A 114,273-nucleotide genomic window follows, 5' to 3' on the forward strand; every position below is an offset into this window, starting at 1 on the left:
TCAGCTGGCACTCGTCCAACAGGTCGAAGCACAGCTTGCGCAGGACGAGACCTATTTCGACGGCATCGGCATGATCCCGAGTCGCCGTATGGAACCCCGCTTGTGGCTCGATGCCCAGGCCGTCCGTAAAACGAAAGAAGAAGGGCAGAATTCCACGCTCTACGGCGCATTACTCCGTGCCGAGCCGCACCTTGTCATTGCGACCTATCGCACAGACGGGTTGGGCTCCGTATTCGGAAGTGCTCTGAATACGAAATACGGCTTTCTTACATCTCATATTTTGCTGCGGTTCGAGGCTAATCCAATGCTGACACCTCCAAAGGCCGAGCGGGCTCCGCTCTTCAACGGTATATATACCGATTGAGTCGTGCTGGGATGCCGGAGGTCATGCCTCACACGGCGCGACACACTGCGATTATCGGAGCCATGGGGGGCTGCGCGATTGTCTGGCACGTATCAGGGCTCTTCGGCGTAGCGATGGGCACGCTCGAGAGGTATCACGCGCACTACCATCCCGACTACGTGAAAACAGCCGTCAACGTCGCCCACAAAATGGGTAACGATAAGTGTCCAACGGGCACGTCAACGCTGTGCGTCACGCCAGCCTACCTCCGATGCCGAAGCGGCAGACGCCACCGTAAGGCGAATTCGGTGTCACATTTCTGAAACGCGTCCCAGACAGAAAACATCCTGAAACACCTAAGGGCCCCGAGGGGCCCTCATTTTATTGGTCGGAGTGAGAGGATTCGAACCTCCGGCCCCTGCCTCCCGAAGACAGTGCTCTACCAGGCTGAGCTACACTCCGACCGTGAGACAGCCGATTACAGAAGCCGCATTTCCTTTGCAAGGGCGGAATCGCGTGATGGGCGTCTCAACACCCCTGGCTTATCCGTCCGCGAAAGCGCTCGAAATCTTCCGCCATGATGCGAAAGGACTTCTTGTCGTGTTCTGGCGCGCCGATACTTGAATAGAAAGCCTGCGAAGTTGCGTTGCTGCCATCGGTTTGCCAGTCTACCCGTACGCACCCTGCTGCCTGCGCACGCGCCAGCAACCAGCATATGAGCGTCCGCCCGACGCCTTTGCCACGAGCAGACTCGCTGACGAAAATTTCTTTCATGTAAAGCGCCACTCCGGCGCCGGCAGGCACGGTCAGCGTCCAGATCGCAAAACCCAACGCCACATCTCCCTCGAATGCCATAAGGCAGGAAACATGCCGCGCGTCATTCAAAAGGTCGACCACGCGCCGTTCTTGTTGGGGTGTCGCTGCAGAGATCCCGTAGTGCGATAGGCATTCACGGTAGAGGAGCAGGAAATCCGGCTCCAATTCCGGGCGATACTCCAGCGTTTCGATCAAAGGCCGTCGGACAGCGCGGCGACGATTGCATCGCCCATTTCGCTTGTCGTCACGGGCTGTACGCCTTCCTCACCTAGCAGGTCCGCCGTGCGCAGGCCATCGGCCAAAACTTTCTCGACCGCGGTTTCGAGACGTGTGGCCTCATCCCCCTGATCGAAGCTGTACCGCAGCGCCATCGCAAAGCTGAGGATACAGGCAATCGGGTTCGCCTTGCCCTGCCCTGCGATGTCGGGTGCCGAGCCGTGCACGGGCTCATAAAGCGCTTTGGGCCGTCCATTGGCCATCGGCGCACCGAGGCTGGCCGAAGGCAGCATGCCCAGGCTGCCCGTCAGCATCGCGGCGGCATCCGACAGCATGTCGCCAAAGAGATTGTCGGTGACGATAACGTCGAACTGCTTGGGCCAGCGGCAAAGCTGCATCGCGCCGGCATCAGCATACATATGGCTCAGCTCGACATCCGGATAATCTTCGTCATGCACCTTCTGGACCACCTCGCGCCACAGGATGCCCGACTCCATGACGTTGGCCTTCTCCATCGAACAGACCTTGTTCGACCGGCGCCGCGCAAGCTCGAAGGCCGACCGCGCGACGCGGTCGATCTCGGACTCGGTGTAGCGTTGGGTGTTGATGCCGACCCGCTCGTTGCCTTCCTGAATGATGCCGCGCGGCTCACCAAAATAGATGCCGCTTGTCAGCTCGCGCACAATGACGATATCGAGCCCTGCCACGACGTCTTTCTTCAGGCTGGAGAAATCCGCCAAGGCGTCAAAGCACTGTGCCGGGCGCAGGTTGGAATAAAGATCCATCTCTTTGCGCAGGCGCAACAGGCCGCGCTCCGGCTTGACCGAGAAATCCAAGTTGTCGTATTTCGGTCCACCCACCGCGCCCAAAAGCACCGCATCAACGGATTGCGCCTTTTCCATCGTGTCGTCATGCAGCGGCGTGCCGTGCTTGTCGTAGGCCGCGCCGCCGACAAGATCCTCGCTTACGTCGAACGCCATGCCGCGGTTGGATCCGAACCAGTCAATCACCTTACGGACTTCGACCATGACCTCGGGGCCGATTCCGTCGCCGGGCAGAATAAGAAGCGAGGGGGTGCTCATGCGCGATCCTTTCGAAACTCTTTTCCATCGCCTAGCCTGAGCCGCGGGGAGGGTCAAGAAAGGTAAGGCTTCAATCCCGTTGCAAGAGCCTGCCAGACCACGGCAATCCTTGGTGTGTGTCGCAGAGCTTGATGGGTCGCGAGCCAGACCGGAAGGCTTGGCAGGTCGATATCGAAATCGAGATCCTCGACATCATCGTGAAGTTTGCCCAGCGCCTTCATGCCAAACCCGACGCCGCATCCCGCGCGGACCAGTTCCCAACCCACTGTGTGACTGTCGCACCGAAAGGCAAACAGCTCGCGCGAGGCGGGCATGTCGCGTTCCTGCATGCCGCGAATGATCTCCTCGTTCCGGTCATAGCCGATCAGAGGATGGTCATAGAGGTCCGTGAAGGTGCGCGGTCGTCCTGCGCGTTGAAGGTAGGCGCGGGAAGCAAACAGGCTAAGCGGGAAATCTCCAAGGTGGCGCGCCACCAGTTCGAGCTGTTCCGGGCGATACATGCGCACGGCGATATCGGCCTCGCGGAACAGAAGGTTTTCGGTGCTGTCCGAAGGCATAAGGTCAATGCTGATGCCGGGATGCTCGTTCCTCAGCCGGGCCAGGATCGGCGGCAGGATATAGACCGACACCGTCTCGCTTGCAGTAATTCGCACCGCGCCGGTTGCCTGTGTCTGCTGCCCGGCGGCCGTAAGCTCGATCTCTACCATGGCGCGATGCATCGCGCGTGCGGGTTCCAGCAAGGACTGGCCGCTTTCAGTCAGTTCGAGGCCCTTTGCTTTGCGGTGAAACAGGACCTGGCTAAGTTGCTCTTCCAACTGGCGGACTTGGCGCCCAAGTGTCGGCTGGCTGGCCCCCACAAGCCGGGCTGCGGCGGAAAGCGACCCCTTCTCCGCCACCGCAAGGAACGCGCGGACGAGCGACCAATCCAGATCTGACATGCGGCTTACCATTCATAAATGAATACCTTATGAGCGAAATTTGGCAATTCCTATTCCCGTTCAACTATCTAACGTAGCGTCAATCATCGTCGTGCGAGGGGTGAAGACATGCAGAAGACCGTTCTTATTTTGGGTGCCAAGGGCCGTTTCGGGCGCCATGCCACCGAGGCGTTCTGGAATGCCGGTTGGACGGTGCGGTTGTTCGACCGCGCGCAGGACGAGCTGACGACCGCGGCACGAGGCGCCGATATGATCGTGGCCGCGTGGAACCCGCCGTATCACCTTTGGAAAGATCAACTCCCCCTGCTTCACGCCAAAGTGCAGGCTGCTGCGGGGGCTTCTGGCGCTGCGGTGGTCTTGCCAGGAAATGTCTATGTCTATCCCACTGACGCCAAGGCACTGTGGAGCGAAGGCACAAACCACGCCGCGCCCACGCCGTTGGGGCGCATCCGACAGGAAGTGGAACAGAGCTATCGTGATAGCGGCGTGCAAACGATCCTTCTGCGCGCGGGAGATTTCATTGATACCGAACCGACAGGCGGCTGGTTCGACAGGGTTCTCATGTCGCGCGTACAGCGGGGGCAGCTTCGCTACCCAGGTGATCCCAATGCGCTGCATTCCTGGGCCTACCTACCGGACCTTGCGCGAGCGGCCGAACAGCTTGCGCGCCAGAAGCTCAGCCTGGGAAGTTACGAGGAGGTCATGTTTCCCGGTTACAGCATTACGGGCAGGCAGATTGCGGATCTTCTGTCGCATATTTCATGCCGCAAGATCATGGTGCGACGGATGTCATGGATACCGCTTCGGCTGGCGGCGCCGGTCTGGCCCATGGCAAAGGGCTTGCTTGAGATGCGCTATCTTTGGGACACGCCCCACAGCTTGCGGTCCAAGCGCCTGTCGGAGCTTTGCCCAACCTATCGCGATACCGATGTGGAAGATGCGGTTCGCCAGGCTGCCGCGCCGTGGTTGAGCCGCGTCCGAAACGCGCGCAGCGCTCAGTTCTGTCACTTCACCAGAAGGTCGACCCAAACCAACCTGTGACGGCTTGCCTCAGCGGTGTCCGTATCGGTGCCCCGCGCCACAATCCCGCTGTCCAGGATTTCCAGCTCGGCGGATGGAAGGACATAGCTGACCCGAAGCGATCCAGGCACAGGCGCAGGCCAGTCTACCGTGTCAAGGCGTGGGTCGCCTGTATGGGCCTCGCCCTGTTTCAAGGCGCCGCTCCGCATCGGCATCGGATCCTGTAACCGGTCATCTGAAAGAAGGCGCCGGATCGCCTCTTTCCGCCCTTCGCCGTCGACCGGGTCGAGGTTGGCGTCGCCGGCCAGCACGAAGGGCGCGCCGGGTGCCTGACCCAGCCTGCCATCGAGATAATGAAGCCAAAAGACAATCTCGTCATGGTTCCTGCGCCCGTTTCGATCTTCCGGCCCATCGAGCACAGGCGGGCTGGCGTGAAAGGTCAGAACGCGCAGGGTGGTGTCGCCGACCTGAATAGGGACGTCCCAATGCGCCACGGTCGACAGGCGCTGAACCGCGGCGATACCTGCCGGCAAAAGCGGTTTATCATCCTTTAACGTCAACTGCGCATCAGGCATGTCCCGCCAAAGGCGCCCACTGAAGTCACGCACCTTGCCGGTCAGAATGGGGAATCGCGACAGCACCGCCATACCGCCCTGTCCTGCGAACTCTCCATAGCCTTGGGCGTCCCTGGCACGGCCTAGCCGTCCGTCTCCGTCAAGGTCCAGCCCTGTCGCCATTCCTGCGTTGGGGCGCAGCGCAAAGATATGACCCAGGTTGAGCCCGTGATGGGCAATACGGCCCCTGAGCGCCCGCAAGGCGGCCAAGTCGTGGTCATAGTCGATGTCTTGAAGCGCGATGATATCGGGCTGCGCCTGCGCGATGACCCTTGCGACAGCCTCGGCCTGCGGATCGTCCTCCGACAGGATATCGCGCAGCAAAAGTCCGGGACCATTCCGGGCAAGCTCGGTGTTGAAGGTTGCGATGCGCACCAACGTTTCCGACATCGCGGGCCAAGCGCCAAGGGTCGCGATCAGAATGGCGGCGATCAGGCGTTCTGCAATCCTTCGGCCTCGGCCTTGGCATAGACGCGCCGACGCTTTTCCTCGATCAACTCGGCCACGCGCATCAGTGCGATGCCGCGCATCAGAATGCTTGCAGGAAGAAGGGCCCATACGGTCATCATCCAGATCAATGTTTGCTCGCTCTGGAACGACACCGGCTCGATCACCAGCGATGCCGCCTTTACGATCGCTGGGATCAAGAATGGCAGCAAAGCCCCTAACACAATGTTAAGACCTGAATCGCGCCGCAGCCGGTCCACGATATCACCACCGCGCGTGGGATCGAAAAGCGGCAGGTTCACCCAGACGTTGAACGCACCGTTACGCATCGGCCATCCCAAAAGCCGCACAAGCGTAACGAAAACCAATATCATAACCAGCGACACGCTGTAGGCGACGCCTGCCGCGATCCGGACGCTATTGGCCAATTCCAGGGTTGCGTCCGCGGGTAACATCAGAACAACAAGACGCACCGGCGAGAACGGAAAATCCATGGCATTGCCGATTGCTTGCGCAAAGTAAGTAATGATCAGCGTGATCGGGCTCGGCTCGATCTTGCCACGTGCGATCAGCGACAGCATGACAACCACAAGGGCCAGCGCCAGGAACTTCAGCCGGTTGAAGGGCGGGGCGAACCGGAATTCGACAATGCTCGGGTAACGGCCAAAGTATTCGATGAACGTCAGAAACGAGAAGAGCAGCGCGATCACCACGACGATCTGTGCCGTGTCCGTCGCGACCGACGGCAGCACAAGTGCGGGTGTTGCCACCAGCAAAGCTACGAGTATTGCGCGCGTCAGCGCGCTGATGATCTGCGAAACCACTGCCCGGTTCCCTTCCAACTGGCCTGACACGGTTCGATGCCGCGCCATTGTTCCAACTTGGGTCCGTCGATTATGACGGCTTGCCTCAATCTTGCCCAATTTTTGCCTTCTTTCACCATCCGGCTCAAGATACCAAGTCGTTAGACTTAGAATTTCCGGCGATTTGATGGTGATGGTGGTGCCAGATTGCATCAATTTGCTGCCGGATTTGCGGCGCCGTAGCGGTCGGACGCTACATGTAGGGGCTCCAGGCTAAACCCCCACAATAATTGATTAATATAAGTTGTGCTTTTGATTAATGTTTTAAGCTCATGATTACGCCGGCCACACTATGCCGCCGGCGCACTGCTGTCATTTCAGGATCAGACCCAGGGGCGTTCCGTCGCGGCCTTCGACTCGAACGCGTCGATTGATGCGGCCTTTTCCATCGTCAGACCGATGTCATCGAGCCCGTTCAACAGGCAGTGCTTGCGCCAGGGGTCGACCTCGAACCCGATCGTGCCACCATCCGGGCCAGTAATCTCCTGGTTTTCCAGGTCCACGGTCAGCACCGCGTTCGACCCACGCTCCGCGTCATCCATCAGCTTGTTCACCTCTTCCTGCGGCAGAACGATGGGCAGGATGCCGTTCTTGAAGCAGTTGTTGTAGAAGATGTCGGCGAAGCTGGTGGAGATCACGCAGCGAATACCGAAATCGAGCAGCGCCCACGGCGCGTGCTCCCGGCTCGAGCCACAGCCGAAATTATCCCCGGCCACGATGATCTTGGCCTCGCGATAGGCGGGCTGGTTCAGAACAAAACCCGGGATCTCTTCGCCATTGTCGTCATAGCGCATCTCGTCAAACAAGTTCACACCCAGCCCAGACCGCTTGATCGTCTTCAGGAACTGTTTGGGGATGATCATGTCGGTGTCGATGTTGACCAGCGGCATCGGCGCCGCGACACCGGTCAGTTTCACGAATTTTTCCATCAGTTCATCTCCCGGATGTCGGTCAGCTTGCCGGTCACCGCCGCCGCCGCGGCCATCGCGGGGCTCATCAGGTGCGTGCGCCCGCCGCGGCCCTGCCGGCCCTCGAAGTTACGGTTCGACGTCGCGGCGCACCGTTCACCGGGCTGCAACTGGTCGGGGTTCATCGCCAGGCACATGGAGCAGCCCGCAAGCCGCCATTCAAAGCCCGCGTCGGTAAAGATCTCGGCAAGACCTTCCTCCTCGGCCTGCGCCCGTACAAGGCCCGAGCCCGGCACGACCATCGCCCGCTTCACTTTGATCTTCTTGCCTTTCAGGATTTCAGCGGCGGCCCGCAGGTCTTCGATCCGACCATTGGTGCAGGAGCCGATAAAGACCGTGTCGATCTCGATATCCTTCAGTTTCTGACCGGCTGTCAGCCCCATGTATTCCAGCGCGCGCTTCGCCGCCTCGGTCTTGCCGCCGCTGAAGCTTTCGGGCGTGGGTACCTCGGCGTCGATCGGCAGAACGTCTTCGGGGCTGGTGCCCCAAGTCACGACCGGCGCGATATCCTCGCCCTTGATGGTGATCACCTTGTCCCAATGCGCGTCATCATCGGAATACAAGGTCTTCCACCACGCCAGCGCCGCCTCCCACTGGGCGCCTTTCGGCGCGTGAGGACGGCCCTTGATGTATTCAAAGGTCTTTTCGTCCGGCGCGATAAGGCCAGCGCGGGCGCCGCCTTCGATCGCCATGTTGCAGACGGTCATGCGGCCTTCCATGGAGAGGTCTCGAATTGCTTCCCCGCAATATTCGATCACGTAGCCTGTGCCACCCGCCGTTCCGGTCAGGCCGATCACCGACAGCGTAATGTCCTTTGCGGTCACACCTGCCGGCAACTTGCCCGTGATCTCGACCTTCATGTTCTTCGACTTCGTCTGGATCAGGGTCTGGGTCGCCAGCACGTGCTCGACCTCCGATGTTCCGATCCCGTGGGCCAGCGCACCGAACGCGCCATGTGTCGCCGTGTGGCTGTCGCCGCACACCACGGTCATGCCCGGCAAGGTCCAGCCCTGTTCCGGGCCGACGATATGAACGATTCCCTGCCGCACATCGCTGACCGGGTAATAATGAATGCCGAAATCCTTGGCGTTCTGGTCGAGCGCGGCCACCTGGATGCGGCTGTCCTCCGGCATGGCCTCGGGATTGTCGCGGCCCTCGGTGGTCGGCACGTTGTGGTCCGGCACTGCGATTGTTTTGTCCGGCGCACGTACCTTGCGGTTCGCCATGCGCAGCCCTTCAAACGCCTGCGGACTGGTCACCTCGTGTACCAGGTGCCGGTCGATATAAAGCAGGCTGGTGCCATCCTCGGCCTCATGTGCCAAGTGGGCATCCCAGATCTTGTCATAGAGTGTCTTGGGGGACATTGGTCCTCTCCCGTCGTGTCAGTGAAATCTCAAAATGGCAGGTATCGGCACCGCCTTATAGGCGCGCCAGAACCGTGCAGGCCGCACCGAAAAAACGCCAGGGCAGGCGTGCACGATCGTCCATGTCGAAAACCCGTATCATGAATGTCAGATACAACCCTGCTCCGAGTCTATCAAGGGCACAACGAAACAGCGGACAGAAACACCCCTTCCGCTGGCGGTAAATATCCCGAGGGTTCGGTTGAAGCTGCGCTTCAACCCTGGGGGCTGGCCCCCAATTCACCAAACCTGCGCGGCGCAGCCGCTCCTTCGGATCACGCCTCAGTCTGGGGCAAGCATGTATCCTTCTCCACGCACCGTCTGCAGATAGCGCGGCTGTTTTGGGTCGGTCTCGATCTTGCGCCGCAACCGGGTGATCTGAACATCCACCGCGCGTTCCTGGGCCTGCCCCTTGTCGCGTCCCAGATCCTCGACCAGCTTGGTGCGGCTGACCGGCTCGCGCAGGTTCTCGGCGAAGATGCGCATCAGTTGCACCTCGGTTGCCGTCAGCCGAACCAGGTCTTCACCGCGCATCAATTCCGACCGTTCGATATCGAAACGCACCGGGCCCATGCTCAGCACCTTCGGCGCGGTATGTTCCGGCAGAGGTTCAGGCATCCGGCGCAAGATCGCGTTGATCCGCAACAGCAATTCCTTGGGCTCGAACGGCTTGGCAAGATAGTCGTCCGCTCCGGCCTCCAGCCCTGTGATGCGCTCTTCGGTCTCACCCTTGGCGGTCAGCAAAAGGATGGGCGTCTCTATCGTCTCGCGCAGCGCCCGCGTCAGCGTCACGCCATCTTCGCCCGGCATCATCACGTCCATGACAATCAGGTCGAACTCCAGCCCCGACAACACGCGGCGCGCATGGCTTGCGTCCCGGGCGACCGAGACCAGAAAGCCATTGCGTGCAAGGAACTTGCGTAGAAGATCGCGGATGCGCTCGTCGTCATCGACGATCAGAAGGTGCGGCGCCGGATCGTTCATGTATCTGCCTCCCGGATCGCATGGTACTTCCGCCGCATATCCGGGTCCATCATTGCTTCCAGTACCTGCCGGAATCCCGCCACGGCCTCGGGGCCGGCCTTGCGATAGGCCGCCCGCATCCGGGCCCTTTGCGCATCCGACAACGTCTGTTCCAATCCGCGCCCCTTGTCCGTGAGGGTCAGGTGCCGTTCCCGGCGGTCCGTCTTGCCTTGCTGGCTTTCGACAAGACCATCCTCGATCAACGTCCGCAGCACCCGGTTCAAGGATTGCTTCGTGACGCCCAGTATCCCCAAAAGGTTGTTCACGGTCGTGCCGGGACGGCGCGCGATGAAGTGCAGCGCCCGGTGATGTGCCCGGCCATAGGCCATCGTGGCAAGAATACGGTCCGGGTCCGCGGTGAACCCGCGATAGGCAAAGAACATTGCCTCGATCCCCTGGCGCAGCTGTTCATCCGTCAGAAACAGCAGGTTTTCGCCGCTATGCATCTCGGCCATGATCGTCCTCCAGTCGCCTTGGGTGCCAAGATACGTCAGCCTTGTTGACATTCCAAGATCAAACTGGTAGCGAATCGCAGTTTCTGCGCAATTTTATGTCCACTTCGGACGTTTCTGGCGCAACAAATGAAAAGAGTCTGGGCTGAGGAGGCGAAAATGGCAGCGTATGACGATCGCGACGGCAAGATCTGGATGGATGGCAAACTGGTCGAATGGCGGGACGCGAACGTGCATATCCTGACCCACGGCCTGCACTACGCCAGCTCCGTATTCGAGGGTGAGCGGTGCTACAATGGCAAGATCTTCGAGAGCCGCAAGCACTCGGAGCGTCTGCATTATTCCGCCGGGCAACTGGATTTCGAGATCCCCTACACCGTGGACGAGATCGAGGCCGCCAAGATGGAAGTGCTGCAAGCCAACGGGTTCGAGAACGCCTATGTCCGCGCGGTCGCATGGCGCGGCGCCGGCGAGGATATGGGTGTCGCATCGGCCCGCAACCCCGTCCGCCTGGCCATCGCCGCCTGGGAATGGGGCGCCTATTACGGCGACGCCAAGATGAAGGGTGCCAAGCTCGACATCTCCAAATGGAAGCGGCCCAGCCCGGAAACCATCCCCAGCCACGCCAAGGCGGCCGGTCTGTACATGATCTGCACCCTGTCAAAGCACGCCGCCGAAGCGAAAGGCTGTTCCGACGCCATGATGTTCGACTATCGCGGCTACGTGGCCGAGGCGACGGGCGCCAACATGTTCTTCGTCAAAGATGGTGAAGTGCACACGCCCGATCCCGACTGCTTCCTTAACGGGATCACGCGCCAGACGGTCATCGGGATGCTGAAGGACCGTCAGGTCAAGGTGCACGAGCGGCACATCATGCCCGAGGAACTGGAAGGCTTCGAGCAGTGCTGGCTGACCGGCACCGCCGCCGAGGTGACGCCCGTGGGCCAGATCGGCGACTACAATTTCGAGGTCGGCGCGCTGACCCGCGACATCGCGGAAAGCTACGAGAAGCTGGTGCGGGCGTAAGGCCATGGCTTTCGCCTGCCGCGCCAGCAAATGAGTGTACGCACCGCGATCGAGGCTGCCGGCCTGCGGGACGGTGCGACACTGTCGTTTCACCATCATCTTCGGAACGGCGACGATCTGATGCGCGAGGTCTTGCAGATCTGCGCCGAAGAGGGCCTGCGCAACCTGCACATCGCGCCTTCATCCCTCTTTCCCTGCCATGCGGCCCTGATCCCTTTCGTGAAAGACGGCACCGTAACCCGGATCACCACATCCTACTTGAACGGGCCTCTCGCCGAGGCGGTGCAGCGCGGTCTTCTGCCTCATCCGGTCCGTCTGCAAACCCATGGCGGGCGGGCCGAGGCCATCGCCTCGGGCCGACTGCAGATCGACGCGGCGTTCATCGCCACACCGGCGGTGGACACCAAACGGAACCTTGGCGGCGCTGCGGGCCCGAACGCGTGCGGCCCGCTGGGATACGCCATGGTCGATGCCGCCCATGCCCGCTTTGTCACCGCGGTCACCGATCATTACGTCTATGACCTGCCGCGTGTCTGCATCTCGACAGAGCAGGTCGATCTCGTGGTCACCGTGGACAGCATCGGAGACGCGCAGCAGGTGGCCTCTGGTACGACCGCCCGCGCGCCATCCGCCAAGGGACAGGCCATCGCCGACCTGACCGCCCGGCTCATCGCGTGCAGCGGCCTTCTGAAAGATGGGTTCAGCTTCCAGACCGGCGCTGGCGCGACATCTCTTGCCGTCGCCCGCAGTCTGGCGCCCGTCATGGCCGAACGCGGCGTGGTGGGCGATTTCGCGGCGGGCGGTATCACCGGACCATTAGTGCAAATGCTGCACTCCGGTCTCTTCCGCCGCCTGCTCGACGTGCAGGCCTTCGACGGAGCCGCCGTGACCTCTTATGCCAATGATACCGCACATCACGCGATGTCCGCGTGGGACTACGCGAGCCCTGCCAATCCTGACAGCGCGGCCTCCCGGCTTGACGTGATGATCCTCGGCGCGGCAGAGGTCGACATGAATTTCAATGTCAACGTGACCTGTGCCAGCGACGGGCGGATCATCGGCGGATCGGGCGGCCATGCCGACACCGCTGCTGGCGCGACGCTGGCCATCGTGACAACCCCGCTTTGCGCCGGCGGATTTCCCAAGCTGGTCGAACGCCTGACCTGTCTCACCACGCCGGGCGACAACATCGGCGCCGTGGTCACGGAAGAAGGCATCGCCATCTCCCCCGCCGCCCCAGAGCTGGCGCGGGCCGCCAAGAGCGCCGGGTTGCCGCTGTCGTCGCTAGACGACCTGCGCCGCAAGGCCGAAGCGCAGGCCACTCAACGTGCGACGCCGAGATTCGCTGAACGCGTGATTGCTGAATGCGAAGCGCCGGACGGTACGGCGATCGACCATGTGCGCGCGCTCGTACCTTGAGCAAAAGAAAAGCCGGGCAACCTGGCCCGGCTTTCCCTAATGCTATCGACAGGTTCAACCCGGACTCAGCCCGCGCAGACGCTCGGACCGGCGGCGCAACAGCTCCACCGTCGTCAGCAGCAGGATCGAGATCGTCACAAGGATCGTGGCCGCCGCAAGAATGGTGGGCGAGATTTGCTCGCGCAGGCCGGTAAACATCTGCCACGGCAGCGTCTGCTGCTGCGCCGAGCCGACGAACAGCACCACGACCACCTCGTCAAAGGAGGTGATGAAGGCAAAGAGCCCGCCAGAGATCACGCCCGGCAAGATGAGCGGCATTTGAACCCGGAAGAACGTCGTCACCGGGTTCGCCCCCATGTTGGCCGAGGCCCGCGTCAACGAGCGGTCAAATCCCACCAGCGTTGCCGTCACCGTGATGATCACGAACGGCACGCCCAGCGCGGCGTGCGCCAGGATCACCTTCACGTAACCCACGAATGCCTGGTCGAGGCCAAGGTTCGCTTCCAGCCAATTGCCCAGAGGTGCATAGAAGAAGAACATACCGGTGGCCGAGATGATCAGCGGCACGATCATCGGCGAGATCAGGATTGCCATGATCGCCTGCCGCCCCGGAACGTGGCTTTGTGACAGGCCGATGGCCGCCAGTGTACCGAGGCTGACCGAGATGAACGTGGCGAAAGGCGCGATGATCAGCGAGTTCTTCAGCGGCGTCATCCACTCGTCCGTGCCCAGGAAATCGCGGTAGTGCTTCAGCGAATAGCCCTCGGCCTGGAAGTTCAGCATTTCAGGCGTGAAGGTAAAAAAGTTCTCGGCATTGAAGCTGAGCCACATCACCGGAATGAGCGGCGCTATGAGGAAGAAGAATACGAAGCCGCAGATGAAGAGGAACGTGTTGTGCCAAAGCACCTGCCCTGGGGTGTAGTAAATGGGCACGTTCTTGCGGTAATCGCCGGTGTCGAGCCAGTAGGCGAACCAGCTGAGCACCGCGCCGATGATGACACCGGAGATCGCCGCGCCCAAGCCACCAGCAAAAAAGCCCGCAACGGCAAAAGCTGCGATGATGCCCCACCGGGTCTGCGTGCGCTGGCCTGACATCTGATGCGCCAGTGCCGCGATGCCGGCCCCGATCACCGCGCCGACAAGCGCACCAAGCCAGGGCTGGCCATAGACGTTGCCCGCGACAAAGCCGAACATGGCGCCCAGAACCGCCGTCAGCGGCAGCGTGAATCCGGTCAGCGGCGGGCGCGGAATGGTGACTGTGTAGCCGTCGTCTTGATCGGTCATGACCTAGCCCCCCAACTTGACGTTATCGATGCCCACGATCCTGTCGTAGCACCAGTAAAGCACCAGAACGACGACCAGCAGGATCGTCCCCAGCGCGGCCGCCAGACCCCAGTTCAGCGAGCTGGAAATGTGATAGGCGATCCGGTTCGAGATGAAGACACCGTCGGTACCGCCCACGATCTCGGGAGTGATGTAGTACCCGATCGACAGGATGAACACGAGGATCGAGCCCGCGCCGATGCCCGGCACCGATTGCGGGAAGTAGACCCGCCAGAAGGCCGTGACGTTGGTCGCCCCGAGCGACTTGGCGGCGCGCAGATATGACGGCGGGATCGTCTTCATCACCGAGTAGAGCGGCAGTATCATGAACGGCAAAAGGATATGCGTCATGGCGATGATCGTACCCGTCGCGTTGTTCATCAGTATCAATCGGTTCGCGTCATCCACGAAGCCCAGCCAGACAAGGATCTCGTTGATCACCCCCTGCTGCTGCAACAGCACCTTCCACGCGGAGGTCCGCACCAGAAGCGAGGTCCAGAACGGCAGCAGCACGAGGATCATCAGCACGTTCGCAGTGCGCAGCGGCAGGTTAGCGAGGATCCACGCCACCGGATAGCCCAGCAGGATGCAGCTGCCGGTGATGACCAACGACATGTAAAGCGTGCGCATGAACAGCTTGATGTAAATCTGCTGGTTCTCGGGCCGCGCCTCGACCCCGTCGAAGCCCAGTTGGTAGTCCGCGGCGTTCAGGAAGTAGCCCGTTGTATAGGGCGACTTGTAAACGTTGAGTGTTTTCCATGTCTGCGGGTTGCCCCAGCCCTCGTCGATCTCGAGGAACGATTCCTTGAAGTTCTGTTCCGGCTGATCGGCCAGCATCTCTTGCGCAGCCAAAAGCTGTTCCGCGCCGAACCCGGTGTAGGACGCCACATCGGCGCCAGCCTGCAGTTCTTCGATCAGGGCGATCTTGACCGATTCCCACGGCTCTTCCTCGGCAACCACGTCTTCTTCGGCGGTGGCCGTAAAGACCGCGAAACTGGCGTATTCGTAGGCCGTACGCGGCAGCAGTGCGGAAATCTCCGCTCCAGGCAGGAAGCCGGTTCCGCCCGTGAACGCATCGCCTGTCAGGGCTCGCAGCCGGGTCTGGGCACGGTCCAGCACGTCCTGATCGGTGTTCTCGGCATTCTCACCGCCGCGCATCAGGTCAAACCAGAACGCCTCGTTGTCCCAGATGTCCTCGGCCAGATCCTCAAGCGCGTCGATCTGGTCTTCGCCGATCTCATCCAAGTCGCGCCCAACGGAGCGGAACTGCGAGGACAGGCCGGTCTGTTCGTAGTTCAGGCGCGTGCCAAGCTTGGTATGCTCCTTTGCCTCGGAAGCGAGGAACAGGTCATAGTACAGCGCCTCGTAGACGGGCTCGTCCGGCAGGTCACTCGCGGTCGGGTCCCATTCGGAAATTGCGCTGACCGTTTGTGGCAGGGTGTTCGGGACGATCGTGTTGTCGACCGACCGCAGCAGCATCGAGACGATGGGAACGATAAAGGTGACCAGAACGAAGATAAGCAGCGGCGCGATCAGCAACAGCGCCCGCATCTTCTGGCGGCGCAAGGTGCGCGAAAGGCTTTTCTTGAGCGGTGTGCCGTCTGCGGCCAGAACCGGGCCGCCCTCGTTGCTGTCCGCAATGCGCAGCCCATCATCGGGCGTGGGCGCCGCCTTGCCGGTCGTGGCGTCAGTCACATCGCTCATAAAGTCCCCGTCGGCAGTTTGTTGATTTGATTTTTCTTATCGGTGTGGAAGGGCCGCGCACGGCCCCTCCAAATATCTTCAGGCGAAACGCTTATTGCGCCAGCCACGCCTGGAATTTGGCGTCGATGTCGTCGCGGTAGTCAGCCCAGAACTCGTAGTTGTAGAGGAACGTGTTCTTGGCGTTATCCGGGTCGGTCGGCATGTGCGGGGCCATGTCGATGCCCAGCTCTGCGTGCTGACCCACCAGCGGTGCCGAAGAGGCACGTGCCGGACCGTATGAAATGTACTTGGCCTGGTCGGCCAGACGCTGCGTGTCGGTCGCGAACATGATGAAGTCCTTGGCGCGTGCCAGGCGATCTTCGGGCAGGCCCTCGGGGATGATCCAGCCGTCAAGGTCGAACACCTGCGCGTCCCACATCATGCCGATCGGCTGATCCTGTTCTTCGATCGCGGCAAACAGACGACCGTTATAGGTCGAGCCCATGAAGACCTCGCCATCGGCCAGAAGCTGCGGCGTGTCGGCACCGGCAGACCACCAGATCACGTCGTCCTTGATGGTTGCCAGCTTGTCCAGCGCCTGTTGCTGACCTTCGTCGGTGGCCAGAACATCATAGACTTCTTCCTTCGGCACGCCGTCACACAGCAGCGCCCATTCGACGTTGTTGATCGGGCGCTTTTCCAGCGCGCGCTTGCCCGGATAGGTTTCCAGATCGAACACGTCGCAGATGTCGTTGGGCGCTTCCGCGCCTTCCGGCACCATGTCGGTGCGATAGCCGAAGGTGGTCGAATAAACGATCTGCGGGATGAAGCAGTCACCGACCAGCAACTCGCCGAAATCTTCCTCGGCCGAGGTACCGTCAGGCGCGGCTGCCAGATCTTCTTCGGGGTCGATTTCCATCGCCAGGCCTTCGTCGCACAGGCGCAGCGCGTCAGCGGCCACGACGTCGACGACGTCCCAGGTGATGTTGCCGGCCTCGTCCATCGCGCGCAGCTTGGCCACGGCCTCGTTCGAGCTTTCGTCCCAGATGACTTCCAGGCCTTCGTTCATCTCCATGTAAGGCTCGGTATACGCCTTTTGCTGGCTCGCCTGATAGGCGCCGCCCCAGGACACGACGGTCATCGAGTCGGCCATTTCCTGTGCGTGAGCCGACGCGGCAGCAACCGTCAGTGCGGTCGTCGCCATAAGTGTTTTCGTCAGTTTCATGTCATACTCCCAAAAGTACTCCCGTTTACCTTTCGGGCCCCATGTCACGGGAACAACATGCGGACCTCGTTCTATCCGGGCCGGCGCGGTGGCCCGCCCGAATCCCTATAAACTCCTAGTTCGCATCCAGCGCGCGGCAATCTTCGGGCAGCCAGCCGATCTCGATCGTCTCACCCGGGGTAAGCTTCGTCTGGTCCGGCGCGTTCCGCGATTTGATTACGAAATTGTCGTTGCCTGCCACGCTGAGGCGCGTGCGGAAGATGTCACCCATATAGATGAATTCCAGCACTTCGGCCTTGATCGTATGAGTGCCTTCCTTGAGGCGTTTCTTGTCGAACTCTACACGTTCCGGCCGGATAGAGACGCGGGTACGCTCGCCCACTTCGCTGACATTGACGGGCTTGCAATCGATGATCCCTCCATCGTCCAGCTGCACCTGCGCGAGCCCCCCCTCGATCTCCTTTACAGTACCTTCCAGCGTGTTGTTCTCGCCGATGAACTGCGCAACGAAGCTGTTCTGCGGGCTTTCGTAAAGCTCGTCCGGCGGCGCAAGCTGCTGGATGCGGCCATCGTCGAACACCGCAACGCGGTCCGACATGGTCAGTGCCTCGGTCTGGTCGTGCGTCACGTAGACGGTGGTGATACCAAGATCATGCGCCAGCTTGGTGATCTCGAACTGCATGTGTTCGCGCAGCTGCTTGTCGAGCGCGCCCAGCGGTTCGTCCATAAGCACCAGTTCGGGCTCGAACACCAGAGCGCGGGCCAGCGCGATCCGCTGTTGCTGACCGCCCGAAAGCTGCGCCGGGCGACGGCCGCCAAAGTCACCCATCTGGACCATGTCCAGCGCCCGCTTGACCTTGGCCTCGCGGTCGGACTTGCCGATCTTGCGGACTTCCAGCGGGAAGGACAGGTTCTCGGCCACGGTCATATGCGGAAAAAGGGCGTAGTTCTGGAACACCATGCCGATGCCACGTTTGTGCGGCGGGATATCGTTGATGGAAACGCCATCAAGCAGAATGCGGCCGTGGGTGGCGGTTTCAAACCCCGCCAGCATCATCAGGCAGGTGGTCTTGCCCGACCCGGACGGCCCCAGCATCGTCAGGAACTCGCCCTTGGGCATGGAAAGGTTCAGATCCTTAACGACCAGCGTCTCGCCGTCGTAGCTTTTCTGAACGCGATCAAATGCGACGAACGCATCGCTCGCTTGCGCTTCGGTCAAGAGTGTCTCCCCATCGTTTTTGTCCGCGGTTTCCCCGCGCTTTGCGTGGAATAAAGCTAGTTTCCGCCGCTGATGCAAGCAGACTCATCAACTCATCCGGCTCGATATACGCTTGAAGGCAAATCGCCTGCATCTGCCCAGTAAAAAGTCACTTTTCCCGTATTTCACGCTGTATCGTGCCGAACAACGCTCAAAAATTCATCGAAATCCGCGGCTTGCCGGGGTCTGGAACGCCAGGTTTCGCAGGGGTTCGAGGCGTCATTCGGCCGATGCAAACGCCCATAGGCGCACCCGCGCGGAAGATTGCTTCGTCGGTCTGGCACAAAGCGCTCGACCGAATTTTTCGCGTGCAATCCCCTAAATTGGGATGCAGGCTCGACACGCTGCGGATGTTCCATCCGGCCCGACCAAGACGAGGAGCACCACCACGATGAAAGACCTGCCCTTTACCCCTGTCGAGTACGACCGCCGACTGAAGCGGGCTCGTGCCGCGATGGAAGAGCGCGGCCTCGATGCCGTTTTCATCACCGATCCCTCGAACCAGAACTGGCTTACCGGATATGACGGATGGTCCTTCTACGTTCACCAGGGGGCGATCCTGACGATGGACGGCCCACCCCTGTGGTGGGGCCGCCACATGGACATGCTGGGGGGGCGCAGGACCTGTTGGATGGAGCACGATTTCATCCTTGGATATGGCGACCATTTCGTGCAGTCGACCGAGCGCCATCCAATGCAAGATCTGGCAGAAGTGCTCAAGCGTTACGGGCTTGAGACCGCGACGATCGGGGTGGAAATGGAGAACTATTACTACTCGGCCAAGGCCCATGCTGTGCTCTGCGCCGAGATGCCGAATGCCAAGATCGTCGACGCCACAACGCTGGTGAACTGGCAGCGCATCGTCAAATCGGAAGAGGAGCTGGTGTTGATCCGCAAGGCCGCCCGTATCTCGGAGAAAGTGATGCGCACCGCCATCGACATGGCTGAGCCGGGGCTGCGCAAGAACGACCTTGTGGCGAACATCCTGAAGGCCGGGATCGAGGGCGTGGATGACGACTGGGGCGATTATCCGGCGATCATGCCGCTGACGCCCTCGGGCCTTGATGCGACGGCCGCGCACCTGACGTGGAACGGCAACCCGATGCAGGCCGGCGAGGCGACTTTCTTTGAACTTTCAGGATGTTATCGGCGTTATCACGCACCTCTTTGCCGGACGGTCTTCTTGGGGGGCGAGCCACCGCAGGACATTCGCGACGCAGAGAAAGCGCAGTTGGAAGGCATCGAGGCAGGGCTGGACGCGGCGCGGCCCGGCAACCGCACCTGCGATATAGCGCAGGCCCTGCTGGACGTGCTCGCCAAGTACGAGATCAAGCGCGAAGGGCGCATGGGTTACCCTGTCGGCGTCAGTTATCCGCCCGACTGGGGCGAGCGGACGGCGTCGATCCGGCTGGAGGACGAGACGGTGCTGGAGCCCGGCATGGTGTTCCACTTCATGCCCGCCCTCTGGATGGATACTTGGGGTCTGGAGACGACCGAGACGATCCTCATCAACGAGGACGGACCGGCGGAATGCCTGTGCAACATGCCCCGGCAGATGTTCGTCAAGGACTGATGCGACTCAGCCGGCGGCAACCACAGTAAACGCTGGCTGAGACGCCGAAATGGCACGTCGGTATTGCGTCGGTATCCGGGTGGTATGGCGACGGTGTCTTTTTCGGCATCCTGGCGGGTTACCAAAACTTACGGCTCGTTGTGCTTCCGTTTACCTTTATTGCCGTATCGTGATCCCTTCGCGCCCCAGAAGCGGAACGATATCGGCCCGATCCGCATCCTTGAGCTCCAAGGTCCTGAGCTTGGGCAGGTCCGCAATCGGGGTCAAATCACGCACCGGCGTCGCGCTGAGATCGAGGCGGGAGAGCTCGGACAGGCCTGACACGGGCGCAAGGTCGCTCACCCGCGTTTCGCTGAGATAGAGCCTGTGTAGGGTCTTTATCCGGGCGAGAGGCGAGAGATCCGACACCGCCGTTCGATCCATGTCGAGAGTCGTAAGTCGAGTCATCGCGGCGAGCGGCGATATGTCGTTGATGGAAGTGCCGCCGAGGTAAAGCGAGCGCATCTCGGTCAGATCCGACAGCGGCGACAGGTCGGACACCGGCATGTCCCGAAGCGACAGGGTGTTCAACCGCGTCAAGCCTGCCAGCGGCGACAGGTCAGCCGCCTCCGTCTGTTCCATCACCAGTTTGACCAATGTCGACACGTCGACGAGGGGCGACAGGTCGGTCACGGCGGTCTGGGAAATGTCCAGTTCCTGCAGCGCGGGATGCCCGGCAAGCTGGGACAGGTCCGAGATGTCGGTCGCGAAGATCTGCAAGACGCGAAGGTTGGGCATATCCGCGACGAAGGAAATGTCGGAAATGTTGCTGGACCCGATGTTCAGCACGGTCAGATCGGTCAATTGCGACAGGGCGCTGGAGTCGTTCACCTGCGCGCCGAAAAGGCTCAGACGGGTCAGGTTCGGCAGGCCGGTAAGCAGGCTCAGGTCGTCGGCCTCGACCCCCATGCTCATGATCGTGCGGATGTTGGCGTTTCCCTGAAATTCTGACAGCCAGTCAAACTGTGGCCCGCGCATCGAAACGATGCTTTCGGATTGGGACGTCACGCATTGCGATCCGAAACGGATACCGGGCAGGCCGTCCGCGTCACACGGGATCGGGGGACCGTTCTGTTCGGCGACGGTGGTGCGGGCTTTTTCGAGGATGAACTCCGTGGTCCGTGGCAGCCGCGCCTTGACGACCGGATGCTTCGCCATCTCCTCGATCTCGGCCAGCAGCTTTTCGTCGTGGCTGGGTTCAGCGGCGGCCTTGGGGCCGGTGGCCTGCGACCATGTCACCAGGCCCGCGCCCACCATAAGGATGACCCCGACGATCAGCCCGATAAAGGCAATGTATTTAGACACTGTTTTGCCCCTGAAATGAAACTGTCACGCGAGTGGTTCGCGCGGCAGTCTCTTTCTTCATTGGGACGAAAGATGGGCGTCCTTGGTGAAATTCGAGGGCGCGGCCTAGCTGGCCGCTTTCATCAGCCCTTCGTCTTTCAATTGCTTATGCGCGAGGTCGAGGGCGATGGTTGCCCGTTCGACCAGCGTGTCGATCTCGGACTTGGTGATGACCAGCGGCGGCGAGATCACCATGCGGTCGCCGACGTGACGCATGATCAGGCCGTTGGCAAAGCAATGCTCGCGGCAGATCAGGCCCGCGGTCCCGGCATCGGCGGCGAACTTGGCGCGGTTGGCCTTGTCGGGGCTGAGCGCGATGGAGCCCATGAGGCCGCAGATCGCCGCCTCGCCCACCAGCGGGTGATCGGCCAGGGTTTGCCACTTTTCCTTCAGGTAGGGCGCGGTCTCGGCGCCGACGCGGGTGACGATGCCTTCCTCGTCGAGGATGCGCAGGTTTTCCAGCGCGACGGCGCAGGTTACCGGGTGGCCGGAATAGGTGTAGCCATGCGCGAATTCGCAACCGTTCAGCACCTCGGCCACCTCGTCGCTGACCAGTGAGCCGCCGACGGGCGCGTAGCCCGAGCTAACGCCCTTGGCGATGGTCATGACGTCGGGCTTGATCTCGAAGGTTTCCGAGCCGAACCAGTTGCCGGTCCGCCCGAAGCCGCAGATCACCTCGTCGGCGATCAGAAGGATGTTGTACTTGCGGCAGATGCGCTGGATCTCGGGCCAGTAGGTTTCGGGCGGAACGATCACGCCGCCCGCACCCTGCACGGGTTCGCCGATGAAGGCGGCGACCTTGTCTTCGCCCAGTTCGAGGATCTTGTGTTCGAGCTGGCGGGCGCGTTCCAGGCCGAATTCGGCTGGATCAGTGTCTTTTCCTTCGCCGTACCAATAGGGCTGGTCGATGTGATGGATGTCCGGGATCGGCATACCGCCCTGGGCGTGCATCGCGGACATCCCGCCAAGCGAGGCGCTGCCCAAGGACGAGCCGTGATAGGCGTTCTTGCGGCTGATGATCGCCTTCTTCCCGGGATGGCCCTTCTGCTCCCAATAGGTGCGCACGATGCGGATATTGGTGTCGTTCGCCTCGGACCCGGAGGAGGCGAAGAAGACGTGGTTCAGGTCGTGCGGCGTCAGCTGCGCCAGCTTGTCGGCCAGCGCGATGGCGGGCACGTGGGTCGTCTGGAAGAAAGTGTTGTAGTAGGGCAATTCCTTCATCTGGCGGGCGGCGGCCTCGGCCAGTTCCTCGCGGCCATAGCCGATGTTGACGCACCACAAGCCCGCCATGGCGTCGAGATAATCGTGCCCTTCGCTGTCGGTCAGGGTCACGCCCTTGGCGCGGGTGATAACGCGCGCGCCCTTCTTGTTGAGCGCGTCGCCATGGGTGAAGGGGTGCAGGTGATGCGCGGCGTCCAGCGCCTGAAGCTCGGCGGTGGGCATATGATTGGTGATGGCGGTCATGGCGGTACCTTTCATGATCGGGGGACAGGACAGGGCGGGCCGGTCCGTTTGCGCCAGAATATGATCAAATTATTCGGAGTCAATCGAATCACGATGCACCGGCGGTCTGCTCCAGCGAAACGCGGACCTGCTCCATTCCCTGGATCACGTCCTCGCGGATGGCGCGGGCCGCGGCTTCGGCATCGCGGGCATGCATGGCGTTCAGCATGTCCTTGTGCTTGTCCGGCAGGTTCTGGGTGCCCATCCGCCCGCAGACGACCCGCAGGGAGGGACCGAACCGCAGCCACAGCCCCTCGGCCAGGTCGGCCAGGATAGGGGCGTCCGCGATGCTGTAGATATGCGCGTGGAAGGCGTAGTTCAGTTCGAGATAGGACCGCAGGCCGCCGCCGTCGATGGCCGTATCGAGGTCACTGTCGATCGCGGTCAGGTGGTCGAGATCTGCCAGCCCCGCACGTTCGGTCGCCCTTAAAGTAAGGTGCGGATCGAGCCACTGGCGGGCAAGGATCAGCTCGGAAATGTTATCGGCGGTCAGGGTCGGGACCACCACGCGGCGGTTGCCCTGAAACTCCAGCGCGCCTTCGGCGGTCAGGCGGCGGATGGCCTCGCGCACCGGGGTCATACCGGCGCCAAGGCGGTCCGTCAGGCCCTGGATCGTCACCGCCTGCCCCGGCGCCAGGTCGCCAAACAGCACCAGCGCGCGCAATTCGCGATAGATCAACTCATGCGCGGGAACGCGTGCTTCCGGCGCGCCGTCGGTGCCGAATTTCTGGGCGTGTCTGGTCATTCGATCTGCTTTCCGTCGCGGCCATCCTTGCAATCGCCTTGCGAGTTTAGCGGCTGCGTGAAAGCATTACCATATTGCCATGTCCGGTTTTGTTTGATCAAATCCCGGGCCAAGGTGCGACAAGCGCCGAACCAAGGGGAGATACCGAATGACACAGAAGTTTCTGACCATGACCGCCGTTCTGGCGCTGGGCGCGACGAGCGCCATGGCGCAGGAAGTGCGCGTCTACAACTGGTCCGACTATATCGACGAAGACCTGCTGACCCAGTTCGAGGAAGAGACCGGGCTGGAGCTGGTCTATGACGTGTTCGACAGCAACGAAGTGCTGGAAACCAAGATGCTGGCCGGCGGTTCGGGCTATGACGTGGTGGTGCCCACGGGCAGCTTCCTGCTGCGCCAGATCCAGGCGGGCGCGTTCCAGAAGCTGGATTATGACAAGCTGCCCAACTCCGACAACCTGTGGGACGTGATCAAGGACCGTCTGAAGGGCTATGATTCCGACATTCCGATCAGCGAATACGCGATCAACTACATGTGGGGCACAACGGGCCTTGGCGTGAACACCGGCAAGGTGCAGGAAGTCCTGGGCGAGGATGCCCCGATCGACAGCCTGTCGCTGATCTTCGAGCCGGAGAACATGGAAAAGCTGGCCGAATGCGGCGTGCATTTCCTCGATGCGCCGGACGAGGTGATCCCGTCGGCGCTGACGTATCTGGGCCTCGACCCGAACAGCCATGACGAAGACGACCTTGAACAGGCCGGCGAACTGCTGATGTCCGTTCGACCGCATGTACAGAAATTCCACAGCAGCGAATACATCAACGCGCTGGCCAATGGCGATATCTGCGTGGCGATCGGCTGGTCCGGGGACGTGCTGCAGGCGCGGGACCGTGCCGCCGAGGCGGATAACGGTGTCGACATCGCCTATAACGCACCGAGCGAAGGCGCGGTGATGTGGTTCGACATGATGGCGGTCCCCGCCGACGCGCCGAACCCTGAGGGGGCGCACAAGTTCCTGAACTTCATCATGGATGCCGAGAACATGGCGGCGGCCTCGAACTATGTCTATTACGCCAACGGCAACAAGGCGTCGCAGGAATATCTTGAGGATGACGTGATCAACGATCCGGCGATCTATCCGTCGGAGGCCGCTCTTGAGAACACCTATATCAAGAAGCCCTATCCGGCGAAGGTGCAGCGGACGGTCACCCGTCTTTGGACCAAGATCAAGTCCGGCACCTGACGCAAGACATGACAGGACCCGCGCGGCACGCCCGTGCGGGTCCATTCCTTTCAAGGGGACGGGTATGCCGGAAACCAAGTTCGAGCCCTGGAACGATCCGAATGAAAAGCCGCTGATCCAGTTCAAGAACGTGACCAAGCGGTTCGGCACGTTCACCGCCATCGACGACCAGTCATTCGACATCTACGCGCAGGAATTCTTTGCCCTGCTGGGCCCGTCGGGCTGTGGCAAGACGACGATGATGCGGATGCTGGCGGGGTTCGAGACGCCGACCGAGGGCACGATCTTGCTGGGCGGGCGCGACATCGCGCCGATCCCGCCGAACAAGCGCGAAGTGAACATGATGTTCCAGTCCTACGCGCTGTTTCCGCACCTGTCGGTGAGCGACAACATCGCCTTTGGCTTGAAGCGTGACAAGCTGCCTGCCGACAAGATTGCGGCGCGAGTGGACGAGATGCTGAAGCTGACCAGGCTGGAGAAATTCGCGGGCCGCAAGCCACACCAGATTTCCGGCGGGCAGAGACAGCGCGTGGCGCTGGCCCGGAGTCTTGCCAAAGGGCCTAAACTTCTGTTGCTGGACGAACCGTTGGGGGCGCTGGATGCCAAGCTGCGGCAGGACACGCAGTTTGAGCTGATGGATATCCAGGAAAAGACCGGCACGACATTTGTCATCGTCACCCATGACCAGGAAGAGGCGATGACCGTGGCCAGCCGCGTGGCGGTGATGGATGACGGGCGGATCGTGCAGATCGCCACGCCGGACGAGATTTACGAGGCGCCGATCTCGGCCTATGTGGCGGATTTCATCGGCGACGTGACGCTGTTTTCCGGCACGGCAATGAACCGGACGCCGGGGGCGAAGCCTGTGGTGGCCGACGCATCCGAGGCCGAACCTGCACCGCAAGAGGCGGAAACGCCTGAAACAGAGACTGTCGAGACGCCCGAGGCGGTGGCCGAGATTGGCGTACCGGCAGAGCCGGAAGCGCCCGTCGCGTCCGATGACGTCGTGCGCGGGAAGCCGAAAGCGGCAACGGAGAAACCCGCGCAAGGGCCGCAACCCAACGCCTTGGGTCTGTGGCTGCATGACAAGGTCTGGGCCAAGGTGTTCGGTCCGCGCACCGATATCGTGCGGCAACTGCCGCCGCCGAACGACGCCGAAACAGAGGCCAAGGTGCCGGAAACAGAGACTGTTCCCGCCGAAACCACCGAAATTCCCGAAGGCGGCATCACCATCGACTGGGCCGAGGGGCAGCCGCCTCTGATCGCGCTCGACGCGCCGGATCTGGAGGATGGCACGGAAGTGAAGCTGGCGCTGCGCCCCGAGAAGATCGGGATTTCCAAGACCAAGCCCGACGCGGTCAACGCGCTGAAGGGCAAGGTGATCGACATCGCCTATCTCGGCAATCTGTCGACCTATCACGTCGAGCTGGAAAACGGCACGATGATCAAGGCGCAGCTGGCCAACACGCGCCGCATCTCGCGCCGGGATATCACCTGGGAAGACGAGGTCTGGGTCAGCTGGACCGGCACGGCGGGCGTGGTGCTGACATCATGAGGCGCGTAGCCCTGATCATAGTGCCCTACCTGTGGCTTCTGGCGCTGTTCCTGGTGCCATTCGCCATCGTGCTGAAGATCAGCCTTTCGGATATCGAACTGTCGATCCCGCCCTACACGCCGCAGCTGGACTTGTCCGAAGGCTGGGAGGGCGTGAAGGCGTTCTTCGCCGCGCTCGATTTCGAGAATTTCGTATTCCTGACAGAGGACGACCTTTACTGGAAATCCTACCTGTCCTCGCTGCAGATCGCGGTGATTTCGACCATCCTGACGCTGTTGGTGGGCTACCCGATCGCCTATGCGATGGCGCGCGCGCCGAACCACTGGCGACCGACGCTGCTGATGCTGGTGATCCTACCCTTTTGGACCAGCTTTCTGATCCGAGTCTATTCGTGGATGGGCATCCTATCGACCGAGGGGTATCTGAACCAACTTCTGCTGGGTTTGGGTCTGATTTCGGAACCGCTGATGATCCTGAACACCAATGTCGCTGTCTATATCGGGATCATCTACACCTATCTGCCGTTCATGATCCTGCCGATCTATTCGACGCTGGAGCGAATGGACGACAGCCTGCTGGAAGCGGCGGAGGATCTGGGGTGTTCGCGACTGACGGCCTTCTGGCTGGTGACGTTGCCGCTGTCGAAGAACGGGATCATCGCGGGCTGCTTCCTTGTCTTCATCCCGGTGATGGGCGAGTTCGTGATCCCGTCGCTGCTGGGTGGGTCGCAGACGCTGATGATCGGTAAGGTTTTGTTCGAGGAGTTCTTCAACAACCGGGACTGGCCGGTGGCGAGCGCGGTGGCGGTGATCCTGCTGTTGATCCTGATCATTCCGATCGTGCTGTTCCAGCGCAACGAACAAAAGCAGCGGGAGGCGGAAGGATGAGCGGCAGCAAAACTCTTGAGAAGAGTTTTGGCAAAAGCTTTGTCAAAGCTTTTGGCGCTCCGGCGTGGAGGGCTGTGCGATGAGACGCCTGTCATGGTTCAACACGACGTCCCTGACGCTGGGCTTTGCGTTCCTGTACCTGCCGATGGTCATCCTTGTGGTCTACAGCTTCAACGCGTCGCAGCTTGTGACCGTCTGGGCGGGCTTCTCGACCAGGTGGTACGGCGAGCTGTTGCAGAACGAGGCGTTCCTCGATGCGGCCTGGGTCACGTTGCAGGTGGCGGTCGTCAGCTCCACCATTGCGACGGTGCTGGGCACGATGGCGGCCTATGTGCTGGTGCGCGCCGGGCGATTCTGGGGCCGGACGCTTTTTTCGGGCATGATCTATGCGCCGCTGGTGATGCCTGAGGTGATCACCGGCCTGTCGCTCTTGCTGCTCTTTATCGGGATCGGGCTGGACCGGGGGGTGCTGACGATCATCCTGGCGCACACGACCTTTTCGATGTGCTTCGTGTCGGTCGTGGTGTCCTCGCGGCTGATCAGTTTCGACAGGTCGCTGGAAGAGGCGGCTCTGGACCTGGGCTGTTCGCCGTTTTCCGCCTTCCGGCTGGTGACCCTGCCGATCATCGCGCCGGCGGTGATTTCCGGCTGGCTGCTGGCATTCACGCTGTCGCTGGACGATCTGGTGATCGCCAGCTTCACCGCCGGTCCGTCGGCGACGACCCTGCCGATCAAGATCTGGTCGTCGATCCGGCTTGGGGTCAGCCCAGAGATCAACGCGCTGTCGACGATCCTGATCGCGCTCGTGGCGGTGGGTGTGATCGGCGCCTCGCTGATTTCCAAACGCCAACTGTTGCGGCAGGAAGCCGATGAAAAGGCCGCGGTGCGGGCCGAGGCGTGAGTGTGCTCAAACGGATCTGGGAGGACGGCGCTTACGGCGCCGTGCCGGTGGCCGATTGCTGGTGGGCGGATAGCGTTCCGGCGGACGACTTGCCTGCGCTGGAGGGCGACACGACGACCGAGGTCGCAGTAATCGGTGCAGGGTTTACCGGGCTGAACGCGGCGCTAGCGCTGGCCGAAGCGGGCGTGGGCGTGACTGTGCTGCAGGCGGAGCATCCGTTCTGGGGTGCATCGGGGCGCAATGGCGGGTTCTGTTGCCTGGGCGGCGCAAAGGCCAGCCATGCCACCATAAGGGCCAAGTTCGGTGAGGCAGAGGCCTGTGGTTTTGCGCAGGCGGAACTGGCGGCGGTGGCGCATGTGGGCGACCTGATCGACGGGCTGGGGCTGGACGTCGACCGCCATTCGGAAGGCGAGACGCAGCTGGCGCACCGCCCGAGAGATTTCGACGCGATGCGCGCGGATGTCGAGGCAACACGAAACCTTTATGGTGTCACGCCGACCATTACCCCACCAGCGGAGCTGGCGCAGGCGGGATTCAAAGGGCCGTTTCATGGCGCGTCGACCATGCCGATCGGCTTTGCCCTCAACCCACGGAAATACGCATTCGGACTTTGCCAGGCGGCACAGGCGGCGGGGGCTGTTGTGCATGGGCACAGCGCGGTCACGCGGATCGAAACCCTGGCCGATGGGCGCTACCGGCTGCACGCGGAAAAAGGCTCTGTTACAGCCGAAAAGTTCATTGTCGCCACCAACGGCTATAGCGCGGACAACCTGCCGGACTGGATGGGCGGGCGGTACCTGCCGACACAATCGAGCGTGATCGTCACGCGGCCCATGAGCGATGACGAACTGGCCGCGCAGGGCTGGACCAGCCGGCAGATGTGCTATGACACGCGGCACCTGCTGCACTATTTCCGGCTGATGCCGGACAACCGGATGCTGATGGGGATGCGCGGCGGGCTGAAGCATTCGCCCGGCACCGAGGCGCAGATCAAGGCAATGATCCGCGCCGATTTCGATAAGATGTTTCCTGCCTGGGCGCATGTGGAGACGCCGCATTACTGGTCGGGATTCGTGTGCTTGTCGCGCGACCTGATACCCTATGCAGGGCCAATTCCCGATATGCCGGGAGGGTTCGCGGCGTTCGCCTATCACGGCAACGGCGTGTCGATGGGCAGTTACGCCGGGCGGCTTTTGGCCGATCTGGTGCGGGACAATACGCCCGAGACGCCCTATCCCGCACCGCTGCGGCATACGCCGCGCAAGTTCCCGCTGGGCCGGTTCCGTCGGATGCTGATGCGGCCGGCCTATTTGCATTACGCTTGGCTCGATCGTTAGCCCTGCGGGGTTTTGGCCGCCTTGGCGCGCCCGCGTTGCAGGCCAAGCTGACGTTCGCGCAGGATGATGATGATCCCGGCCAGCACGATCAGCGCGGCACCGATCAGCATTTGCGCGGTAGGCACCTCGTCAAAGATGACATAGCCGATGGCGATGGCGAACAGCATCGAGGCATAGTCGAAGGGCGCGATGACGCTGGCATCGGCAAAGCGGTAGGCGGAGGTCAGGAAGATCTGGGCGAGCCCGCCGAAAAGACCGGCGAGGACGAGATAAACAGTCTCTGTTCCGCCCGGAACGACCCACCCGAAGGGCAGGGTCAGCAACGAGAGCAACGTCGAAGTCAGCGAGAAGTAGAACACGATCGCGCTGGTCTGTTCGGTCTGGACCAGCTTGCGGATGTAGATCTGCGCCAGCGCGGCACAGACCGCGCCCAGAAGTACCAGCACCGCGCCCACGGCTTGAGCAGTTTCAACCGTCGGCCCGCCCAGCGTGGTCAGGCGCGGCGTCAGAACAACGAGAACGCCGACGAGACCCAGCGCCACGGCACCAAGGCGAAAGACGCCGACCTTTTCGTCAAGGAACATCGCCGCGAAGACCACCACCAGCAGCGGGGCGGCATAGCTGAGCGCCGTGACTTCGGGCAGCGGCAAAAGTCCGAGACCGGCAAACATCAGGCCCATTGCCGTGGTGCCGACGAAGCCGCGCCAGAAATGGCCCATGCGCGACGCCACTTTCAGGCCCGTGGACATTTCCCCGCGCATGACAAGCCACCCGAGGATCACCGGGATTGCGAAGAACGAGCGAAAGAAAACCGCCTGTCCGGGTGGAACAGTGTCTGATGCGGCCTTGATCAGGGCCGACATGACGATGAACAGCGTCACCGCGACAAGCTTGAGGGCAATACCGTTGAGAGGTTTCATGGAGCGTCTCCGTCGCCATGACCTGACCGAAAGTGGTGGCAAAATCAATCGCCACGCGTGCAAGGCCGCTATGACCTGAATGATCCAGGCTGGGCCGCGGCGCGTAACACTCTATGATTATGGAGTATGATGATGCGCTTTTTTCTCGGCCTCGTGGCCACTGTTTTCGCCCTTCCCGCGCTTGCGCTGGATCTGCAATCCACATTCACCAATATCGACGGCGGGACGCACCGATTGTCGGATTGGCAAGGACAGCCGGTGCTGGTGGTGAACACCGCGTCGATGTGCGGGTTCACCGGGCAATATTCGGATCTGCAGGCGCTTTATGACACATACCGCGACCGGGGGCTTGTCGTGCTGGCCGTGCCGTCGGACGATTTCAACCAGGAGCTGGCGAGCGAGGAAGAGGTCAAGGATTTCTGCGAAGTGAACTATGACCTGACCCTGCCGATGACCGGCATTACCAAGGTGCGGGGCGAGGAGGCGCATCCGTTCTATCGCTCGGTCGCACAGGAAGCCGGGTTCACGCCGCGCTGGAACTTCAACAAGATCCTGTTGAGCCCCGAGGGCGAGGTCGTGGGCACCTATGGCTCGCCCGTCAAGCCGATGTCGTCCACGATCACTGGCGAGATCGAGAAGATGCTTACCCGGACAGGCGGCTGATCGGTGTGGTCGCGTCGGCCTCCTTGCTGGGGGCGATGCTGTACAGCTTGCGATAGGCGCGCGAGAAATGCGTGGGGCTGGTGAAACCGCAAAGCACGCTGATGTCGGTGATGCTCATCTCGGTTTGACGAAGCAGGTTTCGAGCCTTTTCCAGCCGGATTTCGAGATAATAGCGGCTGGGCGACGTATTCAGGAAAGCCATGAAGAGCCGTTCCAGCTGTCGCACGGAGACGCCAACCATCGCGGCCAGTTCACTGAGCTTCAGCGGATCCTCGATATTACCGCGCATGATCTCGATCGCCTGTGTCAGGCGGCGGTTGCCGCGCCCGACGCGGGCGGGCAGCGACAGGCGCTGAGACTGGCTGTGATCGCGGGGGGCGGTATAGACCATCTGCTCGGCCACGTATTCGACCAGTTTGGGCCCGTAATCCTCTCCGATGAGGTGCAGCATGAGGTCCATCGAGGACGCACCGCCGGCGCAGGAAAACACGCGGCCATCCACCGAATAGATCGTGTCCTGCACGGTGACCTGCGGCAACGCCTCGGTCAGGGCATCGACATATTCCCAATGGGTGCTGACCCGCCGTCCCGCGATCATCCCCGCCAGCGCAAGGGTATAGGCGCCGCTGCTGAGCGAGCCGAAACTGATGCCTTTGCGCGTCTCGCGGCGCAGCCAGGCGAGTACGTCCTTGGTGCTGCCCGCGGCAGCTTCATGGCCGGCACAGACCACCAGCGTATCGTCGCGGCGCAACTCTTCCAGCGCGCCGTCGACGGCGACGGTGATGCCATTCCAGGCCCGCGCCGAGGCCCCATCGGCGCTGAGCAGGCGCCATTCATAGTAATCGCGGGTGCTGGATTGCCGGTTCGCGAGACTGAGGGTTTCCAGCGCGCAGGTGAAGCCCAGCATGGAAAACCCGGGGATCAGCAGGAAGACATACCGTTTCGGCGGTTGGTCGCTGTCGCGCATCAAAAGGTCCCTGGCTGTGGGTCACGAAAGGCTCCTTGTCGGGAGGCTTGATCGTATAGTCTTCATCCACATCGGCCCTGTGCGTCGCGCGTGATTTCGGCACGAAGATGTTCGCAGGCGACATGACTCGACCCGATCCGCCAAATTTGGCCCCGACCGGCGCACCGCCTCAGGACACGCCCCAGTCCATCACCACCTTGCCGGAATTGCCCGAAATCATCGCGGCAAACCCGTCCTCGAAGTCGTCGATGCCGATGCGGTGCGTGATCAGGCCGGACACGTCCAGACCCGACTGCACCAGCGCGATCATCTTGTACCAGGTCTCGTACATCTCACGGCCGTAGATGCCCTTGATGTGGAGCATCTTGAAAATGACCGTGTTCCAGTCGACCGGGAATTCGGTCGGCGCGATGCCAAGAAGGGCGACCTTGCCGCCATTGTTCATCCGCGCGATCATCTGCTGCATGGCCGCCGACGCCCCGGACATCTCGAGCCCGACGTCGAAGCCTTCGGTCATGCCGATCTGATCCATCACGTCGCGCAGCTGTTCGCGGCTGGTATCGACCACATGCTGCACGCCCATCTCGCGGGCAAGGTTCAGGCGATAGGGGTTGATGTCTGTGATGACGGTCTTTCGCGCGCCGACCTTCTGCGCCACCAGCGCGCCCATGATGCCGATGGGTCCCGCGCCGGTGACAAGCACGTCCTCACCCACCAGATCAAAGCTGAGCGCGGTGTGCACGGCATTGCCGAACGGGTCAAAGATGGCGGCGATCTCGTCGGGGATGTCCTCGGGGATCGGCACGACGTTGGATTCGGGAATGCAGAGATATTCGGCAAAGGAGCCGGGGCGGTTCACGCCGACGCCCTTGGTATTGCGGCAGAGGTGCCCGCGTCCGGCACGGCAGTTGCGGCAGGCGCCACAAACGATATGCCCCTCGCCGCTGACCCGCTGGCCAATCCGGTATTTCAGCGCGGCAGGGCCCATATCGACGATCTCGCCCACGAATTCGTGGCCGACGACCATGGGCACGGGCACGGTCTTGGCGCTGAATTCGTCCCATTTCCAGATATGCACGTCTGTGCCGCAAATGGCAGATTTGCGGACCTTGATCAGCACGTCGCTCGGCCCCGGTTCGGGGACCGGGACGTGTTCCATCCACAGGCCCGGTTCGGGTTTCGCCTTCACGAGGGCTTTCATCTGGTTCTGCATGGTCTAGTCCCACAAATCAGTACTGAGGTATTTCAGGCCGCTGTCGCACATCACGATAGCGATTGTGCCGCCCTGTTCCACGCCGCCCAACAGCTGGATCGCGCCGGCTAGGTTGGCCCCGGCGGAATAGCCGGCGAAGATGCCCTCGGTCCGGGCCAGCAGGCGAGCGGCCTCGGCGGCGTCACGACCGGAAACAGTGACTGTTCCCGCCAGATTGGCCGATTTCAAGTGCGTGAGGTCCGGCATGGAATAGCCGCCGCCCTGGATCGGATGGTCGGGTTTGTCGGGGTCGATGCCGTAACAGCGCACGCCTTTTGGTCCCAGATAGGCCGCGACTCCGGCCAGCGTGCCGCCGGAACCGATGAAGTCGCAAAAGGCGGTGACGTCGCCGCCTGACTGCGCCCAGATTTCCGGGCCGGTGCCCATCTCGTGCGCCAGGGGGTTGCCTGCCCGCTCGAACTGGTCAGCGCGGTAGGCGCCTCTCTCCGCCGTGATGTCCTGCGCAGCGGCCTCGACCAATGCGAGATCCGCGCCCGATACCTCGCCCTTGCGGCTGCCTTGAGCCTGCGGGACGAGGATCACCTCTGCCCCCAGGGCCCGCATCATCCGCGCGCGCTCCTCGGAATTGCCTTCGCTCATCACCGCGACGAACGGGTGACCCAGCACGCCACAGACAATGGCGAGCCCCGTGCCCATGTTCCCCGAGGTCAATTCAACCACTGTCTGACCAGGCGCGAGCTCGCCCGTGGCCCGCGCGCCTTCAATGATCGCCCGTGCTGCGCGGTCTTTCTTGGAGAAGCCGGGCATGAGGTAATCGAGCTTGGCGAGGATGCGTCCGTCGAGGTGCAATGCGTCTCTGATACGGCTCAATTCGACCAAGGGCGTCTCTCCCATGGCCTCGATGACGGACGGCAGAATTGTCACGAGATGACCTCCAAATCGCGGCCAACAACCTCGAACGCGTCGATTGCGCGGTCCAGCATGTCACGGGTCAGGGCGGCGCTCATCTGGGTGCGGATGCGGTCCTGGTCCTTCGGGACGACCGGAAAGCTGAAGGCGGTGACATAGACGCCGCGGTCGTTCAGCCGTTTGGCCATCTCCTGCGCCAGCTTGGGATCGCGCAGCATGACGGGGATGATCGCGTGCTGCCCGGGCAGAAGTTCGAAGCCCAGCGTGCCCATCCGCTCGCGGAAATAGGCCGCGTTGTCCCAAAGCTGACCGCGCAGAGCGTCGCCACGTTCCTCCAACAGGTCGAAGACGCGAAGCGATGCCGCCGCAATGACAGGGGCCAGCGTGTTGGAAAACAGGTAAGGCCGCGAGCGTTGCCGCAACCAGTCCACCACCGGCGCGCTGGCCGCGGTATAGCCGCCAGAGGCGCCGCCCATCGCCTTGCCCAGCGTGCCGGTCAGGATGTCGACGCGGCCCATGACGCCGCAATGTTCGTGGCTGCCCCGCCCGGTGTCGCCAAGGAACCCGGTCGCGTGGCAGTCGTCGACCATGACCATCGCGTCATAGCGCTCGGCCAGATCGCAGATCTGGTCCAGCTTGGCGATATAGCCATCCATGCTGAACACCCCGTCGGTGGCGATCAGGCGGTGACGCGCGCCCTCCGCCTCTTTCAGGCAGCGTTTCAGGTCGGCCATGTCGCTGTTGGAATAGCGATAGCGCTGCGCCTTACAGAGGCGCACGCCGTCGATGATGCTCGCATGGTTCAGCGCGTCGGAAATGATGGCGTCCTCGGGGCCCAGAATCGTCTCAAACAAACCCGCATTCGCGTCAAACGCGGCGGCGTACAGGATGCTGTCCTCGGTCCCAAGGAACCCCGCGATCCGCGCTTCCAGCGCCTTGTGCTCTTCCTGCGTGCCGCAGATAAAGCGCACGCTGGCCATGCCGAACCCGTAACGGTCGAGCGCGTCATGGGCGGCGGCAATCACCTCCGGATCGTCAGCAAGGCCGAGATAGTTGTTGGCACAAAGGTTCACCACCGCGTGCCCGCCTTCCAGCATGACCTCGCCGGCCTGCATCGAGGTGATGACCCGCTCGGTCTTGTAAAGCCCATCGTCGCGCAACCCGTCGAGGCGCCCGGCGATATCCGCGTCAAATTTTTTGGCCGCTCGCATGATGCGCTCCCCCTCGCTTTCATCGTTCTTCAAATACTCAATGTAACAGCCACCAATAACAAGCGCAGCCGTCAGTTCACCCGGGTGATCGGGTCACGAGGCGATACGCGGCCGACCGCTGACCTCCACCATGATGGTGGCCTCGAGGAACACCTCGCGCGCTTCGGCCTGCGCGGTCCTGATATCGCGGGTAATGCCGGTCTGAAGGTCTTCGGCACCTGCGGCGAGGGCTGTCTGGCGCGCTTCCGCCTTCAAGACGTCTTCGAGCCTTTCCATGGCTTTGTCGGGGTCGACGAAATCCTCCGGCCCGGTTTCCAGGTGCACGCGACAGCGGCCCTCGGCGGGGCTGGTGATCGTACCCTGTCGCCGGATCGTAACGCGCCCGACCACCGCGCCGATGGCGTTGGCGACCCCGGCGTGCTCCGGCAGGATCATGTCGCAGCCAAGGCGCGCGCCCACCGCCGGATAATAGCTGCTTGCCGAGGCGCCCAGCCCGATCACCGGCACGTTCAGCCCGGTATCGAGCCGCACCAATCCGCGGTGCCGGTCCAGACCTTTCTGCATCAAGGCATGCCGCGCCAGCTGTGCGGCAGGCAGGCCGAAGTCGTGGTCGTCCTCGGCAAAAGCAGTTTCTAATAGGGCCAAACTTGTCTGTTTTGTCACCTGTTCGATGATCATCTGCGCCATCGCCTCTGGATCAGAACTCAGCCGATTGCCGTTGCCGGTGCGCTTGCGTCCGATCAGTTGCACGGCCTTGTGCGCGGCCCCCGCATCCCAGGCATCCAGCAGCCCCAGCACATGGCTGGCATCCGACGGCGTGACGCCCGCAACCTGCACCAGACCCCGCGCCACCAACCGCCGCAACGCCGCGCCGTCCATCCGGTTGCGCAGCACCGCGCCAAGCGGCTGAACGCCAGTGCCGATCCGGTCCAGCAGCGCAGTGTCTTTCGGACCCAATCCGCCCGCGTCGACGCCTGACACGATGCGCACAAACCGGCCGTCATGCTCGCCCGGCGTGTCATTTCGCAACTGGTCGTCCAGCACGGCGTGCAGGGCGGCCGGGTCTTCCAACGCGATCAGGCTGACCGGGACCACCCGGCGCGGGCCGAGCGTGACGCCACCGACCAGCCCTTCGTCGATCACATGCACCTCGCTGTCGCCGCCAAGACCGGTGGTGCGCATGGCAACGGCCTCGACCATGGTGCGCCACGGCCCGACCTGCGCGCCCGCCGGGTCGATCATCGGGCGGCCCTCGCGCAGAACGGCGACATCCGTGGTGGTGCCGCCGATGTCGGAGACCAGCGCGTGATCGGCGCCGGTCATCCAGCGCGCCCCGACGATGCTGGCGGCCGGGCCGCTGAGAATGGTCTCGATGGGCCGCTCTCGCGCCTGTGCGCTGGAAATGAGGGCACCGTCACCGCGCACCACCATCAGCGGCGCATCGATACCGAAGCGGATGAGTGTCGCTTCGGCCTTTTCGATCAGCCGCGCGATCATGCCGATCAGCCGCGCGTTCAAGAGTGCGGTCAGCGCCCGCTTCGGACCGTTCAGCTTGGCTGACAGGTGATGCGAGCAGCTGACCGGCTTGCCCGTGGCGGCGCGGATCATCTCGGCCACGCGCAGTTCGTGGCTGGGGTTCCGGGTGGCGAAGTGGCTGGCGACGGCAAAGGCAGAGGCGCCCAATTCAGTGTCTAACCATGCCGAAAGCGCGTTTTCATCTAGTGCGGCCGCCTCGCTGCCCGCGTGATTGTGCCCACCACTGAGCACAAGCGCCGGGTCCCCAGCCAGCGCTTCGGTCAGGCCGTGCGTGTCAAGGTCACGCTCACGAAACCCGATATAGACCAGCGCCACACGCCCGCCCTGTCCCTCGACCAACGCATTCGTGGCCAGCGTGGTGGAGAGCGAGGCAAGCCCGATCTGATCGGGCGTGACGCCGCTTTGGGTCAGCACCGCCTCGATGGCGTCGCCGATGCCGATCGACAGGTCCTGCCGCGTGGTCAGCGCCTTGGCGCTGGCGATCACCTCGCGCTCGTCGCGCACCAGAACCGCGTCGGTATAGGTGCCGCCCGTGTCCACGCCCAGAAGTATCGCCATGATGGTCCCTCTCGTCCGGGGTTCGGTTTACGCCAAACTGCGGACTAATCGCGTCCGTTTGCGGCATCGGAAAGACGCTTTACCGCCCATCGCGCCGCATCGGCGACGGTGGCGTCCGGGTCGTCGCACAGATCCTGCGCCACCGGCCGAAGGGTGGGGCGGCCCGAATTGCCGATGGCGTACAGCACGTTCCGCACAAAGCGGTTGCGCCCGATGCGCTTGATCGGACTGCCGGAAAACCGCTCGCGGAACCCGGCATCGTCCAGTTGGGCCAGCTCTGCCAGCGGCGGCGCGACAAGATCGTCGCGCGCGTGATAGCGCAGTTCGGTCGCCTCGACCGCAAACTTGTTCCACGGACAAACCGCAAGGCAATCGTCGCAGCCATAGATCCGGTTGCCCATCTTTTCGCGCAACTCCTCGTCCACCGGGCCCTTGTGCTCGATCGTCAGGTAGGAGATGCAGCGCCGCGCATCCAGCTGGTAGGGTGCGGGGAAGGCATCGGTCGGGCACACGTCAAGACAGGCACGGCAAGAGCCACAATGGTCAACTTCTGTTGGATCAGTGTCTATTTCCAGCGTGGTGAACACGGACCCGATAAAGAACCAACTACCCATGTCGCGGCTGACCAGATTGGTGTGCTTGCCCTGCCAGCCCAGCCCCGCCGCCTCGCCCAGCGGTTTCTCGGGCACTGGCGCGGTGTCGACGAACACCTTCACCTCGCCACCCGCTTCCGCGATCAGCCAGCGCGCGAGCCGCTTCAGCCGCTTCTTCACGATGTCATGGTAATCCCGGTTGCGGGCATAGACCGAAACCGTGCCAACCTCTGGATCGTCCAGCGTCGCCATCGGGTCACTCTGGGGCGTATAGCTTTCGCCCAGCATGATCACCGACCGCGCCTCGGGCCACAGCACATCAGGCGCGCCGCGCCAATGCGCCCGGTCGGCCAGCCACTCCATCTGCCCGTGATAACCCCTTTCCAGAAAGGCCGCCAACCGCTCGGGCACTTGCGGCACGTCACCCGGACGGCACACGCGGCAAAGGTCGAATCCCTCTTCAAGGGCCTGCGCCACCAGTCTCTGTTTCAGCCCATCCATGGCTCTTCTTCTGAAGCGTTTCGCGAAAGACCTGAACCACAGATTTTCACGAAACGCAGTGCTCCGCTCAATCGTTGCACGCGTTCCGCCTTTCGCTGATGCCTCAGGTCAAAGGCGGAACGCTTTGGCCAAAAATATCCTGGGGTGAGGCCGTAGGCCGAGGGGCAAAGCCTCTTAAGATATGTCGCGTGTCCGGGGAGCGCAAAACCGGTTCCCACTTTTGCGCGACACGCTTTAAAAATCAAGATCGGCATAATGCGCCGGCGGCGGGAAACCCGGCACCTGATCGGCCAGGATGCTGCGGAAGGCCGGGCGCGACTTGATCTTGGCGTACCAGTCCTTGACCACCTCCGACCGGTTCCAGTCCACGTCCGAGATATAGTCGAGGCTGGACAGGTGCGCGGCGGCGGCGAAATCGGCCAGTGTCATCACGTCGCCGGCCAGCCAGCGGCGGCGGTCCAGCAGCCAGGCCATGTAGTCAAGGTGGAACTTGATCGCCTTTGCGCCCGCCTTGACGTTGCTGCTGTCGGGAAAGCCCTGGCCCATGACCTTCTTGTTCACCCTTTCATACAGCAGCTTGGACGATACCTCGTTGTGAAACTTGTCATCGAACCAACCCACCAGGCGCCGCACCTCGTAGCGACCCTCGTGCGCCTTGGGCAGCAGGGCGGGCTCGGGGTACTTGTCTTCGAGGTATTCGCAGATCGGCGTGCTTTCCGACAAGGTCATGCCATCCAGCCGCAGCACCGGCACCTTGCCCGCCGGATTGCGCCGCAGGAAATCGGGATCGGCTTCCCAGTAACGCTCCTCGACCAGCTCGCATTCGATCCGCTTTTCCGCGAGGCAGAGCCGCACCTTCCGGCAGAAGGGGGAGAGGGGAACGTGGTATAGCTTGGCCATGTCTACTCCGGGCGGCTGGCGAAAATCTGTTCTTCAATGCCCTCAAACCGCGCTCATTTCAATCCTCGAAACACGCCGCGCGCCCATCACGGCGAATCGTGGCCGCCCCGTCCATAATACCGGCGGCACGCTTGCGGGTGGCGCCGCTGGGCTGAGACGCGGAGCGGCCCTTGGGGTTGGGCAGGATGGCCGCCAGCCGGGCGGCCTGCACGTCGCTCAGCGCATCCGGGGCCACGTCGAAATAGTGACGCGCGGCGGCGTCGATGCCGAAGATTCCCTCGTCGAACTCGGCCACGTTGAGGTAGACCTCGATGATCCGCCGCTTTGACCAGAAGAGCTCGACCACCGGGGTCAGCGCGGCTTCGAGCGCCTTGCGGGTCCAGCTGCGCCCGTGCCAGAGATAGACATTCTTGACCACCTGCTGGCTGAGGGTCGAGGCGCCCCGCCCGCTGCCGTCTTCCAGAGCGTCGCGGATGGCGTTCATGTCAAAGCCCCAGTGCAGGCAGAAATTGGCGTCCTCGGCCGCCACCAAAGACCGCGCCATCACGGGAGCGACGTCGTTCAGCGGCACCCACTGGTGCCGGATCTCGCTAAGGCGAAAGGCCTCCTGCTTCATGTAGAGCGTGTCGGGTGGAGCAAACCAGCGATGCGCCAGGACCGTGCCGCAGACGATGACCACGACAATCAGGAACACGCGCACGATCCAGACCCGCGCCCACAGGACGGGTGCGGCGATCCGATCCATCACCGAGGGCTTGGATTTTCTGCTGCTCTGTTTCTTGGCCATCGCTGTCCGCAATAGTGCAAACCGGGGTCCGATGGTCAATCGACAGTTTCTTCCGGTCCAAGGTATCCCGGCCGGGGGCATGGCTTGCATCCCCCCAGCCGACGTATGTTTCAGACCCTATTCCGCCGGAACGGCGTTGTCCTCGATGCCGATGGGGTGTTCCAGCTTGCCCAGCATTTCCTTGGGGCAGACCTGCACGAACTTGTCCTTTTCGGCCTCCCAGTATTGCAGGATCTCGGCGGCGCGGCGGCTGCCGGTTTCCTCGCCATGACGCTCGATCAGGGTCTTGAGCTGGGTCAGCCAGTGCAGTTCTGTTACCGGGCAGGTGACGACCGACTCGCGGTTGATCAGCTTGTCGGTGTCGCCTTCGGGATCATAGAGGAAAGCCATGCCGCCGGTCATGCCGGCGGCGAAGTTCGCACCAACGGAGCCAAGGATCACGGCCATGCCGCCGGTCATGTATTCGCAGCCGTTGCTGCCGCAGCCTTCTATCACAACCTTGGCGCCGGAGTTGCGAACGGCAAATCGTTCGCCCGCGCGGCCCGCGGCAAAGAGGTACCCTTCGGTCGCGCCGTAAAGGACAGTGTTGCCGATGATGGTATTATCGGCGGCCTCAAGCGGGCTGACCATCGGGGGGCGCACCACGATAGTGCCGCCCGACAGACCCTTGCCGACATAGTCATTGGCGTCGCCCGACACCTCGATCTTCAGCCCCGGTGCCGCGAAGGCGCCCAGGGACTGTCCCGCGCTGCCGGTCAGCTTGACGGTCAGGTGATCGGGCTGCAACGCGTTGCGCATGCCGAAGTTGCGGACGATATGGCTGCTGACGCGGGTGCCCACGGTGCGGTGCGTGTTCTGCACGGCATAGTGAAGCTGCATCTTCTCGCCATCGTTGAGGAACCGCGCGGCATCCCGCACGATCTCGGCGTCCAGCGTATCGGGCACCTCGTTGCGCGGCTTGTTGCGGTCATAGGTGATGTGCTGTGCCCCATCAACGGTGATCAGCATCGGGTTGAGGTCCAGATCATCCAGATGCGCCGAGCCGCGGCTGACCTGGGTCAGCAGATCGGCACGTCCGATCACGTCATCGAGGCTGCGCGCGCCGATACTGGCCAGCACCTCGCGCACTTCCTGCGCGTAGAAGGTGATCAGGTTCACCACCTTGTCGGCATTGCCGGTGAACTTTTCGCGCAGCGACTCGTCCTGGGTACACACGCCCACGGGGCAGGTGTTGGACTGGCACTGGCGCACCATGATGCAGCCCATGGCGATCAGGGCGGCGGTGCCGATACCGTATTCCTCGGCCCCCATCATCGCGGCCATGACGATGTCGCGCCCGGTGCGCAGCCCGCCGTCGGTCCGCAGGGTGATGCGGCTGCGCAGGTTGTTCATCGACAGAACTTGGTGCGCCTCGGTCAGGCCCATTTCCCATGGCAGGCCGGCATATTTGATCGACGTGGCGGGGGACGCGCCCGTGCCGCCATTGTGCCCCGAAATCAGGATCACGTCGGCCTTGGCCTTGGCGACACCGGCGGCGATGGTGCCGACGCCGGATTGCGACACCAGCTTGACGCAGACCTTCACGGTCGGGTTGATCTGTTTCAGGTCATAGATCAACTGCGCCAGATCCTCGATCGAGTAGATGTCGTGGTGCGGCGGCGGCGAAATCAGGGTCACACCCTCGGTCGAGTGGCGCAGACGCGCGATCAGTTTGGTCACCTTCATGCCCGGAAGCTGCCCGCCCTCACCGGGCTTGGCGCCCTGGGCGACCTTGATTTCCAGCTCTTCGCATTGGTTGAGGTATTCCGCCGTTACACCGAACCGGCCCGAGGCGACCTGCTTGATTTTGGCCGACGGGTTGTCGCCGTTGGGTTCGGGCACGAAATGCGCCGGATCCTCGCCGCCTTCGCCCGAGTCGGACCGTGCGCCGATGCGGTTCATGGCGACGTTCAGGGTCTTGTGCGCCTCGGGGGAAAGCGCCCCCAGCGACATGCCCGGCGTGACGAAGCGTTTGCGGATCGCGGTGACGCTTTCCACCTCTTCCAGCGGCACGGTCTCGCCCATGGGCTTGATCGCCATCAGGTCGCGCAGGTGAATGGGCGGGTTGGCCTGCATCGCCTGGCTGTAGCGTTTCCACAACTCGAAGCTGGCCTTGTTGCAGGCCATCTGCATCATGTGCATCGTCTGCGCGCCCCAGGCGTGGGTTTCGCCCGATTTGCGCGACTTGTAGAAGCCGCCGATGGGCAGCACGTGCTTGCCACCGCGGAAGGCTGTCGCGTGGATTTCCTCCAGCTTGGCCTGGATGCCGCTGACGCCGATGCCGGAAATCCGGCTGACAAGGCCCGGGAAATACTCGGCGCACATGGCGCGGGAAAGGCCCACAGCCTCGAAATTCAGACCGCCGCGATAGGACGAGATGACACTGATGCCCATCTTCGACATGATCTTCAGCAGGCCCTGGTCGATGGCGAGGCGATAGCGCGCCACGGCCTCGGTCAAGGAACAATCCAACAGACCGCGTTCGATCCGGTCAGCCAGGCTGTCCTCGGCGAGGTAGGCGTTGACCACGGTCGCGCCCGCGCCGATCAGAACGGCAAAGTAATGCGGGTCGATGCATTCGGCGGACCGCACCATGAGGCTGGTGAAGGTGCGCAGGCCCTTGCGCGTCAGGTGGCTGTGTACGGCGCTGGTGGCCAGGATCATCGGCATGGCGATGCGCGTCTCGCTCACGCCCTGATCGGTCAGCACGATATGCCCCGCGCCGGAGCGCACGGCATCCTCGGCCTCGGCGCGGATACGCTCCAGCCCGTTGCGTAGCGCTCCGGTGCCGGCCTCGAAGGTGCAGTCGATCTCGCAGACATCGGCGTTCAGGCAACCCAGCATGGTCTGCCATTGCGCGTTACCGACAAAGGGGCTTTCCAGCACCATGATCTCGGTCTGGCTGCTGGACTCGTCCAGCACGTTCTTGAGGTTGCCGAACCGGGTCTTCAGGCTCATCACGCGGAATTCGCGCAGGCTGTCGATCGGCGGGTTGGTCACCTGGCTGAAGTTCTGGCGGAAATAGTGACTGAGCGGGCGGTATTTCTTGGACAGCACCGCGCTTGGCGTATCGTCGCCCATGCTGGCCACGGCCTCCTTGCCGTCCTCGGCCATCGGCGCCAGCACCTGTTCCAGTTCCTCGACGGAATAGCCCGCGGCGATCTGGCGGCGGCGCAGCTCAGTGCCTTCGCAGGTCGCCGTCTCGGTCACCCCGGCAAGGCGCTCATCGAGGTCGGTGATCTTGCCCACCCATTCATCAAAGGGCAGGGCGCGGGCCATTTTGTCCTTGATCTCGGTGTCGTGGTAGAGAACGCCCTTCTGGGTGTCGACGGCCAGCATCTGGCCCGGGCCCAGCGCGCCTTTTTCGCGCACCGTGGCCTCGTCGATCGGGACCATCCCGGCCTCGGAGCCGGCGATCACGAGGCCATCGCCCGTCACCACGTAGCGCATCGGACGCAATCCGTTCCGGTCGAGCCCGGCACAAACCCAGCGGCCATCTGTCATGGCCAGCGCGGCGGGGCCATCCCACGGCTCCATCACCGAGTTGCAGTAGGAATACATGTCGCGCCACGCCTGCGGCAGTTCCTCGGCCTGCTTGGACCAGCTTTCGGGGACCAGCATGGTTTTGGCCATGGGGGCAGAGCGACCGGCGCGCACCAAAACCTCGAAAACAGAGTCTAACGCGGCGGAATCCGACGATCCTTGGGCGATGATCGGCTTGATGTCATCGGCCAATTCGCCAAAGGACTGCGAGGCCATGCGAATCTCGTGGCTTTTCATCCAGTTGGTGTTGCCCTTCAGCGTGTTGATCTCGCCGTTATGGGCCAGCATGCGGAAGGGCTGCGCCAGCCACCATTGCGGGAAGGTGTTGGTGGAATAACGCTGGTGATAGATGGCGAAGTTCGACTTGAACCGCTCGTCCTTGAGGTCGGGATAGAATTCCGCGACCTGCTCGGCCAGCATCATGCCCTTGTAGATGATGCTGCGGCAGGACAGTGACGCGATATAAAGCTGCCCGACACCGGCGGCGGCGGCGGCTTTCTCGATCCGGCGGCGGATGACGTATAGCTCGCGCTCGAAGTCTTCCTCGTCGATGCTCTTGGCGTTGGAGATCAGGATCTGCTCGATCTCGGGGCGGGTCGCGTTGGCCTTTTCACCCAGCACGCTGATATCTACGGGCACGTGCCGCCAGCCGTAGATATAGTGGCCCATGCGCAGCACTTCGGTTTCCACGATGGTCCGGCAGGTTTCCTGCGCCCCGAAATCGGTCCGCGGCAGAAAGACCTGGCCCACGGCGAGAAGTTGATCTTCGCGCGGTTCGTGGCCGGTGCGGCGCACCTGGTCATAGAAAAACGGTGCGGGGATCTGGATATGGATGCCGGCCCCGTCGCCGGTCTTGCCATCGGCATCGACAGCGCCGCGGTGCCAGATGGCTTTGAGCGCGTCGATGCCGGCCTCGACCACCTTGCGGCTTTCCTTGCCGTTGACGGACACCACGAGGCCGACACCACAGGAAGAATGCTCTTCCTCGTGGGCGTACATGCCGTTTTCGGCCATCCAGTTGCGCTTGGCCTCTTCGGCAACGGCCCAGTTTTCATCGAATTTCGTCATCGCTATACCCCTTCAGTGGGTGCGGGCATGGCCCGGAAAACAGTCTCTAACGTGGCGGACAACGCTTATTCCGCTGCCACAGCCGTTGCACCGGCGTCCATCTCTTCGAGAATAGCCGCAGCGGCGTCGCGCCCGTCGCGGATGGCCCAGACCACCAGGCTGGCACCGCGCACGATGTCGCCCACTGCATAGACGCCGGGCAGGGAGGTCTTGCCGCTGGTAAATTCGGCCCGGATGGTGCCCCAGCGGGTCACGGTCAGTTCATCTTGATTCCACAATGTCGGGAGTTCCTCGGCCTCGAAGCCCAGCGCCTTGATCACCAGGTCGGCGGGTTCGTCGTAATCCGCGCCCTCGATCTCTTCCGGGCTTTGGCGGCCCGTGGCGTCGGGCGAGCCAAGGCGCATCTGCTGCACTTTCACGGAGGTCACCGGGTCGCCGTGAAACGCCTTGGGGGCGGAAAGCCACTCGAATTCCACGCCTTCTTCCTCGGCGTTCATCACTTCGCGTTGCGAGCCCGGCATATTGGCGCGGTCGCGGCGATAGAGACATTTGACGCTGGTGGCGCCCTGCCGGATCGCGGTGCGCACGCAGTCCATCGCGGTGTCGCCGCCGCCGATCACGATGACGCGCTTGCCTTCTGCATTCAGCTCGCCACTTTCGAACTCTGGCACGTCATCGCCAAAGCTCTTGCGGTTTGACGCGGTCAGATAGTCGATGGCCCGCACGATGCCCGCGGCGCCCGCGCCGGGGCCGGGCAGTTCGCGGCTTTTGTAGACGCCGGTGGCAATCACGACGGCAGTGTGTTTCTGCCGGATCTCGTCAAAGGTGATGTCGGTACCGACGTCGCAGTTCAGCACGAATTCGACGCCGCCTTTTTCAAGCTGTTCGACACGGCGCATGACAACGGGCTTTTCCAGCTTGAAGCCGGGGATGCCATAGGTCAGCAAGCCACCCGCGCGGTCATAGCGGTCATATACCGTGACCTGCACACCGGCATTGCGCAGCACGTCCGCCGCCGCCAGTCCGCCGGGGCCAGCACCGATGATACCAACGCTTTCCTCGCGCTCTTGCATGGGCGCGATGGGCTGGACCCAGCCTTCTTCCCATGCGGTGTCGGTGATGTATTTCTCGACCGCGCCGATGGTGACGGTGCCGTGCCCGGACTTCTCGATCACGCAATTGCCTTCGCACAGGCGGTCCTGCGGGCAGATGCGGCCACAGATCTCTGGGAATGTGTTGGTGGCCTGGCTGACTTCATAGGCCTCCTGCAACCGCCCCTCGGCGGTCAGGCGCAGCCAGTCGGGGATATTGTTGTGCAGCGGACAGTGGTTCTGGCAATAGGGCACGCCACATTGGCTGCAGCGTCCAGACTGCTCCTTGGCCTTTTCGTCGGCGTATTCCGCGTAGATCTCGTTGAAATCTTCCCGGCGCGCATCAGCTTCGCGCTTGGTGGGCATGTCCCGCTCGACGGACACGAATTTCAGCATCGGTGTTTTTGCCACGATTCTCTCCAAAGATCGCCTAGGTTCCGAAGGTTTAGTGCAAGGTCACGGAAAAATAAAGTCAGCACAGTTTACCTTTATTGCGATATTTTTATCCTCGGCACCGCTTCGCGTCAAGTTTGATCAAAAACTTAGGTCCGATCCGGACATAAATGTGCGCTTTCCTCTGAGTTCGAATGCAGTATAGCTAGGAAAAAAAGACACGAGCAGGGCCGCGCACATGCCGCTTTTCCATCTGATCCTCGTTGCCGTGATCCAGGGAATCACCGAGTTTCTGCCGGTATCGTCCTCGGGCCACCTGATCCTGCTGCCCGGCCTGACCGGGCTGGACGACCAGGGTCAGGCGATTGACGTGGCGGTGCATGTTGGCACCCTTTTCGCCGTGATCCTGTATTTCTGGTCGGACGTGAAGCTTGCGCTTGGCGGGCTGCCCCGCGCCCTGTCGGGGCGGATCGATACCGAAGGGTCGAAACTGGCGTTTCTGTTGATCGTGTCGTCCATTCCTGTGGTGGCCTTCGGCGTGCTTTTGAAATTAACCGGGCTGGACGACGCCATGCGGTCGATCGCCGTGATCGGCTGGACGATGCTGGTCTTCGGCATCGTGCTTTACTGGTCCGACCAGGCGGGCGAGGCGACCCGTACGACCGCGGACTGGTCCCTGCGCGACGCCATGGTGATGGGCGTCTGGCAGGCCATCGCGCTAATCCCGGGCACGTCCCGCTCTGGCATCACGATCACCGGCGCGCGGTTCATGGGCTATGCCCGGTCCGACGCGGCGCGGCTATCGATGCTCATGTCGATCCCGGTGATCATCGAAAGCGGGACGTTGCTTGGCGCCGAGGCGGTCTATACTGCGAATGTCGCGCTGATCCGGGACAGCGCCATCGCTGCCGCCTTCGCCTTTGTCTCGGCGCTGCTGGCTCTGACCCTGATGATGCGGCTGTTGCGCAGCGTGTCCTTCACGCCTTACGTGATCTACCGGATTGGGCTGGGGATCGTGCTGTTGGTCGTGGCTTATTCGTAGTCAGGCAGGTCGCTATGGCGCTCGGGGATGAACAGCGCATAGGTCAGAAAGCCCCAGTAGTCCTCCCAGGCCGGATCTGTCACGGCAACGGTCACGGTGGAAAAATACCGACGGTCGAGCGTGTTCCTCCCGAAGTACAGGACCTGGCCGCGCCATTTCTCTGCCATCGCGGGCGAGGCGCACCACAGGTGCAACGTGTCGCCCAGCGGCAGATCCAGCGACAGGAGCACGTGCCCCTTGCGCGCCATCGCCGCCTCGATCGCGCGGACATGCCCGCCAAAGCCCTTGCGGAAGGCGCGCCATTGAGTGTCGCTCGGTCCGGTTTCAGAGTCTATTTCACCCGGAAACAGGGCCATGACATCCCTTTGCGGGTCGCCTGCGAAGTCCGCCAGACCCTGCTGTTCCAGCACCAGCGGCATCTCGTTGATGTACTTGTCCTCAAACCCCAGGATGTGCCCGCGGGCATTGAGCAGGCTGATGATCCCGCGCAGCGTCCGCTCCGCTGCCGGGGCGTCTTCGAGGCCGTAGTACCCGATCGTCTCCAGCGTGGTGGGCGGCGTTTCGATCAGGTCGCGCGCGGTGGCCATGACCTGCGGATCATTCCCCGAGACGTCCCGCGCAAAATCGGCGAAAAGCTGCGCCTGCTTTTCCGGTATCGGCTCGGCACCGACCGCAAGCGCCGACGAGACGAGCAACAGCGCGGCCCATATCGCGCGCCGGATCATCCCTGGCGCAGGTTGCGCGCCGATTCCTTTATGTCCGAATACTGACCCGACGGGCGGAACCGCCACAGGTAGTCGGACAGAACCGCCTCCATCGCCGTGGGCCGGATGCCCAGCGCGTCCAAACCCTTGGCGTCGTCCGCCACGACGTTGTCCTGACCGAGGCTGGCGACCTGATCGCGCGTGATCTGCGCCGGAATCAAACCGCCGCTGAGAAACTGCACCCCGTCCATCACGGCGGCCAGCGGACGGGCCAGCGCGAAGGGGATGTTCATGATCAGGCGGCGGCGGCGAATGACTCGCAGCATCTCTTGCATCAGCTCGCGGAACGTGTGCACGTCGGGCCCGCCCAGTTCGTATATGCCGGGAGCGGCGTCGCCCGTAGCGCCCATTACCGCGGCCTCTGCGACGTTGTCGACATAGACCGGCTGGAACCGCGTGCTTGCGCCGACGACAGGCAGGACCGGCGAGATTCGGGCCATGCCGGCAAAACGGTTAAAGAAGTTGTCCTCGGCGCCGAAAATCACCGAGGGGCGCAGGATGACGGCGTCGGCCATGTGTTCCAGCACGGCCTCTTCGCCCTTGGCCTTGGTCTGGGCGTAGATGCTGGGCGACTCCGTGTCGGCGCCGATCGCCGAGATCTGCACCATGCGCTCAACGCCCATTTCGGACGCCATCTTGGCCACACGGCGCGCGCCTTCGACCTGGATGGCATCGAAATTGTTCTTGCCGCGCCGGTCGAACGTGCCGACGCAGTTGATCACCGCATCCGCGCCGTGCATCACCGAACGCACGCTGTCATCGTCGCGCAGGTTGCAGGCGACAGGCGCGACCTGTCCGACAACGCCGTAGGGTTTCACGAAGATCGCCTCGTGCGGGCGGCGCACCGCGACCCGCACACGCCAGCCCTTCTGCGCCATCCGCCGCGCGATATACCGCCCGACAAACCCCGATCCGCCGTAAATGGTGACAAGCCTGGACATGGTTGGTGCTCCCGTCTGCGCCTTTGGGTTTCTTTCTACTAGACCTGATGGTGGAAATCGACAAGGCGAATTGACCAATGCGAACTATCCGCACGAATCCACGTTGACACGGCTTGGCGCGATGTCTAAATGCGCCTCCACGACACCTGCCCAGGTGGCGGAATTGGTAGACGCGCTAGCTTCAGGTGCTAGTGTCCGTATGGACGTGGAGGTTCGAGTCCTCTCCTGGGCACCATTTAAATCTCTCATATTATTGATTTAATTGATTTTAATTCAACTGACCCCTTGCGTGTCCACCTTTTTGTCCACCCAACGCCCTCTGCTATAGCGTATCGACTAGGTGACCAAAGCGCTGCGCGAAGGATTCCCAAACCCCGAAATCGCTACGCTCATCCAGCGCGTCGATCTGCGCGGTAAGTCTTTCGAATGTTTGCCAGTGCATCCCTTTGGGCTTTGGTCCAATCTCTGCACCGGCTTCCCAACCCAGTTTCGCACGAATAGTCTCCGCGCGGCGATGCATACGTTGATAGCTTTCTTCACGTATCGAGGGGTAGGCGAGTTGATGACAATGGCGGCAAGCGAAGATGCGGCCACCGTAGAGCTTTGCCACGCGTCGACCGCATCCCAGCGCTGGGTACGCAAACCATTTGCGCTCACCCCCAAAATGGCATGACTGAGAAAGCAAGCGAACCGGGTAGTTGTGGCTTTCCCACTCATTTCCGTAAGCCCTGCTGCGATAAATGAGACTTACGCGCCCTAGTTCGGCCTGAACATCAATGCTGGCGACCTTTTCGCCGTTCATGGACCACTGCCATGAGAAACGCCTACCAGGCTCTAGAAAGCCTTCTCGCGCCCAGCGCCTCACGTCGATTGCACGATAATCCTCGACCGTGCTTCTCGCGTCAGAACGCCATAGCCGACCGCTTCAAATTCCGCCCATGAACGTCTGCCGTTTCTTCCGAAATCTATTGCGAGATTCTATCTGACAATGGAGTGTCTTAATACCGTAATTCGACGGTTTGGTCTCGCAATCTTCCAGCTTCCATAGTTGTAAAAATTGTTATTGGTCAAAAACAGAACAAGTCTAAGCATAGATAGCCAATAGGCGCAGGGATCATGGGTGGCGAGTCAATCATTTCGAGTCATGTGTCTCACAAGGCAGACGCGTTAGTTTGCTCGCTTCCAGCTCTTTCAGTAATTCGATCAGAGCGTCGCGCGTCGCAACGTATCCTTCTGACTCGGCCATACTTATTGCAACCAACAAGCGGTTGCGGGAAGCCGAGTAAGAAAATTCGCTTTCGGAGCTGTCCGGAAATTTACTGAGGCTAACCTCACTAGCTCCTGTATTTGCTTCCATATCGATAACGCTCCAATAAGGATGGTTAAAGCGTCCTACAGAGCGATTAAAAATCCGTTAAGGTCACACATGCCAGGCCAGATCGGCTGGATTCGGCCCATCCTAGGTTTCTGGTACTTAAGACACGTCCGGGTCTTTGCCTTTGGATATCAATGGTGCTGGAAGTCTTAGACCCATTCGGTCTATGTCAGCCTCGAACGCATTGACCAATCCCAATAGAGCAAGCCGGTATTTTTCATTCTCGGCGCTTTCAGCGCCAGTCATTGCTTCTTCGTACATCTCCCAAAGAAGATGCGGTACGTCGCCAGTTTGCATAGTCCCAGTTCCGTTTTAATTTTCCCCAATTTTGACCGCTCTTTATAGTTTTTTTGCCCGCGGAATGACGCTGGTGGAAATTGGTTAATCCGGCATTAATGACCCATGTTTACCTAAGGGCAACTTTGCAATTTGAACGCGATGTTGCAGCGACGCCACAGTGATGAGTTGCTATATCCTCAACCAGGCAATTCGGTAAGGCATGGCGTGCCCCCATCGGGTGGTCCGGGTTGATTGTTAGTGCATTGTGGGCCTCTGGTCTACTGGAACGATGCTTTCTGGCGCGGGTGGGCGATAGCCTAATGCACTGTGTGGCCTGACGGTGTTGTAGTGGATGCGCCATTGCTCGATCAGGATTTGGGCCTCGCGCAGGCTGTAGAACAGCTCGCCTTTGAGCAGCTCATCCCGCAACCGGGCAAGACCGAACGCGGTGCGGCGCTCGGCACCATCGCGGGCATCGTGCCCTCGCTGGTGGGCGACGTCACCGGCTGCGCCTTCCGCACGCGCTGTCCTCATGCGATCCCGGCCTGCCGCGAAGCCATCCCTCTGCGCGGCACCGACAGTCACGACTTTCGCTGCGTCCACGCCGATGGCGCCCTCTCCAAGGAAGGAGACGCCGCATGAGCGAGATCCTCACCCTTGATCACGTCAAGAAAACCTACAGCGTCAAGCAGGGTCTTTTCGGCAAGCGCAGGCCGCTGTCAGCGGTCAATGACGTCACCCTCTCGATCCGCAAGGGCGAGGTGCTGGGCCTTGTCGGTGAATCCGGCTGCGGCAAGTCGACCCTCGCCAAGCTGCTCCTCGGGCTCGAAAAACCGACCGATGGCAAGGTGCTGGTCGAAGGCGAGGACATGCAGGATCTGGACCGCCGCGCCCTCGCCGGGCGGCTTCAGCCGGTTTTCCAGGACCCGTATTCCTCGCTCAACCCGCGCAAGTCGATCTATGATCTCATCTCGCTGCCTCTGCGCGTGCACGGCATCGGCGACGCCGCCAGCCAGCGCAAGGCGGTCGAGGAAATCCTCGACATCGTGGGCCTGCCCGCCCGTGTCATCAACACCTATCCCAGCCAGATGTCCGGCGGCCAGCGCCAGCGCGTGGCCATCGCCCGGGCGCTGGTGATGAAGCCCGAGATCGTCATCTGCGACGAACCTACCTCGGCGCTCGACGTGTCGGTGCAAAGCCAGATCCTCAACCTGCTGGCCGATCTGCGCCGTGACTTCGGGCTGACTTATCTCTTCATCTCGCACGACCTCGCGGTGGTCGAACACCTCGCCACGCGCGTCGCGGTGATGTATCTCGGCCGCATCGTCGAAGAGGCTCCGGTGGCCGACCTCTTCGAGCGTCCGCGCCACCCTTACACGCAGGCGTTGCTCAGCTCGGTCCTGACGCCCGACCCGACGCAGGGCGTGCCCGAAACCTCGCTCGGCACCGCCTATCCCAACCCCATCGATCCGCCCTCGGGCTGCGCCTTCCACCCGCGCTGCCCGCACGCCACGCCGCATTGCGCGGCGCAGGCGCCCCGGCCCCTGCAAACCGAGTCGGGGCTGGTCGAATGCCACCTGCACGACCCCGAAAGCCCGATGTATGAAAAGGGCGCCGCATGAGCGCATTGTCCCGAACGCAGACGGTCGCCAAGCACGTCATCGAAACCCCCGGCGGCGTGGTCGCCGCGCAGCACCGCCTTGCCGCCGAGGCGGGCGCCGAAGCTCTGCGTGCGGGCGGTGACGCGGTCGATGCCGCCGTGGCCACTTCGTTCGCTATCGGCGTGCTGGAACCGTGGATGAGCGGCCCTGCCGGCGGCGGCGCGGCGGTCCACTGGCGCGCCGACACGGGCGAGGCGGTGGCGATCAATTTCGGCATGCGCTCACCCAAGAACCTCGACGTGGCCGACTATCCCCTGTCCGGCGAAGGCAAGGCCGGCGATCTGTTCCCGTGGGAGCGGGTCGTGAATGACCGCAACGTCGAAGGCGCCACCGCCATCGCCGTGCCCGGCGTGGTGGACGGGATCGGGCAGGCCCATGACCGGTGGGGCCGCATGCCCTGGGCCGACCTTCTGGCCCCCGCGATCGCCTATGCCCGAGAAGGCATGCTGGTGGACTGGTACGCCGCGCTCCTGATTGCGTCGGTGGCCCGCAACCTCGCCGCCGACGCCGATGCCGCCGCGCTCTTTCTCGATGACGGAACGTGGCCCAAGGGCTCGGGCTGGACGGCGATCCCGGACAATCGGCTCGATCAGACTGCCATGGCCGACATGCTGGAAACCCTGGCCCGCGGCGGTCCGCGCAGCTTCTACGACGGCGATATCGCCCGGGCCCTGGCCAGCGACGTGCGGGCCAAGGGCGGCAGCCTGTCGGCTGACGACCTCTCGGGCTACCGCGCCTGGATGGGGCCCGCGCAACGCGTGCCGTACCGCGACGCGCTTTTCCACGTCATGCCCGGCCTTACCGCCGGGCCCACCTTCGCCCGCGTGATGGAGCAGCTCTCGGAACAAGACCTTTCCAGCCCTGAACGGGCCTTCCCGGCCTATGCAAGCGCCCTGGACCGCGCCTATGCCGAGCGGCTGGGCAAGATGGGCGATACCGGCGAAGTGGCGGAGGCGCCCGGTTGCACTACGCATTTCTCGGTCGTCGACCGCGCCGGGAACATGGTAGCAAACACCCAGACCCTGCTGTCGATCTTCGGCAGCCGCGTGGTCTCGCCCACAACCGGCCTTTTGATTAACAACGGCATCATGTGGTTCGACCCAAAGCCGGGCAAACCCAACTCGCTGGCCCCGAACAAGGCCTGCCTGATGAATGTCTGTCCCATCCTCGGCCACCAGGGCCCGCGCCACTTCGCGCTCGGCGCCTCGGGCGGGCGCAAGATCGTCTCGGCAGTTTCTCAGATGGCCTCGTTCATCGCCGACCGCGGCATGGATATCGAGGGCACATTTCACGCCCCCCGCATCGACGTCTCGGGCAGCGGCACCGCCATCGCCGACGACACGCTGCCCGCCTCGGTTCTGTCGGCCATCGAACAGGTGATGCCGGTGCAGACCACCCGGCGTACCGTCCTGCCCTATGCCTTTGCCTGTCCCGCCGGCGTCATGCGCGATGATGCCGTGAACACGGGATGTACCGAAATCATGTCACCTTGGGGTGACGCAGTTCTGGAAGACCCTCAATGACACGCGATACCGCCATCTCCACCGCCACCGAGTATTTCGACGCCGGCACGTTCCAGTCCGACCTGTCGCACCTCGTGGCCTTCCGCAGCGAAAGCCAGAACCCCGCCCCCGAGGCCCGCGCCGAGGCGCAGCGCTACCTTGTCGAGGCGATGCAGCCCCGGCTGGAGGCGATTGGCTTTGCCTGCGAGATCGTCGACAACCCCAATCCCAAGGGCGGGCCGCTGCTCTTGGGCGAACGGGTCGAGGGCGACGACCTGCCCACGGTCCTGACCTATGGCCACGGCGATACCGTACTGGGACAAGAGGGCATGTGGCGCGACGGATTGCAGCCCTGGGAGATCACCGAAGAGGGCGACCGGCTCTATGGCCGCGGCACCGCCGACAACAAGAGCCAACACCTCATCAATATCGCGGCACTCGAATCCGTCCTCGCGGCGCGCGGCAGCCTCGGTTTCAACACCCGCATCGTCATCGAGATGAGCGAGGAGGTCGGCTCGGTCGGCCTGCCCGAGATCTTCCGCACCTACAAGGACCGGCTGACGGCGGATGTGCTGATCGCCTCGGACGGGCCGCGCCTGCAACCCGGGGTGCCCACCATGTTCATGGGCTCGCGGGGCGGCACCACCTTCGACCTCGTGGTCGAAACCCACGAAGGAGCGCACCATTCCGGCAACTGGGGCGGCCTGCTGGCGGACCCGGCAATGATCCTTGCCCATGCGCTGGCCTGCATCACCGATGCGCGCGGTCAGATCAAGGTGCCCGAATGGCGCCCAGACAGCCTGACCGACACGGTCCGCGACGCCCTGCGTGATCTGCCCGTCCAAGGCGGCGAAGGACCCGATGTCGACCCTAACTGGGGCGAGGAAGGCCTGACCCCCGCCGAACGCGTGTTCGGCTGGAACAGCTTTGCCGTCCTCGCCATGGTCTCCGGCGTGCCCGACGCGCCGGTCAACGCGATATCGGGCTGGGCGCGGGCCACCTGCCAGCTGCGCTTCGTCGTCGGCACGGATCCGCAGGATGTGGTGCCCGCCCTGCGCCGCCATCTCGACGCGCACGGCTTCGACCGGGTGCAGATCCGCCCCCACGACCGTGGTTTCTTCGCCGCCACCCGGCTGGACCCGACCCATCCCTGGGTGCAATTCGTCGGCCAGTCGATCCGCGAGACATCGGGCGAGCTGCACGTCCTGCCCAACCTCGCCGGCTCCCTGCCCAACGACAGCTTCACAGATATCCTGGAACTGCCGACGATCTGGGTGCCGCATTCCTATCGCGGCTGCTCGCAACACGCGCCGAACGAGCATGTGCTGAAGCCGGTTTGCCGGGATGCGCTGCGGGTCATGGCCGGCGTGTTCTGGGACATCGGCGAAAAGCCGACGCCGGGCCACTGAGAAGGACGAAACCAGCAAATAACGCCTTTGCGTCGATCCCCGGACATGCACATCCCGGTCTTGGGGTCCACAGGGGATGTATTTGGGACGTACAGCGGATGCGCCGACGTATCCGTTTCCTGTCACCCCATATAACGCCGGGCACTTTTGCCGTAAGCGCCCCCAGCACTGCAAAGCGTTTCAGCTTTGGCGCTGGCGCTTTCTGCGGCGCATCGCTTTTGCCATGGGCCAGACGATCACAAGGACCGTCATGACTGCGAGTAGGGCTGAGATCGGACGCGTCAGAAGCTCGGTCGCGTCACCGCGGCTGATCAGCAGGGCGCGGCGGACACTTTGCTCTGCCATGGGTCCCAAGATCATCCCGAGGATGATCGGAGCCAGCGGGACGTTCACTTTCTCAAGAAAGTAGCCGGCAATCCCGGCGGCCAGCATGACCCAAAGATCGACCGGTCGGCCGTTGATCACGTATACACCGACGCACATGAGGATCAGGATCGACGGAACCAGAAGCACGCCGGGCAGCCTTTGGAACTGGGCGAAGACCCGCGTTGCGAGTGCGCCGCCCAAAGCGAAAATCAGGACCGAGGTGATCAGCATCTCCATCATGAAGCCCCCCACGAGGACGGGATTTTGATGGAACAGCTGCGGTCCGGGTTGCAGACCGTGGATCGTGAGCGCGCTGAGCACGAGCGCCGCTACCACGTTGCCGGGAATGCCGAGCGAGAGCGCGGGAATCATGGATGCCGCGTTGTCGGCATTGTTGCCGCATTCGGCGGCGGCCACGCCCTGGGGGTTGCCCCGCCCAAAGCTGTCCGGATCGTCAGCGGCGTTCCGGGCGGCGTTGTAGCTGAGAAAGGCTGCGATATTTCCGCCGGCGCCCGGCAGGATGCCGACACCGACCCCGATGCCGGAGGACCGGAGCCAAGTCGGGATAAGGCCACGCTTCTCACCGGGAGCAAACGGCACGTTCGTCAGCTTCAACTGGTCCGCCGAGAGCCCTTTCAGATCGCATTTTTCGGCCAGTTGCAGAACGGGCGGCAAGGCATAGAGTCCGACAAGGACCACGATCAGGTCAAGGCCGCCCAGAAGCCAGGTCTGGTCGAAGGTGAACCGGGCCTGGCCGGAAAGATTGTCGATCCCGATCGTTCCGATCAACAGCCCCAGGACAGCGGCCATGACGCCTTTCACCGGGTCGGACCCGACCATGACACCCACGGATGCCATGCCGAAAATGGCGATCCAGAAATATTCCGCCGGACCGAAGAACAGCGTGACGCGCGCAAGCAGCGGGCCAATCGTCATCAGCGCGAGTGCGCTGGCGATGCCACCCACAGCGGAGGACCAGCAGGCGATCTTGAGCGCCTTGGCGGCCTCTCCCTTGTCGGCCATGGGAAAGCCGTCGAACGTCGTGGCGATCGAGGCCGGCGTGCCCGGAATGCGCAAAAGGATTGCGGGAATGGCGCCGCCATACATCGAACCGTTATAGATACCCGCGACCATCCCGAGCGCAACCAGCGGGTCCATCGAGTATGTCAGTGGCAACAGCAGGGCGATGGCCATGACCGGGTTTAATCCCGGCAGCGCACCGATGAAGACGCCCAGCAGGGTCGCGCCAACCATTGCCAGCAGTGGTGCGACCGACAGAACGGACCCAAGGGCGTTCAGGTAAAACTCCATATCACCCTCCGAGGCCCAGAAGCGGCGGGATCGCTTCGCGCGGCAGCGGCTTTTCCAGCAGCACCGAGAAAACCAGGAAGACGACCGCGATGAAAATGACCGCGACGATCACGGCATAGATCCATTGACGGAAACCAAGTGCGACCGGCAGCACCAGCATGAGCAACAACGAGGCGGTGTAGAATCCGAAGGGAATGACCGCCGCCACATAGACTGCGGCAATGACGGCTGTCGTGATGAATTTGGAGGGCGCGGCAACCAGCTGCCGCGCCTTGTCCTGGCCGACCCGGACAGCCCTGGCCACCACGGTTCCGCCCAGAAACGTCAGGATCAGGCCGAGTGTCATCGGATAGGTGCCACTGGCCCCGCTGTAGCTGCTGGCCATCCACGCGGCGGCAAGGCCGACGAGGACGAAAATGAGCCCCAGCGCGATATCCTGACGCTTTTCCATTGCTTACAGACCAAGCGCCTTCGAGACTTCGGCAAGCGCGTCATATTCTGACTGCAGCCGCTCGCCCAGGGCTTCGCCTTTGACGACGTTGGGCACTTCGCCCTTGGTCTTCAGGAACTCGACATAGCTGGGCTCGTTCACGGCCGTCTCGATGGTGTCCGCCAGCATGTTCACGATTTCGGGGTCGAGTCCCTTGGGGCCAAGGATGGCGCGCCACAGGAGCGTTTCCTTGTCGCCCAGGCCCAGCGACTCGAGTCCCGCCGCACCGGGGAGCGCGGGCACGTCAGCCGCCGAGGTCACCAGCGGACATTTGGCTTCGCCGTTCTCGACATAAGGCAGGACCGTCGAGATCGACCCGCCGTAGATGTCTACATGGCCGCCCAGAAAGTTCTGAAGCGTCTCGCCGGCGCCGCCGAAGGGAATGGCGACGGCGTCGATTCCGCGGGCCTGAAAGATCCGTTCGGCTGCCAATTGCATGGTGCCGCCGATCCCGTCGTTTCCGTAAGTGTACTTGCCCGGGTTCGCCTCGAGTTCGGCCAGGAATTCCTCGCCCGTCGTCGCAGGGAAGTCGGCCTTGACGCACAGCGTGTAAGCGGTTTCCGAGGTCGATGCGATGGGCGTGAAACTTTCAAGCGAGTAGGCGACGTTCTGCACCTGCGGAACGGTCGTCAGCGGGCTGTTCCACGTTGCGAAAAGCGAGTAACCGTCGGGTTCGACCTGCATGAACTGCGAAGCGCCGACAGAGCCGCCGCCACCGCCCACGTTCAGGATCGCGATGGACGTACCCAGCATTTCTTCGAGCAGGATGGCCAGCTTGCGGGCGCTGGTGTCGGTGCCGCCGCCGGCGCCGGCCGGGATGGTCAACTCGATCGTCCGCTCGGGGTATTCCGCCAGCGCAGGCGTGGCGATTGCCGCCGCCGTCGTCAGGCCGATGAAGGTTGTTCTGAAAGTCATGGTCTCTCTCCCTAGAGTTTGTTTTCAGGTTCTCAGTTGATTTCGCTGCGGTATCGGAAGTTCGTGGCGCTTCCGCTTGCGACCCGCCATTCGATGGGCCGGTTCTCGATGTCGAAGGCCGTGCGCTCGATCACCGCGAGCGGATCGCCCGTGCGGATGCGCAATTGCTGCGCGACCCGGTCCGAGGCCTTGCCGAAGGACACCTCGTCGCTGGCGCTCTTCACCATCACGCCGAAATGCTCGAAATAAAGCGGATAGAGCAGCGGGCCGAGGCTTGATTCGGGCAGCTTTTCGAAGCCCGCGAAGCGCTCTGTCGGGATGTAGATCTCTTCGAACAGGACAGGCTGATCCGACAGTGACCGCAGGCGCACGATCTTGATGACGTCCTCGGTGTCCAGCACCGAAGACGCCGCTGCCGGGGCCTTCGTGACGCTGCGCAGGATGATCTGGCTGGACGGGATCGAAACGGGCGATCCATCGGTCTCGCGGATGGGGAAGAACCGGAAAAGGCTCGCGCTGAAGGACGGCGCACGCACCCGGGTTCCAGATCCCTGCCGACGTTCCAGCAGCCCCTCTTCCACCAGCCCGTCGACCGCCTTGCGCACGGTGCCGACGGACACGTCGAATTCTTGGGCCAGACGCGCCTCGGACGGGATCGGATGATCCGGGGTCCATTCGCCGGTCGCGATCCGCGCGGTGAACGTGTCCCTGAGCCGTGCGTAGGCCGGAAGCCGGGCGTCCGGGGCATCGAATCCGATCATAATGTCTCCTCCTGTGGAACGTGATAGTCCAGCTTGACCCATTTAGTCAACTAGTCATATATATGAATTAAGGGAGGCGCCCATGATCCAGTTCGACTGCCACGCACATGTCTACGAAACGGTCACTGCCATCGATGGGGCACGCTATATTCCGGCAAAGCCGGCACCCTTGTCGGACTGGCTTGGGCATCTCGAAGCCGGAGGCTTGCAGGGGGGTGTGATCGTTCAGGTCAGCTTTCTGGGGTCCGACAACTCTCAGATGTGCGCCGCCCTTTCACAACTGGACCGACGGCGCTTTTCAGGCGTTTGCGTGGTGGGGTTGGACGTATCCGAAGAACAACTCGACCGTCTGTTTGGGTCCGGCGTGCGCGGCGTGCGCTGGAACCTGGTTCGCGGCGCAGAGATCCCCGATCTTCGCGGACGCACGACCCGAGAGTTCCTGCGAAAGCTGCGCGACCGCAACATGCACCTTGAGATTCATCTGGAGGGCCCGAGGCTGGCGCCGGTCCTGCCTGCCCTCTCGGACCTTGGTGTGAACGTCGTCGTGGACCATTTCGGGCTTCCATCCGACCCGAACCCAAAGCACGATCCGATGCTTGAGGCGGTGTCGAGGACGCATGATCGCGCTGCGCTGTATTTCAAGTTTGCCGCACATTACCGGGTCAAGTTCGACGTGCTGCCACATGCCAGCGAATTGCTGGGCCTTCTGCCCGCGCACCATGTGGTCTGGGGCAGCGACTGGCCCCACACGCAGCACGAAGACTGTGCGAGTTATCCCGACGTCTGGGCCTTTTCCGGGCAACTGACAGATCTGTGCGACAGGCGCGCCGTGAAATCCTTGTATGGTCTCGGGCAGGAAGCGGCAGAAGATCGTGCGGCCGATCAATCGCCGGACGCCGGAGTCGCAACCGTCGCAAAAAGCGGGCCGCGTTTGTGAAGATCGCTTGCGCAACAGACACCACGATCTGACGCCATTCCGAACCGGCGCAGCAGGTTTCGGCTTTGGCCGCGATGCCTCAACAGGCCCCGGCGAAGCGTCGGACCGCGTCGCGTGCCGCGCGCCGTTATCCGCTGGTCATTCGGAAACCCACTGGTGTAAACAGCGGCAAACCCGGCCGCGGCGCGAAGCTGCGAGACCAAACGAACAAAACACTCACACAAGGCGAGGGCGCCATGAAAGACCGGAGCGCGGCCGCAACCGCTCTTTACGACGGCGGGCACCGCCGGATGTTCATAAACGGGAAATGGTGCGATGCCCGGTCCGGCGAGAGCATAGAGGCCCGCAACCCGGCGGACGGCACATTGCTGGCCACCGTGCCCAAGGGCGGGCCGGCAGATGTGGATGCGGCGGTCAAGGCCGCGCGCGCCGCGTTCGAGGGCCCCTGGTCGAAATGGACTCCGTTCGAGCGCCAGGCGCTGCTGCTGCACATCGCCGAGCGGTTCGAGGCGGAGTGGGAAGAGCTGTGCCTGTCGGACACGCTGGACATGGGAATGCCGATCCAGCGAACGCTTGCCAACAGCCGCAGGGTCCTGGGGATGCTGCGCTTTTATGCCGGTCAGGCCGTGGCGATCCATGGCGCCACCATCCCGAACTCTTTCCCCGGCGAGATCTATTCCCAGACCGTGCGCGAGCCCATCGGCGTCGTCGGGGCCATCATTCCCTGGAATGCGCCGATTGCCGGCTCGATCTGGAAAATTGCGCCGGCCATCGCGACCGGTTGCACCGTCGTTCTGAAACCGTCGGAAGAGGCCTCGTTGACCGTCCTGATGATTGCCCGGATCATGCAGGAGGCCGGCCTGCCCGATGGTGTGCTGAACATCGTGACGGGCCTGGGGTCCGAGGCCGGGGCGGCCCTTGCCGAACACGACGGAGTCGACAAGATCGTCTTCACCGGCTCGACCGCCACCGGACAGGCCATCGCCCGCGCCGCCACCGGCAATCTCAAGCGCGTGTCGCTGGAACTGGGTGGGAAGTCCCCCATCATCGTGTGCCGCGACGCCGATATCGAAAAGGCGGTACCGGTCGCCGCGATGGCCGTCTTCGCCAATTCCGGGCAGATCTGCATCGCCGGATCACGCCTGTTCGTGGCGCGCGAGATACATGACGAATTCGTGCGCCGTGTCGCCGACTATGCCGCTGGGCTGCGCATCGGTCACGGCATTCATGAGGAAACCGAGATCGGCCCGATCATCTCGGCCCTTCAGGCCGAGCGGATCGCGGGCTACCTCGACGCTGGCCCGCGCGAAGGCGCGCAGGTCATCACAGGCGGCGCACGGGCCGAAGGCCCGGAGCTTGCAGGCGGGCACTATTTCCAGCCGACGGTACTGGGCGGTGTGACTGACACGATGCGTGTCGCACGCGAAGAAATCTTCGGCCCCGTCATCTCGGCCCTGCCGTTCGACGACCTGGACGAAGTCGTGGCCCGCGCCAATGCCACGCCCTACGGTCTTGCGGCGGGCGTGTTCTCGACCCACCTGGGCACCGCGCACAAGCTCGCGCACCGGCTCAAGGCCGGGTCGGTCTGGGTCAACATGTACCACGCCATCGACCCCGCCGTGCCCTTCGGCGGCGTCAAGATGTCGGGATACGGGCGCGAGGGCGGGACCGAACACATGGAAGAGTACCTCGACACCAAGGCGATCTGGATCAACGCAGAATAGACCCGCGCCCGCCACGCAATGAACAAAGACGAACGGAAAGACCCCTTAATGAATGTCGGCATCATAGGCGTCGGGCTCATGGGCCACGGCATCGCCCGCAACATCCTGTCCCGCGGCGGCTTCGCGTTGCGATTTCTCGACCACCCCGGCAACCAGCCCACCGACGAGCTTGTCGATCTTGGTGGCGGGGCGTGCGCCACGGTTGCGGAGGTCGCAGCGGCATCCGATGTGGTCATCCTCTGCGTCACCGGCTCGCCCCAGGTCGAGGCCATCGTCGGCGCGCCGGATGGCCTTGCCGCGTCGTTGCGCCCGGAAACGATCGTGGTGGATTGCTCGACCGCGCTGCCCGACTCGACCCTGCGCATGGCCGAACTGGTTCGCGACTCCGGCGGCGATTATCTCGATGCGCCGATGACACGCACCGCGAAACATGCCCACGAGGGGACGCTGAACCTGCTGGTCGGCGGCGCGGCCGAAACCCTGGATGCCGTGCGCCCTGTCCTGGCCTCTTTCACCGAACAGGTGGCGCATGTCGGTCCGCTGGGACATGGGCATCGGCTCAAGCTGTTGCACAACTATGTTTCGGTCGGCTTCATGACGTTGCTGGCCGAGGCCGCCGCCCAGGCCGCCGATACCGACGTAGATCCGCAGGTGTTCGTCGACGTGCTGGCGGGCGGCGGCGGCGCGAGCGCGGCCCTCGACCGGCTGGCGCCCTTCATCGTCTCGCAGGATCGCGACGCGCTGCCGTTCGTCGTGTCCAATGCCCTGAAGGACATCGACTATTACCGCAGCATGTCCGACACCGCAGGGGCGCAAACGACAGTTGCCGATGGCGTATCCGCCGCGCTTGCCGAGGCGGTCAAGAGCGGGCCAGCCGACGCTTACGTCCCCGAACTGGTCCGCCTGTTCAGACAACGGAAGGACGTTTGACGACCCCAGCACACTCACCGCGCTGGCACAGGGTTGTCACTAAAAAAATACCTGTGTAGCAAAAGCAAACTTCAAACGGGAGGAAAACCATGACATTTATTACCCGCGGGCTGGTCTCGACCGGCATCTTCCTTGCGATGGGCCTTCCGGCCCTTGCGCAGACCGAAGTCAAGATTGGCTACGCCCTTGCCCCCGACAGCCATTACGGCGTCGCGGCGCAGAAATTCGAAGAGGTCGTCAAGGCCGAGACCGGCGATGCGTTCGAGTTCAACCACTTTCCTTCTTCCGGCCTTGGCGGCGAACGCGAGGTGATCGAGGGGCTGCAACTGGGCACCATCGAAGCCACCATCGTGTCGTCCGGCACGCTGGCCAACTTCGTGCCCGATACCGGCGTTTTCGACATTCCGTTCCTGTTTCGGGATCTCGACCACGCCCGCGCCGTCCTGGACGGTGAAATCGGGCAAGAGATCCTGGCGAAGTTCGATGATGTCGGTCTGCACGGGCTGGCCTGGGGCGAGCAGGGCTTCCGCCACATCACCAACAACCGCAACGCCATCGAAACCCCGGCCGATGTCGAAAGCCTGAAGATCCGCACGATGGAAAACCCCGTGCACCTGGCGGCGTTCAACGCCATGGGTGCGGCGCCGACGCCTATGGCTTGGCCCGAGGTGATCTCGTCGCTGCAACAAGGCGTGATCGACGGGCAGGAAAACCCGCTGTCGGTGATCGTGTCGGTCAAGCTGGACGAGGTGCAGGAATACCTGACGCTGTCGGGACACGTCTATTCACCCGCCATGCTGCTTGTGTCCAAGCCGTTCTGGGATGGCCTCGACGACGCGCAGAAAGCCGCCTTTGAGAAGGCCGCGGCAGAGGCCGTGACCGCCATGCGCGGCTATGTCGACGATGTCGAGACCACGGGCGTCGAGACCCTGAAAGAGCGCGGCATGAAAGTGAATGAACTGTCTGCCGAACAAAAGGCCGCTTTCCAGGAGTCCATCACGTCGGCCTACGAAGGCTACTACGAGACCTACGGCAAGGACCTTGTCGACTCGATCGTCAACTTCGAGTGATGCTACCGCACCGGCGCCCACCCGGCGCCGGTGCCCTGACCGGGGGCGGCGCGTGAAACGGCTCGAACATATTTTCGTCGTGCTGAACGGCTGGGCGCTGATCGGGATGCTGTCGGCGATGGCGCTGATCGTGGGGGCGAATATCTTCCTGCGCTATTTCACCGCGCATTCCCTGCCCTGGGCCGACGAGGCCGCCCGCTATCTGATGATCTGGCTGACCTTCACCGGCGCGGGGCTGATCCTGCGCGTCGGCGGCCACGTGGCCATCACCAACCTGCAAGACAGCCTGCCGGCGATCGGGCAAAAGCTGCTTCGGGCCTTCATCGTGCTGATCCTGCTGACCTTCTTCGGCTACATGGTCTACGTCGGCTGGCAATACGCACAGCGGATGCAGTTTCAGGTTACGCCGGCCCTGCGCCTGCCGTTTCTTTATGTCTACGCGGCGATGCCGGTTGGGTTCGCGTTGCTGATCGTTCACCTGTTGCTGATCGCCCGCCCCTTCATCGGCGCCGGAGAGTACAAGAGCCTCGATGCACGCGGCGTCGACGACGACACCGTCACCGGCGGCGCCAATGGCTGAAATCCTCTTTCCCGCGCTTTTCGCGCTGTTGATCCTGGGGCTGCCGGTCGCCTTCGCAATGGCGATCTCGGTCTTTGCGGCGATCATGCTGGCCTCCAGCTATCAGCCGCTGGTGGTGGTCAAGGAAATGTTCTCGGGCCTGGACAGTTTTCCGCTGCTGGCCGTGCCGTTCTTTATCCTGGCGTCCGAGATCATGACCGGCGGCGCGGTGACACTGGCGATCCTGCGGCTTGCGCAGTCGCTGGTGGGGCATCTGCGCGGCGGGCTGGGCCACGCCAATGTCATGAGTTCCGCAATGTTCGCGGGGATCTCGGGCAGCGCGCTTGCCGATGCCGCCGGACCGGGCACAATGATGATCCGGATGATGGAAAAAGGCGGCTACGACCGCCCCTATGCCAGCGCCCTGACCATTGCCAGTGCCGTCGTCGGCCCGATCATCCCGCCCTCGATCACCATGATCATCTATGCGATGCAGGACCAGAACGTTTCGGTCGGGTCGCTGTTCATGGCCGGGATCCTGCCGGGGCTGGTGATCACGGTGATGGTGCTGCTGGCCAATGCCCGCGTCAGCAGGCAGCGCAACTATGCCTCGGGCGCGCCGATGCCGCCTTTTGCCGAAATCGCCCGGACCGCACTGTTCGCGCTGCCGGCGCTGATCCTGATCGTTCTGATCGTGGGCGGTATCAGGTTCGGGGTTTTCACGCCGACAGAGGCGTCCGTGATCGCCGTCTTCTACGCGCTTGTCGTGGGCATGTTCGTTTATCGCTCGCTGCGCCTGCGCGATCTCCCCGCCATCGTGCTGCGCGCGGCGCTGACATCGGGCGCGGTGCTGCTCATCCTCGGTGCCGCGCGGGCGTTCGCGTGGGTGCTGATCATCGAGAGCATTCCACAGTACCTGGCGCAAACCATCATCGCGTGGGACCTCGCACCGATCGTTTTCCTGCTGGCGGTCAACCTTCTGCTGTTGGTGTTCGGCCTGTTCATGGACCCGCTGCCGGGCGTCATGATCCTGGTGCCCATCCTCGCGCCGATCAGCTTTGCGTTGGGGATCGATCCCAATCACTTTGCCATCATCGTGATCGTCAACCTGACTCTGGGCCTTACGACGCCGCCTGTCGGCAGCCTGATCTTCGTCGTATCTTCCACCGTGGGGCTCAAGCCGTCGGCCCTGATCCGCGAGATGCCACCTTTCTTCATCGCCCTCGCCGTGGCGCTGCTGCTGATCACCTTCGTGCCGTTCCTGTCCGCTTGGCTGCCGAAGGCGAGCGGGTTCTGACGCCGGTTGCCGCCATCCTGGGTCAAGGCATCGGGCTTTGACACGCTGTTCGAACTAGGCCTGTCGATCGACCCTGCCGCCCGTACCGGGCCCGCACCCACGTTTCAGTTCCACGAGCCGACATTCGAGGTCGCGGAGGCCACGGGCGAGCTTGCCGCCGGCCGCATGACCCTGCCGGCGACCGTGGCGCGTGCCGTGCGGCAGCGCCGTGACGAACCATTCCGAGCGGGATTGAACCCGGTGCCTCATTTGCGCGACCGATACCCGAAGGGCGTGCTGGTCTTGCGCCGATCTTTCCACGGGAGTTAGGAACCATGAAGTTTCGTTATCACCTCACCGCGTGCGTGGTTGCGCTGTTGCCAACTTCTGTCTTGGCCTGCGAGCCGCCGGCGGTTTTCCATGCCCCCTTTCAGGCGCGGTCAAACGCGTCCGTACCAGCCGAGATCGCCGCATATGTCGCGCGGACCAAGCCGGTGATCCGCACGACCTCTCTGGCACGCGGGGCACCGGGAGAGTCGTCGATGTGCGGCGGAATGGGCTATATCAACGTCGAAATCGCCTTGCCGCCGGGCGCGCCCTATACTCTAGGGCAGGTCGGGGCCGAGATCACGCTGGCCGAAGGGCAATTCCATGACCACGTCTTTCCCAAGGGTCCGGTGATGCCGATCGACCCAGGCGCGGACAGCCTGGATATCGGCAATGCCTGGTACGAAGGACCGCCGCCGCAGCATAAGCCGATCAGCGCGGTGTTCCACGTGCGCCTGGTCGCGCCGGATGGCACGCGCGGTCCGGTGACCCGCGTCGTGGTCAAATCCGTTCCGAAACGCACCGACAAGGCGGAAGGCGTGTCGCCGTAAACGCGCCAGGCTGGCGCGGTGCGCTGCCTCACGCAACCCTGTTCCACAGCCTTCCGAACGCAGAAACGCCCGCCTCGGTGGACGGGCGTTTCTTTCAGGTCGCGCCGATCTCAGCCATAGACCGATTCTTTGCCGAAATGCTTGGTCAGCATGTAGTAAATTACTGCTCGATACTTGTTGCGCTCGGACTTGCCGTAGGTCTCGATGCACTGGTTGATCGCATCCATCAGTTGCGGCCCGTCGGACAGGCCAAGCTTCTTGATGAGGAAATTGTCCTTCACCGTCTCCAGCTCGTGCTCTTGCCCTGCGGCCACGGTCGCGGCATCGGCGTTGTAAATCGCCGGCCCGCAGCCGATCGTGACCTTGGTCAAAAGATCCATGTCGGGGGTCATCCCGCATTTCGTTTTCAAATCGTCTGCGTATTTCGCAATCAATTCATCACGGCGTCCCATAAAGTCTTCTCCCACCTGTCCCGGCGTCCCACCGGGATGTGTTTTCAGTTCCGGCGCAAAAGCCTCGCGCAGGATAGCCACAGACGGTTTCGCGACAAAGGGAATTCTCTCGGCTTTTCCCCGGAACGCACGATTGTGCCGGAGCGATGCTGAAACGACAACGGGCGCCCCCGTCAAGGGGCGCCCGGCGTCCTGCGTAACACTGCAGGGTACGGTTTACATCGCGTTGTCGAGCGGCACGTCGTCTTCCAGGCCTTCAACGCCGGTCTCGTCGAATTCAGGCTGCGATTTCAGCTCTTCTTCGGTCCAGGAGCTCAGCATCATGCCTTCGCCCTCAGGGGCCATCGAGAATTCTTCCAGCGGGATGGCGACGGTGTACTCGCCCAGCCCAAGGAAGCCACCGATGCCGATCACGGCGGAAAGACTTTCACCCTGGCGCACGACATAGTCGATTTCGCCGACGTCTTCACCGGCTTGGGTCGTCACGTTCTGACCAAGGATGTCACCGACCAGCATGCCGTCGAACGCGCTGCTCATACCGCCTTCGGTGCTGGTAACCTCGTTACCTTCGTCCGCACCCATTTCGGTATCGGCTTCGGTGTCGGCGGCCATATCACCGTCTGTCATTTCCTCGGCCGTGTTTTCGGTCGATTCAGCAACATCTTCGGCAGCCTGTTCCGCATCTTCGGCGGTATTCTCGGCAGCTTGTTCCGCATCTTCGGCGGTATTCTCGGCAGCTTGTTCCACGTCTTCGGCGGTGTTCTCGGCGGCCTGTGCCGTATCTTCAGCAGCGTCCTCAGTTGCCTGTGCAGCGTCTTCTGCGGTGTTTTCAGCCGCTTGTGCCGTGTCTTCGGCGGCATCTTCGATCGCTTCGCCGGTCTGCTCGGCGCTTTGCTCCAGCTCTTCCGAGGTGTCCTGGTTTTCCATCTCGGCCGACTGCTCGGTGGTCAGCGTGCCTTCGGCGTCGGATTCGGATTGGGCGAACGTGGCGCCAGTCATCAGGGCGATGGCGGCAACCGATGTTGTCAGGGTCTTATACATTGGATCTTCCTCCTTTGCGTTATGCCGCCTCAACATCACTCGCATGAGGATAGTTCCGTGCTGAATCGAAAATGCCGCCCGGCGAGGTACCAGGCGGCATCTTTCCGCCGAAAAAGGCGGTAGGTCTTTGAAAATCGGGGGTTTCCGCGGAAACCCCGCGACTGTCAGTAGCGATAATGCTCCGGCTTGTAGGGGCCTTCAGGCTGTACGCCGATGTAATCGGCTTGGTCTTTCGCCAGTTCGGTCAGCTTCACGCCGATCCGCTCCAGATGCAGACGTGCCACTTTCTCGTCCAGATGCTTGGGCAGGATGTAGACCTTGTTCTCGTATTCGCCGCCGTTCTTCCACAGCTCGATCTGCGCCAGCACCTGGTTGGTAAAGCTGGCCGACATCACGAAGGACGGGTGGCCGGTGGCGTTGCCAAGGTTCAGCAGGCGGCCTTCAGAGAGCAATATGATGCGGTTGCCCGAGGGCATCTCGATCATGTCCACCTGTTCCTTGATGTTGGTCCACTTGTGGTTCTTCAGGCTTGCGACCTGGATCTCGTTGTCGAAATGACCGATATTGCCGACGATCGCCATGTCCTTCATCTCGCGCATATGCTCGATGCGGATGACGTCCTTGTTGCCGGTGGTCGTGACGAAGATATCCGCGGTGGAAACCACGTCTTCCAGCGTCGTCACATGAAACCCATCCATCGCCGCCTGCAGCGCGCAGATTGGGTCGACCTCCGTCACGATCACGCGGGCACCGGCGCCTTTCAGCGAGGCGGCCGAGCCTTTGCCGACATCGCCATAGCCCATCACAACGGCGACCTTGCCGGCCATCATCGTGTCTGTGGCACGGCGGATGCCGTCGACAAGGCTTTCTTTGCAGCCGTACTTGTTGTCGAATTTCGACTTGGTGACGCTGTCGTTCACGTTGATCGCGGGGAAGGGCAGCTGCCCGTCGCGCACGAGTTGGTACAGGCGGTTGACGCCGGTGGTGGTTTCCTCGGAAACACCCTTGATCTGGTCGCGGACCTTGGTGAACCAGCCGGGGCTTGCCTCCATCCGCTTCTTGATCTGCGCCTTGATGGCTTCTTCTTCTTCCGACGACGGGACCGGGATGATGTCTTCGCCCGCTTCGGCCCGCGCACCCAGCAGAATGTACAGCGTCGCATCGCCGCCATCGTCGAGGATCATGTTCGGCCCGTCCTCGAACAGGAACGACTTGTCCAGGTAGTCCCAGTGTTCTTCCAGCGTCTGGCCCTTGATCGCAAAGACCGGGGTTCCACCTTCCGCAATCGCCGCTGCGGCGTGATCCTGGGTGGAAAAGATGTTGCACGACGCCCAGCGCACATCGGCGCCCAGCTCGACCAGCGTCTCGATCAGAACGGCGGTCTGGATCGTCATGTGCAGGCTGCCGACGATGCGCGCGCCCTTGAGCGGCTTTTCGGACCCGTATTCCTCGCGCAGGGCCATCAGGCCCGGCATCTCGGTTTCGGCAATATCCAGTTCCTTGCGCCCGAAAGCGGCAAGGCTGATATCCTTGACCACATAGTCTTTTGCCATCTGCTGTATTCCTTGCAATCCAATGTTGCAGGCCAGATAGCACCAGCCGCGCAGACGGGCAATGCAGACTTGCCGCGGCGTTGCGTCCGGTAAGTGAAATTCAGATCACTGCCGGTTTAACTGGCGGACCCGAGAATGTGCGCATCCGGTGCGGCCTGATGCCAGTCGGTGCCAGTGGCGACGATACAGGTCATGCCATCCGGCATCGTCATCATCACGGTGAAGGTCCCGGTCTCGCGCGACGACCACACCTCGACCAGCGCCTGTTTGTCTTCCGTGGTTTGTAAGCCGGCGGCGGTGGGCTGTTCGTCGTAATGGACGGCAAGCCGTTCCACGACCGTCTCGCGATCTGCACAATTTGCGGCGATGGCGGGCGTGCTCATGACAAATGCGCCCAATGCTGCCCCGACCGCTGAGAGTTGCCTGATCATCTCAAGCTCCTTTTACAGGTTTATCTGGGGCACGCCGCAGCAGTTCGGACATACCCTGTTTATGGTCGCGGTCACGTCGATGCGGGGCGGTGCTCGATTGTTTTTTGCCTCATAAACCCGGCATCGTTGGCAGCAGTGAAGCGATGCGGCCAGTGTGCGGCGGAAATGTGGCAGGAATGAGGCACACCGGGCATGGCAGCGAGGCTTTGCAATTCGGCTAGCCCGCGCATAAACCAAGACCAAACGCCCTTTTGACGGAGCCCGCCGTGCCACCCCCCCGTGCTTGGCAAAAAATGCTGTCCGGTCGCCGCCTCGACCTTCTGGACCCGACGCCCGTGGATATCGAGATCGAGGATATCGCGCATGGGCTCAGCTTTGTTGCGCGTTGGAACGGGCAGACAAACGGCGATTTCGCCTATTCGGTGGCCGAGCACTCGCTGCTGGTGGAAAGACTCTATTCCCGCCTGAACCCGCGTCCGGACCCAAGATGGCAGCTGGCCGCGCTGCTGCATGACGCACCGGAATACGTGATCGGCGACATGATCTCACCGGTGAAAAACGCTGTCGGACCGGCCTATGACGAACTCGACAAGCGTCTGGCAGCGGCGGTGCATCTGCGCTTTGGCCTGCCCGCGACGATCCCGGCGCAGGTGAAGAAGACAATCAAGAAGGCCGACAAGATCAGCGCCTGGATGGAGGCCACGACCATCGCCGGCTTTTCCGAGACCGAGGCGACCCGCTTTTTCGGCACGCCCCCGGCCGATGTCATGGAGGGCCTGCGCATCGTGCTGCGCCCGCCGATGGAGGCCCGCGCCGATTATACCGCCCGCCATGCCGAGCTGATGCGCCTGACCGAATGATCCATGTCCGGCAGGCTACTCCGCTCGATGCCCGGCAAATGGCCGAGCTTCTGAACGAGATCATCGCCAAGGGCGGCACCACGGCACGGACCACATCGATCACGCCCGAAGAGATGCAAGCCGAAATGCGGCTCTATCCCGGCGAAAACGCGTGGATCCTGGCCGAAAACGACTCCGCCAAAGTGCTGGGCTTTCAGCATATCGGCCCGCATCCTGACCTGCCGCCGGAGGCCGCGGATATCGCCACCTTCGTCCGGCTGGGTCAGACCGGACTTGGCATCGGCTCGAAACTGTTCGAGGCCACGAAGCGGCGCGCCAAGCGCATCGGGTACAAGTGGATCAACGCCACGATCCGCGCCGACAACGAAAGCGGCCTGACCTATTACCAAAGCAAGGGGTTCGAGGATTACAGGCGCCTGCCCGACACCGTGCTGGCCGACGGCACGACCATCGACCGCCTGTGTAAACGCTACGACTTATCGCGGTGAGCGTTTGGCCAGAATACGCTGCAAGGTCCGGCGATGCATGTTCAGCCGCCGCGCCGTCTCGCTGACATTCCGGTCACACAGCTCATAGACCCGCTGAATATGCTCCCAGCGCACGCGGTCCGCGCTCATCGGGTTGTCCGGCGGGGGCGGCATTTCGTCGTCACTGGCCAAAAGGGCACTGGTGATGTCCGTGGCATCGGCGGGCTTGGACAGGTAATCGGTCGCCCCGATTTTGACCGCCGCAACGGCGGTGGCAATCGCACCGTACCCGGTCAGCACAACCACACGGCTGTCGGGCCGCTTCTCGCGGATGGTCTCCACCACGTCGAGGCCATTGCCGTCCTCCAGCCGCAGATCACACACCGCATAGGCCGGGGGACGCGCCGTGGCAATCGCCTGACCCGCCGCGACGGAACCCGCAGTCTCGACCTCGAACCCCCGCTTTTCCATCGCCTTCGCCAGGCGTCTCAGAAAGGGTTCGTCGTCATCAACAAGCAGCAATGTCCTGTCAGCCCCGAGCTCCGCGTTTTCCGCCATCATGCAAGTCTCCTCCCACTCGCGCTTTCCAGATGTAGCGCGCCCCCGATCATGCGTCAAACTATCGCAGGGTCAACTGGCATCTAAGTAGCACTGAACACGGTCCGCCATGTCCTCGGCAGTGTCTTCGCGCCGGAAAAACTCGACAAATCCGTGTTCTGGCAAGGTGAGGTAGGTGAAAGTCGAGTGATCCACGAGGTAGTAATCCGGATCGTCGCTGTCCTGTTTTGACGAAAACGCGCGGTAGGCGCTCGTCGCCGCCTTTACCTGTTCCTGGCTGCCGGTCAGGCCCAGCAGGTCTGGGTGAAAGGCGTCGGTGAACTCGCGCATCACTTCGACCGTGTCACGCTCGGGGTCGACTGTGATGAAAACCGGCTTCACGTCCTCGCCGCGCTCTTCCAGCATGTCCACGGCGGCCACGTTGCGCGCATTGTCGATGGGGCAGACATCTGGGCAGAAGGTATAGCCGAAATAGATCAGTGCCGGCTTGTCGATCACGTCCTCTTCGGTCACCGTTTCACCGGTTTCACTGACCAGCGTGAAGGGCCCTCCGATGGCGCCGGCGCCACCGGCCACCGCACCGCCGCGACATTGGGCGAACTGGTCATCGCCTCCGCCGCCCTGTTGCGTGACGAAATAGGTCACGCCCAGCAGCACGATAACGGCCACACCGGCAAGAATCGCGTAAACTCGTGTCATGGCGCCTGTCACCTCGCTAGGATTATCCGCTTGCCTGTGGCACATCTAAAGCCACCCTTTGCCGAAGGAAAGAGAGACAAGATCACGCATGGCACACACCCAGGTGACCCCGCAGGAATTCAGCTCGGGCCGGCAATCGGTCCCGCTGCGCACGCTGGTCGTGCTTCGCTGGTGGGCGGTGGCAGGTCAGATGGCTGCGCTTCTGGTGGCACAGTATGTGTTGGGTCTGACGCTGGCCTACGGGCTTTGCTATTTCGTCGTGGGCTTGTCGATCATCTCGAACGTCACGGCCTATTTCGTGTTCCCCGAGACCAAGCGCCTCAGCCAGCGCGAAACGCTGCTGGTCGTGCTGTTCGACATGCTTCAGCTTGGCGTGCTGCTGTACCTGACGGGGGGTCTGAACAACCCGTTCTCGATTCTGATCGTCGGGCCGGTGACAGTGTCGGCCTCGGCGCTGACCGCGGGGTCGACGATCTTTCTTGGCGGCATGGCGATCCTGATCACGTCGGCGCTGACGCGGTTTTACATCCCGCTCACCACCCAAGACGGCGACCTTCTGTTCATCCCCGACCTGTTCCTGTTCGGCAACTGGATCGCCATTCTGATCGCGGTGGTGTTTCTCGGTGTCTATTCCCGCCGCATCGTCTCTGAAATGTACGCCATGTCCGAAGCATTGCAGGCCACGCAGATGGCCCTGGCCCGCGAACAGAAGCTGACCGATCTGGGCGGGGTGGTGGCCGCCGCAGCGCACGAGCTGGGCACACCGCTGGCCACCATCAAACTGACCAGCGCGGAACTGGCCGAAGAGCTGGACGATCATCCCGAATTGCGCGCAGACGCGCTGTTGATCCGCGAACAGGCCGACCGCTGCCGCGATATTCTGCGGTCCATGGGGCGGGCAGGGAAGGACGACCTGCACCTGCGCCGGGCACCCTTGTCGGCCCTGCTGGAAGAGGCCGCCGAGCCGCATCTCAACCGGGGCAAGGACATCCGCTTCGAAATCGAGGCCGACATTGCCCATGCCGGGCCACAACCCACCGTCCTGCGCCGGCCCGAGGTCATCCACGGTCTGCGCAACCTTATCCAGAACGCAGTCGATTTCAGCCGGAACAGTGTCTGGATCGACAGCGAGTGGAGCGATACGGACATCACGGTGCGTATCATGGACGATGGAAATGGCTATCCGCAGCAATTTCTGGGCCGCATCGGCGAACCCTTCATCGGGCGCCGCTCTGCACGCACCGAACCGCAGCGCCCCGGCTACGAGGGCATGGGGCTGGGCCTCTTCATCGCCAAGACGCTGCTGGAACGCTCCGGCGCGGACCTGACTTTTGCCAATGGCAGCGACTCGTTTCGTAAGCGCGAAGGGTATTCCGAGCGCACCGGCGCCTTTGTCGAGGTGTCCTGGCCACGCTCCCAGCTGGAAGGTGACGATCGGCACGGGCGCCACTCGCTGGGCGAGAACCAGTTGATCCAGACCTGACCGCGGTTCCTGTCGCGCCCATCTCCGTTAATGGCACGTTAACCTTGTCGCGCGATATTGCTGTCCGTCACGGGATCAGGACGCTTTGCATGGCTGGCCTCTCGCCACTTTCACTCGCACTGGCGCTCGCGGCATCGGCGGCGATTTCCCTGCTGGTGTTGTGGGCGCTGGGCCGGTCTTGGCAGGTCACCGCGCGGGGGCCCGCCGTCGCCGCGACACCCGATGCAACATCGGCCAGTTTCCTGTTTCACGACGACGCTCTCACACACCAAGACGCGCGGCCCGGTACTCTGCCCGGCCTGGCCTCGGACGATATCAACGACTGGTCCGACCTGCGCCGCTGGCTGGGCCAACGTTTTGGGCCGCTGCCTCGCTCCCTGGACGAACTGGACGATGGGGAAATCCGCGATCTTCCCGCAACCGACAACGACGATCATGCCCTGCTGACGCTATCGCGCCAGCGCGACGCCGAACGGGTCGAAGTGACAGAGCCCTTGGCCCCCGGCCCGCTGGACCGGCATGGCGCCAGGCGGCTGGAAGACGCGGTGGCCCGCTACCAGGCGGTGTTCAATCATGCCCCATGCGCCGTGCGCATCCTGGACACGGCGGGCCGGACGATCTGGCAGAATGCCGGTTTCGCGGATCATGACGACACCGTGGCACGCCAGCTTCTGGATGCCGCCGGCAGGGCCGAGGGCGCGACTCGCGTGCGCATCCCGGGGCAAGGCACCGCGCCGGACCGCGTTTTCGAGGTCGAGTACGTGCAGACCGACGATGCCCGCGCCGTCTTTGCCACCGATATCACCCCGGTCGCGAGGGCCGAGACCGTCCGGCGGGAGTTCATTCAAACCCTGACCAAGATTTTCGCCAATCTGACCACTGGCCTTGCAGTCTTCGACCGCAACCGCCAGCTGGCCCTGTTCAACCCCGCGCTGCTGGACTTGACCGGGCTGCCTGCGCCGCTGTTGTCGGCGCAACCGCCGCTGATGCAATTCTTCGACAGCCTGCGCGACAAACGCGTTCTGCCCGAGCCGAAGAACTATAGCACCTGGCGCAAGCAGATCGAGGACATGATCAGCACCGCAGCCGGGGGCCTCTACCTCGAGGATTGGCATCTGCCCAACGGCATGACCTATCGCGTCACCGGACGGCCGCACCCTGACGGTGCCATCGCCTTTCTGTTCGAGGATATCACCGACAACATTTCGCTCGCGCGGCACTATCACAGCGAGGTCAGCCTGCGCGAGGCGGTGCTGGATGCCAGCGACCGCGCCATGGTTGTCTTCGGTCCGGACAATATCGTTAATCTCTGCAACCTGACCTGCCGTCAGATGCTCGGGATCGATCCCGACGCCTCGTTCGCCGACATGACGCTGCATGATTTTCTCTCGGTCGGCTGCAAGGCTTTGCCTGACATGGGCTGGACCCGCGTCGAAGAGGCGATCCTCGCACGCGATGCGCTTGATGTCACGATGACCGGGCCGGACGGCACGGCGCTGTACTGCCAGGTTCGGCGTCTGCCGGGCAATTCGTCGATCATGACGCTGGGTGCCCTGCACGATGTGCCTCGTCCGACTACGAAAATCCCAGGCTGACCCGCGCTTTGGGTTGCAGGCCACCCCCCGCGGTGTAGTGTCGGGCCATGCCCGCCCGTACTCTGCACCTCGCCCTGCTCGGACCGGAGTCCACCGCAACCCTCGCCCGGCGGATCGGGGCGGTGTTGTGCGCGGGTGACGTGCTCTTGCTCGACGGGCCGGTGGGTGCCGGAAAGACCCATTTCGCCCGCAGCCTGATCCAATCCCTGCTGCCCACGCCCGAGGACGTGCCCTCGCCGACCTTCACTCTGGTCCAGACTTACGAGGCACCGGCGTTCGATATCTGGCACACGGATCTCTATCGCCTGTCCGCACCCGAAGAGGTGATCGAGCTTGGCCTGTTGGGAGCGTTCGAGCACAGCGTCACGCTGGTCGAATGGCCCGACCGCCTCGGCGCGCTTGCCCCCACGGACGCGCTGTCGCTGACATTCGCGCCGCATGACGACCCCGATCAGCGCGTTCTTGACATCACCTGGCACGATCCGCGATGGGACGGTCGGGCAGGGGAGTTTTCCGGATGAGTGATCTTGAACAGAAAAGCCGCGAGAATGAAATCCGCGATTTCATCGAGCGCTCAGGATGGGCCGACGCGGTCGTCTCGCACCTCGCGGGAGACGCGTCGAACCGCCGCTACCTGCGCCTGATCCGCCCCTCCACCGCCCAGCGCGCCGTGCTGATGGACGCGCCGCCGCACAAGGGCGAGGATGTGCGCCCCTTCATCCGGATCGCGGAATACCTGACGGGCATAGGCCTCAGCGCCCCGCGCGTGCTGGCCCGCCGCGAGGACATCGGCCTGCTGCTGCTCGAAGACCTCGGCGATGCGCTGTTCGCCAGCATCGTGCCGCGCAATCCGGACCTTGAAGAGCGGCTCTATTCCACCGCAATCGACGTTTTGGTTCACCTGCACGCCCAGACACCCCCCGCCGATCTGTCCAGCTATGATCCGCCCACGGCGACCGCTCTTTCGGCTCTTGTGTTCGACTGGTACATCCCCGGCGCCCCGAAAGCGGGCGATACCGCCGCACGGCCCCAATTCGAGACCTGCCTGCACGATCTTCTGGCCGAACACGCCGCGGAATGCGACGTGCTGATCCAGCGCGATTATCACGCGCAGAACCTGCTGTGGCTGCCCGACCGCAAAGGCATTGCGCGCGTCGGCCTGCTCGACTTTCAGGATGCGATGCTGGGCCACCGCGCCTACGACCTTGTCTCACTGCTTCAGGACGCCCGCCGCGATGTCCCGCCCGAGCTTGAGGCGCGGATGCGCGACCGCTACGCGCTTCAGACCGGCCAGCACCCCGAGGCGTTCGCAGCCGCCTATGCCGTGCTTGGCGCCCAGCGCAACCTGCGCATCCTGGGGGTCTTTGCCCGGCTCTGCATCCGGGATGGCAAGGCGCATTACGTCGATCTGATCCCCCGCGTCTGGGACCTGTTGCAGCGCGACCTGGCGCATCCGGCCCTCTCACCCTTGCAGGCGATCCTTGCGGAAATCCTGCCCGCGCCCGACGCGACCTTTCTGGAAAAGCTGAAATCGAAATGCGCGACGCCCCCGACGCAGTGATGCTCTTTGCCGCCGGTTTCGGCACGCGGATGGGGGCGCTGACCGCGTCCCGGCCCAAGCCGCTGATCAAGGTTGCGGGCAAGCCACTTCTCGACCACGCGCTGGATCTGGTGGCGGGGTATGGGCCCGCGCGCACGGTGGTCAACACGCACTACCTGTCCGACCAGGTCGCGATGCATCTTGCCGGGCGCGATATCCACATATCAGACGAACAGCCCGATATCCTGGAAACCGGCGGCGGGTTGCGCAATGCGCTGCCCCTGCTGGGTGACGACCCGGTTTTCACCATGAACACCGATGCCGTCTGGGCCGGTCCCAACCCGTTCGCACAGCTTGCCGCGGCGTGGGACCCCGCGCAGATGGACGCGCTGCTGCTCTGCATCCCGCCGGATAACGCCATCGGCCACACCGGCCCCGGCGATTTCGTCACCGACGCGACCGGCCGCGCCAGCCGCGGCCCCGGCGCAGTCTACTCCGGTCTCCAGATCCTCAAGACAGACGGGCTTGGGTCCATCCCCGAGCCTGCGTTTTCGCTCAACATCCTGTGGAACCGGATGCTGAACGCGGGCCGCCTTCACGCCGTCACCTATCCCGGAAAGTGGTGCGACGTCGGCACACCCGAGGGCATTGCGCTGGCCGAATCCATGCTGCGAGATGCCAATGTTTGAACCGCTCGACACCCCGCGCATCTTCGGCATGCCACTGGGCGCGGATTTCCCCCGGGAGCTGGTGCGCGGCCTGCTCAACGCCTACGCGGCTCAGCCACCCGAGGCGCTGGCCCGCGTGCACGTGGTCGTCAATACCCGCCGCATGGCCCGGCGCATCCGGGCGCTATTCGACGCAGGCCCAGCGCTGCTCCTTCCCCGAATCAGCCTGGTCACCGATTTCGGCGAGGTCTTCGGCCTTGCGCGTGTTCCCGAGCCGGTGCCACCTCTGCGCCGGCGGCTGGAATTGATCACAGTCGTTTCCGCCCTCCTGGACCAGGAACCCGATCTTGCGCCGCGCGCCGCGCTTTACGACCTGTCCGACAGCCTGGCCCAGCTGATGGACGAAATGCATGGCGAGGGCGTCGTTCCCGGTAAAATCACCCGGATAGACACCAACGATCAGTCCGGCCATTGGGAGCGGATCAAAACGTTCCTGGGCATACTCAGTCCCTATTTCGAGGCCAGCGGCGACGCGCCTGATGCCGAAGCCCGCCAGCGCCTGGTAATCGAAACCTACGCGCGGCTCTGGCAGGACGAGCCCCCCGATCATCCGATCATCCTGGCCGGGTCCACAGGCTCGCGCGGGGCGACGCGTCTGCTGATGAAAACCGTCGCGCAGCTGCCTTTGGGGGCCGTCGTGCTGCCGGGCTTCGACACCGATCAGCCTGATCACGTCTGGGAAAAGCTGAACGATCCGCGCACCAGCGAGGAGCATCCACAGTACCGCTTCGCGCAGCTTCTCTCCGATCTGGGCGCGGATCCATCCATCATCCGCCTCTGGCCTGGAACAGAGCCTGTTTCACCCGAACGCAATCGTCTTGTCTCGCTTGCCCTGCGCCCCGCGCCAGTGACGGACGAATGGCTGTCGCACGGCCCCGCCTTGGCGCCCGACATTGCGCCGGCGACGGCGGGCATGACCCTGCTCGAGGCGCCTTCGGCCCGGATGGAGGCGCTCTGCATCGCCATGCGCCTGCGCGAGGCCGTCGAGCAGGGCCAGACCGCCGCGCTGATCACGCCCGACCGGACCCTGACCCGGCGCGTCGCTTCTGCGCTGGACCGCTGGGGCCTGCATCCCGACGACAGCGCCGGCGTGCCGCTGCACCACTCCGCGCCCGGCAGGTTCCTGCGCCATGTGGCCGAAATGCTGAACGCGCCGCTCGATGCCGCGCAACTGCTGACCCTGCTGAAACATCCCCTGACGAACATGGCCGGCGAACGCGGCCCGCATCTGCGCCTGACGCGCGAACTGGAACTTTACCTGCGTCGCAATGGCCCCCCCGAGCCGGATCTGGCAACGCTCGAAACCTGGGCCGCAACGGTCGAAGATCCTTATCTGGCCCCCTGGCTCGACTGGCTGCGGTCGTGTTTTTTCAATCACGCAAGGCCCGAGGCCCGCCCGCTGACCCAAATCGTCGACGCGCATATCGCACTGTCCGAGGCCATCTCGCGCGGCCCCGACCCCGACGCTCCGATTCGGCTCTGGGACGAAGGCGCAGGGCGCGAGGCGCAGAAATGCGTCTCTAACCTTGCTGAAAATGCCGGGTATGGTCAGGCGATGCGCGCGCTCGATTATATCAACCTCTTCCACGCCATCCTGTCCCGCGAGACCGTGCGCAGCCAGACCGATACTGACCCCCGCGTGCTGATCTGGGGCACGCTGGAGGCACGGGTGCAGGGGGCCGACCTCCTGATCCTGTCCGGTCTGAACGAAGGCACATGGCCAGAGGCGCCGCCCCGCGACCCCTGGCTCAACCGCGAGATGCGGCACGAGGCCGGGCTTTTGCTGCCCGAACGCAAGATCGGTCTGTCCGCGCATGATTTTCAGCAGGCCGTGACCGCAACGCCCACCGTCTGGATCACCCGCGCCATCCGCTCGGACGACGCACAAACGGTGCCGTCGCGCTGGCTGAACCGCCTGACAAACCTGCTACAGGGCCTGAACGACGAGGGCGGCAAAGCGGCGCTCGACGCCATGAAGCAACGCGGCCGCGATGCGCTCGCGCTGGCCGAGGCGTTCGAGACGGTCGCACCGACGCCCTCTGCCCGACGCCCGGCGCCGATCCCTCCTGTGGCGGCGCGGCCCAAGGAGCTGTCAGTGACCCGGATCGAAAAGCTGATCCGCGACCCCTACGCGATCTATGCCGACAAGATCCTGCGCCTGCGCCCGCTGGACCCATTGATGAAACTGCCCGATGCGCGCCTGCGCGGCGAGGTGCTGCACGATGTTCTGGAACATGCCATCAAGGACACGCTGGAAGATCCAGACGCTCTGACACCGGCGTATCTGACGCAGAAAACAGTGTCTGTTCTGGAGGAATCCGTGCCTTGGGGAGAGGCGCGGGCGCTGTGGTTCGCCCGGATGGCCCGTATAGCCGCGTGGTTCGTCGAGACCGAGGCGGGTCGCCGCGCGCTGGCCCGGCCATCCGCGTTCGAAGAAATGGCCAAGGCGTGCGTCGATCCACACGATTTCACCCTGACCGCCAAGGCCGACCGCATCGACATCGACGCGAGCGGAGGCCTGCACATATACGACTACAAGACCGGCGCGCCGCCCTCGGCCAAGGCGCAGAAAGCGTTCGAAAAGCAGCTTTTGCTGGAGGCCGCGCTGGCTGAACGCGCCGGGTTCGGCAATCTTGCGCCCGGCCCGGTCGCGCGCGCCGTTTTCATCGGGCTGACGGGCGACCCCCGCGAGGTGCTGGCACCGCTGGATGAGGTGCCGACCGGACAGACCTGGGCGGAACTGAGCGATCTGGTCGCCCGCTACTTGGATCCCGGGCAGGGCTACCTGTCGCGCCGTGCGATGAAGACCAAGGACATGGCGGGCGATTACGACCAACTGGCCCGTTTCGGCGAGTGGGACATCACCGACGAGGCCGATCCGGAACGGGTGGGCAAATGGTAGACGACGCCACCCAGCGCCAGATCGACGCCGCGCGGCCCAACCGCTCGACCTGGCTGTCGGCCAATGCCGGGTCGGGCAAGACCAAGGTGCTGACCGATCGGGTCGCAAGGCTGCTTTTGGCGGGAACAGACCCGCAAAATATCCTTTGCCTGACCTATACCAAGGCTGCCGCGTCCGAGATGCAGAATCGCCTGTTCGCCCGTCTCGGCGCGTGGGCGATGCTGTCGGACACCGATCTGGAAAAGCAGTTGACCGACCTTGGCATCGACGGGGCGATCACTCCAAGGCGTCTGCGCGAGGCCCGCCGTCTCTTCGCGCTGGCCATCGAAACACCCGGCGGGTTGAAGATCCAGACGATCCACTCCTTCTGTTCCGCGCTCCTGCGCCGCTTCCCGTTCGAGGCCGGTGTCAGCCCGCAATTCACCGAGATGGAGGACCGCGCCGCCGCTCTGCTGCGGTCGGAGGTCGTCGAGAAAATTGCCAACGGCCCGGACGCTCAGGCGCTCTACGATCTGGCCGAGCAGTATACCGGCGAGGATCTGGACAGCCTGACGCAGGAAATCGTCGGCAAGCGCGACCTGCTGTCCCGTCCGATCAGCGATATGGACCTGTCAAAGATCTTTGGTCTGAGGCCGGACGACACCGAACAGACGCTTGTCGCCTCGGTGTTCCTGGGGGGCGAGGCTGATCTGATCGCCGACCTCTTGCCGCTGCTGACCGCCGGAAGCACGACCGATGCGCGCGCGGCGGTCAAGCTGACCATGGCGGACATCCCTTCGCTTCAGGCTTTACCGATCCTCGAAAATGTCTTCCTGACCGGCAGCGGAGCGAAATCTCCATTTTCGGCCAAGATAGGCTCTTTTCCAACCAAGGCTGTGCGCGAGGCGAACCCCGGCATGACCGACGCGCTCAATGCCCTGATGGCCCGGGTCGAGACCGCGCGCGACACGCGCCTTGCGCTTCAGGCGCGAGAGACAGCGCAGATCCTGCACCGCTTTGCCTCCGTCTTCCTGCCCGCCTATGCCGCCGCCAAGGACGCCCGCGGAATGCTGGATTTCGACGATCTCATCCTGCGCAGCCGGGACCTCTTGAACGATCCCAAGGTCGCCGATTGGGTTCTGTTCAAGCTGGACGGCGGCATCGACCATATCCTGGTTGACGAGGCGCAGGACACCAGTCCGGTACAGTGGAAGCTGATCGAACGCCTGTCGCAGGAGTTCACCAGCGGCACCGGCGCCCGCGCCGACCGGCAGCGAACGATCTTCGTCGTCGGGGACAAGAAACAGTCGATCTATTCCTTCCAGGGCGCCGACCCCGAGGGGTTCGACCGCATGAAGGAGGATTTTCGAGCCAAGCTGGAGGTCACCGACGCCCCCTTGCGGGATATGGTGATGGAATTCTCGTTCCGTTCGGCGCAGACCATCCTGTCGCTGGTCGACGAGACGTTCCAAGGGCGTGACGCCAGCGGTTTCACCCAGCGCGAAAAGCACAAGGCGTTCATCGCCGCCATGCCGGGCCGCGTCGATCTCTGGCCGCCTGTGGAAAAGGAAGAGACCGAAGAGCCGCCCGAGTGGTACGACCCGGTCGACATCAAGACACCGGGCGACCCGGCCACCCGGCTGGCCGCGCAGATCGCCCGCAACGTCAAGGCGATGCTCGGCACGCCTTTGCCGTCGAAGGACGGCACAAAGGCCACGGCAATCACCGAGGGCGATATCCTGATCCTCGTGCAGCGCCGCTCGGATCTCTTTCACGAGATCATCCGCGCCTGCAAATCCGAAGGGCTGAGCGTTGCCGGGGCCGACCGTCTGCGCGTCGGCGCGGAACTGGCGGTGCGGGATATCGCTGCGCTCTTGTCCTTCCTCGCCACACCCGAGGACAGCCTGTCGCTGGCCTGCGCGCTGCGCTCGCCGCTTTTCGGCTGGTCCGAAGCGCAACTGTTCGATCTCGCCCACGACCGGCCCAGCCGGTACCTCTGGCAGTCCCTTCGCGACCGCGCTGCGGAGTTTCCCGAAACCCTTGCCATCCTGAACGATCTGCGCGGCGCGGCCGATTTCCTGCGCCCCTATGACATGATCGAGCGCATTCTGACACGTCACGACGGGCGCTCCCGCCTTTTGTCGCGTTTGGGGCCCGAGGCCGAAGACGGGATCGATGCTCTCTTGTCCCAGGCCATGGCCTACGAGCGCAACGCGATCGACAGCCTGACGGGTTTCCTGGTGTGGATGGAAACCGACGACCTGGAGATCAAGCGCCAATTGGACAACGCGGGCAACCGTATCCGCGTGATGACCGCCCATGCCGCCAAAGGCCTCGAATCGCCCATCGTCATCCTGCCCGATTGCGCCAAGCGCGACCTGCGGGTCGATGCCAAGCTGGTTGCGGCGGGCGACACTGCCGTTTGGCGGCCCCGCAAGGAGGATCTGCCCGCCGCGTTGCAGGCCATCGACGAAGCCGGGCGCGAGGCCCAATGGGCCGAGCGCGACCGCCTGCTCTACGTCGCCATGACACGGGCCGAGAAATGGCTGATCGTCGCCGCGGCTGGCGAGCTCGATAAGGATGGGCGTGACTGGTACAGCAAAGTGCGCACCGGGATGCTGCGCTCGGAAGCTGCTGAACACATCTTCGAAGGCGGGCAAGGGCTGCGCCTGGAAAGTGGTAATTGGGCCGGATTAGAGCCTGTTTCTGAAGACGTTCCCGAGGATGCCACACCATCCGTACCACGCTGGTATGCCGAACCCGCCAAACCCGCACCGCCCCGGCCCGAGACCCTCGCGCCCTCGACCGACCTTGGTGGCGACAAGGCGCTGCCGGGCGAGGCCGGGCTGGACGAAGCCGCCGCCAAGCGCCGGGGCCGGCAGGTGCACCGCCTGTTGGAGCTTCTGCCGCAGCGCGCCCCGGCCGACCGCGCCGATGCGGCCGCCACCCTACTTGCGCACGGGCCCGACGCCGCCCGGGGGCAAGAGTTGGCACAATTGCTGGCCGAGGCCGAGCATGTGCTGTCCCGAGACCATCTGCGCCCGCTCTTCGCGCCCGAGGCGCTGGCCGAAGTGCCGATATCCGCCCATCTCGACGCGCTGACGGGGCGGCGGATTCACGGCACGATCGACCGCCTGATCGTCACCCCCGAAAAAATCCTGGCCGTCGATTTCAAGACCAATGCCGTGGTTCCCGATACGCCCGCAGCCGTGCCCTCTGGCCTCTTGCGGCAGATGGGGGCCTATGCCCATGCCCTGCAACAGATTTATCCCGGCCGCACCATCGAGACCGCGCTGCTCTGGACCCGCACGGCGACCCTCATGCCCCTGCCACACGATCTTGTGACGCAAGCCTTGGCCGACACCCATATAGCTTGACGCTCCCTATGGCTCTACATAGGTTCGCTGTCGAACCCGAGCTCAAGGAGAGACCAAAATGGCCACCGTTGCCGTAACCGACGATACGTTCGATAGCGAAGTGAAGAACTCCGACATTCCCGTCGTGGTGGATTTCTGGGCCGAGTGGTGCGGCCCCTGCAAGCAGATCGGCCCGGCACTGGAAGAGCTGTCCTCCGAGATGGACGGCAAGGTCAAAATCGCCAAGGTGAACGTGGACGAGAACCCCAACTCGCCCTCGCAACTGGGCGTGCGTGGCATCCCGGCGCTGTTCATCTTCAAGAACGGCGAGGTGGTGTCGACCAAGACCGGCGCCGCGCCCAAGGCCGCGCTGCAAGGCTGGATCGAAGAGTCGATCTGAAGAAAAGCTGAACAAAGTTAAGAAAGGGCCGCCTCATGAGCGGCCCTTTTACGTTGTGGAAAAATGCGCGGAATCAAGGCGCAGCAATGCTGCGCCGCCGCGCATCGTCATGCGAGTAGCATGCCTCCGGCATGACGCCGCCCCCACGGCACGGCGATGCGCGGCCACATTTGCCCACCCGGGTTGCCACCGCGCCCCACGCCTTCCATATAGGTCCAAAGATCAAAGGAGCCCCGACCATGAGCGATTTTCCCGGCTGGCACGGCACAACCATCATCGGCGTCCGCAAGGGCGGGCAGGTCGTCGTCGCGGGCGATGGGCAGGTCAGCCTTGGCGATACCGTCATCAAGGGCACCGCCCGAAAGGTCCGCCGCATCAGCCCCGGCGGGTATGACGTGGTCGCCGGTTTCGCCGGCTCCACCGCCGACGCCTTCACCCTTCTGGAACGGCTGGAGTCGAAGCTCGAAGCGACCCCCGGCCAGTTGCAACGCGCCAGCGTCGAACTCGCCAAGGACTGGCGCACCGACAAGTACCTGCAAAAGCTCGAGGCGATGCTGATCGTCACCGACGGCTCACAGCTTTACGTGATCACCGGCGCGGGCGACGTTCTGGAACCCGAACATGACGTGGCCGCCATCGGCTCGGGCGGGAACTACGCGCTGGCCGCCGCGCGCGGCATGATCGACAGCGATAGGTCCGCCGAACAGATCGCGCGGGATGCCATGGCCATCGCCTCGGACATCTGTGTCTACACCAACGGCAACCTGACCGTGGAGTCGATCAGCGCCTAACGGCAAGGCGGAACATCACTGCCGCCCACTTCGTTCTCCTTACCAAAGTGCATCGCACGAGGAGGACCCCATGAGCTTGCATATCGAAGACACCGGCGGCAACGGCCAGCCGGTTATCCTGGTCCACGGCTGGCCCCTGTCGGCAGAGGCATGGGAATACCAGGTTCCGGCACTCAACCAGGCCGGCCACCGCGTGATTGCCTATGACCGTCGCGGCTTTGGCCGCTCGACCGCGCCCGATGACAAATACGATTACGACACGCTCGCCGCCGATCTCGAAGAGATCATAAAGGAAAAGAACCTGAACGACGTCACGCTCGTCGGCTTTTCCATGGGCGGCGGCGAGGTGGCCCGCTTCATCGGCAACCACGGCGAAGCCCGGCTCAAAAGCGTGGTCTTCGCCGCCGCCGTTCCGCCCTGTCTGATGCAATCCGACGATAACCCCGACGGCCCCCTGACCGAGGACGCCGCGCAGGAATTCGAGGACACCCTGAAGGCAGATCGCGACGCGTTCTTCGACGGCTTCACCAAGGACTTCTTTTCAGCAGATGGCGACCTGAAGGTGACGGAGGAACAGCGGCTACAGGCGCTTGACCTGTGCAATCAATCCTCGCCGGACGCCGCGCTTGGCTGCATGCGGGCATGGGCCACGACCGATTTCCGCAACGACCTGGAAAAGATCACCGTGCCAACGCTGGTCCTGCACGGCACCGCCGACGGTATTGTCCCGATCGAAGGCTCCGGCCACCGCACCCACAAGATGGTTGCCCACAGCAACCTGTGCGAGATCGAGGGCGCGCCGCATGGCTGCAACACCAGCCATGTGCAGGACTTCAACGCCGGGATTCTGGATTTCCTCGGCAAGCACTGACCCGTCGAGCAGAGCCTGTCCACGTCAGAATGCTGCCTTTCTTTCGGCCAACAGGTCCTTTAGGGCTTGCGCGAAAACGATCATAGGACCGCCCATGACCCTGACCCAGGACGACCTGCGCGCCGCCACCGCCGCCGGCATCATCGATGAGGCACAGGCCGCGCGCCTCAGCGCCCTGTCACACGAACGCGCCGGCCGCATCGCCCGCCGCGCGAACGAGGACGAACCGTTCGAACTGTTCTCGGGCTTTGCCGAGATCTTCATCTCGCTCGGGCTGATCCTGCTGACCTCCGGCGCCGTGACCTTCGCAGCAGCCGCGGGCGGCATTGTCTTTGTCATGGCGGCGCTGATCGCCGTCGGCTGGTTCGCCGCGCATTACTTCACCCTGAAACGCCGGATGAGCCTTCCGTCCATCGTGCTGGTCTGTACCTATGCCACCGGCGCGGGCGGCCTGATCGGCTATGTGCTCGACATGATCGGCCTCACCTCCGGCGCGCTCGTGGCCATCCTGCTGGGCCTCGGCGGTATGGCGTCGATCCTGCTGCACTACCGCCGGTTCCGCGTGCCGTTCTCGATGCTGCTCGTCGGCCTCTACGGCTTCATGACGATATTCGCGATCACCACCGAAACAAGCCCCGTCGACACGCTGATCACCGGCAGCTTCTGGAGCCTCTTCGACCTCCGCCAGGGCGGCTCACTGGCCCTCGGCACATTGATCTTCGGCATCCTCGCCTTCATCGCCGGCCTCTGGTTCGACATGCAGGACCCCCACCGCATCGGCCGCCGCGCGCGTTCCGCCTTTTGGCTACACCTGCTGGCCGCGCCCGCGCTGGTGAACACCGTGATGATGACCGTCTACAACCTTGACGGCCCCCTCGGCACAATCCTCACGATCATCGGCTTCCTGCTGGTCACCTGCCTCGCCCTCATCATCGACCGCCGCTCCTTCCTGACCGCCGGCATGGGCTATCTCGCCGCCACCATCTACTGGCTCTTCAGCATGGATGGCGGCGGCACGCAGCTTCCGCTCCTGATGCTTGTCATCGGCGCCTTCATCACCGGCCTCGGCACCTTCTGGACCCACCTGCGCGTCGCCCTCATGCGCGCCCTGCCCAACTTCCCCGGCAAATCCCGCCTGCCCCCCTGGGACGACGTCACCGCAACCTCCGAATAACCGCACCTTGCGTTTCGCCCCCCCATGCTTACGTTCCCCCGTAACGCAACCACAGGACGCCCCATGACCGACCTCACCCCGCGCGAAATCGTCTCGGAACTCGACCGCTACATCATCGGCCAGAAGGACGCCAAGCGCGCCACCGCCGTCGCCCTGCGCAACCGCTGGCGCCGCAAGCAGCTCTCCGACGACCTGCGCGAGGAGGTCTACCCCAAGAACATCCTGATGATCGGGCCCACCGGCGTCGGCAAAACCGAAATCTCCCGCCGCCTGGCAAAACTCGCCCGCGCCCCCTTCATCAAGGTCGAGGCGACCAAGTTCACCGAGGTCGGCTATGTCGGCCGCGATGTCGAACAGATCATCCGCGACCTCGTCGACAGCTCCATCGCCCAGACCCGCGACTTCATGCGCGAAGACGTCAAATCCCGCGCCCATCAACAGGCCGAGGATCGCGTCATCGCCGCCATCGCCGGCGAGGATGCCCGCGAGTCGACCCGCGAGATGTTCCGCAAGAAGCTCAAGGATGGCCTGCTCGACGATACCGAGATCGAGCTTGACGTCGCCGACACCTCCAACCCCCTTGGCATGATGGACATCCCCGGCCAGCCCGGCGGCGGCCAGATGGGCATGATGAACTTGGGCGACATCTTCGGTAAGGCCTTCGGCGGCCGCACCACCCGCAAGAAGATGACCGTCCGCGAAAGCTACGACATCCTGATTTCCGAGGAAGCCGACAAGCTCTTGGACGACGAAACCGTCAACCGCACCGCCCTGGAAGCGGTCGAGCAGAACGGCATCGTCTTTCTTGACGAGATCGACAAGGTCTGCGCCCGGCAGGAGGCCCGCGGCGGCGACGTCTCGCGCGAGGGGGTGCAGCGCGACCTGCTGCCCCTGATCGAGGGTACGACCGTCTCGACCAAGCATGGCCCGGTCAAGACCGACCACATCCTCTTCATCGCCAGCGGCGCCTTCCACATCGCCAAGCCGTCCGACCTCTTGCCCGAACTTCAGGGCCGCCTGCCCATCCGGGTCGAACTCCGCGCCCTGACCGAGGAAGATTTCGTGCGCATCCTGACCGAGACGGACAACGCCCTGACCCGCCAGTACTCCGCCCTCATGGGGACCGAGGAGGTGAACGTCGAATTCACCGAGGACGGCATCAAGGCCCTCGCCCGCATCGCGGCGGAGGTCAACCAGACCATCGAGAATATCGGCGCGCGCAGGCTCTATACCGTGATGGAACGCGTGTTCGAGGAACTCAGCTTCACCGCGCCCGACCGCGCCGGAGAGAAGGTGGTCGTGGACGAAGCCTTCGTGGACGCCAACCTGGGCGAGCTGATGAAGTCGACGGATTTAAGCAGATATGTTTTGTAGGGTTAGTGCGTATTAGTGTTTGGGATCTGCCCTAGTCGGATCGCTTTCAAAATTCCGAGACCTTGGTAGGTTAGTACAGACTTAGCCGCTTTTCGCGTCTACTTCAAAACTGTAGTCACCACCTTCAATTTTCTTTCGACCGTACTCGAAATACTTTTCGGGAAGTGGTGGAGCGATAGTTCTGGCTGCATCCATGCGATCCATCAGTTGCTCAAATGAAGGGTTAAGTTCATCAAAATCCATGTCCGCGCCGATTCCGGCGAGAATTCTGAACCGGTCACGCAGGTTAGTGAATTCACTCGCCGAAGTGCCGATCTCTCGAACGCGCATGTCCATGCCTAAGGCTTCAAAAATTGCTGGGAACAGCCCGGCAAATAGCGCGAGAACCGCCGCAACATATACTGTCCATTGAGCTTCAGCGTTTGTTACTATTTGAGAAGTAGCGAGGCCCCCGGCAACAATGGGCACAACTATGAATACATTCTTCCAAAACCGCGCGTTCTTTTGCCAAAGATAAAGACCTGCTGCCGTATACTGGCAAGATTCCTCCTGCCGACGACATTCGTTAACGATCTCGTTCACTCTGCGTTGCGTCATATCACTGGAATGTCCGTGCCGAATATTTTCTGCCAGCAGCCCCCCGCCAATGCTGGATAGCTGCCCTCGTTTTCGCATGCTTCTTCAGCATTTTTTCGAGCCACAGTTGCACGATACCCCCACGCATCGCCTAAGAACATCGGCTCGTATGTACCCGGCGCATAGACAACGCCGTTCTTCTTTCCTTCAAGATATTTGAGGAAATCTCGAACCATCCAGTCATAGTAGACGCTTGATTTGTCGCGGTAAGTATAGCTGTCCAGAAAATCAACGGCGAGCAACTCTATCCAGAACGACTTCAACGGGATCTGACAATTAGCCTGCCAACGCTTCATCATACGGATTAGCGGTCTTATATTTCCGTTCGTGTTATTTACACTTCGACGAATTAGTTCTTCCTCCGCGGAGTAGTCGGCGGTTTTGTAGTAGCCGCCACCATCGGTCATGCAGATATAGTAGCGTCCATCATTCAAACTAAACGCAGGGATCAGTTCAACGTTGTACGCGGTGAACGGAACGGCAACTACAGGACCATCGCCTTTGATCGCGGTCGTACGAAATTTTTCTCCGAGCACACGTTTAACTTCTTGCAGAAGTTGTGACTGGATGTTGCCCGTGCGTTTCGAAAAGCGTTCATATGTTTCATATGGCAGCTTGAACAGTACATCCACATCGCGAGGTGGGCGAACGCGAGTCCTCTTTCCCCACGAGCCAACGTAGAGTGAATTTGCTGTTTTCGAATTTGAGCCCCAATAATGGGAATTCAAAGTTTCGACCACTTTTTCGCGGCGTTCGGCACCCGCTTCGATCTGGCCGGTCGTCAAACGAATGTTGTTCAAAAACGTGTCAAAGCGCTGGCTGACCGTCAGTCCTTGTCTTACGTGTGGTTGCATAGAATCGCCTTAGTTGTTGTGGCAGCGATCTTGAATACCATATGTTGAGATGAACAGAAAGAGAACATTTTCTGTGAATTGTCCTTACTCCCAAATTCTTTGGGACAACGGATTGAAATTGCTTCGTTCCAGATTGTTCAAGTTTATAAATTTTTTCTCAAAAATTACGTCCTCCCTTTTAACCCCCCAAATCCCCAAAAATCGCACCGTCGGCATACCACTCAAATACCGACGCGATACCGACGTTCCGATTTGGCCTGTCCGGGGGGCGTTAACGAATCAGATCGCACCCCTTTGAATTCGCTTTTCTTCCCTCGGGTTTCGGGCCACGAAGGGGGTCATGCGGCTCCTCGATTTTCTCCGTGACAACCTCCCCTTCCTGTCGGCGGGTATGCTGCTGACCTTCCTAAGTTCTTTTGGACAAACGTTTTTTATCTCGCTCTTCGCCGGGGAGGTTCGGGCCGCGTGGGGTCTCAGCCACGGGCAATGGGGCGGGATCTATACGCTCGGCACCACCGCCTCCGCCCTGGTCATGGTCTGGGCCGGCGGCCTCACGGATTTTTTTCGCGTCCGCACCCTCGCCCCTATCATACTGATATTACTGGCTTTTGCTTGCCTCTCGATGGCCTTCAATCCGGTCTGGTGGGGGTTGATCGCGGTTATTTTTGCCCTGCGTTTCACCGGCCAGGGCATGACCAGCCACCTCGCCGTCGTCGCCATGTCCCGCTGGTTCATCGCCACACGGGGCAAGGCCCTGTCCATCGCCACCCTCGGCTTCGCCTTGGGCGAGGCCCTGTTACCTCTTGTTTTCGTTGCACTTCTGGCCATCTATGACTGGCGCATGCTGTGGGTCGCCGCCGCCCTCATCGCCCTCTGCGGCGTCCCCGTCATCCACCGCCTCCTCCGCCTTGAACGCACGCCCCAGATGCTGGCCCAAACCGACCAGTCCGTAGGCATGGAATCCCGCCACTGGACCCGCAATCAGGCCTTATTTCATTGGCTATTCTGGTTCATGGTCCCGGCACTTCTGGGCCCCGCAGCCTTCAACACGGCCTTCTTTTTCCACCAGGTCCACTTCGCCGAATTGAAGGGCATCCCCCACGTTCAGCTGGTCGCCCTCTACCCGTTCTACACCGCCGTCGGAATCGTCGCGATGGTCCTGTCCGGCTGGGCCCTGGACCGCTTCGGCACCGCCAGATTGATCCCGTTCTTCCAGCTTCCCATGGTCGCCGCTTTCGGGATTTTTGCGATATCCGACAATACCTTGACCCTGCTCGCCGGCCTGTTTTTCCTCGGCATGACAACCGGCGCGAACACCACACTCCCCAATGCCTTCTGGGCCGAATTCTACGGCACCGCCCGCCTCGGCTCGATCAAGGCCATGGCCGCGGCGGTCATGGTCTTCGGCTCCGCCATCGGCCCCGGCTTGACCGGCATTGGCATCGATTTGGGCTTGGGGTTGGAAAGCCAATACCTGATCGTCGCAGGCTATTTCGTATTCACCACCCTGATGATGACCATCGGCATCACCCGCGCCAAACCCCTGCTACCGGTTGCGGCGTAGATACACGTAATACGCCCCTCCACCCCCATGCCGCACATGCGCTTGGGTGATCTGCAACACCAGCCCCGACAACGGCGCTGCGCCCAGCCATTGCGGTACCGCGTGGCGCAGCACACCATGTCTGGTGGGTATCGGGCCGCCGTTGTCCGTATTCCTGCCCTTACCAGTGATCACCAGAACCAGCCTTTTGCCCTGTGCCTGCGCCCGCAGGATAAAGCCGGTCAAGGCCGGCTGCGCCTGGGCCAGGGTCATGCCGTGCAGATCGATCCGGGCTTCCGGCTCAACCTTGCCGCGCTTCAGACGCGTGTTCGTGCGCTTGTCCATCTGCAGCGGTTGTCGGGCAAGCCGTTCAGGCAGGCCAGGCAAGGTATCGTGGCGATTGGACGGTGTACCGGCCTTTTGGCCGATTTCGAATTGTGACAGGTCGGGCTTGGTTTTCTCAGGCGATTTTTGGGTGGATCGCTGCAGCGAGCGAGGTGTGTCGCGGCTTTTCTCGGGGTCGAGCCTGTCCGCAGTCCGTGCCACCTGTTGCCAAAGTTTCAGTTCCTCCGGCGTGATGCGCCGACGGCTCAAAGGTTTGGCTCCGTCGCAGTGGCATAGGCGCGCTGGATCGGCAGAAGGACGAGCATGCGGCCGGGATCACGCAGGCGTCCAGCGGTGCGACCAGCCTCGTCCCCCGTTCCCATAAAGATATCGGCGCGTTGCGCGCCTTTGATGGCAGAGCCGGTGTCTTGTGCGATCATCAGTCGGCGGATCGGGCCGGCGCCCTCTTTCTCGATCCAGACCGGAGCGCCGAGCGGAACATAGGCCGGATCGACCGCAACGGTGCGGCCTGCCGTGACGGACCGGTTCATCGCACCGAGCGGGCCCATATCGGCGGGCACGGAATCGATCCGCCGGAAGAACACGTAGGAAGGGTTGTGCCAGAGCAGTTCCTGCCCGGCGACAGGATTGCGGCGGACCCAGTTCTTGATGACCTGAGCCGAAACCTGGTGGGCTTGGTAGATACCACGGCGAACAAGTTCGGCCCCGACAGAGCGATATTCGTGGCCATTCGCCCCACCATAGCCCACGCGGATCTTGCGGCCATCTGGAAGGGTCACACGGCCAGACCCCTGAATCTGCAAGAAGAACTTTTCGACCGGATCATCGACCCACACGATTTCGAGCCCACGACCCTGCATGGCAACACCTGCTTCGATCTCTCGACGAGACAACCAAGGTACGGCACCCTGAGCCTCAGGCGGTTTGCGGTAAAGCGGGTAGCGGTAACGGCCCCCCGGCGACAATGACCCGCTAAGCTCTGGCTCGAAATAGCCGGTGAAGAGCGCTTTCTTACCGTCCTCGATCAAGACAGGGCGGAAGAAGAGCTGAAAGAAATCCGTGGCGTCGGGCTTTTGCTGGGCCAATGCGCAAAGCGCCCGCCAATCGGGATCATCAAGGTCGGGACAGGTCAGAAGAAAGGCTTCGAGTGCTTTTTCGTGATCGTCGGCCTCCCAGCCCTTCAGGTCGTCGAAGTCGAGAACAGTATGTGTCACTTCCTCTGCTCTGACGGCGATTGCGGCCATCAGCAGTAGGAACAAAGCCGCTGTCGCCCGTCCGATCATTCGTCCGTGGCAACAAGCCGCCAGTTGGGATCGTCGGACCCCATCACACGTTCGAAGGTCCAGGTATCCTTCTGCTTTTTAGATTTGCCAGGCTCACCCTCGACGATCTCGCCATTCTGGTCGCGCACAACCGAGACCAACTCACCAATGAAGCGCACGGTTATCTCGGCTGTGTTGGTCGCGTCGTCGAAGCGGGCGCTGGCCAGCGTGGTTTCGCGGACACCGATGAATTCAGCCTCGATGGTCAGGCCCTGTTGGGCACGGGACTCGACCACGCCGTTGAATGCCTCGAAGACGTCATCACCAAGAAACGGCCGCATCTCGTCCATCTGGCCGCGCTCGAAGGACATCAAAATCCATTCGTAGGCCTGCTTCGCGCCCTGCAGAAACTCGCCGACGGAGAAACTGCTTTCGACGCGTTTCATGTCGGCAAGCGCCTTGGCATCCTCGGACCCTTCGGGCACATGGTCGGTGATGTCGTGATCGGGCCCGCCCTCGATAACTTCGAAATCTTGCCGGCGCGACGGCGTCGGCGTCGAAGGGCGCGGCTGTTGCGAAGGCTCGTACCCGTCGCGGGTACCAAGGACGCTTTTCAGGCGGAGTATCAGGAAAATCGCTATGCCCGCGAGGACAAGCAACTGAAGCAGGGGCGAATTCATTCATACCTCTCAACGTGCCCAGGATGGAAACCTCCCGGTGTGATCCTTATGTAGGGTGTTGATCCGGGTGAGTCCACCGTACCCGCCTTTAGAAACCAAGGAGGATCATGCTCATGTGGCTATTTGTAGCCTTTCTGTTGGTGCCGCTCATCGAAATCGCGCTGTTTATTCAGGTTGGCGGTCTGATCGGTTTATGGCCGACACTGGGGATTGTGGTACTGACCGCGATCATCGGCACTTGGCTTGTGCGCACGCAGGGGGCAATGGCCATCGGGCAGCTTCGGTCATCGTTTCAGAAGCTGGATGATCCGACCGAGCCGCTGGCCCACGGCGCCATGATCCTGATTGCCGGTGCGCTTCTGCTTACACCGGGGTTCTTTACAGACGCGGTTGGGTTTTCGCTGCTTGCACCGCCGATCCGAAAGTCACTGTTCCAATTCCTTCGCAAGCGGATCAAGGTACAGCGTTTCGAAATGGGGCCCAACGGGCCGCGCGACATGCGCAACGGGCATGGGCCGCGCCAGCGGGATGACGTGATCGAAGGCCAGTACGAGGAAGTAAACCCGCCGAAGAAGCCCACGCATGATGGCTCCGGGTGGACACGGCATTGACACTGGGCATTGAGGCGCGTTCGGCATCCTGCTAAGCCTTCGCGCGATGAATTTTTCCGCCAGGAGACTATAGATGGCCGAACAGGATAACGGTGCTGCAAAGACGGACACCCAAGGGGCGCAAACCGGACCGAAAATGAACGTGCTGACGCAGTTCATCCGGGACATGTCATTCGAGAATGCGCTGGCCCAGAGAGGGTCTGGCGGAGAGGTCAACCCCGACGTGCAGGTCGCGGTGAACCTGGACGCGAAGAAACGCTCGGCCGAGCACCAGTTCGAAGTCATGATCAAGCTGACGATCACGTCCAAGAACAAAGGCACCGAGGACACGCTATTCTTGTTGGAGCTGGAATATGTCGGCGTATTCCAGATCGAAAACGTACCCGACGACCAGATGCATCCTTTCCTGCTGATCGAATGTCCGCGGATGATCTTCCCGTTCGTGCGCCGCATCGTCAGCGATGTGACCCGGGACGGGGGCTTCCCACCGCTGAACCTAGAGACGATCGATTTCGTGCAGCTTTACCGCAACGAGATCATGCGTCGCCAAGCCGCCGCGGCGGAGGAAAAACCGACGCCCGACGCCTAAGTCAGTTGCTTCCAGAGCGCGCCGTCGCCCATGTGTTCCACGAATGCCTGGTGCGCGGCGCGTTCTTCTTCGCTTAGGCGTGACGGCAACGGTTTCGACCTCGGGCCGGGATGCCAGTCGGTTTCGGCGCTGGCTTCCGTTGTTTCCGGAGAGTAGGCGCCCGCCAATCCGAAATCGGGCTGCCGACCGCCGATCAGCTCCAGATAGACTTCGGCAAGGATCTCGGAGTCGAGCAAGGCTCCGTGCAGAGTGCGTGATGAATTGTCGATTCCGAAACGCCGGCACAACGCATCCAGCGAAGCAGGCGAGCCCGGGAATTTTCGCCGGGCGATGTCGAGCGTGTCGATGGCCTGTTCCCACGGGATCTTCGCCATGTTGAGCCATCCGAGCTCCGCGTTCAGGAATTTCATGTCAAAAGCGGCGTTGTGTATCACCAGCTTGGCGTCGCCGATGAAATCGACGAAGTTTTGCGCGATCTTTTCAAAAACCGGCTTGTCGCGCAGAAAGTCGTCCCCAAGGCCATGCACCTCGAACGCTTCTTGTGGCATCGAGCGGCGCGGATTGATGTATTCGTGAAAAGTACGTCCTGTCGGCATATGGTTGTAGAGTTCGACCGCACCAATCTCGACAATCCGGTCGCCCTGCTCGGGGTCAAAGCCAGTGGTTTCGGTGTCGAGCACGATTTCACGCATGGGTCTGCCTGTTCTGAATGTCGTTGAGGATATCCTGGACCTGTGCGCGGGCATGTTCAAGCGTATCGGTTACGACAACATAATCAGCGCGGGCGCGTTTTTCCGCGTCCGGTAACTGCTTGGCCAGGATCGCTTGAAACTGTTCTTCGATCATGGTGCCGCGCTCCATCACGCGAGCCCTCTGCGTTTCGGGCGAGACTGTCACGCAGACGGTGGCGTCCATCTGTGCGTCCGCGCCGGTTTCGAACAAAAGAGGGATATCCAGAACCGTGACATCCGTACCTGTGTCTGACAGGAAAGCGGCGCGGTCTTCGCCAACAAGGGGATGCACGATGCTTTCGATCTTCTTGAGAGCGTTCGGATCTTTGTCAATGAGCGACTTCAGGCGGTCGCGCGACACCGCGTCATGGACGATTGCCGATGGGAACACCTTGCCGATGGGTGCAACCGCAGCGCCACCTTTCGCATAAAGACGGTGCACCGCGGCATCGGCATCCCAAACCGCACAGCCGTTCTCGGCAAAAAGCTTCGCCGTGGTGGATTTGCCCATCCCGATCGAGCCGGTCAGGCCCAGTTTGAACGTCATCGCAATGCCGCTGCGCGCGTCGCGCTGTCCACTTGGGGACGTATGCCAAACCAGCGTTCAAAGGCAGGAACCGCCTGATGCAGCAGCATACCCAGGCCATCTACTGTTTGGCAGCCCAGTTCCTCGGCCTCGGCCAGAAGGCGGGTTTTAAGTGGCGCGTAAACAAGGTCAGTGACCAATGTGCCCTTGTGCAAACCGTCAAGTGGAACACGCAGCGGCGGTTTTCCCATCATCCCTAGAGAGGTTGTGTTCACGACCGTTGCCGCATCTTCCATCATATTGCCGGCCTGCACCCAATCGACCACCATGATGCGTTTGCCGAACTCGGTTTTCAGAGCATCTGCGCGAACACGGGTCCGGTTGGCTATCATGATCTCGGGCACCCCGACCTCGAGCAGGGCCGAGACGACTGCGCGTGCTGCGCCGCCCGCGCCCAGCAAGGCCGCCGGCCCGGCCTTGGGGTTCCACTCAGGTGCGTTCTGCCTGAGGTTCTGGATGAAACCAACGCCATCGGTATTGTCGGCATGAATCTTGCCATCCTTGCGGAATATGAGCGTGTTGGCCGCCCCGATCAGCGTGGCACGATCTGTGATCAGGTCGGCAATCTCCAGCACCTTTTCCTTGTGCGGGACGGTGATGTTGACGCCGACGAATCCCATTTTCGGCAGGGTGCGGAGCACGTGTTCAAGATCGTCGGGCGCGACATCCATCGGTATATAGTATCCAGGGATGCCATGGGTCTTGAGCCAGTGGCTGTGGATCTGAGGGGATTTCGAATGCGCGACCGGTGATCCGATCACAGCCGCCAACGGTATCCTGTTCTCGCTCATGTCTCGATATCTCCGCGCAGGGCCAGGTAAGACAGTAGTTCAAGAAGCGGCAATCCCAGGACGTTGAAGTAATCCCCGTGAACCTGGCTGAACAGCCGAACTCCCTCTTCCTCCAGCTTGTATGCCCCGACGGCGTGCCGGATGCTATCCCAGTTACGGCTGACATACCCTTGAAGATACGCATCGGAAACATCACGCATCATCATGCGCACCACGCCGACATGACGCCAGACAGCCTTGCCGTCTTCGCAGATTACCGCGGCGGACAGCAGTTCGTGCCGTTTGCCGCGCATCGCACGCAGCTGTTCCAGCGCTTGCTGCGGAGTTTCGGATTTCGACAGGATCTGGCTTTCGAAGCTGAGAACCTGATCGCAACCTATGACAAGCGCGCCCGGGTTACGCGCGCTTTGCTTGCTGGCCTTCAGCTCCGCCAGCGCATCGGCGATGTCGCGCGGCGAGGCGGATTCGGCAATCATCGACTCGCGGACCGCATCCTCATCGACGCGTGCCGGAGAAACCTGGATATCCAGACCAGCATTCCGCAGAAGCGTTTTCCTGATTTCCGACCCCGAAGCTAGAATGATCCTGCGTGGCATGTGGATATCCCATTGTATATCTCTACTCGGTTTTAGGGATAGATCGGAGAAGATTCCAACACTTCCGGATCCGACGGAAAAAGCAGCTCTTCTCGCCGGATTTCAAGGGTCTTTTGCACTTGAGGATATGGAAAACATCTCATCGGGGAAAACGCCCAATGGTTCACGCTTTAGGTTTATTCATCCACCGGTTCTTTTTTCGTGAGGCGAGAAATATTTATATTTATTACAAATACTTAAGTTTACGAGAGAATAATGCGACTCATGTATTCTACAAGTTTATCCACACATAAAAGTTGCTTGGGACAAATCACGTATAAACCCGTAATCCCCAGCTTTGCCTCCCTACTACAAAATCATCATCCTTTTTCTTTCTATATTTATTTATTAGGAGGAGAGCAGGAAGATACGGGGAAAACATGACTGACCTACTGGCCTCGGTTTATCCATGGACCAAATCGCTCCATATCATGGCTGTGATTACCTGGATGGCAGGTCTTTTCTATCTTCCCCGTCTTTTCGTTTATCACGCTGAACAATCTGAGCCTGGAGACAGTCGCGACGAAGTGTTTCAGACGATGGAACGCAAGCTTTTGCGGGTCATTATGAATCCGGCGATGATCGTCGCCTGGGGTGCGGGCCTTATGCTGGTTGCCACGCCTGGGATTGTCGATTGGGGCGCGGTGTGGCCGTATTTCAAGCTGGCCGGCGTGCTCGGCATGACGTGGTTCCATCACTGGCTGGGACGGCAGCGCAACGCGTTCGCGAACGGCGCCGCGGCCTCGTCCGGTCGCCATTACCGGATGATGAACGAGGTTCCGACGATCCTGATGGTCGTGATCGTCGTGTCCGTGGTCGTGAAGTTCTGAGATTGACTCGCGGCGTCACTGATCCTAGGTAGCGTACAGCGGTGCCCGTCCGGGTTTGCCGTCTTCCACAAGAACATATCTGAATGGCCGCGTCCTGCACGCGTCTATTTCGCAAGGACCTATCCATGTCTGACGAACGTTTGAACCTGTCCGATCTCAAGAAGCAAACCGCCAAGGATCTGCTTTCGATGGCTGAAGAGCTGGAGATCGAGAATGCCTCCACCATGCGCAAGGGGGAGATGATGTTTCAGATCCTCCGCGAACGTGCCGACGAAGGCTGGGTCGTTTACGGCGACGGAACGCTGGAGGTTCTGCAAGACGGTTTCGGATTTCTGCGCTCTTCGGAAGCGAATTATCTGCCGGGCCCGGATGATATCTATGTCTCGCCCGAGACGATCCGCAAACATTCGTTGAGGACCGGCGACACGATAGAAGGAGAAATCAAGGCGCCCGAAGAGAACGAGCGGTATTTCGTGCTTACGTCGGTGACCCAGATCAACTTTGCCGACCCGGAGAATGCAAAACACAAGATCGCGTTCGACAACCTGACGCCGCTTTATCCCGATGAGCGCCTTCAAATGGAAATCGACGATCCGACCATAAAAGACAAGTCTGCCCGGGTCATCGACCTGGTGGCGCCCATCGGCAAGGGGCAGCGGTCACTGATCGTGGCGCCGCCACGGACGGGTAAGACGGTTATTCTTCAGAACATCGCGAGCAGCATCGAGCGGAACCATCCCGAGTGTTATCTGATCGTTCTCCTGATCGATGAACGGCCCGAGGAGGTCACGGACATGCAGCGTTCCGTGAAAGGAGAGGTCATCAGCTCGACCTTTGACGAGCCGGCGGCCCGGCACGTCGCCGTGGCGGAAATGGTGATAGAGAAAGCCAAGCGTCTGGTTGAGCACAAACGAGATGTTGTTATTCTTCTCGACTCAATCACAAGACTTGGTAGAGCATACAACACAGTCGTGCCATCGTCGGGCAAGGTTCTGACAGGTGGTGTGGATGCTAACGCCCTCCAACGTCCCAAGAGGTTCTTTGGTGCCGCGCGGAACATCGAAGAAGGCGGTTCGCTGACCATCATTTCTACCGCGCTTATCGATACCGGAAGCCGGATGGACGAAGTGATCTTTGAAGAGTTCAAGGGCACTGGTAACTCTGAGCTGGTTCTAGATCGCAAGATTGCCGACAAGCGCGTCTTCCCGGCCATCGACATCCTCAAGTCCGGCACGCGGAAAGAGGACCTCTTGATCGACAAGGTCGATTTGCAGAAAACCTATGTGCTGCGCCGGATCCTCAATCCGATGGGAACAACGGATGCCATTGAGTTCCTGCTTGGGAAACTAAAGCAAACCAAGACGAACTCTGATTTCTTCGATTCCATGAACACCTGAAGTGATCATCTGCCGGAGGTATCATGGATACCATCTTTGCCCTGTCGACGGCGCCTGGCAAATCGGGCGTAGCTATAATTCGTGTTTCTGGCCCTGACGCTTTTACTGGCGTGAAGAATTTGGTGGGCGATCTTCCATCGCCTCGACAGACTGCTCTGCGCAATGTGTGTGGACCAAGTGGCGAGTTGATCGATACAGCCCTCACGCTTGTTTTCAGCGAAGGACATAGTTTTACGGGTGAGCCGACGGTTGAGCTTCAATGTCATGGATCGACTGCTGTCTTGTCTGCGATCCTCGAAGCGCTTGGCCGGCAGCAAGGGTTTCGGCCCGCCGAGCCCGGTGAGTTTACGCGGCGCGCGTTGGAGAACGAAAGGCTGGATCTTGCCCAAGTCGAAGGGCTTGCCGACCTGATAGATGCTGAAACCGAAGCGCAGAGGCGTCAAGCGCAGCGAGTGTTGTCCGGTCAGTTGGGCGAGCAAGCCGAGCGATGGCGCGGCAAGTTGATACGTGCCGCCGCGCTTCTTGAGGCAACCATTGATTTTGCCGACGAAGAAGTGCCCGAAGACGTGTCGCCGGAGGTTATCGGACTTTTGTCAGAAGTTCGCCAAGAACTGACCGCCGAGATCGCAGGGGTGCAAACTGCGGAGCGTCTTCGTCATGGCTTCGAGGTTGCAATTGTCGGTGCACCCAATATCGGTAAGTCTACATTGTTGAACGCCTTGGCTGGGCGTGACGCCGCGATCACGTCTGAGGTTGCGGGTACCACGCGGGACGTGATCGAAGTGCGGATGGATTTGCACGGTGTTCCCGTCACTCTTCTGGATACTGCCGGATTGAGAGAGACTGACGATGTCGTCGAATCGATTGGCGTAGCGAGGGCCAGGTCCCGGGCCGAGGTAGCGGATCTTCGGGTGTTTCTTGTTGCACCGGGAGAGACGCCGGATCTTCTGCCGCAACAGGATGATGTGGTTCTTGTTGGGAAAGCGGACCTTCATGGGCTCCCGGACAACGGCATATCTGGCGTGACCGGTCATGGTGTCTCCGATCTGGTTCGGCGCATCACGGGTATTTTTTCCGCTAGAACATCGCATGTAGGTGTGGCCACACGATTTCGGCACAAGCAGTCTTTGGAGGCTGGGGGCATCTATTTGGATAACGCCATGACTATGCTGGCCGCGTCGGACGGCGCGCCGGATCTTAGCGCCGAAGAGCTGCGAAGTGCTGTGCGCGCTCTTGATTCTCTGGTAGGCCGAGTAGATATCGAAAATATCCTGGATGAAATCTTTGCCAGCTTCTGTCTTGGTAAGTAGCGGAGTGTTTCACGTGAAACATTTTGACGTCATTGTCATCGGCGGCGGACATGCCGGCACAGATGCAGCACATGCCGCAGCCCGGATGGGCGCACGAACCGCGCTGGTTACACTTACCAAAGCGTCCATCGGTGTCATGTCGTGCAACCCCGCGATTGGCGGGCTTGGGAAAGGTCATCTTGTTCGTGAGATCGATGCGCTGGACGGGTTGATGGCGCGTGTCGCGGATAAGGCGGGTATCCAGTTCCGCTTGCTGAATCGGAAAAAAGGCCCCGCTGTGCAAGGGCCCAGAACACAAGCCGACCGAAAAATTTATCGCCAGGCCATGCAGTCCGAAATCTTGGCTCAACCAAACCTGACCGTTATTGAAGGCGAAGCCGCTGATTTTATTCTTGAAGGCGATACTGTTGGCGGGGTCCTGCTGGCGGATGGAAGCGAAGTTCGCGCGCGCGCCGTGGTTTTGACGACGGGAACATTTCTGCGCGGAGTGATCCATATTGGGGATGTGTCGCGTCCTGGCGGGCGAATGGGCGACAAGCCGTCTGTGGGACTCGCCGAAAGGATTGACGGCTTCGGATTGCCATTGGGCCGTCTAAAAACCGGAACACCGCCCAGACTGGATGGAAAAACGATCGCATGGGATTGTCTGGAGATGCAGCCGGCCGATGCCGATCCTGTCTTGTTCTCGTTCTTATCGACCGGGCCCTCTGCGCGTCAGGTGTCGTGCGGTATCACCCATACAAACGAGACGACCCACGGCATTATCCGAGACAATCTCGAGCGCTCGGCCATGTACGGAGGTCATATAGACGGACCCGGACCACGCTATTGTCCCTCAATTGAAGACAAGATCGTGCGGTTTGCAGACAAAACCTCCCACCAGATCTTCTTGGAGCCTGAAAGTCTTTCTGACAACATTATATACCCAAATGGCATTTCCACGTCCTTACCCGAAGAAATCCAGCGTGAATACGTGAATTCGATCAAGGGGCTTGAGAATGCTGAGATCATGCAACCGGGTTACGCGATCGAATACGACTACGTGGATCCGCGCGCACTTGATATGACGTTGGCCGTTCGCTCGGTCCCGGGTCTGTTTCTTGCTGGTCAGATTAATGGAACCACAGGCTACGAGGAGGCAGCGGCGCAAGGTGTGGTCGCGGGTCTGAACGCAGCGCTTGCTGCGATGAGGCGTGATCCGATCATTTTCAGTCGCGCCGACAGCTATATCGGCGTTATGATCGATGACTTGACGACGCGCGGCGTGACCGAGCCCTACAGGATGTTTACCTCGCGGGCCGAGTTTCGGCTATCGTTGCGAGCAGATAACGCGGATCAGCGTTTGACGCCGATTGGGCTGGACGTAGGGTGTATCGGAGCGCGCCGTCGGTCAGCCTTTGGTGGAAAAATGGACCGGTTGGAGGCCGGTAAGGCAAGAGTGAGAGCCGTGACCTACACGCCAAAGCACCTAAACGATGCTGGCATCAAGGTGAATGAAGACGGCGTGAAGCGAGATGGGCTTGCAATGCTTGCGTATCCTGATTTTGACTTCGACGATTTACTTGCGCTAACGCCGGAATTTTCCGACATCGACACAGAAACGCGCCGTCAGCTTGAGCGAGACTCGCTCTATGCCAACTACATTGCTCGACAGGAACGAGACGTGGCGTTGATGCGAAAAGACGAAAAGCACGTTATCCCCAGCGATTTCGATTTCAATGCGATTGAAGGGTTGTCTAACGAATTAAAAAGCAAGCTGAGCGCAGCGCGACCTGGAAACTTATCGCAGGCGTCTCGGATAGATGGAATGACGCCAGCGGCGCTAACCACGATTCTTGCAAAATTGAGGCAAAAGATGCGGTCAAAATCGGCATGACAATGATCGGCGAACTGAGTGTTTCACGTGAAACAATAGAAAAGCTTGAGCATTACGCCGATGCCCTCAGAAAGTGGAACGCGAAGATCAACTTGGTCTCGAAATCGACGATTGACGACTTGTGGGAACGTCATTTTGTGGATTCAGCGCAAGTTTGGCAATTTGCCAATGGCCAAGCAGGCTCTTGGGCGGATCTAGGCTCCGGGGGCGGGTTTCCAGGCCTCGTCGTCGCAATTATAGCCGCGGAACTTCAAAAAGACTTAAAGGTTACTCTGGTCGAATCTGATCAGCGCAAATCGGCTTTTCTGCGCAGCGTGGCGCGCGAAACATCGACTGATGCAACCATAATTTCGCAACGTATTGAGGAATTGCCGACGTTGCACGCCGATGTTGTCTCCGCGCGTGCGTTGGCGGACCTGGAGACGCTGCTTTCCTTGTCGCATCTGCATTTGGCGCCGCAGGGTTTTATGCTGTTTCCCAAGGGAGAAAACTGGCAGATGGAACTGGCCAAGGCGCAATCGAAGTGGCGTTTCGACTGCGAGGTTGCTAAAAGTAAAACGAACGAAAAATCCGTTATTCTACGCATCTCAGGAGTATGCCGTGCTTGACCTCGCGCGCTCTGCCGGACCAAAAATCATCGCAATCGCGAACCAGAAAGGCGGCGTCGGTAAAACAACAACGACAATCAACCTCGCCGCGGCGCTGGCGGAGGATGCATTTAACGTCCTGATCGTCGATCTTGATCCGCAGGGCAACGCGTCTACCGGGCTGGGCATCGAGGCGGATGAGCGAGAATACACGACTTATGAACTGTTGCTTGAGGAAATCGAGCTAGACAAGGTTATTCGAGAAACCGGACAAACCAACCTTCGTATCGTTCCCGCGACCGTAGACCTCAGCTCGGCCGATATGGAGCTGATCTCGAATGAGAAACGCAGCTTTCTGTTGCACGATGCCTTGCGGCAGCCTGCGATGGACGGTTTTGGATTCGATTTCATCCTGATCGACTGTCCTCCATCGCTCAACCTGCTGACCGTGAACGCAATGGTTGCGGCCCATTCTGTATTGGTGCCGCTTCAATCGGAGTTTTTTGCGCTCGAAGGTTTGTCACAGCTCATGCTGACAGTCCGGGAAGTGCGCCAATCTGCAAACAAGAATCTTAGGATCGAAGGCGTTGTGTTGACCATGTATGACGGCCGGAACAACCTGTCTTCCCAAGTCGAGCAGGATGCGCGTGATAATCTTGGGCCTTTGGTGTTTCAAACAAAGATACCGCGGAATGTCAGGGTCAGTGAGGCGCCATCTTATGCCGTTCCGGTTTTGTCATATGATCCCGGTTCCAAGGGGGCAGAAGCCTATCGTGCGTTGGCACGAGAATTGGTGACAAACAACAAGCGGCAGGCGGCATAAGGAGAGCGGGATGTCGGATAAGAAATCAAAGCGGGGACTCGGGCGTGGCTTGTCGGCGTTGATGTCGGATGTAGCGGAGGCGCAGGACGCACCGGAGGATACCGGCAAACCGGCGGATAAAACGGTTCCGATCGAAAAGATTGAGCCGAACCCCGATCAGCCGCGGCGGGACTTTGACGAAAGTGCCTTGCAAGATTTGGCCTCTTCAATTTCTGCGAAAGGGATCATTCAACCCCTCATCGTTCGCCCAAACCCGCGAAAAAGCGGCGCATTTGAAATTGTGGCGGGCGAGCGCAGGTGGCGGGCGGCGCAGGTGGCTAAGCTGCACCAGGTACCGGTTATTGTACGGGAGTTCGATGACACCGAGGTTCTGGAAGTTGCCATCATCGAGAATATCCAGCGTGCAGACCTGAACCCGGTCGAAGAAGCCGCCGGATACAGTCAGTTGATGGACCGGTTCGGACATACCCAAGAGAAGCTCGCCCAGGCGCTCGGCAAGAGTAGAAGCTATATTGCCAACCTTGTTCGTTTGTTGGGATTGCCTGAGGACGTGCTGACGTATCTACGAGACGGTCGGTTGAGCGCAGGCCACGCGCGGGCATTGATTACGTCGGACGACCCGTCCGCGCTTGCCGGCCAGGTCGTAAGAAAGGGTCTGTCTGTTCGGGAGACCGAGAAGCTTGCGAAAAAGGATGGTGGCAATATCTTCTCGGAAGAAAATGGGTACCAAAAGAAAAAAGGGGCACAAAAGGATGCTGACACCAAAGCGCTGGAGGGTGACTTGGCGGCAAACCTTGGGATGAAAGTTGCGCTGAACCACAAGCCGGGCAAAGAGAACGGCAGCATGACCATTTCCTACGAAAGCCTAGATCAGCTCGACGACTTGTGCAGAAAGCTGACTGGAAGTTAATCTTCCAACAGGTCAGCAATCACGCGATTGAGGATAAGTCGGCCGTCGGAGGTCGCTGACACCCGCCCATTCTGGACTTTCAACAGGCCAAGACTGGATAGGTCCTCTAATTTCGATTGAGAAAGCGGTTTGCGGGCGAGAGCCGCATGTCGGTTCAGATCAATGCCTTCAGTGAGCCGCAAGCCCATCAAGAGATGCTCTGCTCCTTGATCGGTATATTCCACTTTATTATATAATTTCAATGGGTTAGAGTCTTCTGCATGTGATATCCACTGTTCTGGATTCGACCACGCCTCGGTTTCATATCGGCGCCCGGCCATCGTGATCCTGCCATGAGCGCCGGGGCCGAGCCCGACGTAATCGCCATAGCGCCAGTAAACCAGGTTGTGACGGGACTCGGCGCCTGCCTTGGCATGGTTTGAAACCTCGTAAGGATTGAAACCTGCAGCGCTGCAAAGCTCCTGAGTCAACTCATACATGTCTGCAGATAGATCCTCGGACGGCAGGCCGCGCAAACCGCCCTTGGCACGCCTTTGGGAAAAGATGGTGCCCGGCTCGATCGTGAGCTGGTAGAGCGACAGGTGGTCCACGGCCAATGTCAACGCTTCTGAGAGCTCTTGGCGCCAGTCGCCCAAAGTCTGGTCCTGTCGGGCATAAATCAGGTCGAAACTGACGCGAGCAAAGTGCGAACGCGCGATCTCGAAAGCTCTGATTGCCTCCGCCACGGTGTGTATGCGTCCGAGACGGCGAAGATCATCGTCCCTTAAAGATTGCACACCGAGCGACACTCTGTTCACGCCGGCTTGGGCAAACCCGGCGAAACGCTCCGCTTCGACAGAGCCCGGATTGGCCTCGAGCGAGATTTCGATGTCGTTAGCGGGTGTCCAGATCTGGCAGGCGCGTTCGATGATTGCGCTCACCAACTCGGGATTCATCAGGCTGGGTGTGCCGCCGCCGAAAAAGATCGAATTAAGCACACGGTCGGGAAGACGATCGGCGTAACGATCCAGATCCCGCAAATAGGCTCTAAGCCAGCGAGATTGATCGATATTTGCACGGACATGACTGTTGAAATCGCAATACGGGCATTTCGCTTCACAGAAGGGCCAATGCACGTAAAGGCCGAACCCTCCCGCCTGCCAGTCCTCAGTCAAAACAGCCCTTCACAAACTTGCCGAATGCATCCGCGCGATGGCTGATCCTATTCTTTTCCGCTCCATCCATTTCCCCGAAGGTCAAGTCATATCCGTTCGGCTGGAAAATAGGATCGTACCCGTGACCCTGCGCGCCGCGCATGGGCCAGACAATCCGGCCTTCGATCGTGCCTGTGAACACCTCGTCGTGGCCGTCAGGCCAGGCAAGGACAAGAGTGCAACAAAAGCGTGCTGTCCAAGGTGGCTTGGATTTGGATGCCAAGATACGATTATGGGCTTTTGTCATGGCGACGACAAAATCTCGACCATTCTCTGTTTCGGCCCAATCGGCAGTGAATACACCCGGAGCCCCATCCAGGGCGTCGATCTCGATGCCGCTGTCGTCGGACAAGGCGGGAAGATCAGTCGCACGAGCGGCGGCATGGGCTTTGATCCGTGCGTTCCCGACAAAGGTTGTCTCGGTCTCCTCGGGTTCGTCCAGCTTCTTTTCAGCCGCACCTACGACCTGTATATCGTAGGGTTTGAGCAGCGTGGCGATCTCTTCGAGTTTGCCCGCATTGTGGGTAGCCACCAGAAGCGTATCGCCCGAGAATTTACGCATTCGCCGCCGCCGTCTGCAATGTAACAAGCTCTCCAACGCCTTTTTCGGCCAGGTCCATGAGGCTTTCCATCTGGCCGCGGCTGAACGTGGCGCCTTCGGCGCTCATCTGAACCTCTATAAGGCGGCCCGTGCCCGTCATGATGAAGTTGCCATCGACACCTGCGTCGCTGTCCTCCGGGTAGTCGAGATCCAGCACGGGCTGGCCGGCGTAGATGCCGCAGCTGACGGCCGCCACGGGATCAACGAGCGGGTCACTGACCACGTCGCCGGTTTTCAGCAGCTTGTTGACGGCAAGGCGCAGCGCGACCCAACCACCGGTAATCGAGGCGCAGCGCGTTCCACCATCGGCTTGGATTACATCACAATCGACGGTTATCTGACGTTCCCCTAAGGCTACACGATCGACACCGGCTCGCAGACTGCGCCCGATGAGGCGCTGAATCTCAACGGTGCGTCCACCCTGTTTGCCCGCAGACGCTTCGCGTCGCATACGCGACGTGGTCGAACGCGGCAGCATTCCGTACTCTGCCGTGACCCAGCCGAGGCCGGAGCCCTTTATGAACGGCGGAACACGATCCTCGATCGTTGCGGTACACAGGACGTGGGTGTCGCCGATGCGGATCATGCAGGATCCTTCGGCATGTTTGGTCACGCCGGTCTCGATTGAAACCGCGCGCATTTCACTTAAGTCTCTTCCCGAAGGACGCATGCCAGAACTCCTTGTTTGCCTGTCCGGGATACAGGCGACCGAAACCTGATAGCAACCCCGATTGACCTTTTCGGCAGGCCGTTTTTAATGGCATCTCACGGGGCGACAGAAATGAAGATGGATAACGCGCGACAGATCCTCGAAGAGATGAACGACCGCTCGCGGGAAGTGTTTCGGCGGGTTGTCGAAGGGTATCTCGCCACGGGCGATCCTGTGGGGTCGCGCACGCTGACCCGCGACATGAGCGAGAAAGTGTCTGCGGCGACGATCCGCAATGTCATGCAGGACCTGGAGTATCTTGGCCTTTTGGACAGCCCTCATGTTTCGGCGGGACGTGTGCCGACGCAGCAAGGTCTGAGGATGTTTGTCGACGGACTGCTTGAGGTCAGCGACCTTGAACTGAATGATCGGGAGAAGATCGACGCAACCTTGGGCTCCAACTCGGATGACGTCAGTCTTGCGCTTGATCGGATCGGCTCGGCTTTATCCGGTGTGACGCAGGGCGCCTCGCTGGTTTTGGCGCCGAAACGCGAAGCGCCGATCAAGCATATCGAGTTCGTCGCGCTAGGACACGATAGGGCGCTAGTTGTTCTGGTTTTCGGCGACGGGCATGTCGAGAACCGGATTTTCCATCCGCCACCGGGACAGACGCCAAGCTCGATGCGAGAGGCAGCAAATTTCTTGAATGCCCTGATTGAGGGGAAGACACTTTCCGATGTGCAGACGGTCATCGCCAAAGAGATCGACAAGCGCCGTCAGGAAATCGACGGTCTTGCGCATCAATTGGTCGAAAGCGGGCTGGCCGTGTGGGAGGGCGAGGCCGACAGTTACGAGAGGTTGATCGTGAGGGGGCGCGCGAATCTGATCAACTCGGAGGTAGAACAGGAGGACCTTGACCGGATGAAAACCCTGTTTGACGACCTTGAACGCAAGCGAGACATTGCAGAATTTCTCGAATTGACCGATCAAGGCGAGGGTGTGCGCATTTTTATCGGGTCAGAGAACAAACTTTTCTCACTTTCGGGTTCCTCTTTGGTGGTCTCTCCATATATGAACGCTGATCGTAAGATCGTGGGCGCGGTCGGTGTGATTGGTCCGACGCGCCTGAATTACGGTCGAATTGTTCCAATCGTGGATTACACCGCGCAGCTTGTCGGCAAGCTGATCGCGGACCGAAAGTAGAGGATGAGCATGGCACAGTCGAAAGAAGGCCCGTTTCTGGACGACGTGGAGCAAGCGGAAGAAGAAGAGCACGCTGCAACGACCGAAGAAGACGCTCCGGAAAGCCCGGAGCATCAAATTGAGTCGCTACGGGCCGAGCGCGACGCTTTCCAAGACAAGTTCATGCGGGCGCTGGCCGATGCCGAAAATGCGCGAAAACGGGCCCAGCGGGAGCGCACGGAGGCCGAGAATTATGGCGGGTCGAAGCTGGCCCGGGATATCCTGCCGGTCTACGACAACCTGAAGCGTGCGGTCGAGACCGTTACCGACGAACAGCGCAAGGAAGCCGCGGCTCTGATCGAAGGTGTCGAGCTGACGATGCGCGAACTGGTCAACGTGTTTTCGAAACATGGGATCCAGGTGATCGATCCGCAGGTGGGCGACAAGTTCGACCCGAAACAGCACGAGGCGATGTTCGAGGCCCCGGTGCCCGGCACCAAGGCGGGTGAGATCATCCAGGTTTCGGCACAGGGCTTCATCTTGTACGACCGTATCCTGCGCCCGGCGCAGGTGGGCGTTTCTTCCTTTACAGGCTGACGGTCTCAGAGATCGCGAGACAAACCTTTCAGGTCATAGAGAAGATCCAGGGCCTCTTTGGGGCTGAGGTGATCCGGTTGAATTTCTTTTAGTCGCGCCTCGACCACCGACTCTTTTGACACAGGTTGGGGTGCGGGCGGCGGGGACGCAGCAAAAAGAGGCAGATCATCGATCAAGGCGGCACGCTTGCCGCCGCCTTCACGCTCGCCCTTTTCCAAAGCATCCAGAACGACGCGGGCGCGCTCGACCACAGCGGTGGGCAAACCGGCCAGTTTCGCCACCTGCACGCCATAGCTGCGATCCGCTGCGCCGCGACGGACCTCGTGCATGAATATCACGTCGCCTTCGTGTTCTTTCACCGCCACCGTAGCGTTATCGACACGGTTCAGTTTATCGCTCAGCCGTGTCAATTCGTGGTAGTGCGTGGCGAAAAGGGCGCGACAGCGGTTGGTTTCATGAAGATGCTCCAACGTTGCCCACGCGATACTGAGCCCATCATACGTGGCCGTGCCACGGCCAATCTCGTCCAGGATCACCAGCGCCTTGTCGTCGGCCTGGTTCAGGATGGCCGCGGTTTCCACCATTTCGACCATGAAAGTGGAACGGCCGCGGGCCAGATCGTCAGAGGCGCCGACGCGGCTGAACAGTTGGCTGACAAGCCCGATATGCGCTCGTGTTGCCGGAACGTAACTGCCCATCTGCGCAAGGACCGCGACAAGCGCATTCTGGCGCAGGAAGGTCGATTTACCGGCCATGTTGGGCCCGGTCAGCAGCCAGATATCGCTGCTCTCGCCGAGAGAGCAGTCATTCGCTATGAAAGGTGTCCCGTCTTGCGATCGGAGGGCTGCTTCGACAACAGGGTGACGGCCCCCTTCGATGTCGAGCGCGCGGCTGTCATCGACCTTGGGGCGGCACCAGTTTTCGGCCGTTGCGAGATCGGCAAGGCCGGCGGCAAGGTCGAACTCTGCCAGTGAGCGTGCGGCCAATGATATGTCTCCGGATCGCTCCAGAATTGCGCGCTTCAGGGTGTCATAGAGCCGTTTTTCAATCTCCAACGCGCGCCCGCCTGCATTCAGAATGCGGGTTTCCATCTCGCTGAGGGGAACGGTGGTGAACCGGACCTGGTTCGCGGTGGTCTGGCGATGCTTGAAGGTCTCGTTGAGCGGTTCCGACAGCATTTTGTCGGCGTGGGTGGCGGTGACTTCGACGAAATACCCCAGCACGTTATTATGCTTGACCTTCAGGCTTTGGATGCCGGTCATCTTAGCATAGTCCGCCTGCATTCCGGCGATGACGCTACGCCCCTCGTCGCGCAGTTTGCGGGCCTCGTCCAATTCGGTGTCATAGCCGTCGGCGATAAAGCCTCCGTCGCGAGCGAGCAACGGGGGTTCGGCGATGAGGGCTTCATCAAGCAGACCGAGCAACTCATCGTGGCCGGTCAGCGCCGAAGAGACCTCCTGAAGCGGTTTTGGCAGGTCCTGTCCCTCAAGCATCCGCGCAACCTCGGCGCCTTGCGCGAGACCGTTACGAATGGCAGCGAGGTCGCGAGGGCCGCCTCGGTCGAGACCGAGACGCGACAAGGCCCGGTCAAGGTCAGGGACCTTGCGCAGGGTTTCGCGCAGATCCTGCGAAAACCGTGCATTCTGAACCATGAATTCCACGCAATCCAGACGATCCTGAACCACGTCCAACACGCGGCTGGGGCTGGAAATACGCCGCTCAAGCAAGCGGCCGCCGCCAGCCGTCACGGTCCGGTCGATGCAGGACAGAAGCGAGCCCGCACGCCCACCGGTCAGTGACTGGGTCAATTCCAGATTTCGACGCGTGGCTGCATCGATCTGCATGACACGCGCCTCATTCTCGCGCACGGGTTTTTGCAGGAGCGGAAGCTTTCCCTTCTGAGTTATTTCCAGATACTCGGCGATCGCGCCCATTGCAGCGATTTCAACGCGCTCGAATTGGCCGAACGCCTCGAGCGTGTTGACGTCGAATAGCGAGCAGAGCCGCTTTTCGGCGCCCGCGCTGTCGAATGCGGAGCGGCCAAGCGGGGTGATCGAAATGCCATGTTCCTCGGCGATGTCGCGGATGGTGCTTTCGTCGCCATCGGCCACGACCAGTTCACTGGGCGCAAGGCGGGCCAGCTCGGGCGACAGGCGCGGGCCGGCCAGCGGCATGACGTGAAACGCGCCGGTCGAGATATCGACCCAGGCCAGAGCAGAGCTTTCGCGTATCTTCGCAAATGCGGTCAGGAAGTTGTGGCGGCGCGCCTCAAGCAGGCTTTCCTCTGTCAGTGTTCCGGGGGTCACCAGGCGAACCACGTCCCGTTTGACGACGGATTTCGAGCCACGCTTCTTGGCTTCGGCGGGGTCTTCCATCTGCTCGCAGACGGCAACGCGAAAGCCCTTTCGGATAAGGGTCAGAAGGTAGCCCTCGGCGGAATGCACGGGCACGCCGCACATGGCGATATCCTCGCCCAGATGCTTGCCGCGCTTGGTCAGGGCGATATCCAGCGCCTCGGCGGCGGCAACGGCGTCCTCGAAAAACAGCTCGTAAAAATCACCCATGCGGTAGAACAGAAGCGCGTTCTGGTACTGCGCTTTCAGGTCCAGGTATTGCGCCATCATCGGCGTCACGGCTGTTGTCGTGGATGCCACATTGCCCCCCATAGGCTTTGGCCGGCAGCTTACAAATCGCGGGCAGGGGGTGAAAGGCAAAAGCGAAGCAAGGCTTGAAAAGTGGGCCCATGCGCGGAAGCTGTGAAAAGCGATGGAGAGGCGAATGATCTTTAACATGGGCTCTGTGAATATCGACTACGTTTATCTGGTGCCGCACCTGCCGCAGCCGGGCGAGACGCTGGCGGCTGCGTCGATGTCGGTCGAGCTGGGCGGCAAAGGTGCCAATATGTCGGTGGCGATCGCTAAGGCTGACGGTCGCGTGCGCCACATAGGGGCTATCGGACCGGATGGCGCCTGGGCCAAAGCGCGGTTGGCCGAACACGGCATAGACGTGGATCATATTGCGACCGTCGATGTGCCGACGGGGCATGCAATCATCAACGTCGATCCGCAGGGCGAGAATGCCATCGTGATCTTTCCCGGTGCCAATCACGAGCAATCGCACCAAGTGATCGCGGCGGCCTTGGCGGAGGCGGGTGCAGCTGACCTTCTGGTGCTTCAGAACGAAACCAAGGGCAGGGCGTTTTCTGTGGCGCAGGCGCGGGAACGGGGAATACGGGTGATGTATGTACCTGCGCCCTATGATCAGAAGGCGGTAATCGGGTTACTTCCGCACGCCCATATCGTGGTGCTGAACGAAGTCGAATTCGGCCAGATGATGCAGGCCGCGGGACGGGACGTCGCAACGCTTGGAGTACCGACCATCGTTGTGACACGCGGGGCGCAAGGTGCCCTTCTGCTGGAGGAAAGCTCTGGTTGGTCGGAACGCAATTTCCCGGCACCGAAGGTTGACGCGGTCGATACAACAGGCGCCGGCGATACTTTCGCTGGGTATCTGGCGGCCGGGCTGGACGCCGGGTCCTCGACTGAACAGGCGGTGGAGCGCGCCGTTCTCGCCGCGGCGTTGAAGGTTACGCGGCGCGGGACGGCGGAGGCTATTCCGTCCCTAGCCGAAGTTCAGGCCTTCGTGGGTTAGGAGCCGATGAACGGCGCGTTGTCACCCCAAAGCTGGCGGATGCGTTCGTCGCGGCCACATGCCTCGCGATATGCTTTGTAAGCCTTGGCCTGCGTTTTAGGACCGAAGCGCGTGATGATCAGGCGGTCGCCCTTGTAATAATCCTGATGATAGTCTTCCGCCTCGTAAAAGTCCGACGCGGGCAGGATCGGGGTGACGATATCTTGGCCGAGGGTGGCGGCGGCCTTGGCCTTGGCCGTCTTCGCCGCCTTTTCCTCGGCGGCACCATCGGCAAAGATTGCGGTGCGATAGCTGTCTCCACGGTCGCAGAACTGGCCGCCGGCATCCGTCGGATCGACCGAGCGGAAGAACAGCGACAAGAGCTCCTCTCGGCTGACCTCTGCGGGATCGTACTCGATCTGCACCGCCTCGTAATGGCCTGTCCCACCGCGCACGACCTGCTTGTATGTGGGGTTTTCCACGGTACCGCCGGTGTAGCCGGAGATGACTTCGCTGACGCCGTCTACAGATTCGAAATCCGCTTCGACGCACCAGAAACAGCCACCGGCGACGGTCAGGCTTTCGGTTTCGGCGGCCTTGGCGGCGTTGGTCTGGACGCCAAAGCCTACGGCGATGGATATGGCGAGCACGGTCGCCTTGATGTTTCGCAGATGATTCATGGCACAGCCTCCCTTTGCCTGAGGTCAAACTGCCGCGTTTGTGCAACTGTTCCAACTCACCTGCTTGTGAGGTCACGGGGCGGTGAAGCGAATTTATCCCTTGGCACCGAAATGGCCTGTTCCTAGCGTGGGCTGAAACAAATCGCCGGGGTGATTTGTAACA

104 protein-coding genes, 2 tRNA genes and 2 pseudogenes (1 of these 108 running past the window's edge) are annotated in these 114,273 nt (G+C 61.7%); 52 read left to right on the forward strand and 56 right to left on the reverse strand.

Translation table 11 applies throughout. The features are described 5' to 3' along the window. Positions 1 to 364: the 3' end of a glycosyltransferase family 39 protein gene (locus FIU86_RS18490; protein ID WP_172977554.1), read on the forward strand. It extends 1,115 nt beyond the left edge of the window; the window shows 364 of its 1,479 coding nt (coding positions 1,116–1,479); the start codon falls outside the window, past its left edge; the stop codon is at positions 362 to 364. A gap of 364 nt (positions 365 to 728) precedes the next feature. On the opposite strand, the gene FIU86_RS18495 is transcribed toward FIU86_RS18490, so the two are convergent. The 4 genes from FIU86_RS18495 to FIU86_RS18510 form a co-directional block, all read right to left on the reverse strand. After that, a tRNA-Pro gene (locus FIU86_RS18495) sits at positions 729 to 805 on the reverse strand. A 66-nt stretch (positions 806 to 871) separates the two neighbouring features. Next, a complete protein-coding gene (locus tag FIU86_RS18500) occupies positions 872 to 1,354 on the reverse strand; it encodes a GNAT family N-acetyltransferase (protein WP_152476426.1) in 483 nt (160 codons plus the stop codon). Next, positions 1,351 to 2,457, reverse strand: coding sequence for a 3-isopropylmalate dehydrogenase (gene leuB / locus FIU86_RS18505; RefSeq protein ID WP_152476427.1), 1,107 nt, complete (start codon positions 2,455 to 2,457; stop codon positions 1,351 to 1,353). Before leuB ends, FIU86_RS18500 begins: the two co-directional genes overlap by 4 nt. Before the next feature lie 53 nt (positions 2,458 to 2,510). After that, entirely contained in the window at positions 2,511 to 3,395 is an 885-nt protein-coding gene (locus tag FIU86_RS18510; RefSeq protein WP_254703885.1) for a LysR family transcriptional regulator, read from the reverse strand. Between the two features lie 108 nt (positions 3,396 to 3,503). On the opposite strand from FIU86_RS18510, the gene FIU86_RS18515 reads away from it, so the two are divergent. After that, on the forward strand, positions 3,504 to 4,436 hold the full coding sequence (locus tag FIU86_RS18515) for an epimerase (protein WP_216647191.1): 933 nt from the start codon (positions 3,504 to 3,506) through the stop codon (positions 4,434 to 4,436). Here the strand turns inward: FIU86_RS18515 and FIU86_RS18520 are convergent. The 6 genes from FIU86_RS18520 to FIU86_RS18550 all read right to left on the reverse strand — a co-directional run bounded on the left by FIU86_RS18520 (position 4,400) and on the right by FIU86_RS18550 (position 10,188). Next, positions 4,400 to 5,404 carry an endonuclease/exonuclease/phosphatase family protein gene (locus FIU86_RS18520; RefSeq protein WP_254703886.1) on the reverse strand — a complete coding sequence of 335 codons (1,005 nt, stop codon included), beginning with the start codon at positions 5,402 to 5,404 and terminating at the stop codon, positions 4,400 to 4,402. The genes FIU86_RS18515 and FIU86_RS18520 overlap by 37 nt on opposite strands. Before the next feature lie 56 nt (positions 5,405 to 5,460). Next, on the reverse strand, positions 5,461 to 6,492 hold the full coding sequence (locus FIU86_RS18525; RefSeq protein ID WP_368373141.1) for a hypothetical protein: 1,032 nt from the start codon (positions 6,490 to 6,492) through the stop codon (positions 5,461 to 5,463). 170 nt (positions 6,493 to 6,662) lie between these two features. After that, a complete protein-coding gene (leuD, locus tag FIU86_RS18530) occupies positions 6,663 to 7,268 on the reverse strand; it encodes a 3-isopropylmalate dehydratase small subunit (protein ID WP_152476430.1) in 606 nt (201 codons plus the stop codon). Further along, positions 7,268 to 8,671, reverse strand: a complete 1,404-nt coding sequence (leuC, locus tag FIU86_RS18535) for a 3-isopropylmalate dehydratase large subunit (RefSeq protein ID WP_152476431.1) — start codon at positions 8,669 to 8,671, stop codon at positions 7,268 to 7,270. The genes leuD and leuC overlap by 1 nt, the downstream gene beginning before the upstream one ends. A 321-nt stretch (positions 8,672 to 8,992) precedes the next feature. Then, complete coding sequence (locus FIU86_RS18545; protein WP_152476432.1) at positions 8,993 to 9,694, reverse strand: response regulator; 702 nt, start codon at positions 9,692 to 9,694, stop codon at positions 8,993 to 8,995. Then, positions 9,691 to 10,188, reverse strand: a complete 498-nt coding sequence (locus tag FIU86_RS18550) for a MarR family winged helix-turn-helix transcriptional regulator (protein ID WP_152476433.1) — start codon at positions 10,186 to 10,188, stop codon at positions 9,691 to 9,693. Before FIU86_RS18550 ends, FIU86_RS18545 begins: the two co-directional genes overlap by 4 nt. A 156-nt stretch (positions 10,189 to 10,344) precedes the next feature. On the opposite strand from FIU86_RS18550, the gene FIU86_RS18555 reads away from it, so the two are divergent. Together FIU86_RS18555 and FIU86_RS18560 are read left to right on the forward strand one after the other, a co-directional pair. Continuing rightward, a complete protein-coding gene (locus tag FIU86_RS18555) occupies positions 10,345 to 11,211 on the forward strand; it encodes a branched-chain amino acid aminotransferase (protein ID WP_103763692.1) in 867 nt (288 codons plus the stop codon). 30 nt (positions 11,212 to 11,241) lie between these two features. Then, positions 11,242 to 12,630: a citrate lyase subunit alpha gene (locus tag FIU86_RS18560; protein ID WP_152476434.1), complete on the forward strand. Its 1,389-nt coding sequence runs from the start codon at positions 11,242 to 11,244 to the stop codon at positions 12,628 to 12,630. A 54-nt stretch (positions 12,631 to 12,684) separates the two neighbouring features. Here FIU86_RS18560 and FIU86_RS18565 read toward each other — a convergent pair whose 3' ends face one another. From FIU86_RS18565 to FIU86_RS18580, 4 genes are all read right to left on the reverse strand, one after another. Continuing rightward, on the reverse strand, positions 12,685 to 13,914 hold the full coding sequence (locus FIU86_RS18565; protein WP_152476435.1) for an ABC transporter permease: 1,230 nt from the start codon (positions 13,912 to 13,914) through the stop codon (positions 12,685 to 12,687). Positions 13,915 to 13,917: 3 nt separating this feature from the next. Further along, complete coding sequence (locus tag FIU86_RS18570; RefSeq protein WP_172977555.1) at positions 13,918 to 15,657, reverse strand: ABC transporter permease; 1,740 nt, start codon at positions 15,655 to 15,657, stop codon at positions 13,918 to 13,920. Positions 15,658 to 15,748: 91 nt separating this feature from the next. Then, entirely contained in the window at positions 15,749 to 16,861 is a 1,113-nt protein-coding gene (locus tag FIU86_RS18575; protein ID WP_152476436.1) for an extracellular solute-binding protein, read from the reverse strand. A 115-nt stretch (positions 16,862 to 16,976) separates the two neighbouring features. After that, positions 16,977 to 18,080: an ABC transporter ATP-binding protein gene (locus FIU86_RS18580; protein WP_152476437.1), complete on the reverse strand. Its 1,104-nt coding sequence runs from the start codon at positions 18,078 to 18,080 to the stop codon at positions 16,977 to 16,979. Positions 18,081 to 18,510: 430 nt separating this feature from the next. Between FIU86_RS18580 and FIU86_RS18585 the strand changes: the two genes are divergently transcribed. Continuing rightward, the gene (locus FIU86_RS18585) at positions 18,511 to 19,692 is read left to right on the forward strand and encodes a M24 family metallopeptidase (protein WP_152476438.1); all 1,182 of its coding nucleotides are present in this window, start codon (positions 18,511 to 18,513) and stop codon (positions 19,690 to 19,692) included. 156 nt (positions 19,693 to 19,848) lie between these two features. Here the strand turns inward: FIU86_RS18585 and FIU86_RS18590 are convergent, their stop codons facing one another. The 3 genes from FIU86_RS18590 to FIU86_RS18600 all read right to left on the reverse strand — a co-directional run bounded on the left by FIU86_RS18590 (position 19,849) and on the right by FIU86_RS18600 (position 23,323). Next, positions 19,849 to 21,036, reverse strand: a complete 1,188-nt coding sequence (locus tag FIU86_RS18590; RefSeq protein WP_152476439.1) for a leucine-rich repeat domain-containing protein — start codon at positions 21,034 to 21,036, stop codon at positions 19,849 to 19,851. 105 nt (positions 21,037 to 21,141) lie between these two features. Further along, entirely contained in the window at positions 21,142 to 22,539 is a 1,398-nt protein-coding gene (locus tag FIU86_RS18595) for an aspartate aminotransferase family protein (protein WP_152476440.1), read from the reverse strand. Positions 22,540 to 22,627: 88 nt separating this feature from the next. After that, entirely contained in the window at positions 22,628 to 23,323 is a 696-nt protein-coding gene (locus tag FIU86_RS18600) for a GntR family transcriptional regulator (protein ID WP_152476441.1), read from the reverse strand. 148 nt (positions 23,324 to 23,471) lie between these two features. Here FIU86_RS18600 and FIU86_RS18605 point away from each other — a divergent pair, with 148 nt between their 5' ends. The 5 genes from FIU86_RS18605 (at position 23,472) to FIU86_RS18625 (ending at position 29,246) form a co-directional block, all read left to right on the forward strand. Further along, the gene (locus FIU86_RS18605; RefSeq protein ID WP_152476442.1) at positions 23,472 to 24,566 is read left to right on the forward strand and encodes a polyamine ABC transporter substrate-binding protein; all 1,095 of its coding nucleotides are present in this window, start codon (positions 23,472 to 23,474) and stop codon (positions 24,564 to 24,566) included. Between the two features lie 64 nt (positions 24,567 to 24,630). After that, positions 24,631 to 26,121 (forward strand): ABC transporter ATP-binding protein, encoded by a 1,491-nt coding sequence (locus FIU86_RS18610; protein ID WP_152476443.1) that lies wholly within the window; start codon positions 24,631 to 24,633, stop codon positions 26,119 to 26,121. After that, on the forward strand, positions 26,118 to 27,008 hold the full coding sequence (locus tag FIU86_RS18615) for an ABC transporter permease subunit (RefSeq protein ID WP_103763638.1): 891 nt from the start codon (positions 26,118 to 26,120) through the stop codon (positions 27,006 to 27,008). Before FIU86_RS18610 ends, FIU86_RS18615 begins: the two co-directional genes overlap by 4 nt. Positions 27,009 to 27,087: 79 nt before the next feature. Further along, a complete protein-coding gene (locus FIU86_RS18620; protein ID WP_152476444.1) occupies positions 27,088 to 27,909 on the forward strand; it encodes an ABC transporter permease in 822 nt (273 codons plus the stop codon). Then, on the forward strand, positions 27,906 to 29,246 hold the full coding sequence (locus FIU86_RS18625; RefSeq protein WP_254703887.1) for an FAD-binding oxidoreductase: 1,341 nt from the start codon (positions 27,906 to 27,908) through the stop codon (positions 29,244 to 29,246). The genes FIU86_RS18620 and FIU86_RS18625 overlap by 4 nt, the downstream gene beginning before the upstream one ends. On the opposite strand, the gene FIU86_RS18630 is transcribed toward FIU86_RS18625, so the two are convergent. Then, positions 29,243 to 30,166 (reverse strand): DMT family transporter, encoded by a 924-nt coding sequence (locus FIU86_RS18630; RefSeq protein WP_152476446.1) that lies wholly within the window; start codon positions 30,164 to 30,166, stop codon positions 29,243 to 29,245. The two genes, FIU86_RS18625 and FIU86_RS18630, sit on opposite strands and share 4 nt — an antisense overlap. 129 nt (positions 30,167 to 30,295) lie before the next feature. Here FIU86_RS18630 and FIU86_RS18635 point away from each other — a divergent pair, with 129 nt between their 5' ends. Beyond that, positions 30,296 to 30,829 (forward strand): glutathione peroxidase, encoded by a 534-nt coding sequence (locus FIU86_RS18635; RefSeq protein WP_152477234.1) that lies wholly within the window; start codon positions 30,296 to 30,298, stop codon positions 30,827 to 30,829. On the opposite strand, the gene FIU86_RS18640 is transcribed toward FIU86_RS18635, so the two are convergent. From FIU86_RS18640 to FIU86_RS18685, 10 genes are all read right to left on the reverse strand, one after another. Then, positions 30,810 to 31,796, reverse strand: coding sequence for a GlxA family transcriptional regulator (locus FIU86_RS18640; protein WP_152476447.1), 987 nt, complete (start codon positions 31,794 to 31,796; stop codon positions 30,810 to 30,812). The genes FIU86_RS18635 and FIU86_RS18640 overlap by 20 nt on opposite strands. 169 nt (positions 31,797 to 31,965) lie before the next feature. Next, complete coding sequence (gene tdh, locus FIU86_RS18645) at positions 31,966 to 32,997, reverse strand: L-threonine 3-dehydrogenase (RefSeq protein WP_216647230.1); 1,032 nt, start codon at positions 32,995 to 32,997, stop codon at positions 31,966 to 31,968. 15 nt (positions 32,998 to 33,012) lie between these two features. Next, a complete protein-coding gene (locus tag FIU86_RS18650; RefSeq protein WP_254703888.1) occupies positions 33,013 to 33,933 on the reverse strand; it encodes a PLP-dependent cysteine synthase family protein in 921 nt (306 codons plus the stop codon). Further along, positions 33,930 to 35,129 (reverse strand): glycine C-acetyltransferase, encoded by a 1,200-nt coding sequence (locus tag FIU86_RS18655; RefSeq protein ID WP_152476449.1) that lies wholly within the window; start codon positions 35,127 to 35,129, stop codon positions 33,930 to 33,932. The genes FIU86_RS18650 and FIU86_RS18655 overlap by 4 nt, the downstream gene beginning before the upstream one ends. 93 nt (positions 35,130 to 35,222) lie before the next feature. Continuing rightward, on the reverse strand, positions 35,223 to 37,223 hold the full coding sequence (locus tag FIU86_RS18660; protein ID WP_152476450.1) for a hydantoinase/oxoprolinase N-terminal domain-containing protein: 2,001 nt from the start codon (positions 37,221 to 37,223) through the stop codon (positions 35,223 to 35,225). 44 nt (positions 37,224 to 37,267) lie between these two features. Further along, the gene (gene queG / locus FIU86_RS18665; RefSeq protein WP_152476451.1) at positions 37,268 to 38,317 is read right to left on the reverse strand and encodes a tRNA epoxyqueuosine(34) reductase QueG; all 1,050 of its coding nucleotides are present in this window, start codon (positions 38,315 to 38,317) and stop codon (positions 37,268 to 37,270) included. 234 nt (positions 38,318 to 38,551) lie between these two features. Next, entirely contained in the window at positions 38,552 to 39,217 is a 666-nt protein-coding gene (locus FIU86_RS18670; protein ID WP_152476452.1) for a glutathione S-transferase family protein, read from the reverse strand. Between the two features lie 58 nt (positions 39,218 to 39,275). Continuing rightward, positions 39,276 to 40,004, reverse strand: coding sequence for a monofunctional biosynthetic peptidoglycan transglycosylase (gene mtgA, locus FIU86_RS18675; RefSeq protein WP_152476453.1), 729 nt, complete (start codon positions 40,002 to 40,004; stop codon positions 39,276 to 39,278). Between the two features lie 117 nt (positions 40,005 to 40,121). Then, a complete protein-coding gene (gltB, locus tag FIU86_RS18680; protein WP_152476454.1) occupies positions 40,122 to 44,654 on the reverse strand; it encodes a glutamate synthase large subunit in 4,533 nt (1,510 codons plus the stop codon). Between the two features lie 65 nt (positions 44,655 to 44,719). Then, a complete protein-coding gene (locus tag FIU86_RS18685; RefSeq protein ID WP_172977556.1) occupies positions 44,720 to 46,156 on the reverse strand; it encodes an NAD(P)-dependent oxidoreductase in 1,437 nt (478 codons plus the stop codon). Positions 46,157 to 46,376: 220 nt separating this feature from the next. On the opposite strand from FIU86_RS18685, the gene FIU86_RS18690 reads away from it, so the two are divergent. Then, positions 46,377 to 47,180 carry an undecaprenyl-diphosphate phosphatase gene (locus tag FIU86_RS18690; protein ID WP_152476455.1) on the forward strand — a complete coding sequence of 268 codons (804 nt, stop codon included), beginning with the start codon at positions 46,377 to 46,379 and terminating at the stop codon, positions 47,178 to 47,180. Here FIU86_RS18690 and FIU86_RS18695 read toward each other — a convergent pair. Further along, entirely contained in the window at positions 47,171 to 47,905 is a 735-nt protein-coding gene (locus tag FIU86_RS18695; RefSeq protein ID WP_152476456.1) for a hypothetical protein, read from the reverse strand. The genes FIU86_RS18690 and FIU86_RS18695 overlap by 10 nt on opposite strands. After that, complete coding sequence (locus FIU86_RS18700) at positions 47,902 to 48,885, reverse strand: complex I NDUFA9 subunit family protein (protein ID WP_152476457.1); 984 nt, start codon at positions 48,883 to 48,885, stop codon at positions 47,902 to 47,904. The genes FIU86_RS18695 and FIU86_RS18700 overlap by 4 nt, the downstream gene beginning before the upstream one ends. 148 nt (positions 48,886 to 49,033) lie before the next feature. Here FIU86_RS18700 and FIU86_RS18705 point away from each other — a divergent pair. After that, positions 49,034 to 49,120, forward strand: a tRNA-Leu gene (locus tag FIU86_RS18705). Positions 49,121 to 49,207: 87 nt separating this feature from the next. On the opposite strand, the gene FIU86_RS18710 is transcribed toward FIU86_RS18705, so the two are convergent. Together FIU86_RS18710 and FIU86_RS18715 are read right to left on the reverse strand one after the other, a co-directional pair. Then, positions 49,208 to 49,687 (reverse strand): hypothetical protein, encoded by a 480-nt coding sequence (locus FIU86_RS18710; RefSeq protein WP_152476458.1) that lies wholly within the window; start codon positions 49,685 to 49,687, stop codon positions 49,208 to 49,210. A 1,107-nt stretch (positions 49,688 to 50,794) separates the two neighbouring features. Beyond that, positions 50,795 to 50,974, reverse strand: a pseudogene (locus FIU86_RS18715) (transposase); the annotation flags it as partial. On the opposite strand from FIU86_RS18715, the pseudogene FIU86_RS18720 reads away from it, so the two are divergent. From FIU86_RS18720 to FIU86_RS18735, 4 genes and pseudogenes are all read left to right on the forward strand, one after another. After that, positions 50,960 to 51,181, forward strand: a pseudogene (locus FIU86_RS18720) (ABC transporter ATP-binding protein); the annotation flags it as partial. The pseudogenes FIU86_RS18715 and FIU86_RS18720 overlap by 15 nt on opposite strands. Continuing rightward, the gene (locus tag FIU86_RS18725; RefSeq protein WP_152476460.1) at positions 51,178 to 52,161 is read left to right on the forward strand and encodes an ABC transporter ATP-binding protein; all 984 of its coding nucleotides are present in this window, start codon (positions 51,178 to 51,180) and stop codon (positions 52,159 to 52,161) included. The pseudogene FIU86_RS18720 and the gene FIU86_RS18725, both read left to right, overlap by 4 nt. Further along, positions 52,158 to 53,723 carry a gamma-glutamyltransferase gene (locus FIU86_RS18730; protein WP_152476461.1) on the forward strand — a complete coding sequence of 522 codons (1,566 nt, stop codon included), beginning with the start codon at positions 52,158 to 52,160 and terminating at the stop codon, positions 53,721 to 53,723. Before FIU86_RS18725 ends, FIU86_RS18730 begins: the two co-directional genes overlap by 4 nt. Further along, positions 53,720 to 55,111, forward strand: a complete 1,392-nt coding sequence (locus FIU86_RS18735) for a M20 family metallopeptidase (RefSeq protein WP_152476462.1) — start codon at positions 53,720 to 53,722, stop codon at positions 55,109 to 55,111. The genes FIU86_RS18730 and FIU86_RS18735 overlap by 4 nt, the downstream gene beginning before the upstream one ends. Positions 55,112 to 55,291: 180 nt before the next feature. On the opposite strand, the gene FIU86_RS18740 is transcribed toward FIU86_RS18735, so the two are convergent. The 4 genes from FIU86_RS18740 to FIU86_RS18755 are packed head-to-tail and all read right to left on the reverse strand — an operon-like array spanning position 55,292 to position 58,954. Further along, the gene (locus FIU86_RS18740; RefSeq protein ID WP_152476463.1) at positions 55,292 to 56,788 is read right to left on the reverse strand and encodes a tripartite tricarboxylate transporter permease; all 1,497 of its coding nucleotides are present in this window, start codon (positions 56,786 to 56,788) and stop codon (positions 55,292 to 55,294) included. Between the two features lies 1 nt (position 56,789). After that, positions 56,790 to 57,239, reverse strand: a complete 450-nt coding sequence (locus FIU86_RS18745) for a tripartite tricarboxylate transporter TctB family protein (RefSeq protein WP_152476464.1) — start codon at positions 57,237 to 57,239, stop codon at positions 56,790 to 56,792. Between the two features lie 3 nt (positions 57,240 to 57,242). Continuing rightward, positions 57,243 to 58,193: a tripartite tricarboxylate transporter substrate binding protein gene (locus FIU86_RS18750; RefSeq protein ID WP_152476465.1), complete on the reverse strand. Its 951-nt coding sequence runs from the start codon at positions 58,191 to 58,193 to the stop codon at positions 57,243 to 57,245. 32 nt (positions 58,194 to 58,225) lie between these two features. Continuing rightward, positions 58,226 to 58,954: a GntR family transcriptional regulator gene (locus FIU86_RS18755; protein WP_152476466.1), complete on the reverse strand. Its 729-nt coding sequence runs from the start codon at positions 58,952 to 58,954 to the stop codon at positions 58,226 to 58,228. A gap of 82 nt (positions 58,955 to 59,036) precedes the next feature. Between FIU86_RS18755 and FIU86_RS18760 the strand changes: the two genes are divergently transcribed. The 8 genes from FIU86_RS18760 to FIU86_RS18795 all read left to right on the forward strand — a co-directional run bounded on the left by FIU86_RS18760 (position 59,037) and on the right by FIU86_RS18795 (position 66,328). Beyond that, positions 59,037 to 59,891, forward strand: coding sequence for an amidohydrolase (locus FIU86_RS18760; RefSeq protein ID WP_152476467.1), 855 nt, complete (start codon positions 59,037 to 59,039; stop codon positions 59,889 to 59,891). A 236-nt stretch (positions 59,892 to 60,127) separates the two neighbouring features. Beyond that, on the forward strand, positions 60,128 to 61,615 hold the full coding sequence (locus tag FIU86_RS18765) for an aldehyde dehydrogenase (protein WP_152476468.1): 1,488 nt from the start codon (positions 60,128 to 60,130) through the stop codon (positions 61,613 to 61,615). Positions 61,616 to 61,663: 48 nt separating this feature from the next. After that, a complete protein-coding gene (locus FIU86_RS18770) occupies positions 61,664 to 62,545 on the forward strand; it encodes an NAD(P)-dependent oxidoreductase (protein WP_152476469.1) in 882 nt (293 codons plus the stop codon). Between the two features lie 89 nt (positions 62,546 to 62,634). Further along, positions 62,635 to 63,615: a TRAP transporter substrate-binding protein gene (locus FIU86_RS18775; protein ID WP_152476470.1), complete on the forward strand. Its 981-nt coding sequence runs from the start codon at positions 62,635 to 62,637 to the stop codon at positions 63,613 to 63,615. 52 nt (positions 63,616 to 63,667) lie between these two features. After that, a complete protein-coding gene (locus tag FIU86_RS18780; RefSeq protein WP_152476471.1) occupies positions 63,668 to 64,195 on the forward strand; it encodes a TRAP transporter small permease in 528 nt (175 codons plus the stop codon). After that, a complete protein-coding gene (locus FIU86_RS18785) occupies positions 64,188 to 65,471 on the forward strand; it encodes a TRAP transporter large permease (protein WP_152476472.1) in 1,284 nt (427 codons plus the stop codon). Before FIU86_RS18780 ends, FIU86_RS18785 begins: the two co-directional genes overlap by 8 nt. Before the next feature lie 6 nt (positions 65,472 to 65,477). Further along, positions 65,478 to 65,780, forward strand: a complete 303-nt coding sequence (locus tag FIU86_RS18790; RefSeq protein ID WP_152476473.1) for a hypothetical protein — start codon at positions 65,478 to 65,480, stop codon at positions 65,778 to 65,780. Between the two features lie 5 nt (positions 65,781 to 65,785). Further along, on the forward strand, positions 65,786 to 66,328 hold the full coding sequence (locus FIU86_RS18795; RefSeq protein WP_152476474.1) for a hypothetical protein: 543 nt from the start codon (positions 65,786 to 65,788) through the stop codon (positions 66,326 to 66,328). A 110-nt stretch (positions 66,329 to 66,438) separates the two neighbouring features. On the opposite strand, the gene FIU86_RS18800 is transcribed toward FIU86_RS18795, so the two are convergent. The 4 genes from FIU86_RS18800 to FIU86_RS18815 form a co-directional block, all read right to left on the reverse strand. Next, positions 66,439 to 66,780, reverse strand: coding sequence for a DUF2853 family protein (locus tag FIU86_RS18800; RefSeq protein ID WP_152477237.1), 342 nt, complete (start codon positions 66,778 to 66,780; stop codon positions 66,439 to 66,441). A gap of 216 nt (positions 66,781 to 66,996) precedes the next feature. Further along, positions 66,997 to 67,821 (reverse strand): PRC-barrel domain-containing protein, encoded by an 825-nt coding sequence (locus FIU86_RS18805; protein ID WP_172977557.1) that lies wholly within the window; start codon positions 67,819 to 67,821, stop codon positions 66,997 to 66,999. 164 nt (positions 67,822 to 67,985) lie between these two features. Then, complete coding sequence (gene ahcY, locus FIU86_RS18810) at positions 67,986 to 69,374, reverse strand: adenosylhomocysteinase (protein WP_152476476.1); 1,389 nt, start codon at positions 69,372 to 69,374, stop codon at positions 67,986 to 67,988. Between the two features lie 116 nt (positions 69,375 to 69,490). Further along, positions 69,491 to 69,805, reverse strand: a complete 315-nt coding sequence (locus tag FIU86_RS18815; RefSeq protein WP_152476477.1) for a hypothetical protein — start codon at positions 69,803 to 69,805, stop codon at positions 69,491 to 69,493. A gap of 266 nt (positions 69,806 to 70,071) precedes the next feature. Between FIU86_RS18815 and FIU86_RS18820 the strand changes: the two genes are divergently transcribed. Further along, positions 70,072 to 70,665 (forward strand): HD family hydrolase, encoded by a 594-nt coding sequence (locus tag FIU86_RS18820; protein ID WP_254703889.1) that lies wholly within the window; start codon positions 70,072 to 70,074, stop codon positions 70,663 to 70,665. Continuing rightward, positions 70,662 to 71,153: a GNAT family N-acetyltransferase gene (locus tag FIU86_RS18825; protein ID WP_152476478.1), complete on the forward strand. Its 492-nt coding sequence runs from the start codon at positions 70,662 to 70,664 to the stop codon at positions 71,151 to 71,153. Before FIU86_RS18820 ends, FIU86_RS18825 begins: the two co-directional genes overlap by 4 nt. Here FIU86_RS18825 and FIU86_RS18830 read toward each other — a convergent pair. Together FIU86_RS18830 and FIU86_RS18835 are read right to left on the reverse strand one after the other, a co-directional pair. Further along, positions 71,142 to 71,690 carry an ActR/PrrA/RegA family redox response regulator transcription factor gene (locus FIU86_RS18830; RefSeq protein ID WP_152477239.1) on the reverse strand — a complete coding sequence of 183 codons (549 nt, stop codon included), beginning with the start codon at positions 71,688 to 71,690 and terminating at the stop codon, positions 71,142 to 71,144. The two genes, FIU86_RS18825 and FIU86_RS18830, sit on opposite strands and share 12 nt — an antisense overlap. A gap of 72 nt (positions 71,691 to 71,762) precedes the next feature. Beyond that, on the reverse strand, positions 71,763 to 72,389 hold the full coding sequence (locus tag FIU86_RS18835; RefSeq protein WP_152476479.1) for an SCO family protein: 627 nt from the start codon (positions 72,387 to 72,389) through the stop codon (positions 71,763 to 71,765). 88 nt (positions 72,390 to 72,477) lie between these two features. On the opposite strand from FIU86_RS18835, the gene regB reads away from it, so the two are divergent. The 12 genes from regB to hslU all read left to right on the forward strand — a co-directional run bounded on the left by regB (position 72,478) and on the right by hslU (position 88,582). Then, on the forward strand, positions 72,478 to 73,872 hold the full coding sequence (gene regB, locus FIU86_RS18840) for a sensor histidine kinase RegB (protein WP_152476480.1): 1,395 nt from the start codon (positions 72,478 to 72,480) through the stop codon (positions 73,870 to 73,872). 89 nt (positions 73,873 to 73,961) lie between these two features. Then, on the forward strand, positions 73,962 to 75,467 hold the full coding sequence (locus tag FIU86_RS18845; protein WP_152476481.1) for a PAS-domain containing protein: 1,506 nt from the start codon (positions 73,962 to 73,964) through the stop codon (positions 75,465 to 75,467). Positions 75,468 to 75,514: 47 nt separating this feature from the next. Beyond that, positions 75,515 to 75,988 (forward strand): tRNA (adenosine(37)-N6)-threonylcarbamoyltransferase complex ATPase subunit type 1 TsaE, encoded by a 474-nt coding sequence (gene tsaE, locus FIU86_RS18850; RefSeq protein ID WP_152476482.1) that lies wholly within the window; start codon positions 75,515 to 75,517, stop codon positions 75,986 to 75,988. Next, entirely contained in the window at positions 75,985 to 77,028 is a 1,044-nt protein-coding gene (locus FIU86_RS18855) for an aminoglycoside phosphotransferase family protein (protein WP_152476483.1), read from the forward strand. The genes tsaE and FIU86_RS18855 overlap by 4 nt, the downstream gene beginning before the upstream one ends. Further along, positions 77,004 to 77,696, forward strand: coding sequence for a nucleotidyltransferase family protein (locus FIU86_RS18860; RefSeq protein WP_152476484.1), 693 nt, complete (start codon positions 77,004 to 77,006; stop codon positions 77,694 to 77,696). Before FIU86_RS18855 ends, FIU86_RS18860 begins: the two co-directional genes overlap by 25 nt. Beyond that, a complete protein-coding gene (addB, locus tag FIU86_RS18865; RefSeq protein ID WP_152477240.1) occupies positions 77,689 to 80,637 on the forward strand; it encodes a double-strand break repair protein AddB in 2,949 nt (982 codons plus the stop codon). Before FIU86_RS18860 ends, addB begins: the two co-directional genes overlap by 8 nt. After that, on the forward strand, positions 80,631 to 83,993 hold the full coding sequence (gene addA, locus FIU86_RS18870; RefSeq protein ID WP_152476485.1) for a double-strand break repair helicase AddA: 3,363 nt from the start codon (positions 80,631 to 80,633) through the stop codon (positions 83,991 to 83,993). Before addB ends, addA begins: the two co-directional genes overlap by 7 nt. A 58-nt stretch (positions 83,994 to 84,051) precedes the next feature. Beyond that, on the forward strand, positions 84,052 to 84,372 hold the full coding sequence (trxA, locus tag FIU86_RS18875; RefSeq protein WP_057795333.1) for a thioredoxin: 321 nt from the start codon (positions 84,052 to 84,054) through the stop codon (positions 84,370 to 84,372). Between the two features lie 239 nt (positions 84,373 to 84,611). Further along, entirely contained in the window at positions 84,612 to 85,163 is a 552-nt protein-coding gene (hslV, locus tag FIU86_RS18880; RefSeq protein ID WP_057795335.1) for an ATP-dependent protease subunit HslV, read from the forward strand. A gap of 70 nt (positions 85,164 to 85,233) precedes the next feature. Further along, positions 85,234 to 86,034: an alpha/beta fold hydrolase gene (locus FIU86_RS18885; protein ID WP_152476486.1), complete on the forward strand. Its 801-nt coding sequence runs from the start codon at positions 85,234 to 85,236 to the stop codon at positions 86,032 to 86,034. A gap of 94 nt (positions 86,035 to 86,128) precedes the next feature. Next, complete coding sequence (locus tag FIU86_RS18890) at positions 86,129 to 87,208, forward strand: hypothetical protein (protein ID WP_152476487.1); 1,080 nt, start codon at positions 86,129 to 86,131, stop codon at positions 87,206 to 87,208. 63 nt (positions 87,209 to 87,271) lie between these two features. Next, positions 87,272 to 88,582, forward strand: a complete 1,311-nt coding sequence (gene hslU, locus FIU86_RS18895; protein WP_152476488.1) for an ATP-dependent protease ATPase subunit HslU — start codon at positions 87,272 to 87,274, stop codon at positions 88,580 to 88,582. An 81-nt stretch (positions 88,583 to 88,663) separates the two neighbouring features. On the opposite strand, the gene FIU86_RS18900 is transcribed toward hslU, so the two are convergent. Together FIU86_RS18900 and FIU86_RS18905 are read right to left on the reverse strand one after the other, a co-directional pair. Further along, on the reverse strand, positions 88,664 to 89,164 hold the full coding sequence (locus FIU86_RS18900) for a hypothetical protein (protein WP_152476489.1): 501 nt from the start codon (positions 89,162 to 89,164) through the stop codon (positions 88,664 to 88,666). Positions 89,165 to 89,175: 11 nt separating this feature from the next. Continuing rightward, positions 89,176 to 90,072, reverse strand: a complete 897-nt coding sequence (locus FIU86_RS18905; RefSeq protein ID WP_152476490.1) for a nucleotidyltransferase — start codon at positions 90,070 to 90,072, stop codon at positions 89,176 to 89,178. A 340-nt stretch (positions 90,073 to 90,412) separates the two neighbouring features. Between FIU86_RS18905 and FIU86_RS18910 the strand changes: the two genes are divergently transcribed. Then, positions 90,413 to 91,636 carry an MFS transporter gene (locus tag FIU86_RS18910; protein WP_152476491.1) on the forward strand — a complete coding sequence of 408 codons (1,224 nt, stop codon included), beginning with the start codon at positions 90,413 to 90,415 and terminating at the stop codon, positions 91,634 to 91,636. Here FIU86_RS18910 and FIU86_RS18915 read toward each other — a convergent pair. The 3 genes from FIU86_RS18915 to FIU86_RS18925 are packed head-to-tail and all read right to left on the reverse strand — an operon-like array spanning position 91,619 to position 93,902. Next, entirely contained in the window at positions 91,619 to 92,209 is a 591-nt protein-coding gene (locus FIU86_RS18915) for a Smr/MutS family protein (RefSeq protein ID WP_152476492.1), read from the reverse strand. The genes FIU86_RS18910 and FIU86_RS18915 overlap by 18 nt on opposite strands. Further along, positions 92,206 to 93,204 (reverse strand): murein transglycosylase A, encoded by a 999-nt coding sequence (locus tag FIU86_RS18920; protein WP_254704032.1) that lies wholly within the window; start codon positions 93,202 to 93,204, stop codon positions 92,206 to 92,208. The genes FIU86_RS18915 and FIU86_RS18920 overlap by 4 nt, the downstream gene beginning before the upstream one ends. A gap of 35 nt (positions 93,205 to 93,239) precedes the next feature. Continuing rightward, positions 93,240 to 93,902, reverse strand: a complete 663-nt coding sequence (locus FIU86_RS18925) for a Tim44/TimA family putative adaptor protein (protein ID WP_152476494.1) — start codon at positions 93,900 to 93,902, stop codon at positions 93,240 to 93,242. Between the two features lie 113 nt (positions 93,903 to 94,015). On the opposite strand from FIU86_RS18925, the gene FIU86_RS18930 reads away from it, so the two are divergent. Both FIU86_RS18930 and secB read left to right on the forward strand, forming a co-directional pair. Next, entirely contained in the window at positions 94,016 to 94,513 is a 498-nt protein-coding gene (locus FIU86_RS18930; protein WP_152476495.1) for an FxsA family protein, read from the forward strand. Positions 94,514 to 94,586: 73 nt separating this feature from the next. Then, a complete protein-coding gene (gene secB, locus FIU86_RS18935) occupies positions 94,587 to 95,102 on the forward strand; it encodes a protein-export chaperone SecB (protein ID WP_152476496.1) in 516 nt (171 codons plus the stop codon). On the opposite strand, the gene dnaQ is transcribed toward secB, so the two are convergent. The 4 genes from dnaQ to FIU86_RS18955 are packed head-to-tail and all read right to left on the reverse strand — an operon-like array spanning position 95,099 to position 97,806. After that, positions 95,099 to 95,794 (reverse strand): DNA polymerase III subunit epsilon, encoded by a 696-nt coding sequence (dnaQ, locus tag FIU86_RS18940; protein WP_152476497.1) that lies wholly within the window; start codon positions 95,792 to 95,794, stop codon positions 95,099 to 95,101. The genes secB and dnaQ overlap by 4 nt on opposite strands. Continuing rightward, positions 95,787 to 96,380, reverse strand: coding sequence for a dephospho-CoA kinase (gene coaE, locus FIU86_RS18945; protein ID WP_152476498.1), 594 nt, complete (start codon positions 96,378 to 96,380; stop codon positions 95,787 to 95,789). The genes dnaQ and coaE overlap by 8 nt, the downstream gene beginning before the upstream one ends. Next, positions 96,377 to 97,210 carry a shikimate dehydrogenase gene (locus FIU86_RS18950; RefSeq protein ID WP_152476499.1) on the reverse strand — a complete coding sequence of 278 codons (834 nt, stop codon included), beginning with the start codon at positions 97,208 to 97,210 and terminating at the stop codon, positions 96,377 to 96,379. Before FIU86_RS18950 ends, coaE begins: the two co-directional genes overlap by 4 nt. Next, on the reverse strand, positions 97,207 to 97,806 hold the full coding sequence (locus FIU86_RS18955) for a nucleoside triphosphate pyrophosphatase (protein ID WP_152476500.1): 600 nt from the start codon (positions 97,804 to 97,806) through the stop codon (positions 97,207 to 97,209). The genes FIU86_RS18950 and FIU86_RS18955 overlap by 4 nt, the downstream gene beginning before the upstream one ends. 419 nt (positions 97,807 to 98,225) lie before the next feature. On the opposite strand from FIU86_RS18955, the gene hemJ reads away from it, so the two are divergent. The 7 genes from hemJ (at position 98,226) to FIU86_RS18990 (ending at position 105,578) form a co-directional block, all read left to right on the forward strand. Beyond that, entirely contained in the window at positions 98,226 to 98,675 is a 450-nt protein-coding gene (hemJ, locus tag FIU86_RS18960) for a protoporphyrinogen oxidase HemJ (protein WP_152476501.1), read from the forward strand. A gap of 125 nt (positions 98,676 to 98,800) precedes the next feature. Beyond that, on the forward strand, positions 98,801 to 100,072 hold the full coding sequence (rho, locus tag FIU86_RS18965; protein ID WP_152476502.1) for a transcription termination factor Rho: 1,272 nt from the start codon (positions 98,801 to 98,803) through the stop codon (positions 100,070 to 100,072). Positions 100,073 to 100,095: 23 nt separating this feature from the next. Continuing rightward, the gene (mnmE, locus tag FIU86_RS18970; RefSeq protein WP_152476503.1) at positions 100,096 to 101,382 is read left to right on the forward strand and encodes a tRNA uridine-5-carboxymethylaminomethyl(34) synthesis GTPase MnmE; all 1,287 of its coding nucleotides are present in this window, start codon (positions 100,096 to 100,098) and stop codon (positions 101,380 to 101,382) included. 13 nt (positions 101,383 to 101,395) lie between these two features. Further along, on the forward strand, positions 101,396 to 103,258 hold the full coding sequence (gene mnmG, locus FIU86_RS18975) for a tRNA uridine-5-carboxymethylaminomethyl(34) synthesis enzyme MnmG (protein ID WP_254703890.1): 1,863 nt from the start codon (positions 101,396 to 101,398) through the stop codon (positions 103,256 to 103,258). A 2-nt stretch (positions 103,259 to 103,260) separates the two neighbouring features. Further along, entirely contained in the window at positions 103,261 to 103,866 is a 606-nt protein-coding gene (gene rsmG / locus FIU86_RS18980) for a 16S rRNA (guanine(527)-N(7))-methyltransferase RsmG (protein WP_368373142.1), read from the forward strand. Next, positions 103,859 to 104,668, forward strand: coding sequence for a ParA family protein (locus FIU86_RS18985; protein ID WP_152476506.1), 810 nt, complete (start codon positions 103,859 to 103,861; stop codon positions 104,666 to 104,668). The genes rsmG and FIU86_RS18985 overlap by 8 nt, the downstream gene beginning before the upstream one ends. Before the next feature lie 10 nt (positions 104,669 to 104,678). Further along, a complete protein-coding gene (locus tag FIU86_RS18990) occupies positions 104,679 to 105,578 on the forward strand; it encodes a ParB/RepB/Spo0J family partition protein (RefSeq protein WP_152476507.1) in 900 nt (299 codons plus the stop codon). On the opposite strand, the gene hemW is transcribed toward FIU86_RS18990, so the two are convergent. The 3 genes from hemW to rph are packed head-to-tail and all read right to left on the reverse strand — an operon-like array spanning position 105,575 to position 108,042. Further along, positions 105,575 to 106,732, reverse strand: coding sequence for a radical SAM family heme chaperone HemW (gene hemW, locus FIU86_RS18995; RefSeq protein WP_152476508.1), 1,158 nt, complete (start codon positions 106,730 to 106,732; stop codon positions 105,575 to 105,577). The genes FIU86_RS18990 and hemW overlap by 4 nt on opposite strands. Next, positions 106,725 to 107,333 carry an RdgB/HAM1 family non-canonical purine NTP pyrophosphatase gene (rdgB, locus tag FIU86_RS19000; protein WP_152476509.1) on the reverse strand — a complete coding sequence of 203 codons (609 nt, stop codon included), beginning with the start codon at positions 107,331 to 107,333 and terminating at the stop codon, positions 106,725 to 106,727. The genes hemW and rdgB overlap by 8 nt, the downstream gene beginning before the upstream one ends. Further along, positions 107,326 to 108,042, reverse strand: a complete 717-nt coding sequence (gene rph, locus FIU86_RS19005) for a ribonuclease PH (RefSeq protein WP_152476510.1) — start codon at positions 108,040 to 108,042, stop codon at positions 107,326 to 107,328. The genes rdgB and rph overlap by 8 nt, the downstream gene beginning before the upstream one ends. 117 nt (positions 108,043 to 108,159) lie before the next feature. Between rph and hrcA the strand changes: the two genes are divergently transcribed. Continuing rightward, a complete protein-coding gene (gene hrcA, locus FIU86_RS19010) occupies positions 108,160 to 109,224 on the forward strand; it encodes a heat-inducible transcriptional repressor HrcA (RefSeq protein ID WP_152477241.1) in 1,065 nt (354 codons plus the stop codon). A gap of 9 nt (positions 109,225 to 109,233) precedes the next feature. Then, positions 109,234 to 109,800, forward strand: coding sequence for a nucleotide exchange factor GrpE (locus tag FIU86_RS19015; protein ID WP_152476511.1), 567 nt, complete (start codon positions 109,234 to 109,236; stop codon positions 109,798 to 109,800). Between the two features lie 5 nt (positions 109,801 to 109,805). On the opposite strand, the gene mutS is transcribed toward FIU86_RS19015, so the two are convergent. Continuing rightward, positions 109,806 to 112,424, reverse strand: coding sequence for a DNA mismatch repair protein MutS (mutS, locus tag FIU86_RS19020; protein ID WP_152477242.1), 2,619 nt, complete (start codon positions 112,422 to 112,424; stop codon positions 109,806 to 109,808). Positions 112,425 to 112,578: 154 nt separating this feature from the next. Here mutS and FIU86_RS19025 point away from each other — a divergent pair, with 154 nt between their 5' ends. Beyond that, positions 112,579 to 113,451 (forward strand): ribokinase, encoded by an 873-nt coding sequence (locus FIU86_RS19025; RefSeq protein WP_152476512.1) that lies wholly within the window; start codon positions 112,579 to 112,581, stop codon positions 113,449 to 113,451. On the opposite strand, the gene msrA is transcribed toward FIU86_RS19025, so the two are convergent. After that, entirely contained in the window at positions 113,448 to 114,110 is a 663-nt protein-coding gene (gene msrA, locus FIU86_RS19030) for a peptide-methionine (S)-S-oxide reductase MsrA (protein ID WP_152476513.1), read from the reverse strand. The genes FIU86_RS19025 and msrA overlap by 4 nt on opposite strands. Between the last annotated feature and the right edge of the window lie 163 nt (positions 114,111 to 114,273).

Source organism: Roseovarius sp. THAF9 (assembly GCF_009363715.1).
GTDB lineage: Bacteria > Pseudomonadota > Alphaproteobacteria > Rhodobacterales > Rhodobacteraceae > Roseovarius.

Bases quoted from the DNA above. Each gene is read 5' to 3' on its own strand.
- FIU86_RS18815 (WP_152476477.1), bottom strand. From the start codon at position 69,805: ATGATCAGGCAACTCTCAGCGGTCGGGGCAGCATTGGGCGCATTTGTC.
- FIU86_RS18605 (WP_152476442.1), top strand. From the start codon at position 23,472: ATGACACAGAAGTTTCTGACCATGACCGCCGTTCTGGCGCTGGGCGCG.
- rho (WP_152476502.1), top strand. From the start codon at position 98,801: ATGTCTGACGAACGTTTGAACCTGTCCGATCTCAAGAAGCAAACCGCC.
- FIU86_RS18600 (WP_152476441.1), bottom strand. From the start codon at position 23,323: ATGACCAGACACGCCCAGAAATTCGGCACCGACGGCGCGCCGGAAGCA.
- hslV (WP_057795335.1), top strand. From the start codon at position 84,612: ATGAGCGATTTTCCCGGCTGGCACGGCACAACCATCATCGGCGTCCGC.
- FIU86_RS18655 (WP_152476449.1), bottom strand. From the start codon at position 35,129: ATGCGAGCGGCCAAAAAATTTGACGCGGATATCGCCGGGCGCCTCGAC.
- rsmG (WP_368373142.1), top strand. From the start codon at position 103,261: ATGATCGGCGAACTGAGTGTTTCACGTGAAACAATAGAAAAGCTTGAG.
- tdh (WP_216647230.1), bottom strand. From the start codon at position 32,997: ATGAAAGCCCTCGTGAAGGCGAAACCCGAACCGGGCCTGTGGATGGAA.
- coaE (WP_152476498.1), bottom strand. From the start codon at position 96,380: ATGACGTTCAAACTGGGCCTGACCGGCTCGATCGGGATGGGCAAATCC.
- FIU86_RS18670 (WP_152476452.1), bottom strand. From the start codon at position 39,217: ATGGCCAAGCTATACCACGTTCCCCTCTCCCCCTTCTGCCGGAAGGTG.
- FIU86_RS18735 (WP_152476462.1), top strand. From the start codon at position 53,720: ATGACACGCGATACCGCCATCTCCACCGCCACCGAGTATTTCGACGCC.
- FIU86_RS18775 (WP_152476470.1), top strand. From the start codon at position 62,635: ATGACATTTATTACCCGCGGGCTGGTCTCGACCGGCATCTTCCTTGCG.
- FIU86_RS18640 (WP_152476447.1), bottom strand. From the start codon at position 31,796: ATGCGCGACAGCGACCAACCGCCGAAACGGTATGTCTTCCTGCTGATC.
- secB (WP_152476496.1), top strand. From the start codon at position 94,587: ATGGCCGAACAGGATAACGGTGCTGCAAAGACGGACACCCAAGGGGCG.
- FIU86_RS18660 (WP_152476450.1), bottom strand. From the start codon at position 37,223: ATGGCGATACTTCTGGGCGTGGACACGGGCGGCACCTATACCGACGCG.
- FIU86_RS18825 (WP_152476478.1), top strand. From the start codon at position 70,662: ATGATCCATGTCCGGCAGGCTACTCCGCTCGATGCCCGGCAAATGGCC.
- FIU86_RS18570 (WP_172977555.1), bottom strand. From the start codon at position 15,657: ATGAGCGATGTGACTGACGCCACGACCGGCAAGGCGGCGCCCACGCCC.
- FIU86_RS18925 (WP_152476494.1), bottom strand. From the start codon at position 93,902: ATGAATTCGCCCCTGCTTCAGTTGCTTGTCCTCGCGGGCATAGCGATT.
- ahcY (WP_152476476.1), bottom strand. From the start codon at position 69,374: ATGGCAAAAGACTATGTGGTCAAGGATATCAGCCTTGCCGCTTTCGGG.
- FIU86_RS18800 (WP_152477237.1), bottom strand. From the start codon at position 66,780: ATGGGACGCCGTGATGAATTGATTGCGAAATACGCAGACGATTTGAAA.
- FIU86_RS18620 (WP_152476444.1), top strand. From the start codon at position 27,088: ATGAGACGCCTGTCATGGTTCAACACGACGTCCCTGACGCTGGGCTTT.
- mutS (WP_152477242.1), bottom strand. From the start codon at position 112,424: ATGATGGCGCAATACCTGGACCTGAAAGCGCAGTACCAGAACGCGCTT.
- addA (WP_152476485.1), top strand. From the start codon at position 80,631: ATGGTAGACGACGCCACCCAGCGCCAGATCGACGCCGCGCGGCCCAAC.
- FIU86_RS18515 (WP_216647191.1), top strand. From the start codon at position 3,504: ATGCAGAAGACCGTTCTTATTTTGGGTGCCAAGGGCCGTTTCGGGCGC.
- leuC (WP_152476431.1), bottom strand. From the start codon at position 8,671: ATGTCCCCCAAGACACTCTATGACAAGATCTGGGATGCCCACTTGGCA.
- FIU86_RS18695 (WP_152476456.1), bottom strand. From the start codon at position 47,905: ATGATCCGGCGCGCGATATGGGCCGCGCTGTTGCTCGTCTCGTCGGCG.
- FIU86_RS19025 (WP_152476512.1), top strand. From the start codon at position 112,579: ATGATCTTTAACATGGGCTCTGTGAATATCGACTACGTTTATCTGGTG.
- FIU86_RS18910 (WP_152476491.1), top strand. From the start codon at position 90,413: ATGCGGCTCCTCGATTTTCTCCGTGACAACCTCCCCTTCCTGTCGGCG.
- FIU86_RS18740 (WP_152476463.1), bottom strand. From the start codon at position 56,788: ATGGAGTTTTACCTGAACGCCCTTGGGTCCGTTCTGTCGGTCGCACCA.
- FIU86_RS18785 (WP_152476472.1), top strand. From the start codon at position 64,188: ATGGCTGAAATCCTCTTTCCCGCGCTTTTCGCGCTGTTGATCCTGGGG.
- FIU86_RS18845 (WP_152476481.1), top strand. From the start codon at position 73,962: ATGGCTGGCCTCTCGCCACTTTCACTCGCACTGGCGCTCGCGGCATCG.
- rph (WP_152476510.1), bottom strand. From the start codon at position 108,042: ATGCGTCCTTCGGGAAGAGACTTAAGTGAAATGCGCGCGGTTTCAATC.
- FIU86_RS18610 (WP_152476443.1), top strand. From the start codon at position 24,631: ATGCCGGAAACCAAGTTCGAGCCCTGGAACGATCCGAATGAAAAGCCG.
- trxA (WP_057795333.1), top strand. From the start codon at position 84,052: ATGGCCACCGTTGCCGTAACCGACGATACGTTCGATAGCGAAGTGAAG.
- FIU86_RS18510 (WP_254703885.1), bottom strand. From the start codon at position 3,395: ATGTCAGATCTGGATTGGTCGCTCGTCCGCGCGTTCCTTGCGGTGGCG.
- FIU86_RS18835 (WP_152476479.1), bottom strand. From the start codon at position 72,389: ATGACACGAGTTTACGCGATTCTTGCCGGTGTGGCCGTTATCGTGCTG.
- queG (WP_152476451.1), bottom strand. From the start codon at position 38,317: ATGGATGGGCTGAAACAGAGACTGGTGGCGCAGGCCCTTGAAGAGGGA.
- FIU86_RS18730 (WP_152476461.1), top strand. From the start codon at position 52,158: ATGAGCGCATTGTCCCGAACGCAGACGGTCGCCAAGCACGTCATCGAA.
- FIU86_RS18750 (WP_152476465.1), bottom strand. From the start codon at position 58,193: ATGACTTTCAGAACAACCTTCATCGGCCTGACGACGGCGGCGGCAATC.
- FIU86_RS18860 (WP_152476484.1), top strand. From the start codon at position 77,004: ATGCGCGACGCCCCCGACGCAGTGATGCTCTTTGCCGCCGGTTTCGGC.
- FIU86_RS18890 (WP_152476487.1), top strand. From the start codon at position 86,129: ATGACCCTGACCCAGGACGACCTGCGCGCCGCCACCGCCGCCGGCATC.
- FIU86_RS18615 (WP_103763638.1), top strand. From the start codon at position 26,118: ATGAGGCGCGTAGCCCTGATCATAGTGCCCTACCTGTGGCTTCTGGCG.
- FIU86_RS18575 (WP_152476436.1), bottom strand. From the start codon at position 16,861: ATGAAACTGACGAAAACACTTATGGCGACGACCGCACTGACGGTTGCT.
- FIU86_RS18690 (WP_152476455.1), top strand. From the start codon at position 46,377: ATGCCGCTTTTCCATCTGATCCTCGTTGCCGTGATCCAGGGAATCACC.
- mtgA (WP_152476453.1), bottom strand. From the start codon at position 40,004: ATGGCCAAGAAACAGAGCAGCAGAAAATCCAAGCCCTCGGTGATGGAT.
- msrA (WP_152476513.1), bottom strand. From the start codon at position 114,110: ATGAATCATCTGCGAAACATCAAGGCGACCGTGCTCGCCATATCCATC.
- FIU86_RS18585 (WP_152476438.1), top strand. From the start codon at position 18,511: ATGAAAGACCTGCCCTTTACCCCTGTCGAGTACGACCGCCGACTGAAG.
- leuB (WP_152476427.1), bottom strand. From the start codon at position 2,457: ATGAGCACCCCCTCGCTTCTTATTCTGCCCGGCGACGGAATCGGCCCC.
- hslU (WP_152476488.1), top strand. From the start codon at position 87,272: ATGACCGACCTCACCCCGCGCGAAATCGTCTCGGAACTCGACCGCTAC.
- FIU86_RS18635 (WP_152477234.1), top strand. From the start codon at position 30,296: ATGATGCGCTTTTTTCTCGGCCTCGTGGCCACTGTTTTCGCCCTTCCC.
- FIU86_RS18805 (WP_172977557.1), bottom strand. From the start codon at position 67,821: ATGTATAAGACCCTGACAACATCGGTTGCCGCCATCGCCCTGATGACT.
- FIU86_RS18760 (WP_152476467.1), top strand. From the start codon at position 59,037: ATGATCCAGTTCGACTGCCACGCACATGTCTACGAAACGGTCACTGCC.
- addB (WP_152477240.1), top strand. From the start codon at position 77,689: ATGTTTGAACCGCTCGACACCCCGCGCATCTTCGGCATGCCACTGGGC.
- FIU86_RS18545 (WP_152476432.1), bottom strand. From the start codon at position 9,694: ATGAACGATCCGGCGCCGCACCTTCTGATCGTCGATGACGACGAGCGC.
- tsaE (WP_152476482.1), top strand. From the start codon at position 75,515: ATGCCCGCCCGTACTCTGCACCTCGCCCTGCTCGGACCGGAGTCCACC.
- FIU86_RS18710 (WP_152476458.1), bottom strand. From the start codon at position 49,687: ATGAACGGCGAAAAGGTCGCCAGCATTGATGTTCAGGCCGAACTAGGG.
- FIU86_RS18565 (WP_152476435.1), bottom strand. From the start codon at position 13,914: ATGACCGATCAAGACGACGGCTACACAGTCACCATTCCGCGCCCGCCG.
- FIU86_RS18830 (WP_152477239.1), bottom strand. From the start codon at position 71,690: ATGGCGGAAAACGCGGAGCTCGGGGCTGACAGGACATTGCTGCTTGTT.
- FIU86_RS18930 (WP_152476495.1), top strand. From the start codon at position 94,016: ATGTGGCTATTTGTAGCCTTTCTGTTGGTGCCGCTCATCGAAATCGCG.
- FIU86_RS18560 (WP_152476434.1), top strand. From the start codon at position 11,242: ATGAGTGTACGCACCGCGATCGAGGCTGCCGGCCTGCGGGACGGTGCG.
- rdgB (WP_152476509.1), bottom strand. From the start codon at position 107,333: ATGCGTAAATTCTCGGGCGATACGCTTCTGGTGGCTACCCACAATGCG.
- FIU86_RS18630 (WP_152476446.1), bottom strand. From the start codon at position 30,166: ATGAAACCTCTCAACGGTATTGCCCTCAAGCTTGTCGCGGTGACGCTG.
- FIU86_RS18765 (WP_152476468.1), top strand. From the start codon at position 60,128: ATGAAAGACCGGAGCGCGGCCGCAACCGCTCTTTACGACGGCGGGCAC.
- FIU86_RS19015 (WP_152476511.1), top strand. From the start codon at position 109,234: ATGGCACAGTCGAAAGAAGGCCCGTTTCTGGACGACGTGGAGCAAGCG.
- hemJ (WP_152476501.1), top strand. From the start codon at position 98,226: ATGACTGACCTACTGGCCTCGGTTTATCCATGGACCAAATCGCTCCAT.
- FIU86_RS18770 (WP_152476469.1), top strand. From the start codon at position 61,664: ATGAATGTCGGCATCATAGGCGTCGGGCTCATGGGCCACGGCATCGCC.
- dnaQ (WP_152476497.1), bottom strand. From the start codon at position 95,794: ATGCGTGAAATCGTGCTCGACACCGAAACCACTGGCTTTGACCCCGAG.
- FIU86_RS18905 (WP_152476490.1), bottom strand. From the start codon at position 90,072: ATGCAACCACACGTAAGACAAGGACTGACGGTCAGCCAGCGCTTTGAC.
- FIU86_RS18725 (WP_152476460.1), top strand. From the start codon at position 51,178: ATGAGCGAGATCCTCACCCTTGATCACGTCAAGAAAACCTACAGCGTC.
- FIU86_RS18795 (WP_152476474.1), top strand. From the start codon at position 65,786: ATGAAGTTTCGTTATCACCTCACCGCGTGCGTGGTTGCGCTGTTGCCA.
- gltB (WP_152476454.1), bottom strand. From the start codon at position 44,654: ATGACGAAATTCGATGAAAACTGGGCCGTTGCCGAAGAGGCCAAGCGC.
- FIU86_RS18950 (WP_152476499.1), bottom strand. From the start codon at position 97,210: ATGAGCGAGAACAGGATACCGTTGGCGGCTGTGATCGGATCACCGGTC.
- FIU86_RS18885 (WP_152476486.1), top strand. From the start codon at position 85,234: ATGAGCTTGCATATCGAAGACACCGGCGGCAACGGCCAGCCGGTTATC.
- regB (WP_152476480.1), top strand. From the start codon at position 72,478: ATGGCACACACCCAGGTGACCCCGCAGGAATTCAGCTCGGGCCGGCAA.
- leuD (WP_152476430.1), bottom strand. From the start codon at position 7,268: ATGGAAAAATTCGTGAAACTGACCGGTGTCGCGGCGCCGATGCCGCTG.
- FIU86_RS18525 (WP_368373141.1), bottom strand. From the start codon at position 6,492: ATGCAATCTGGCACCACCATCACCATCAAATCGCCGGAAATTCTAAGT.
- FIU86_RS18755 (WP_152476466.1), bottom strand. From the start codon at position 58,954: ATGATCGGATTCGATGCCCCGGACGCCCGGCTTCCGGCCTACGCACGG.
- FIU86_RS18920 (WP_254704032.1), bottom strand. From the start codon at position 93,204: ATGGCCGCAATCGCCGTCAGAGCAGAGGAAGTGACACATACTGTTCTC.
- FIU86_RS18855 (WP_152476483.1), top strand. From the start codon at position 75,985: ATGAGTGATCTTGAACAGAAAAGCCGCGAGAATGAAATCCGCGATTTC.
- FIU86_RS18700 (WP_152476457.1), bottom strand. From the start codon at position 48,885: ATGTCCAGGCTTGTCACCATTTACGGCGGATCGGGGTTTGTCGGGCGG.
- FIU86_RS18745 (WP_152476464.1), bottom strand. From the start codon at position 57,239: ATGGAAAAGCGTCAGGATATCGCGCTGGGGCTCATTTTCGTCCTCGTC.
- FIU86_RS18550 (WP_152476433.1), bottom strand. From the start codon at position 10,188: ATGGCCGAGATGCATAGCGGCGAAAACCTGCTGTTTCTGACGGATGAA.
- FIU86_RS18955 (WP_152476500.1), bottom strand. From the start codon at position 97,806: ATGCCACGCAGGATCATTCTAGCTTCGGGGTCGGAAATCAGGAAAACG.
- FIU86_RS18595 (WP_152476440.1), bottom strand. From the start codon at position 22,539: ATGACCGCCATCACCAATCATATGCCCACCGCCGAGCTTCAGGCGCTG.
- FIU86_RS18990 (WP_152476507.1), top strand. From the start codon at position 104,679: ATGTCGGATAAGAAATCAAAGCGGGGACTCGGGCGTGGCTTGTCGGCG.
- mnmE (WP_152476503.1), top strand. From the start codon at position 100,096: ATGGATACCATCTTTGCCCTGTCGACGGCGCCTGGCAAATCGGGCGTA.
- FIU86_RS18555 (WP_103763692.1), top strand. From the start codon at position 10,345: ATGGCAGCGTATGACGATCGCGACGGCAAGATCTGGATGGATGGCAAA.
- hrcA (WP_152477241.1), top strand. From the start codon at position 108,160: ATGGATAACGCGCGACAGATCCTCGAAGAGATGAACGACCGCTCGCGG.